Source organism: Cellvibrio mixtus subsp. mixtus J3-8 (genome assembly GCF_000766945.1).
In the GTDB taxonomy this organism is placed as follows: domain Bacteria; phylum Pseudomonadota; class Gammaproteobacteria; order Pseudomonadales; family Cellvibrionaceae; genus Cellvibrio; species Cellvibrio mixtus_A.
This window is the reverse complement of the sequence record NZ_KN266207.1, coordinates 157,829-273,171: the sequence shown is the minus strand read 5'-3', so window position 1 is coordinate 273,171 and position 115,343 is coordinate 157,829. Positions and strand designations below refer to the sequence as shown.

Annotated in this window: 89 protein-coding genes and 1 pseudogene (1 of these 90 cut by a window edge); 49 read left to right on the top strand and 41 right to left on the bottom strand. The window is 46.3% G+C overall.

All coding sequences use genetic code 11. The features are described from left to right. On the top strand, positions 1-1,993 hold the end of the coding sequence (locus A596_RS06250) for a non-ribosomal peptide synthetase (protein WP_039913290.1). The gene continues 15,167 nt to the left of window position 1, outside the view; the window shows 1,993 of its 17,160 coding nt (coding positions 15,168-17,160); its start codon lies off the left edge, out of view; it ends in the stop codon at positions 1,991-1,993. An 11-nt stretch (positions 1,994-2,004) separates the two neighbouring features. Beyond that, positions 2,005-2,667, top strand: a complete 663-nt coding sequence (locus A596_RS06245) for a CatB-related O-acetyltransferase (RefSeq protein ID WP_412130149.1) — start codon at positions 2,005-2,007, stop codon at positions 2,665-2,667. A gap of 88 nt (positions 2,668-2,755) precedes the next feature. On the opposite strand, the gene purU is transcribed toward A596_RS06245, so the two are convergent. From purU to A596_RS06200, 9 genes are all read right to left on the bottom strand, one after another. Further along, positions 2,756-3,616 (bottom strand): formyltetrahydrofolate deformylase, encoded by an 861-nt coding sequence (purU, locus tag A596_RS06240; RefSeq protein WP_039913288.1) that lies wholly within the window; start codon positions 3,614-3,616, stop codon positions 2,756-2,758. 148 nt (positions 3,617-3,764) lie between these two features. After that, a complete protein-coding gene (locus A596_RS06235) occupies positions 3,765-4,340 on the bottom strand; it encodes a hypothetical protein (protein WP_039913287.1) in 576 nt (191 codons plus the stop codon). A 284-nt stretch (positions 4,341-4,624) separates the two neighbouring features. Then, positions 4,625-7,645, bottom strand: coding sequence for a TonB-dependent receptor (locus A596_RS06230; protein ID WP_200882879.1), 3,021 nt, complete (start codon positions 7,643-7,645; stop codon positions 4,625-4,627). Between the two features lie 125 nt (positions 7,646-7,770). Continuing rightward, positions 7,771-8,847: a FecR family protein gene (locus A596_RS06225; protein WP_039913285.1), complete on the bottom strand. Its 1,077-nt coding sequence runs from the start codon at positions 8,845-8,847 to the stop codon at positions 7,771-7,773. Continuing rightward, a complete protein-coding gene (locus A596_RS06220) occupies positions 8,847-9,398 on the bottom strand; it encodes an RNA polymerase sigma factor (protein WP_039913284.1) in 552 nt (183 codons plus the stop codon). Before A596_RS06220 ends, A596_RS06225 begins: the two co-directional genes overlap by 1 nt. 199 nt (positions 9,399-9,597) lie before the next feature. Next, positions 9,598-10,596 (bottom strand): alpha/beta hydrolase, encoded by a 999-nt coding sequence (locus tag A596_RS06215; protein ID WP_039913283.1) that lies wholly within the window; start codon positions 10,594-10,596, stop codon positions 9,598-9,600. 49 nt (positions 10,597-10,645) lie between these two features. After that, complete coding sequence (locus A596_RS06210) at positions 10,646-11,872, bottom strand: pectinesterase family protein (RefSeq protein ID WP_052417292.1); 1,227 nt, start codon at positions 11,870-11,872, stop codon at positions 10,646-10,648. Between the two features lie 370 nt (positions 11,873-12,242). After that, a complete protein-coding gene (gene ilvE / locus A596_RS06205; RefSeq protein ID WP_052417291.1) occupies positions 12,243-13,148 on the bottom strand; it encodes a branched-chain-amino-acid transaminase in 906 nt (301 codons plus the stop codon). Next, on the bottom strand, positions 13,141-13,935 hold the full coding sequence (locus tag A596_RS06200) for a PhzF family phenazine biosynthesis protein (RefSeq protein ID WP_039913282.1): 795 nt from the start codon (positions 13,933-13,935) through the stop codon (positions 13,141-13,143). The genes ilvE and A596_RS06200 overlap by 8 nt, the downstream gene beginning before the upstream one ends. A 153-nt stretch (positions 13,936-14,088) precedes the next feature. On the opposite strand from A596_RS06200, the gene A596_RS06195 reads away from it, so the two are divergent. Further along, positions 14,089-15,549 carry an aminotransferase-like domain-containing protein gene (locus A596_RS06195; RefSeq protein WP_052417290.1) on the top strand — a complete coding sequence of 487 codons (1,461 nt, stop codon included), beginning with the start codon at positions 14,089-14,091 and terminating at the stop codon, positions 15,547-15,549. On the opposite strand, the gene A596_RS06190 is transcribed toward A596_RS06195, so the two are convergent. From A596_RS06190 to A596_RS06165, 6 genes are all read right to left on the bottom strand, one after another. Further along, the gene (locus A596_RS06190) at positions 15,546-22,010 is read right to left on the bottom strand and encodes a fibronectin type III domain-containing protein (protein ID WP_052417289.1); all 6,465 of its coding nucleotides are present in this window, start codon (positions 22,008-22,010) and stop codon (positions 15,546-15,548) included. The two genes, A596_RS06195 and A596_RS06190, sit on opposite strands and share 4 nt — an antisense overlap. Before the next feature lie 78 nt (positions 22,011-22,088). Further along, entirely contained in the window at positions 22,089-22,688 is a 600-nt protein-coding gene (locus A596_RS06185) for a phage tail protein (protein WP_039913281.1), read from the bottom strand. A 301-nt stretch (positions 22,689-22,989) separates the two neighbouring features. Beyond that, positions 22,990-23,472 (bottom strand): GNAT family N-acetyltransferase, encoded by a 483-nt coding sequence (locus A596_RS06180; protein ID WP_039913279.1) that lies wholly within the window; start codon positions 23,470-23,472, stop codon positions 22,990-22,992. Continuing rightward, a complete protein-coding gene (locus A596_RS06175; RefSeq protein WP_039913278.1) occupies positions 23,462-24,625 on the bottom strand; it encodes a sulfotransferase family protein in 1,164 nt (387 codons plus the stop codon). The genes A596_RS06180 and A596_RS06175 overlap by 11 nt, the downstream gene beginning before the upstream one ends. Continuing rightward, positions 24,618-25,301, bottom strand: a complete 684-nt coding sequence (locus A596_RS06170; RefSeq protein ID WP_084128093.1) for an aspartyl/asparaginyl beta-hydroxylase domain-containing protein — start codon at positions 25,299-25,301, stop codon at positions 24,618-24,620. Before A596_RS06170 ends, A596_RS06175 begins: the two co-directional genes overlap by 8 nt. 51 nt (positions 25,302-25,352) lie before the next feature. Next, the gene (locus A596_RS06165; RefSeq protein WP_039913277.1) at positions 25,353-26,243 is read right to left on the bottom strand and encodes an AEC family transporter; all 891 of its coding nucleotides are present in this window, start codon (positions 26,241-26,243) and stop codon (positions 25,353-25,355) included. A gap of 218 nt (positions 26,244-26,461) precedes the next feature. Between A596_RS06165 and A596_RS06160 the strand changes: the two genes are divergently transcribed. After that, entirely contained in the window at positions 26,462-27,472 is a 1,011-nt protein-coding gene (locus A596_RS06160; protein ID WP_039914332.1) for a DUF72 domain-containing protein, read from the top strand. Positions 27,473-27,637: 165 nt separating this feature from the next. On the opposite strand, the gene A596_RS06155 is transcribed toward A596_RS06160, so the two are convergent. Beyond that, on the bottom strand, positions 27,638-28,612 hold the full coding sequence (locus A596_RS06155; protein WP_235425631.1) for an HDOD domain-containing protein: 975 nt from the start codon (positions 28,610-28,612) through the stop codon (positions 27,638-27,640). Between the two features lie 122 nt (positions 28,613-28,734). Between A596_RS06155 and A596_RS06150 the strand changes: the two genes are divergently transcribed. Together A596_RS06150 and A596_RS06145 are read left to right on the top strand one after the other, a co-directional pair. Next, on the top strand, positions 28,735-30,780 hold the full coding sequence (locus A596_RS06150; protein ID WP_039913275.1) for a PhoX family protein: 2,046 nt from the start codon (positions 28,735-28,737) through the stop codon (positions 30,778-30,780). 391 nt (positions 30,781-31,171) lie between these two features. Next, positions 31,172-32,431, top strand: a complete 1,260-nt coding sequence (locus A596_RS06145; protein ID WP_052417287.1) for an AGE family epimerase/isomerase — start codon at positions 31,172-31,174, stop codon at positions 32,429-32,431. Positions 32,432-32,563: 132 nt separating this feature from the next. Here the strand turns inward: A596_RS06145 and A596_RS06140 are convergent, their stop codons facing one another. After that, positions 32,564-32,770, bottom strand: coding sequence for a hypothetical protein (locus tag A596_RS06140; RefSeq protein WP_039913274.1), 207 nt, complete (start codon positions 32,768-32,770; stop codon positions 32,564-32,566). Between the two features lie 477 nt (positions 32,771-33,247). Between A596_RS06140 and A596_RS06135 the strand changes: the two genes are divergently transcribed. The 6 genes from A596_RS06135 (at position 33,248) to A596_RS06110 (ending at position 40,408) form a co-directional block, all read left to right on the top strand. Beyond that, on the top strand, positions 33,248-36,187 hold the full coding sequence (locus A596_RS06135) for a ribonucleoside-diphosphate reductase subunit alpha (RefSeq protein WP_039913272.1): 2,940 nt from the start codon (positions 33,248-33,250) through the stop codon (positions 36,185-36,187). 148 nt (positions 36,188-36,335) lie between these two features. After that, positions 36,336-37,643: a ribonucleotide-diphosphate reductase subunit beta gene (locus tag A596_RS06130; protein ID WP_039913271.1), complete on the top strand. Its 1,308-nt coding sequence runs from the start codon at positions 36,336-36,338 to the stop codon at positions 37,641-37,643. Between the two features lie 300 nt (positions 37,644-37,943). Next, positions 37,944-38,237, top strand: a complete 294-nt coding sequence (locus A596_RS06125) for a hypothetical protein (protein ID WP_039913269.1) — start codon at positions 37,944-37,946, stop codon at positions 38,235-38,237. A gap of 107 nt (positions 38,238-38,344) precedes the next feature. Next, a complete protein-coding gene (locus tag A596_RS21985; RefSeq protein ID WP_235425674.1) occupies positions 38,345-39,127 on the top strand; it encodes a DUF2971 domain-containing protein in 783 nt (260 codons plus the stop codon). A gap of 431 nt (positions 39,128-39,558) precedes the next feature. Beyond that, entirely contained in the window at positions 39,559-39,786 is a 228-nt protein-coding gene (locus tag A596_RS06115) for a hypothetical protein (protein WP_039913268.1), read from the top strand. Positions 39,787-39,946: 160 nt separating this feature from the next. Continuing rightward, complete coding sequence (locus A596_RS06110; RefSeq protein ID WP_152600118.1) at positions 39,947-40,408, top strand: REP-associated tyrosine transposase; 462 nt, start codon at positions 39,947-39,949, stop codon at positions 40,406-40,408. A 130-nt stretch (positions 40,409-40,538) separates the two neighbouring features. Here A596_RS06110 and A596_RS06105 read toward each other — a convergent pair whose 3' ends face one another. Continuing rightward, positions 40,539-40,856, bottom strand: a complete 318-nt coding sequence (locus A596_RS06105; RefSeq protein ID WP_152600117.1) for a hypothetical protein — start codon at positions 40,854-40,856, stop codon at positions 40,539-40,541. Between the two features lie 333 nt (positions 40,857-41,189). Here A596_RS06105 and A596_RS23105 point away from each other — a divergent pair, with 333 nt between their 5' ends. From A596_RS23105 to A596_RS06070, 8 genes are all read left to right on the top strand, one after another. Next, positions 41,190-41,381 (top strand): antitoxin VbhA family protein, encoded by a 192-nt coding sequence (locus A596_RS23105; protein ID WP_160280096.1) that lies wholly within the window; start codon positions 41,190-41,192, stop codon positions 41,379-41,381. Continuing rightward, positions 41,359-41,853, top strand: coding sequence for a Fic/DOC family protein (locus A596_RS06100; protein WP_052417285.1), 495 nt, complete (start codon positions 41,359-41,361; stop codon positions 41,851-41,853). Before A596_RS23105 ends, A596_RS06100 begins: the two co-directional genes overlap by 23 nt. Positions 41,854-42,053: 200 nt before the next feature. Next, the gene (locus A596_RS06095; protein ID WP_039913266.1) at positions 42,054-42,623 is read left to right on the top strand and encodes a hypothetical protein; all 570 of its coding nucleotides are present in this window, start codon (positions 42,054-42,056) and stop codon (positions 42,621-42,623) included. Between the two features lie 377 nt (positions 42,624-43,000). Beyond that, positions 43,001-43,231, top strand: a complete 231-nt coding sequence (locus A596_RS06090) for a hypothetical protein (RefSeq protein ID WP_039913265.1) — start codon at positions 43,001-43,003, stop codon at positions 43,229-43,231. A 120-nt stretch (positions 43,232-43,351) separates the two neighbouring features. Further along, complete coding sequence (locus tag A596_RS06085; protein WP_152600115.1) at positions 43,352-43,798, top strand: hypothetical protein; 447 nt, start codon at positions 43,352-43,354, stop codon at positions 43,796-43,798. A gap of 267 nt (positions 43,799-44,065) precedes the next feature. Then, positions 44,066-44,833, top strand: a complete 768-nt coding sequence (locus A596_RS06080; protein WP_152600114.1) for a hypothetical protein — start codon at positions 44,066-44,068, stop codon at positions 44,831-44,833. 194 nt (positions 44,834-45,027) lie between these two features. Beyond that, on the top strand, positions 45,028-45,573 hold the full coding sequence (locus A596_RS06075; protein WP_039913262.1) for a lipocalin family protein: 546 nt from the start codon (positions 45,028-45,030) through the stop codon (positions 45,571-45,573). 484 nt (positions 45,574-46,057) lie between these two features. Further along, entirely contained in the window at positions 46,058-47,260 is a 1,203-nt protein-coding gene (locus A596_RS06070; RefSeq protein WP_052417284.1) for an AraC family transcriptional regulator, read from the top strand. Positions 47,261-47,306: 46 nt separating this feature from the next. On the opposite strand, the gene A596_RS06065 is transcribed toward A596_RS06070, so the two are convergent. From A596_RS06065 to A596_RS21980, 5 genes are all read right to left on the bottom strand, one after another. Beyond that, complete coding sequence (locus A596_RS06065; RefSeq protein WP_052417283.1) at positions 47,307-48,899, bottom strand: tetratricopeptide repeat-containing sulfotransferase family protein; 1,593 nt, start codon at positions 48,897-48,899, stop codon at positions 47,307-47,309. 44 nt (positions 48,900-48,943) lie between these two features. Continuing rightward, a complete protein-coding gene (locus tag A596_RS06060) occupies positions 48,944-49,957 on the bottom strand; it encodes a hypothetical protein (RefSeq protein ID WP_039913260.1) in 1,014 nt (337 codons plus the stop codon). 43 nt (positions 49,958-50,000) lie between these two features. Then, a complete protein-coding gene (locus A596_RS06055) occupies positions 50,001-52,589 on the bottom strand; it encodes a family 20 glycosylhydrolase (protein WP_052417282.1) in 2,589 nt (862 codons plus the stop codon). Between the two features lie 102 nt (positions 52,590-52,691). Further along, positions 52,692-54,299, bottom strand: a complete 1,608-nt coding sequence (locus A596_RS06050; RefSeq protein WP_039913259.1) for a discoidin domain-containing protein — start codon at positions 54,297-54,299, stop codon at positions 52,692-52,694. A gap of 295 nt (positions 54,300-54,594) precedes the next feature. Next, positions 54,595-57,417, bottom strand: coding sequence for a TonB-dependent receptor (locus A596_RS21980; RefSeq protein ID WP_160280094.1), 2,823 nt, complete (start codon positions 57,415-57,417; stop codon positions 54,595-54,597). A gap of 513 nt (positions 57,418-57,930) precedes the next feature. On the opposite strand from A596_RS21980, the gene A596_RS06040 reads away from it, so the two are divergent. From A596_RS06040 to A596_RS06030, 3 genes are all read left to right on the top strand, one after another. After that, positions 57,931-58,674 (top strand): class I SAM-dependent DNA methyltransferase, encoded by a 744-nt coding sequence (locus tag A596_RS06040; RefSeq protein ID WP_039913258.1) that lies wholly within the window; start codon positions 57,931-57,933, stop codon positions 58,672-58,674. A gap of 66 nt (positions 58,675-58,740) precedes the next feature. Next, positions 58,741-59,124: a transmembrane 220 family protein gene (locus A596_RS06035; protein ID WP_052417280.1), complete on the top strand. Its 384-nt coding sequence runs from the start codon at positions 58,741-58,743 to the stop codon at positions 59,122-59,124. A gap of 51 nt (positions 59,125-59,175) precedes the next feature. Next, a complete protein-coding gene (locus A596_RS06030) occupies positions 59,176-59,538 on the top strand; it encodes a DUF1304 domain-containing protein (RefSeq protein ID WP_039913257.1) in 363 nt (120 codons plus the stop codon). 298 nt (positions 59,539-59,836) lie between these two features. On the opposite strand, the gene A596_RS23100 is transcribed toward A596_RS06030, so the two are convergent. Next, positions 59,837-59,986, bottom strand: coding sequence for a hypothetical protein (locus tag A596_RS23100; protein ID WP_160280093.1), 150 nt, complete (start codon positions 59,984-59,986; stop codon positions 59,837-59,839). Positions 59,987-60,422: 436 nt separating this feature from the next. Here A596_RS23100 and A596_RS06020 point away from each other — a divergent pair, with 436 nt between their 5' ends. Further along, a complete protein-coding gene (locus A596_RS06020) occupies positions 60,423-60,980 on the top strand; it encodes a GNAT family N-acetyltransferase (protein ID WP_039913255.1) in 558 nt (185 codons plus the stop codon). A 20-nt stretch (positions 60,981-61,000) separates the two neighbouring features. Here the strand turns inward: A596_RS06020 and ypfJ are convergent, their stop codons facing one another. Genes ypfJ through lpxL form a run of 3 tightly spaced genes read right to left on the bottom strand, consistent with a single transcriptional unit; the run spans position 61,001 to position 64,173 of the window. Next, positions 61,001-61,900: a KPN_02809 family neutral zinc metallopeptidase gene (gene ypfJ, locus A596_RS06015; protein ID WP_039913253.1), complete on the bottom strand. Its 900-nt coding sequence runs from the start codon at positions 61,898-61,900 to the stop codon at positions 61,001-61,003. A 32-nt stretch (positions 61,901-61,932) separates the two neighbouring features. Continuing rightward, positions 61,933-63,186 carry a molybdopterin molybdotransferase MoeA gene (gene moeA, locus A596_RS06010; RefSeq protein WP_039913252.1) on the bottom strand — a complete coding sequence of 418 codons (1,254 nt, stop codon included), beginning with the start codon at positions 63,184-63,186 and terminating at the stop codon, positions 61,933-61,935. 30 nt (positions 63,187-63,216) lie between these two features. Beyond that, complete coding sequence (lpxL, locus tag A596_RS06005) at positions 63,217-64,173, bottom strand: LpxL/LpxP family Kdo(2)-lipid IV(A) lauroyl/palmitoleoyl acyltransferase (protein ID WP_039913250.1); 957 nt, start codon at positions 64,171-64,173, stop codon at positions 63,217-63,219. A gap of 273 nt (positions 64,174-64,446) precedes the next feature. Between lpxL and A596_RS06000 the strand changes: the two genes are divergently transcribed. After that, complete coding sequence (locus A596_RS06000; protein WP_039913249.1) at positions 64,447-64,677, top strand: hypothetical protein; 231 nt, start codon at positions 64,447-64,449, stop codon at positions 64,675-64,677. A 49-nt stretch (positions 64,678-64,726) separates the two neighbouring features. Here the strand turns inward: A596_RS06000 and A596_RS21975 are convergent, their stop codons facing one another. After that, positions 64,727-66,169, bottom strand: coding sequence for a GGDEF domain-containing protein (locus tag A596_RS21975; protein WP_052417279.1), 1,443 nt, complete (start codon positions 66,167-66,169; stop codon positions 64,727-64,729). A 280-nt stretch (positions 66,170-66,449) separates the two neighbouring features. On the opposite strand from A596_RS21975, the gene A596_RS05990 reads away from it, so the two are divergent. From A596_RS05990 to A596_RS05960, 6 genes are all read left to right on the top strand, one after another. Next, positions 66,450-67,613 (top strand): glycosyltransferase, encoded by a 1,164-nt coding sequence (locus A596_RS05990; protein WP_039913248.1) that lies wholly within the window; start codon positions 66,450-66,452, stop codon positions 67,611-67,613. Positions 67,614-67,707: 94 nt separating this feature from the next. Next, the gene (locus A596_RS05985) at positions 67,708-68,133 is read left to right on the top strand and encodes a RidA family protein (RefSeq protein WP_052417278.1); all 426 of its coding nucleotides are present in this window, start codon (positions 67,708-67,710) and stop codon (positions 68,131-68,133) included. A 105-nt stretch (positions 68,134-68,238) separates the two neighbouring features. Further along, positions 68,239-68,778, top strand: a complete 540-nt coding sequence (locus A596_RS05980) for an NADPH-dependent FMN reductase (protein WP_039913246.1) — start codon at positions 68,239-68,241, stop codon at positions 68,776-68,778. A gap of 371 nt (positions 68,779-69,149) precedes the next feature. Further along, the gene (locus A596_RS05970) at positions 69,150-70,457 is read left to right on the top strand and encodes an HD-GYP domain-containing protein (RefSeq protein ID WP_039913243.1); all 1,308 of its coding nucleotides are present in this window, start codon (positions 69,150-69,152) and stop codon (positions 70,455-70,457) included. A gap of 54 nt (positions 70,458-70,511) precedes the next feature. Next, on the top strand, positions 70,512-70,799 hold the full coding sequence (locus A596_RS05965) for a hypothetical protein (RefSeq protein WP_039913242.1): 288 nt from the start codon (positions 70,512-70,514) through the stop codon (positions 70,797-70,799). 212 nt (positions 70,800-71,011) lie between these two features. Beyond that, entirely contained in the window at positions 71,012-71,548 is a 537-nt protein-coding gene (locus tag A596_RS05960) for a shikimate kinase (protein ID WP_039913241.1), read from the top strand. Positions 71,549-71,592: 44 nt separating this feature from the next. Here A596_RS05960 and A596_RS05955 read toward each other — a convergent pair whose 3' ends face one another. Further along, positions 71,593-72,771 (bottom strand): hypothetical protein, encoded by a 1,179-nt coding sequence (locus A596_RS05955; RefSeq protein WP_039913239.1) that lies wholly within the window; start codon positions 72,769-72,771, stop codon positions 71,593-71,595. Positions 72,772-72,890: 119 nt separating this feature from the next. Between A596_RS05955 and A596_RS05950 the strand changes: the two genes are divergently transcribed. From A596_RS05950 to A596_RS05900, 11 genes are all read left to right on the top strand, one after another. Continuing rightward, on the top strand, positions 72,891-73,673 hold the full coding sequence (locus tag A596_RS05950; protein WP_235425630.1) for a YceH family protein: 783 nt from the start codon (positions 72,891-72,893) through the stop codon (positions 73,671-73,673). A gap of 62 nt (positions 73,674-73,735) precedes the next feature. Next, a complete protein-coding gene (locus A596_RS05945) occupies positions 73,736-74,104 on the top strand; it encodes a YggL 50S ribosome-binding family protein (protein WP_052417277.1) in 369 nt (122 codons plus the stop codon). Between the two features lie 362 nt (positions 74,105-74,466). Then, the gene (locus A596_RS05940; protein WP_039913238.1) at positions 74,467-75,234 is read left to right on the top strand and encodes a GntR family transcriptional regulator; all 768 of its coding nucleotides are present in this window, start codon (positions 74,467-74,469) and stop codon (positions 75,232-75,234) included. Positions 75,235-75,248: 14 nt separating this feature from the next. Further along, entirely contained in the window at positions 75,249-77,006 is a 1,758-nt protein-coding gene (locus tag A596_RS05935; RefSeq protein ID WP_052417276.1) for a fumarate reductase/succinate dehydrogenase flavoprotein subunit, read from the top strand. 10 nt (positions 77,007-77,016) lie between these two features. After that, positions 77,017-77,262 (top strand): 4Fe-4S dicluster domain-containing protein, encoded by a 246-nt coding sequence (locus A596_RS05930; protein ID WP_039913237.1) that lies wholly within the window; start codon positions 77,017-77,019, stop codon positions 77,260-77,262. Positions 77,263-77,419: 157 nt separating this feature from the next. Continuing rightward, positions 77,420-78,853, top strand: a complete 1,434-nt coding sequence (locus tag A596_RS05925) for an ABC transporter substrate-binding protein (RefSeq protein ID WP_039913236.1) — start codon at positions 77,420-77,422, stop codon at positions 78,851-78,853. A gap of 8 nt (positions 78,854-78,861) precedes the next feature. After that, positions 78,862-79,671 carry an ABC transporter permease gene (locus tag A596_RS05920; protein WP_039913235.1) on the top strand — a complete coding sequence of 270 codons (810 nt, stop codon included), beginning with the start codon at positions 78,862-78,864 and terminating at the stop codon, positions 79,669-79,671. Then, entirely contained in the window at positions 79,668-80,567 is a 900-nt protein-coding gene (locus A596_RS05915; protein WP_235425629.1) for an ABC transporter ATP-binding protein, read from the top strand. The genes A596_RS05920 and A596_RS05915 overlap by 4 nt, the downstream gene beginning before the upstream one ends. A gap of 54 nt (positions 80,568-80,621) precedes the next feature. Beyond that, positions 80,622-81,587: a HEAT repeat domain-containing protein gene (locus A596_RS05910; protein ID WP_039913234.1), complete on the top strand. Its 966-nt coding sequence runs from the start codon at positions 80,622-80,624 to the stop codon at positions 81,585-81,587. Between the two features lie 9 nt (positions 81,588-81,596). Then, positions 81,597-81,884 (top strand): DUF971 domain-containing protein, encoded by a 288-nt coding sequence (locus tag A596_RS05905; RefSeq protein WP_200882878.1) that lies wholly within the window; start codon positions 81,597-81,599, stop codon positions 81,882-81,884. A gap of 371 nt (positions 81,885-82,255) precedes the next feature. Continuing rightward, a complete protein-coding gene (locus tag A596_RS05900) occupies positions 82,256-84,397 on the top strand; it encodes a methyl-accepting chemotaxis protein (protein ID WP_200882877.1) in 2,142 nt (713 codons plus the stop codon). 58 nt (positions 84,398-84,455) lie between these two features. Here the strand turns inward: A596_RS05900 and A596_RS05895 are convergent, their stop codons facing one another. Both A596_RS05895 and A596_RS23330 read right to left on the bottom strand, forming a co-directional pair. Continuing rightward, positions 84,456-85,703 (bottom strand): carbohydrate-binding protein, encoded by a 1,248-nt coding sequence (locus A596_RS05895; RefSeq protein ID WP_039913233.1) that lies wholly within the window; start codon positions 85,701-85,703, stop codon positions 84,456-84,458. Positions 85,704-85,921: 218 nt separating this feature from the next. Beyond that, positions 85,922-87,439: a hypothetical protein gene (locus tag A596_RS23330; RefSeq protein WP_200882876.1), complete on the bottom strand. Its 1,518-nt coding sequence runs from the start codon at positions 87,437-87,439 to the stop codon at positions 85,922-85,924. Positions 87,440-88,217: 778 nt separating this feature from the next. Between A596_RS23330 and A596_RS05880 the strand changes: the two genes are divergently transcribed. Both A596_RS05880 and A596_RS22615 read left to right on the top strand, forming a co-directional pair. Then, complete coding sequence (locus A596_RS05880; protein WP_039913231.1) at positions 88,218-89,396, top strand: helix-turn-helix domain-containing protein; 1,179 nt, start codon at positions 88,218-88,220, stop codon at positions 89,394-89,396. A gap of 136 nt (positions 89,397-89,532) precedes the next feature. Then, the gene (locus A596_RS22615) at positions 89,533-90,270 is read left to right on the top strand and encodes a YbhB/YbcL family Raf kinase inhibitor-like protein (RefSeq protein ID WP_084128085.1); all 738 of its coding nucleotides are present in this window, start codon (positions 89,533-89,535) and stop codon (positions 90,268-90,270) included. 86 nt (positions 90,271-90,356) lie between these two features. Here A596_RS22615 and A596_RS05865 read toward each other — a convergent pair whose 3' ends face one another. From A596_RS05865 to A596_RS05845, 4 genes are all read right to left on the bottom strand, one after another. Continuing rightward, positions 90,357-90,842: a VOC family protein gene (locus A596_RS05865; RefSeq protein WP_039913228.1), complete on the bottom strand. Its 486-nt coding sequence runs from the start codon at positions 90,840-90,842 to the stop codon at positions 90,357-90,359. A gap of 231 nt (positions 90,843-91,073) precedes the next feature. Further along, a complete protein-coding gene (locus A596_RS05860; RefSeq protein ID WP_039913227.1) occupies positions 91,074-91,469 on the bottom strand; it encodes a VOC family protein in 396 nt (131 codons plus the stop codon). A gap of 184 nt (positions 91,470-91,653) precedes the next feature. Further along, entirely contained in the window at positions 91,654-93,918 is a 2,265-nt protein-coding gene (locus A596_RS05855; protein WP_052417273.1) for a galactose-binding domain-containing protein, read from the bottom strand. A 362-nt stretch (positions 93,919-94,280) separates the two neighbouring features. Next, positions 94,281-96,053, bottom strand: coding sequence for a cellulase family glycosylhydrolase (locus A596_RS05845; protein WP_235425628.1), 1,773 nt, complete (start codon positions 96,051-96,053; stop codon positions 94,281-94,283). A 378-nt stretch (positions 96,054-96,431) separates the two neighbouring features. On the opposite strand from A596_RS05845, the gene A596_RS05840 reads away from it, so the two are divergent. Further along, a complete protein-coding gene (locus tag A596_RS05840) occupies positions 96,432-97,595 on the top strand; it encodes an AraC family transcriptional regulator (RefSeq protein WP_039913224.1) in 1,164 nt (387 codons plus the stop codon). A gap of 392 nt (positions 97,596-97,987) precedes the next feature. Here the strand turns inward: A596_RS05840 and A596_RS05835 are convergent, their stop codons facing one another. From A596_RS05835 to A596_RS05815, 5 genes are all read right to left on the bottom strand, one after another. After that, positions 97,988-102,382, bottom strand: a complete 4,395-nt coding sequence (locus tag A596_RS05835; protein ID WP_039913223.1) for a glycosyl hydrolase — start codon at positions 102,380-102,382, stop codon at positions 97,988-97,990. Between the two features lie 279 nt (positions 102,383-102,661). Then, the gene (locus A596_RS05830; RefSeq protein WP_039913222.1) at positions 102,662-103,606 is read right to left on the bottom strand and encodes an HAAS signaling domain-containing protein; all 945 of its coding nucleotides are present in this window, start codon (positions 103,604-103,606) and stop codon (positions 102,662-102,664) included. Next, positions 103,593-103,937, bottom strand: a complete 345-nt coding sequence (locus A596_RS05825; protein WP_039913221.1) for a PadR family transcriptional regulator — start codon at positions 103,935-103,937, stop codon at positions 103,593-103,595. Before A596_RS05825 ends, A596_RS05830 begins: the two co-directional genes overlap by 14 nt. Before the next feature lie 187 nt (positions 103,938-104,124). Next, entirely contained in the window at positions 104,125-106,284 is a 2,160-nt protein-coding gene (locus tag A596_RS05820; RefSeq protein ID WP_084128083.1) for a TonB-dependent receptor, read from the bottom strand. 56 nt (positions 106,285-106,340) lie between these two features. Beyond that, positions 106,341-107,057 (bottom strand): response regulator, encoded by a 717-nt coding sequence (locus tag A596_RS05815; protein WP_039913219.1) that lies wholly within the window; start codon positions 107,055-107,057, stop codon positions 106,341-106,343. A 383-nt stretch (positions 107,058-107,440) separates the two neighbouring features. Between A596_RS05815 and A596_RS05810 the strand changes: the two genes are divergently transcribed. The 3 genes from A596_RS05810 (at position 107,441) to A596_RS05800 (ending at position 111,316) form a co-directional block, all read left to right on the top strand. Beyond that, positions 107,441-108,091, top strand: coding sequence for a GNAT family N-acetyltransferase (locus A596_RS05810; protein ID WP_039913218.1), 651 nt, complete (start codon positions 107,441-107,443; stop codon positions 108,089-108,091). Further along, positions 108,060-110,153, top strand: coding sequence for a sensor histidine kinase (locus A596_RS21970; protein ID WP_052417272.1), 2,094 nt, complete (start codon positions 108,060-108,062; stop codon positions 110,151-110,153). Before A596_RS05810 ends, A596_RS21970 begins: the two co-directional genes overlap by 32 nt. A 188-nt stretch (positions 110,154-110,341) precedes the next feature. After that, complete coding sequence (locus A596_RS05800; RefSeq protein WP_039913216.1) at positions 110,342-111,316, top strand: response regulator; 975 nt, start codon at positions 110,342-110,344, stop codon at positions 111,314-111,316. 42 nt (positions 111,317-111,358) lie between these two features. Here A596_RS05800 and A596_RS05795 read toward each other — a convergent pair whose 3' ends face one another. Beyond that, entirely contained in the window at positions 111,359-111,799 is a 441-nt protein-coding gene (locus A596_RS05795; protein ID WP_039913215.1) for a helix-turn-helix domain-containing protein, read from the bottom strand. 739 nt (positions 111,800-112,538) lie between these two features. On the opposite strand from A596_RS05795, the pseudogene ydiJ reads away from it, so the two are divergent. Then, positions 112,539-115,343 (top strand): annotated as a pseudogene (gene ydiJ, locus A596_RS05790) (D-2-hydroxyglutarate dehydrogenase YdiJ); the annotation flags it as partial.

Here is a 115,343-nt window from a genome sequence, read left to right as displayed (position 1 = left end):
ATTAGTGCTAGCGGAGACCATCAACACCCCTTCAAATCCCCGCATTAAACAACGAGGTACTTATTTGGTCACCGGTGGATTGGGTGGGATCGGATCAACCCTGGCTAATTACCTTGCCGGACAATGGCAAGCCAATTTGATATTGGTCAGCCGTACTGCCCTGCCCGAACGGAATTTGTGGAATAGTGTTGTTGCCAACAATCCAGCGGAACATAAAATCATCCGTGCCATTGAGCTTATTCAACAGCTAGAGCAAAAAGGTTCACGCGTACTTTATTTTGCAGCCGATATTGGCGATTACGCGGCTGTGCAAGACGTAATTATGAAATCTGAACACGCATTCGGTGAAATCCATGGCGTTATCCACGCTGCCGGTACAGCGGATGGAGCATTGGCAGCACATCGCACACAGGCACAAAACGATGCTGTGTTACAGGCAAAAATCCGCGGTACTTTAGTATTGGATGCAGCATTCAACCATAAACCACTGGACTTTATGGTCTATTGCTCCTCGCTTAATAGCTTGCTGCCACAAACGGGACAATTGGCTTATGTCGCGGCTAACCTTTTCCAAAATGCTGTTGCGCGCGCGCAGCAAGCACGGAGATTTACCCTGGCACTAAATTGGGATACATGGCTGGAAGTGGGAATGGCCGCAGAATACCAGCAGTTTATTGGGCGACGCGATGGCAAAGCTGCCAGTTCATTACCGGGAATAACACCTGAGGAAGGTATTCAAGTATTTGAACATGCATTGAAGGTCGGCTTACCGGAATTATTAATTTCTACCATTTCGTTAACCGATTATTTGCAGCAGCAGAAACATCATAAAGAAGCGAAGCAACATTCATTTATCGCCAGCCAAAACAGCGATGCAAAGCCAGCAGTAGCAAATACCGAATCGCTGGAAGAACAGATCGCAACCATCTGGAAAGAGCATTTCAATCAAAATGATATTGGTCTTCACACAGATTTTTTCAGCCTGGGCGATTCAATCGATGCCATCCAGATTCTGGAGCAGATTAACAAAACGCTGAATATCAAACTTGCCAGTGGCGCACTGATGGATTTCCCCAGCATCCAAAAATTAACGGTACATATTGAGGCGCTTCACGAAAAATCGGCACCTAAAAAAGGAACACCCCAATTAATAACCCAATTAAAAACGGCGAACGCAAAAGCACGGAAAATATTCCTCATTCATCCTGTGGGAGGTACCACCTATTTTTATCGCACCCTTGCTGATGCATTCACCCATGATATTGGAATTTATGCGATTCACGCCCAAGGCATTAATGATGATCTCGCGCCCCTGACCAGTATTGAAGCGATGGTGACGCGCTACCTGAACGACATCCGCCAAATCCAGCCCCATGGTCCTTATGCTATTGGCGGTGCGTCATTTGGTGGTGTTGTTGCATTTGCAATGGCCTGCCACTTGAAAAAAGCGGGTGAGAACGTTGAATTGCTGTTTATGATTGATGCACCAAACCCAAAGACAATTACTGATGTGACCGAAGAAGATTATGAAATCATGGCGGGTAGCCTGGTCGATAATTTTGATGATAAAAACCAACTCAATGAAGTGATCAGAAAATTACAAAATATGAGTGAAGACCAACGTTACGAATATTTTGGTGACCAGTTAAAAAGTCGCAGCAGCACGGGTGGCATTGATACCGATAGCCAATACCTGAAAACGCTGATGGCTATCCATCAAATCAACAATTCTGCAATGCTGCGTTACGTACCCGGTGTTTACGACGGCCAGATGGTGTACTTCCGTCCATCGCAAAAATCCCTGGATCACCTTGGTTTGCAGATGGATGTGGATTGGCAACCCCATGTGCAAAAACCGATTATTGCCCACACCATCCATGGCAATCACTTCACCATGAATGAAGGCCAGGGAGCGATTATGATTGCCCATTACCTTGAGAAACATTTATTCACTGCCAGTGAAAAAAATATTGCAGCGGAGGCATTGGAATAATTATGTCCGATATGCAGATACCTTCTTTACATCCTGATCCAAATGCACCTTACCCATGCGAGTTTGCGGGTAACTCAATTGGCTTCCTGAAAAACCTGGTGAACAATGCGATGATTTGTATTGGTGACTTCACCTATTACCACGGCGATGCTGTTGATCAGTTCCAGGAAAAAAATGTGTTGTATCACTACCCGCATTGTGGTGATAAATTGGTGATCGGGCGTTTTTGCCAAATCGCCAATGGAACCCAATTTATTATGAATGGTGCGATTCATCCACTGCATGGTGTTAGCACATTTCCCTTCGATTTATTTGGCGGCGAGTGGACGCGCCTGGGTATGGAAAATTTTCAGGTGCCCAACAAGGGCGATACCCATGTTGGCAATGATGTGTGGTTTGGTAAAAGCGCACTGATAATGCCGGGCATCAACATCGGCAATGGTGCGGTGATTGCCGCACATTCGGTAGTAACAAAAGATGTTCCCGCCTATGCAATTGTTGCAGGCAATCCTGCACGTATTGTGCGAATGCGTTATTCCGATGAAGATATCCGGCGCTTGCAGGAAATTGCGTGGTGGCATTGGCCAATTGAAAAAATAACACGATATATTCCCGACATTATGCAAGGTAATATCGACCAATTAGAACAAGCAAAACAACAGGAATACAAATAACAGAAGCCAAAAATAGCAGAAATTAACAACAAAAAAGGCAGCTGCAACAATGATTGTGTGCAGTTGCCTTTTTATTTAAGTTAATGGATTAACGCGAGAACACAACCGTTTTGGTTCCATTCAACAGCACGCGGTGCTCTGCATGCCAACGCACGGCGCGGTTCAATACCACGGCTTCTATATCGCGGCCGATTTCCGCCATTTCATCCGGAGAATTGACATGGGAAACGCGCTCAACGGATTGTTCGATAATTGGGCCTTCATCCAGGTCTGCCGTTACAAAATGCGCTGTTGCGCCAATCAGCTTTACACCGCGATCAAATGCCTGGTGATAAGGCTTTGCACCTTTAAACCCCGGCAAGAATGAATGATGGATATTAATCGCGCGGCCATTTAATTTACCGCATAAATCATCGGACAGGATTTGCATATAACGTGCAAGGACTAAAAAGTCGGCCTGCAAATCCTGCATCAGCTGCCATAACTGTGCTTCCTGCTGCGGTTTGGTATCAGCAGTGATAGGCAGATAATGGAAGGGCAATTGGTACCATTCGGTTAAATCGCGCATGACATTGTGATTGGAAACGATACCGACAATGTCAATCGGTAACGAACCGTTTTTCCAGCTGTTCAACAATGCATTCAAACAATGGCCCCACTGGGAAACAGCGATCAACACGCGCGGTTTACTGGCGCTGTCAAAAATATTCCAGTCCATCTGGTACTGTTCACCCAGCGGTTTAAACAACGAACGAATCTGCCCGATGTTATAGCCATTTGGGCATTCGAAAACAGTGCGCATAAAAAAGCGGTTACTGGTTACATCTTCAAATTGGGAAGATTCTTTAATGTTGAATCCCAGCGTTGCAAACAGTGTCGCAACGGCAGCTACCAAGCCTTTTGAATCCTGGCAACTGAAGGTTAAAACGATTTCTTTTACAGCAGACATTAGGTGAATTCCCGGTAAATGGCTCGAAAGTCGCGTTGAGGAACGCATCGAACCTGGCAGCCAAGTCGATAAAATAGTCGTCAAGACTACGGGATTGCACGGGGGAAATTCAAGTACTTGCTTATTATTCAACTTATTATTGAGCTAATTATTCAATAACGCGGGCGCGACTTAGCAATGCTTTGGCGATGGGGATGGCGAGATTGATGTCGCCGTCTTTCACCATGGTCAGCGTGATCCAGTAGCTGGTTCGCTGCTGGTTGAGGAGGAAATAAACCTGTCGATGTTTTTGGTTATCCGCCTCGAATTCATAAACACGAAACCAAACCACTTCATTGGTGAGGGTAGTGAAATTTCCGCGTTGGCGGATGAGAAACTCACCTGGCTTGCTCCGGTCGCTAATACCATTTTCCAGACGCTTCCACAGGATGCTGTTTTTCTCCCAATTTTTTACTTTGGAGGCGGCGATAAAGTAAGCAGGTTCACCATTTATTTTGCCAGCGATTATGGGGCTGCCAATCGTTGTACCTTTTCGTTTATTTGCCGGTTCTGGTTGATCTTCCGCCGTGATGACATCAAGCGAGAGTGCACTGGGCAAATCGATTTCCAAACCGGGGGCTAAATTAACAGAAGATGAGTACGCCGCTCCTGCATATAACAGCAGTACAGCCTGGCTTAACACAGCCAGAAAAAACCTCAGCGCGCGCAAGAGAGAGGTCACCATACGGTTACCTTCACCAGAAAATTATCCGGAAAAATGGAAACATCAGTTCACTTATGGTTAGAAAAAGCAATGTAATTTATTGTTGTGGCGTGTTTATTGTTACGGTTATGTTGGGCTATGTCACAGTGTAGTGGTATTTTTTGGACTTGCCCGAATTCCTGTAGTTTAAATAAAAAAAGGAGGTCATGCGACCTCCTCCGGCTAAATGCGCCTCAATAGTGTTTCATGGGAAATAACGCCATCATCAACGATAATGGTTTTGCAGCAATCCATTGCTTCCCTCGTTAAAGGGAATAACGGACTCCTACTAAAAATTGTCTACCTGTATGGTTGATCTCCCTGGTCATATCCATGGTGCCGTCGCCGGTGCCGTAGATACGTTCAACTTCATCAGTGAGGTTGATCGCCTCAAACGTGAACGTCAGGTTATCGTTAAAGTGATAAAACGAAGACAAATCAAAATGCGTTGGACCGTATTTCATTTCCGCTGCATGACCGTTATCGCTTGGCTTGCTCAGCAAATAATCATCGCGATTGTTCGCTGATACGCGCACGCCGTAATTGTCTACTTCATAGAACACGGTCATGTTGTATGAATTTTCAGATACACCCAACATATCGCCCGCATTCACGTGAGTATAGTTTGACACCACACCGAGATTGGACAGGAAACCTGGCAGGAAGCTAAAGGTTTGTTGGTAAATAAGCTCGTAACCTTTTACATCATAACCAGCGTTGTCATTCACCGGAATATAGTGTGTGTAAGGCACAGTGCGAGGATCAGCATTGTAAGCTTCGTCGTATTGCGGATCAGACAAAATTGCGTCGTAATATTCGGAATCAATCAGCTTCTCAACGATGTCGGTTTTTAACGAGGTAGTTACATTTTTGAAAAAGTAATTTACCGCAAGCAAACTTTCATCGGCAAAATACCACTCAGCACTCAAATCGATATCATTGGATTCAAACGGATTCAGCCCCGGGTTACCAAGGTTACTCACCGTGCGTGTGGTATATCCAAAACTCGGCGCGGCGATATTTAATGAACCCAGATCAGGACGGGTCATGGTTTTACCGTAAGAAAGACGGGTCACCACTTCATCGGTAACATCCAACGAAAAATTCATCGATGGCAAAAAGTTTTTGTAACTGCGATCCAATTCAACTGCACTGCCATTAATCCAGGCTTGTGAGCTTACATCGGTATTCACTGCACGCACACCGAAGTTGGTTTTAAGCAACATGGTGCCAACATCAAATTCGTTATTCAATTCAACGAATGCAGCAAGTGTTTCTTCACCTACGATCCAGGCCGCACTCTGGTTATCGGTGTAATCTTTGGAGATGCGGTTATCGCGATAAATCGCATCAAAGTCAGCAACAAGGAAGGGAATCAAATCACCATCCAAACCTTTGCCGAAATTGGATACCGGTAAATTTTTGGTGTAACCCACCGCCGGGAATGCAGATGGATAACTACCATTACCTTCACGGGATTCTACTTTGCGATCATTGTAAGCAATACCGGTTTCAATCGAGTAACGATCCTGGGTGAATGTCAAATCAACTTTTGAAGTCAGGTTATCCTTTTTAACAAAGTTGGAGCGATTGTTTGAGGTAGTGACTTGATAATTTTCCGGATCATAATAATCGTAGCCAGCCCCCCAGGATACTTTTGGAATATCCATGTTGTCGGAGAAATCGAACGAGTATTGGTGCGATTTGGAAATGTAATAGAAACGAACTTCTTCCCGGTCAGCTTCGTTTGTTGCCTTACCCACCATCGCATTCAAGGTAAGGTCATCAGTGAGATTAAATTCGCCCGACAAAACGTACTGGTCAAAAATGGATTCCGATGTTTGATCACGGCTTTCAATCCATGATTCCACATCGTCGTAAGTACCCGCCATGATGCGCTTGCCATCAGGATGCACCGTAATTTTCAACGGCGTAATTTCATTGTGGGTTAAGAACCACTCCATTGAATTGTAATTTACGCGATTGTTGTTGAGTTCGGAGTGCAAAATATCGAGCGTAACTTTTGTATTATCCGATGGACGATATTGGAACGAACCAGTAACACCCAGACGTTCCTGATCATTACCAAAATAATCAGCGCGCGGTAAACGTGGAGCCCACAGGCAGTTAATCGCAGCAACTTCACTGCCATTAAGTTGGCAATCATCTTCAGCAATATTGCCGTTAATCACTGGATTCGCGCTGGCCGGATAAATATTGTTGGTGGCAACCGGAGTAGTCCAACGCACAGTACCAAAACCTTCCTGACGCACAGTACGGTCTGAATAAGCAACAGAAACCAATGCACCGAGTGTGTCATCTGCAAACGTATTGCTCATCATGAATGCGAGGCGCGGATCATTTTTTTCGCTCAGGTCGTTGTAACCATTTTGCAGCGATGCAGCCACTTTAAAACCATCAAAATCAAATGGCTTGGCAGAATACAAATCTACTGTGCCGGCAATACCACCCTCTTCCATCGAAGCAGTGGTGGATTTCTGGATATCAACACGATTAAACAATTCAGAGGCAAATACGTGGAAATCAAACGCGCGGCTTGCATTGATAGTTACGCCACCCGAGTCCAAACCATCGCTGCCCGCAGGAACTTCCATACCGTTGAGCGTGGTGCGGGTAAATGACGGACTAAAACCACGCAGAGTGATATTGCGCCCTTCACCGCCTTCACGTGAAATCGTAACACCGGGAACACGCTGGATAGATTCTGCAATATTGAGGTCGGGAAATTTGCCAATGTCTTCCGCCATAATGGATTCTTTGGCGTTTACGGCGCTACGTTTTTGGTCAAGGCTTTTCAGCAATGAGCCACGAAATCCGGTTACGATAAGCTCTTCCACATCATTTGCTTGTGAATCCTGAGCTATAGATTGTGCTGCAGCGAGTGAAGATATGGCGAGTACAACAGCAGTTGATAATTTATTTTTGTGCAGCATGGAATGCTTCCCCTCTAAATCGTTATTAGTACGTATAGAAAGCTGGCCATTGTTGTTAACTGCAAGGTAGAGACCGGAACCCTCAAGCAGGGTTATTGCTCCGTCGACTACCGAATAAGTTCCCACCAATTCGCGTGTTCTCACCGAAACCACTTTATCGTACGGAACGATAATGGTGAGATTCGATTGCTGCGCAAATTCTGTGAGCGCAATGTCAGCTTTATTTTCAGAGATATTGAACGGAACTAATTGCGCAAGATTGGTGTTCTCAGCTTGCACTTGATAAGCGCTGGCAGTGAGCAAAACAACCATCACAATATTCTTTTTATTCAATTCAACGTTCTCCGGCGCGGTTATTCACCGCTGTACTAAAGACGATTTAGTTTTTCTTTTCCTCCATACCGCGAAAAACTTTTTTGATAATGGATTAAAATTTTTATAAACCGGCAACTAAAAATTTATTGCAGCAAGGAAAGTTCGATCACTCCTTCACTTGAACGCGAGCTGTCGATATTAAAATTTTCTTTCAAAGCAACTAATAAACCATCAACATCACCTGCCTTGTATAAACCGGCGATACGTACATGACTAATACGTTGATCGACGACTTTAAAACTTTCCGGCGTATAGCGACTCAGCTCGTTAAGCGCGTCCTGTAAGGTTTCACCGCGAAATACCAAATTGCCATCACGCCACGACAAACGATCATGGATAACCGCAGTGTTAATAGTTTCCACTGCAACAGGTTCGCTGGCACGCGCACTTAATTTTTCGCCCTGCCCCAATACCTGAATGACACCGGGCTCACTTGTAGCATTGGCAATGGTATTGGTTTTGTCCGCCATGGGTTTAACATGCACCTTGCCTTCAGTGACGATCACATCGAAATCCAGCTCATCTTTTAAATACACATTAAATACAGTACCGACAGCTTCTACGACACGATCACCCACTTGCACACGCAACGGACGTTGTTTGTCATGTGCAACTTCAACCAATAACTCACCTTTATTCAGCACCAGCAATCGCTCGTGATCGCTATAAGTTACCGACACTTGCGTATTGGTGTTGAGCAGCAGCTTGGTGCCATCAGGTAAATTGATGGTTGAGTGCGCACCGATTCCAGTTTCGTACAAGGTATTCGATGTGCTGGTGTTGGCTTGCAGCGGTTGCCTGGAAGTCAATTCCTGCATAAATGTGGCGGGTACGAGCAGATTAAACCCTAACACCAGCACCAACGCCGATGCGGCAACGGCCCACACTGCGCGCCCCAGATTACGCTTGCCATCAGGCGCAGTTGCACGCGGTTGCGCCGCTGGCGGATCAAATAATTCGGAGAGCACCGACAAGCTGTCCATGCGATCCCAGAGTGTTGCCATTTCCAGCAAACACGTTTTGTGTTTGGGGCTGAGCGACAACCACTGACGCAGCGCTTCTGTTTCTTCATCCGATAAACCGCGATCAAGGCGCGTGACCCACAGGCTGGCGTCCTCATAAATCTGGTTATCAGTCTGGAATTGATAAATATTCGTCATCACATTACATCCCGACTCTTGGTTGAGCCCGAATCCTCGTTGGCGGATGCCCGGTTCATAAACTGACGGCAGCGAAGCAAGCCCGTGGCGATATGCTTCTCGACAGTGTTTTCACTGATATTTAAATTTTCGGCTATCTCTTTTTGCGAGTAGCCATACACTTTCTTCAATACAAACGCCTTCCGGCATTGCAGCGGCAAGTGACGCACCGCCTCGCAAAAGTGCTCGAATTCCCGAGTGGCAGACACCTGGCTATAGACCTGGTCAAAGTCACCTTCGACCATATCCAACCCCAGGTCCTCACCCTCCATACTCACATTGGTCCGGGTCTCGGCTCGCTTGAGATGGTCAAGCGCGAGATTACGGGCCGTGCGGTACAAAAACGAACGCGGATGCAGGATCTGCTCGGTTTTATTAACCGCGCAGATACGCACATAGGTTTCCTGCACTATGTCTTCTATCTCTTTCGGCGGCACCAAACGCGACACAGCCCTCATCAACCCGTTTCGTATCGACAGGTAGACGCTCTCCAAGCTCTCTTTATTAGTCATGATTATTCTTCTGGATTCTGTAGTGTCAAACACCCCCCGGCGTCGAGGCAAGGAGGTTTTGTACCATGACGATTGGCCGCGAAAAATCCGCCAGTCGAGGAAGAAAGAATAGCACCAACACTGAAATTGACCGTGCTATCACCTGCGCGGAACAACCAAACCGATGCGCGCGGGAAAGGTTTTGCCAACCCTGACAATATCAGGGCTTAAAATGTTCGTTCAAAAACTCCACGACTACAGCAGCAGCGGGTTTGATATAAGGCTCATATAACCAGAAGGTGTGCGGCGTATTGGGCAAGGTCACCACTTTGGTGGGGATACCATAGATATCCATTTTTTTGACCATTTCATCGCGCCCGACATGGAAACGTTCTTGCGCACTGTTCAGGAAAAGGATCGGTGGACTGGCCTCACCCACATAATAAGTCGGCGATGCATCGTGCCAAAGATCGCGTTTTTCGGCATAACTGCCACCAAACCAGGCACCAGCGGATGAGCGCCCTACTCCCGGTACATCTTCATGTTTACGCGCTTCAGCTGAGGTGAAATCAGACAAACCATCAATATTCAGGATCAGTTGCACATCGCTGGACACCTTGCTCTCTTTGGCTTGCGGATCAAAACGCAGCAAACCATTGGTCATTCCCGTCAGGCTGGCAATTTGCCCGCCTGCTGATGAGCCACCCACCGCGATTTTTGCAGGATCAACGCCGAATTCGCCGGCATTGCTACGCAACCAGCGAATCGCGGCTTTCACATCGTAAACCGCTGCTGGATATTGGGCTTCCGGTGCTAACCGATAAGTAATTGTCGCAGCAACATATTCCGCTTTCGCCAGCTCAATCGCCATAGGCGTGAGATGAGTACGATAGCCCGAACGCCAACCGCCGCAGTGAACCAGAATCACACCCGGCGCCAGTTTGTTCGCCGCACCCTCCGTTAATTTTTTCGGCATATATAAATCCAATTGCAACTCGCGCGCGCCGTAACGAACATAGGTGATATTTTTTTTCTCAATTACATCCCCCGGAACAGATGTGCTCGCAATCCGGATTTCAGGAAAACTTTTCACATCGCCGGCGTAACGATTTTCTACGGTGTAGGTATTTTCATAAGCCGGTGGCCCCGATTGCAATGAAGAACAGCAAGCAAGGCAGCTAATAGAAAGCACAATTGTTATTAAGTTGGTCAGTTTCATATACAGCTCATTGATTCATTATTGCGTGGATACTACATCGGGCGCGCACTCAATTCCTAACGCGGGATACGCGCCGCTGCGGATTCCAATCCAGGAAAATTTTTTCCAGTGAATAGTCAACCGCTTGTTCGTCGGTGAGTTGTGGCCGTTGCGCATTAATTGCCGCGCCGGGCCCCGCACTTTGGTATTCAAAAAAACGCGACTCTTCCGGTGTAAAGATCCGGCTTTTGGTCCCGTCGCGCGCCGTCCCCGGCATACTCGACCAACCCTGCACATTGATGTGGCTATCCATAAAGGTGCGGATAAAAACGGCTTTGCCGATTGCATCCGGATCAGCGTAACGGCCATCAGGGAAATCAGTAGTCGGGTGCCATGGACGTCCCAACGTAATACTGCCATCGGGCACACCTTGCTCGCGTGTCAGCGTGCAATCCAAAAAAGTTAAACCATGGGCACGAGCAATATTCGTTGAAGGGGCAGTGATAAAACTGTGGATCTCGCCCTCGGCAAAATTACTGTTGCGCGGACGGCTGATAATGGTCGACTTTTCAAACACAACTGTGCCTTGCCCGAAAATAAAATCCACATTGCCACTAATCGTACTTTGATAAAAATAGGCGCGATTACCGTGCACAAACAAGGTGTCTTGATAACCGTTCAAAGTAACGCGGTTAACACTCACGCGATCACTACGCGCATCCAGCAACAGCGCTACGGCTTGGCTATCGGCTACTGCATCGGGGTCGTTGCGCGCTTGCTTGCCATCGTTGGTTAAAAAATCGTAGGTGTTTTCAATCGTCAGATCGGCGAGATACACATCCACTGAATTAATTGAAACCGTTGCAGAACCCGGTGTACCCCAGTTATCGGCACGATAACTGCGCGAATTGGCAGCATGGGCATCAAAATAAATAATTGTGCTCCCGGCACCCTCACCTGTTATCTCAATATTCGCGCGTTCGATATTCAGTTTCTCGTTGTAGCGGCCTGCTTTTATCAAAATGCGATAGCGAGTTGCATCATCGCTTGGGGCTGCATCAAGCGCGGCTTTGATAGTTTTGAACGCGGATGGGGAATCGCCATCAACTACTGCATCGAAATGGGTGATATCAGTTGGGGTCGGGGTACTATCATTAATCACAATATCATTAGTCACAATATCAGTCGCGGTATTAACCACAGTGTTGGCATCTGCACCGGAGTGAGAAGAGTGCCGGTCACAGGCGCTCAGCCCTATTATTGCCAGTAGTAAAAAAATGGGTTGTATCGTGCGCATCAACAGACGCTCCGTTCCTATTGGTAATAGTTGTGTGGAAAGTTTGCGCTATGACGATTGGCAGGCAAAAATCCGCTAGTCCTGTAGTGAATTTAATTCCAATGGGACTGCTTGGTAGAGTCTCTAAGAAGGGATAGATCTTAATTGGATAAATAGCACAAGCTAAATAATTGACGAAAGCCCGCCGCATGACCACAAGATATTTTTCAGCCAACACCAGATTGCAAAAAATAATGTACCTGAAGCCAGGGTATAAAAATTGTTTAAAAAAATTATTTGCTGCACCGGACCTGTGATTTATGCGCTGAGGTTTTGCGATTTATTTATCGAAAACCTCGCACATCAACAACACCAGGTGCTATTAATTAAATCAATTTTCGCGTTTTACCAATTCCTTAAAAGCAGTGGAAACGCGTTGATAAATTGGCCCCGGGCATTGAGGGATTACACGGCCATCGGCGCGACCTACCGGAATTAATTCGGCGCCGGTGCCGGTCAGGAAACATTCATCAGCAGTGAATAAATCGTAGGGTGCGAGCGGTGTTTCGCGGAATTTAATACCCAGGTTTTCCGCGAGTTCCAATACCACCTGGCGAGTAATTCCATCGAGCGCACCTTCAATTACTGGCGGCGTTAGCAACTCATCTTTTTTCACGATAAAAATATTATCCGCACTGCCCTCGGCAATTCGGCCGGCACTATTCAGCAGGATCGCTTCGTCAGCTCCGGCATGGGTGGCTTCCATGCGCGCAAGAATGTGATTGAGATAATTCAAGCTTTTTATGCGGGGATCAAGACCGTCAGCACCTAAACGGCGCGTAGCCGCAATAATCACTTTTGCCCCCTCGCTTCTCACCCGCTCACTGACCAGTTGCAAACGATCAGCGATGATAAAAACTTGCGGCGAATGGCAACGCGATGGATCTATGCCGAGTGGACCGGGACCGCGCGTAACAACCATACGCAAATAGCCGTTTTGCTCCGGTGCAGCAGCAATTGTTTCCAAAACCGCTTGCTTAAGCGCTTCCATGGCGTAGGGAATATCCAGGGCAATCGCGCGCGCGGATAGTAACAAACGCTCCAGGTGCGCCTGCAAACGAAAAGCGGTGCCGTTGTAAAAACGAATCCCTTCAAATACCCCATCCCCATATAAAAGCCCGTGATCAAACACGGAAACGCTGGCGTGCTCTGGTGCAACCAGTTTTCCGTTGAGCCAACAAACCGGGGCGGCCTGTGTTGATAATGACGGTGAATTTGCAATTGCCGGATTAGCCATGGAATTCTCCTGTGAGCATAGTGTGAGCTTTACCGGTGAGATACACGCGCTCACCCGCCCATTCGATGGTAAGTAAACCGGTGCGTGCCGATGCCTGGAATGCCTGCAAGCGCGCTTTGCCCAAACGCTGCGCCCAATAAACGGCGAGCAGGCAATGCGCTGAACCGGTGACGGAATCCTCGGAAATACCAACGCGCGGACCAAAGAAACGCGAAACGATATCCAGCCCAGGTTCATCGGCTGGTGCCGTGACAATCAAACCGCGCTCGGTGAAAGAACTGATCAATTCATCATCCGCACGGATATTGCGCACTTGGCCAGCAGTTTCCAATACCACCAAATGATCATCGCGACCACGGCCAAACCAGGCGGGCTGCCCACCCAATAGTTGCACCAGCGCTGCGGGAACTTTTCTGACAGTTGTAGGGGAGTCTGCCGGGAAATCCAGGCGGATATTACTCCCGTCACGCACGGCTTCCAGCAGACCGCTGCGGGTACGGAATTTCAATACCGGGATTTTCTCACCGGCTTCATGCCATAGCGCATGGGCAGCCGCGAGTGTTGCATGGCCGCAAAGGCTGACTTCAGTGGTTGGTGTAAACCAGCGCAATCCCCAGGTGTCTGGACCTTGTTTAAGGAGGAAGGCAGTTTCGGCCTGATTCATTTCGGCGGCGACTTTTTGCATCCAGGTGGCTGACTTTTCATCGCGTAAAAGGCACACCCCGGCAGGGTTGCCACTGAATAAGCCACTAACAAATGCATCTACCAGATAAAACGGTTGCCCCATGATTCTTTTCCCCAAAAACAATGTCCGGTTTGCGAATGTTGGCCAGTGTATTTTTTCATCTATATGCATTACAGTTTCAAAATTAATTAATTGATACGGTACAGTTTTAACTAAATAAACCTGTACCTATAAAAACCCACTGAAACTGTACCTATGGCTGAACACACAGTAGAACTTCTGTATCGAAAACTTGCCGATGAGTTAGCGGCGCTCATCAACAATGGCGGATTCCAGGCGGGTGATAGGTTGCCCGGGGTGCGCCACCAGGCACAATTGCGCAGCTTGAGTATTGCGACGGTGATTGCGGCCTATCGCCAACTGGAAGATTGGGGATTACTGGAGGTACGCAATCGCTCCGGTTTTTACGTTAAATCCAAACCCGCTACGGTGGTACAACCACCCCGCATTGTTGTAACTACGATGCGCCCTGCTCCGGTTACCGGGCAGGATATGGTGCTCCAGCTGATCAAAGCCGCGAATAACCCGGCGATTGTGCAATTGGGTGCGGCAGTGCCTGCCCCGGAGTTTCTGCCCACCCGTGCCATCGAACAAGCGTTGACCCGGGCCGCCCGCAACCAGCGCGTACGCACCAGCAATTATGAGTTTTCACCCGGCGCGGTAGAGTTGCGCCGGCAAATCAGCAGACGCCTTGCTGACGCTGGTTGCGCAGTACATCCGGATAATCTGGTCATCACCAATGGTTGCCAGGAGGCGCTGACCCTGGCACTACGCGCAGTTACAACACCCGGCGATGTGGTTGCTATCGAATCGCCCACATTTTATGGATTGCTACAGGTCATTGAATCGCTGGGCCTTGAAGCGCTGGAAATTCCTACCAACCCGCGCTCGGGTATGTCACTGGAAGCATTGGAATTGGCCCTGAGCCGCTGGCAGGTTAAGGCGTGTGTTGTCACCCCCAATTTCAGCAATCCGCTCGGCTGCTGCATGCCGGAAGAAAACAAAAGGAAATTGGTAGGTATGCTCAAGGAACGTCGGATTCCGTTAATTGAAGATGATATCTATGGGGATTTGAGTTTTAGCCATGCGCGCCCTTCGCTACTTAAAGGGTTGGATGAAAATGTCATCCTTTGCAGCTCGATTTCCAAAACCCTGTCGCCGGGTTTGCGCGTCGGCTGGATTGCCGCCGGCCCGTACCAGGATAAAGTCGAGTACATGAAATATGTACTCAATCTGGCCACAACAACAATTCCCCAATTAGCGGTTGCCGATTTATTGGAAAACGGCCAATACGAACGGCATCTTCGCCGGGCCCGCAGCGATTACGGCCAGGCAGTCACGCGTATGACCGATGCCATCATTCATTATTTTCCCGAAGGCACAAAGATTACCCGCCCCGAGGGTGGCTTTGTCATCTGGCTGGAATTACCGGGGGAAATCGACACGTTTGTGTTGGCCCATAAGGCCCTGGAACTGGGAATCAGCATTGCCCCCGGCCCCATTTTTTCGGCCAGCCAAAAGTACCGGCAATTTATCCGGCTTTCATGCGCATGCGTGTGGGGAAATCGGGTTGAGCGCGCCTTAATGACATTGGCGGGATTGATCCAACAAGGAAACAATCCCGCCAAGCCAGGCCCGCCAATCAGAGGCGATTAAAAGCGGAAACTACTGCCAAATGCGTAAAGGTCAACTTCCTGTTTTTCGAAGTATATGCGGCGTAAACCGACACTCAAACCTACATGGTCATTAAGTGGAAGCTCCAGTTTGACACCAGCGACGGGATCAGCACCGGAATCATCGGGCAGAACAAATGGCACCTCGTTGACTTTGGTTTCAGCTTCCCAAAAGAAAACACCGGCATCTGCAGCAATATTTACCCTGCCACCCAGGCTGAAGCGCAAACCTTGCACCAAATTCACGCCTTTGGCGGTCACTGGGTATTCGCGACCAAAATCGCGTGCAAAAGCGACCAGATCAGCATCGCCATCAACCAGTAGATCCACTTTCACATCGCCCAAATCCAGGTAGCCAATTTGGGTGTAGGTAAAACTGTTCCAGTCGTAACCGGCAGCAATTTGATAGCCCGTGCGGTCTTCATCGTAGCGTTCGACAGTGAATTTATGGCCTTCTGCTGCCAGCGCGCCAGTGAAATCACCCTCCGTCTGGCTGCCTTCTACCGAATAAACCTCAACGCCCAGGTAAAGCTTGCCAGTACCAGTCTCTGCCTGGCTATTGGCAGCAACCAGGGTTACCGCTAATGCCAGTAATTTTGTGCTGTGACGTTTGATCATCAATAAACCTCCCAATAGCAATATCCATAACTCTCCAACACTACCGCTACCCTTCGATTTCACTTCCACCGGAGGCTTTGGTTCCGGTGGCTCTGGTTGCTCAGGCTCAACCGGTTTGGCTCCACTGACCGCACCGGGGTCTACTACAGCCGAGTTTACCTGACCGTCATCATCGTTAGGGCCACCATCTTCAATGGTCAACTGGACACACAGGTGACCCGCTGTTAAGCCCGGTGTCCACTCAGCCGACCCCGGTGGCGGACAGTAGCCAGGATTACCCGCCGCCGAGTGGATGGAATTGTCAGCATCCGTCACAAAGCTCACCCAGCGCCCTTGTTGGAATTTGCGATAAACCGCGTTGGCTGGCACTGCAGCACGTTGTGGAATGACCACACGCACTGATTGGCCCGGCGTCGGTAAATCGCGGATAGCGAAGTCAAACACACCACCCACGGGCTCAAATGCAGGGTCAACGATCAAATCAGGCAGAGTGCTCACTTCATTATCGAGGATTTGCACACCACCGGAATTACCGCCACGGGCAAACAACCCCAAGCCACAACGCACTCCCGGGTCACATTCGATCAGGTAGGCATTAGTGGTGTTACCTTGCTGCGGCAGGATATTTGAGGATGGCATGTTATCCAGGTAATCCGGGATACCGTTGTCATCCGAGTCGCTGGTACCTTCCACCGCATCACTGATTCCATCCTGATCGGTATCGGTATTTGCATCCAGCACCGGCAATGCACTGACAATACGGAAGTAAGCGGATGCCTGAACTATCGCACCACCGGAATCAGTAACGATAACCTGGATTTGCTTGCTACCTGTCAGGCCGGAAGGATCCAGCGTTCTAACAGTGCTATTTGCGTCGCCAGTCAAACCGGTTCCGATCCACACAAAGGTGTGCGTATCATCTATATTCGGATCGACGACCGATGCCGTAAGAGTGACCGGGCCACCACTTGGGGTAATCAGGTTAGTGGTGATTCCGCCCTGGCTCACACTCAAGCTCACCACTGGTGGCACATTACCCTGACGGATATCTATAACGTGGCGATTCGCCGCCCCCGCATTAATACCACTTCCCAATTCCACAACCAGCTGGCTATCGCTAAATCCGGTCACTGCCGCCAGCGTTACGGGAATAGCCACTTCCACTTGCCCTGCACCGGTAAAGGTCGCTGTACCGCTCACCAGATTATGTTCCGCTGACGTTGCTGTAGTAGATGCATCGATCACATAAGGAATGCTTAATGGGTATGAGGGAGCAGGACCATTCAGCAACACACGGAATTCCACATTGCTACCACGCACCGCTATTTGTGATTTGCTCAGGGATACCAATGGATTGATATTGACGATTTGCGTGGCTTCACCGGTAACACCGACGGCATTAACAGCCTTCCATTTCAATTCATGGCGGCCCGGTGGCAAGAGCAATGAGTTAGTTGCAGTCAGCCCTTCAACACTGGTGGTACAGCAATCGTTACCCGTTACACCGTCTTTCGCCAACGCCTTCAATGAAGCATCGATTTCACTTTGGCTTGCACCTGAACCAATACCCAGTAACTGACGCAAGGTGATAGGTGTAAACAACGCGGTTGCATTGACATCCAGGGTTGCCGGGGCAGTTACTATCGGCAGGAGTGGATCAACAGTCGAAATCACTTCGATATCAAACGCTGGCAACGCAACACTCGCGGTGCCGTCGCTAACGCTGATCACGATACCAGTGGTTTTACCCGCATCAGTACCGGCCGGAGTGCCCGTCAAGGCACCAGTAGCGGTATTGAAGCTTGCCCATGTTGGTTTGTTGGTGATGCTGAACGTCAGCACATCACCAACATCCAGATCACTGGCAGTCGGAGTGAAGCTATAGGCGGTATCCTGATTCAGGCTGGCAGGTGCAGTGCCACTGATCACCGGCAAATCGTTCACTGGCCTGATAGTGACATTTACCGTAATGCTGGCACTGGCACTACCGTCACTCACCTGGACAATAAAGCTATCGCTACCGTTGTAATTGGCAACCGGTGTGTAGCTCACATTGCCATTCGCTACGCTGACATTTCCGTGTGCAGCAGTACTCACAGACCAGGCCAAGGTGTCACCATCGCTATCAGACGCACTCAAGGCCAGTGAGAATGGCGTAGGATCACCATCTTCACTCATGGTGACAGAAGTAGAAGAACCCTGGGCAATCACGGGCGCATTATTAGGCGGTACAGATGGAGTCACCGGGTTGGATGCTGCCGATGGCGAGCCAGCACCAACAGCGTTGGTAGCCCTTACGGTAAAGGTATAACTGGTGCCATTGGTTAAACCAGTGATGGTAATCGGTGAACCCGTACCACTGGCAGTTGCACCACCGGGGCTGGCGGTTACGGTATAGCTGGTAATAGCCGCACCACCGGTAGAAGCAGGCGCAGTAAAGGTAACCGTTGCCTGGCCATTACCGGCTGACGCGCTACCGATAGTCGGCGCACCTGGCACTATTGCATTTACGGTAAAGGTGCGGCTTACCTGGGTTGCCGGCAGATAGCTGCTATTTCCCGCCTGATCCACATTGATGGTACAAGCACCGGCAGTCACGAAAGTCACTGCCCCGCCACTGGTAATGGTACAAACACCGGTAGTGGATGAAGTAAAGGTTGGCGTCAAGCCGGAATCCGAAGTAGCGGTAAACGTTGGAGTAGTACCAAAGTTTTGCGGACCAGGATTGGCAAATGTGATTGTCTGTGTTGCCGCCGGTGTCACCGGGTTGGAGGCGCCGGACGCTGGACCAGTACCAACAGAGTTATCTGCCGTTACTGTGAAAGTGTAAGGCTGGCCATTGGTCAAACCGGACACCACAATGGGCGAGGACGCACCATTGACCGGCCCCACATCGGCCGGGCTGGTAATCACGGTATAACCGGTAATTGCTGTACCACCGGTATTAGCTGGTGGAGTGAAAGCAACGCTAGCCTGGGTATCGCCCGCAACCGCAGTGCCGATGGTGGGTGCCGCGGGAACAACAGCAGCTACCGTGAATGTCTGGCTAACCTGGGGCGCAGCAAGGAAGGATGAATCCCCGCTCTGGTTGGCATTGATGGTACAGGAACCTGCACTGATGAAGGTCAGTACACCCGCGCTCGTAACGGTACAAATACCGGTCGTCGATGAGGTAAAACTTACCGCCAAACCGGACGTAGATGACGCTCCTCCACCCAACACTGCCAAATTCGGTGTAGTGCCAAAATTTTGTGACCCGGGGTTGGCAAACGTAATGGTTTGCGATGCTTTCGGGATAACCGCATTTGATGCCGCTGAAGCCGCCCCCGTTAACGGTGCCGCGTTGGTCGCAGTCACAGTGAAGGTGTAAGAAACACCATTGGTTAAACCCGATACGGTGATAGGTGACCCTGCACCGGTTCCTGTGAGCCCGCCGGGATTCGCTGTTACGGTATAACCGGTAATACTGGTACCGCCATTACTGACAGGTGCAGTGAACGTCACAGTGGCACTGGTATTGCCAGCAGTGGCTGTACCTATCGTAGGCGCGCCGGGTGCTATCGCAGCAACAGTAAACGTTTGGGATGCGGTAGATGCCGCATTCCAGACACTATTTCCACCCTGATCAGCATCAATGGTACAAGAGCCTGCTGTTACAAAAGTCAAGGTACCACCGGATGTGATAGTACAAACACTGGTTGTCGCTGAACTGAAAGTGACCGTTAAACTTGAGCTGGCAGTGGCAGTCAAGGTTGGCGTAGTTCCAAAGTTCTGCGAACCGGGGTTGGTAAAGGTGATGGTCTGGTTGCCTTTGGGCGTAGCCGAGTTGGATGCACCGGAGGCTGTACTGGTGCCTATTGCGTTAGTAGCCGTTACGGTAAACGTGTATGAAGTGCCATTAGTAAGGCCAGTTACGCTTATTGGCGAAGTAGTAAAACCATTGCCACCTGCGGTGATACCACCAGGGTTGGAAGTCACTGTATAACCGGTGATTGCAGAACCGCCATTATTAACCGGTGCTGTAAAGGTGATACTTGCCTGACCATCACCGGCAGTTGCGGTACCGATTGTTGGAGCGCCCGGTGCCGTTGGAATGGCTACCGTGTGCGTAGTACCGCTGGTGTAAGCCGCAGGGCTGGAGTTGCCGGCAGCATCAGCAATATTGGTCGATGCATTCAGATTTAATTTGATAGTACCGTTGCCAGTAATACCACTGACGGTGACGGTCACACTTGAACCTGAGGATGCAGACACACTGGCAATTGTTCCCGCCGCCGTGCCGGTTGTTCCCAAAGCAAAATCATCGGTAGAAATATTGTTTACCGACTCGCTAAAGTTTACGGTGAAAGCAACACTTGTATCAGTGGATACAGCCCCACCTGACGGACTAGTACTGGACACAGATGGCACAACACCATCCACTACCAATGCCTTGTTGGCTCCCAGCGAGTTTGCAGCACCGGGTGAGGCCAATGTCAGCGTTGCGTTATTGCCAGCTGCATCGCGAATAGTTCCACCGTTCAATGCCAGGGAATTGGTCGCCACATAATCGAGGTCAGCGGAGTTATCACCCGCTTGTATGGTATAGCTGAATGTCAGCGAACTGGTGCCACTGCCACTTGCATAGTTGATCGTTCTGTCTGTTGCGCCGGTCTCCAGCGTTAATTGAGGAGTGCCGCCGCCGGTATTTACAGTAACCGTTTCACTGAAATTAACCTGGATGCTAATGACATCACCCAATTTGTAAGTGCCATTGGCGGTACTGGCCGTGACTGATGAAACAGTTGGTGCAGTGCTGTCCACAAGCACACCGGTTGTAGCACCAACAGAGTTCAACGTAAGCGTCATGTCATTGTTAGCGGCATCTTTTAAGGTTCCGCCGTTTAAACCTAATGCACCGACAGTAATACCGTCCGAATCAAGCAAACCACTTTCAACCGTGTAGCTGAACACGAGCGCCGAACTTCCAGAACCGGATGAATATGTTGCGTATTTGGTCGTGGCGCCAATGGTCAATGCGATACGAGGGGTGCCCCCTGTCGGATTCACAATCACGTTTTCGCTAGTATTGACGGTAAAACTCAGCGTATTGCCTGTGATGTAGGTTGAATTTGCAGGGACACTTACACTGGTGACGGTAGGTGGGGTGGTGTCAGGCGGAACACCGGACTCAAAATCCAGATCGTCAACGGCAACAATTGTATTGGTACCGGTGAAACGAATTTCATCAATATAATTCCAGCTGCTGTTAAAGGTGATAGTGCCACCAGCACCTCCAGGCACCCCATTTTTGGTATAGGTCACTGACCCGGACGAATCGGATATATTGGTGTCAATTGTGTCTGATACAACGGAAACACCATCACGGTATCCTGTCACAGTCAGGTTTGGGCTGGTACCCAAGCCAGCACCAGTATCAATTTCCATTGACACGATTTTGAATTCAGAACCATCGGCAGACGTAATTCTTGCATCAAGGGCACCACCGACTACCGTAGCACCATCGTAGTTAAACATGACGGCATTATCCGCACTGTTGGGTGTAATACTTATAGCGCCGGGCTCCGAAAAAAGCGCCATCGCTGCACCAGAACCAGAATTGGGCGCCACCAAAGTATAGGTAGCGCCAGCGAGGGTGTACCCTGAATTCGTTAAATACCCCGGGGTTTCCGAATTAAACCCCTGATCAGAAGGGGTAACAGCATGGGCACTTACAGATGCCAACATTGCCAAGCCACTTAATAACCCTTTACACCAATGTGGGCGCGTATTTCTGGCAAGCCTTTCATTTATTGCACGAGTTAATTGATAAGCAACCTGCAACATGACCAATCTCCACGATTAAGCAATCAAGATAAACAGCTGCGTGCGTCCCTGCGCGCACCCGAATTCATTATTCAAATGTTAGTTACGAGAAGGATAAATACCTTCAAGTGCAATAATAAAATTCATTCCCAGATAAGGCTGCACCACTGAAACCGGCGTGCCGAGCCCTGCAACCGTCGTATTGCCATTCACCGCAACGCTGGTTGTAGTATTTACTGGCAGCAGAGTTGTATCAGGTGCGGTTGTGCTGAACGCGTTTAAATTGGCCAACCCATTTGGTACTTTGGCTGGAACCGTAGTTGGCCCTGGTGTGGGCGTATTTCCGTTAGCCGATGAAGCACCCAACGCAACACTCACATTACCTGTTCCCGTCAGCGCAACACCGTGGTTGTGCGCAGGCATCTGATTGGTCGTCAAGGTTACATTCTCAACGCCGCCAATTTGCCCCAAAACAACATTACTTAACCCGGCCCCGGTCCCTGTACCCACCGGGGTGCGGCTTTGCAGGTTAGGTAACCCAAAGGTTGTGGTGCCATTGCCACCATAGACAGTACCCAAGATAGAGAAGAGCGCACTGTTGGTGGAAATTGCCAACAACTGTCCATTACAAAAAGCCCAGCCACGCGGAGCAAAAGTACCGGCAAACATGCGGATTTCGCCAATAAACGGATCAGACATCATTTTCTCCTTAATTAATTTTTAATGTAGTTAACTAACAAATGGTCCTTAAACGTTTCATCGTGCTTGAGCGTTAATCGCAAGCGTTTCAAAAACTACACAACTCCAATTGAAACATGTACCCCCAACAGGAAGGCCTTCGACAACTTTAGGTGATATTCAAAAAAACACCAGTTGATGATTTTTTATACCCGAATGAATTGCCGCAGTATTCCCATTACAGTTTATAAATATTGAATGTCACATCCAATTACGCCCCATAACAACTACCACAATATACGGATCACCATAATTATCCGGGTCACCATAATAAAGTGTCATGAGTTAATGACGACTCAACAACCCGGAAACCTAATGCCAGGTATAATTTTTTTGCACGGATATTTTGTTGATCAACGGCCAGCCGCAATACTCGCCCCTCTTGCTCCGCATATTTTTTCAACGCCCGCAATAATGCAGATCCCCAACCTTTACCGCGCGCGTTTTCACTTAACGCAATATCAACGATATGTATTGTGTCAGAGGCAACATCAACCATGACCTTGCCAACCGGGAGGGAATGATGATTGATAATAAAAATTTCCGCAGCGGGAAAAGAAGATCTATAAGACGATTGCTGCAAAAGGAACTGCTGCTTTATTAATAAATCCACCTGGGATTTTGGTAGCGGCATTGAATAAAGATAATTACGTGTGGAAAAAAATAAACTTTCCAAAAATAATTGATCTTCCGGTGTTGCTTTGCGGATAAAAAGCCCGGGAAGCAAGGCAATTTCAGTTAACACTTATAATTTTCCTTGCTGGTTTTCTGGCATTAGCCAGTAAATGATTATATGAAGGCATCAACTGCGCATTGATTTTATGTTGTTCTTCCAGGGTAAAGCACTCTTGTTTTCGAATGCTATCGTCAACGTAGATTTGCCCCGGGCTTTTTGAATGAAATTGCATTCGCTCTTGGATTTTTAAAAAACCAAGCTGATCAGACATGCCCATCAATTCCGCAATAGCGATCAGCGCACTGGCACTTAAAAAAACATAGTCCACAACAGAAATATTTTCCCCTGAACACACATTTCCCATCGCTTGCAATAAAGCATGCAAGACATCCGTACGTTTTTCCAATAACGGAATATCGGCAATTTGCTGCGCAAATACCGGATGAAAGCTGCTCAACCGTGGGTCATCCATCATATGCCGCCCCGCTGACCGCTGGTGCGATGCCAAAACTTCCACCGGGTTACGCACCAGGAAAATCACAGGCACTTGCGGGTACAATGCGCGAATCAATTCCCACTGAAAAATATCCCACGCGTTCCATTTAATAACCATTTTTGGGCGATGGGAAGAAAATACCGCAGACTGGAGATTAATAAAAACACGCAGAAAATTTTTCTGCTCGGCAGATGACAGGGTGCCGTCCAATAATAATTCAGTGAGCAAGGGTGATTCAGAAAATACACAGGCGGAATCAAACGCGGCAAGGCACCCGGAAACCAGGGTGGACCCACAGCGCGACAAATGGAAAATAAATCCCGCGGGCGTTACATCGGCAAGGCTATCGCCTTGCTGTGCAACAGACTCCAGCGATGTGCACGGCTGGATAATTTGATTTAATAATAATTGCTGGCGACACCGGGAAATATATTCATCCTGGAATGGCTCAGTGGCATGGCCAACAGGGATTAACCAATTTACTACCCGGCGTTTCGGCTGGTAGCGATAAGGCAACCAGTTACCAGCCAATATTGCATTAGCATCAACAGGCATTTGGTTTAAGCGGTTAATTTCACCAAGCAACTCGCCATCACCCAGTTGATTGCACTCCCAGAGCGTTTTAATGCACGCAAGCAGCTCACCCAATGATTGCGCGCGCTGGCAATACTCCAGCTGTTCTACAGAATTGAGTAATGCACAATATTGTGGAAAATAATTACCCATGCGCGACACTGCTTGAGATTTTTTGGCGCAACCAATCGTTAACCACACAATCAATGACTACATTAATCCGGTCTTCGCTACCACGGTTGTAAACTTCGTGTATTTGATCCGCGTTGAAATACCACAACTCACCGGCACGCATGGGAATCAGTTTGTGTTCGACAAGAAAACTCACCGCATCACTGGTATGGATTGGCACATGCAAACGTGCTTCACCAAATTCCATACTTAATTCGTGGTCGCGATGCGGCTTAATTGCTGCACCGGCTTTCAAACGCATCAAACGCGCCGCTTTAATCGGGCACTGCAATTGATTAAATAGATTTTGTAGTTCCGGGCATTGCGCCATAACGGGCAAATTTTCCCAGTCTTCACCATCGGCAATCGAAAAGCCCTGCAAGATCGGATGGGCATCGAGATACTGGCGCTGGCAACGCAATGGCAGAACATCCCAACCACCGGAATAATCCTGCTTATTGACATGATCAACCCATGGATTAACCAGTAATGATTCAACCTCCGCTTGTAAAAGCGCGAGCTGGACTACACAGGGAATTTGCGCAAACGAGACAGGGGAGATCGCAGACGGTGAAGCTTCATTTATCAAAGCCCCGTCAAATGACAGAGCCTCAACAGCAGGGTTAATAACATTAGAGGGCGCAACAGGATTTTCCATTCGCAAACTCACTTATGCGCTGACTGGAAATCCTTTACTACCAGCAGGTGATTACAAAATCGCCATCAATAAAAATGGCAAACCAATAAATGCAACCAGTGTAGACACTAATACCATAGCTGCAACTTCCTCTGGTTTATGGCCGTAGCGCAACGCCAGCAGGTAGTTAAATACTGCTATAGGCATGGCGGATTGCAATAACACCACATTACGTGTCACACCGGTCAGGCCCATTAATTCGCACACAATAAATCCGATTAGCAAGCCCCCGCCGATGCGCACCAGGCTGAAAAATAAACTGCGTTTCCAGAAGTTAATTTTCAGCGTGGCCAACGACACACCCAGCGCAATAATCATTAATGGCAGTGCAATTCCGCCCAGCAAATCCAGGGTGTTGCTAATCCAGCGCGGCAATTCGGTATCAGTGATTAATAAAATCACGGCCACTAGCATGGCGTACATAACCGGCTGTTTGGCAATGGATTCTATACGTTTCAATAAACCGCCCTCGCTAGTGGCGACGATTAATAATCCTACGGTAAACGTAGCGACCATCATCACCATAAATGAACCTAACGCGAACGCCAAACCGGTTTGGCCATAAGCAAACATACACAACGGCAGCCCCATATTGCCATTGTTAGGAAACACCAGCGGGGGAAGATAGGTTGCAACGTCCAGTTTCATCCAGCGTAATAACGCCCAACTTAATAATCCCATGGCCGTCATGATAATTGCTGTCGCCAGGGCCACCAGCCCCATCACTTCCGGTTGCACTTCCACTTTCGCCATCACGCTGATAATCAAACAGGGCGTACCTATGTTCATCACAATGCGCGAAATAAAATCCGACGGAAAAGGTGTACCGGTTTTTCCCCAGATATAACCGGCGCCGACCGTAATCATCATTGGTGCGAGAATAGCGAACAATTCGCTCAACATAGGAAAATCCGGGATTGGCTATAAATAAGGTGCGCATCTTACCGGCAAGCAATGCACAGGTGATAGCGCACAGAAAACAGTTTTAATAGACTGGTGGCTATTGATACTTATCGATAAGCTGCCCACCATAAAAATCCCACTACCACTGTAAAAGCAATCATCCACCACCAGGGCGCCCCACCAAGGAATAATCGTCCACACAATAGACAATGCCATTTATGCAAAACCCGTTATTCGGCGATCAGGAAACTCTGCCCGTTAAAAAATCCGGCCGTCACATAGAGCCGGCCACACCCGATCCCGAATGGATTGAATTAGCCAGCGCGTTGCCTGCGCATTTGCGGCTTGGGACTTCATCGTGGAATTACCGGGGCTGGAACGGCCTGGTATGGAATGGCGAATACCCCGAAACAAACCTTTCCCGTTACGGTTTAACTGCGTATGGCAAGCATCCGTTGTTTCGCACGGTTAGCATTGACCGCAGTTTTTACCGGCCATTAAACGTTGCACAATTTGCGGAATATGCGTCGCAAGTCGGGCCTGATTTTCGCTTTGTCGTTAAAGCGCCCAGCTTGATGACCGATGCGTTGGTGCGCGATGAATCCGGTCGCGGCATGCGGCCCAACACCCATTTCCTCAATGCGGAAGAAGCGATCCAAATGTTTGTCGAACCCGCGTTAGAGGGATTGGGCCATAAGCTCGGCGCCCTGGTATTCCAGATCAGCCCCCTGCCCGGCGCCTGGCTTGCACAAATGCCCAAATTAATTGGCCGGTTGCATCAGTTATTAAAAGCGATTCCCGATTTAAAAAGCACCGCCCCCGATGGGGTCGTCGCGGTGGAAGTGCGCGATCCACAGTGGCTCACCCCGCAATTTGTCAATGCACTGCGCGATACCGGCGCAACCTATTGCATGGGCCTGCATGCAAAAATGCCGCACATCACCGAACAACTTCCCATCTTGCGCGCACTTTGGCCAGGGCCGCTGGTATGCCGCTGGAATTTAAATCCGGTGCACGGCGCCTTTGGTTACGAAGATGCACGCGATGCTTATGAACCTTACGATAAAATTATCGATCCTGATCCTGAAACGCGAGCAGCATTGGTGCGCGTAATCGCCGGCACAGCAAACGCAGGTCAAAATGTTTTTGTTACGCTGAGCAATAAAGCGGAGGGTTCAGCACCGTTATCGGTAATTGAATTGGCACGCGCGATCCGCACCAATAATTAAGAATAAAGAAAATGAGTTGCACACCGGCAATATGCAAAGCGGCCGGGGTGCGCAGAAATAATATTTTTGGAAGATTTCAAGTACATAAAAAACGCTACGGCTGCGAGACAAAGAGTGTCGTTGGAAACAGGCAGTAGCAGAGTTTTTCATGCAGGGAAATGAAATCTAAAACAAACTTTTTGCTACGATGCGAATTTCCTGGATATTGCTCATGACAATATCCAACCCGCCAGCGATCACTTTATTGTTGGGTTCTTCCAGTTTTTGATAAGCCGTTAACTCCTGAATGGGCGGCAAATCAGTTTTGGTGTAGCTGAGTTTGAGGGCGTGATATAAACCGAGGTTAATAAGGTCCGTCAGATTTGCAGGGCCGGGATTTTCACCTTTCCAATTGCCAATTTCCTGTACGGCTTTTACGTATTGCTCACCCACCTGCCATTGCTTGAGGGTAATCACCCCCAATGATTTTGCGTATTCACGACAGAGCGCAACATACGCCGGAAGGTCCGGTGTTTCTTCGCTGTTTTTAAATGCAGAGAGCACCGCCAGGGTGCCGACTTCACTCAACAGCGCCGCCATCAATACATTATCCGGCAATACATTTTTCAAATGCATTTGCTTGGTGATGTAAGTACTCAGGCTCGCTTTTAACGCAAGGCGCCGCCAGGCTTCCATAAACAAACGCTTGTGTTTTACCGAATGCACAGAAAACAAACTTTTAATGGAGTGCACCATAGTGATGCGCTCCACCTGGTTCATCCCTAGCAAACGCACAACATCCAGCAAATTTTGTGGTGGAGTCTGGCTGCCAATCAAAGGGCTGGATGCATATTTCAGCAACACTGCCGATAATGCCGGATCTTTTGCGAGCAGTTTGCTCAAGTCAACCATGGAGAGATCTTGCTGCTCCATGGCTTTACGGATTTCAAAGGTGATAGTAGGCAAGCTGGGCAATTGTTCCTTGCCATTTAATAAATCGCTAATCACGTTGCGATACACTGAATAATCTGGTTGAACCGATTGCACACTGGAGTCCATATAACGGGAGATGGGTAAAATGAATTTTGTTGCCCCAAGCGTAGCAGATTTAACTGCCCGGGTAATAAATGCATTTACCAGGGTAAGCATTACTATCGCCACACCATCACCTGCACGTTGATAACGTTGTTATCAAATCTTCAAAAATCTGTAGTCGAACTGACATATAGCGTCGCTTTAATCGTTGCCAATCCTTTCCCTACTAAAACAACAGGAAGCAACCGATGACCGACCATACTGTTTATGAAATCGACAATTCCGGCATTGAGCCGATGTCTAATACGTCGAACAATCCAACCTTCAGTGAAATTCTGGCCCATCGTCGCCAGTTTTTAAAAGGTAGCCTTGGTACTGCAGTGGCAGCCTTTATGGGCACCAGCCTGGTCGCTTGCGGTGGCGATGACCACAAGAAGAAATCCAACTCCAGTTCGTCATCTTCCAGCAGCTCCAATGCACCCGCGTCATCCAGCAGTTCAAGCTCTTCATCCTTGGCGCCCCTGCTCGGCTTTACCGCGATTGCCACCAACCGCAACGATGCTATAACCGTACCCACCGGTTACACCGCCAAGTCTTTTGTGCCTTGGGGTACGCCTTTAACCGGTAGCTTGCCAGCTTATAAAGCTGATGCGACTAACACCGGTGCTGACCAGGAACAACAGGTTGGCGCCCACCATGACGGTGTTTTCTTTTTCCCGATTGATGCCAAGACTACGCATACCAATTCCAGCGAAGGCTTGCTGGTAATGAACCATGAATACATTGATGACAAGCTGCTCCACAAGAATGGCCCGACCCTGGGTGCAACCCGCCCTGCCGATGAGGTGCGCAAGGAAATCGCAGCCCACGGAGTCAGCGTGATCCACATCCGCAAAAACGGTAACAACTGGGAAGTGGTTACTGGCAGCCCGTTTAACCGTCGCATCACCAGCGGCACGCCAATGGATATCCGCGGCCCGGCTGCCAGCTCACCACTGCTGGCGACTAAATACAGCCCGAACGGCACTGCAACCCGTGGCACCATCAACAACTGCGGCATGGGTGCCACCCCCTGGAATACCTACCTGACTGCCGAAGAAAACTGGGCCGGTTATTTCGTTAACAAAGATGCCACCCAGCCGCGCGAACACAAGCGTTATGGTGTATCGAACAAAAATGGCCGCTACTACTGGGAGCTGGCGGATTCAGGTGCTGATGAATACATTCGTTTTGATGCCTCAACCAAAGGTGCAACGGCGCTCGACGATTACCGCAACGAGCCAAACACGTTCGGCTGGATGGTAGAAATTGATCCGTTCGATCCGGAAGGTCGCCCGCAAAAACGCACTGCGCTGGGCCGTTTTGGCCATGAAGGGGTGATCTTCGCCCCGGCGGTTGAAGGCAAACCAGTCGTGTGTTATTCCGGCGATGACTCGCAAAACGAGTACATCTATAAATTTGTGTCAGCTGAACCGTTCCACAAAGCCACTGCAGGCGGCTGGTTGTTGAATACCGGAACCTTGTATGTAGCCAGATTCAACTCCGATGGTACTGGCGAGTGGTTGGCACTGGATGTAACGAACAGCAACTTCACCGCTAAAGCGGCGGCGGCAGGTGTGAGCTTCACCAACCAGGCCGACCTGTTAATTAACACCCGTACCGCTGCCGACCTGGTAGGCGCCACCAAAATGGACCGCCCCGAGTGGGGTGCAGTACACCCGTCAACCGGGGAGGTTTATTTCACCCTCACCAACAACACTGCACGTACTGAAGCCCAGGTTGATGCCGCCAACCCGCGCGCTAACAACGCTACCGGCCATATCATCCGCTGGCGTGAAGATGCCGACAAAACCACCTTCAAGTGGGACATATTCCTGCTCGGCGGGGATGTAGGCACAGTAACCGGCACCGGTACCAGCGCAGTAACCCTCACTGCTGACAACCACTTCGCCAGCCCTGATGGCCTGTTGATTGATACCCGCGGTGTGGCCTGGATCCAAACCGACATGAGCGGAACCCAGCAAGGTAACGGCCCTTACGGCAACAACCAAATGCTGGCTGCCGACCCGGTGACCAAACAAATCAAGCGTTTCCTGGTAGGCCCGATAGACGCAGAAGTAACCGGCGTAACCCTGACCCCGGACCTGAAGACCATGTTTGTAAACATCCAGCACCCCGGTGATCGCTCCACCCCCACAAGCTTCACCAGTAGCTGGCCGGAAGGTGGCGGCACGCGTCCACGCTCTGCCACAGTGATCGTCACCAAAAATGATGGAGGTATCATTGGTTCGTAACTGTTGTTTGTAAAAACAGTGATTTGTAAATACAGCGGCTTGCAAATAGTGACTCGTAAATGCACAAGTCATCATCTGTTAACAGGATGTTAATCAGGCTGTAACCCTTTCACATCAACATAAAAATGCAGGGAACGTAATAGCCGCAAGGAGGCAGACAAGGACGTCCGGCAAGATATCGTCAAAAGGGGCTTCGGCCCCTTTTTTATTTGAACGTTAGCCCCCTTAATTTAACTGATAATTATTATCTTTCCGATAAAAATCCGTACCAGCTCTCGCCCTCAAACTGACGCCTACGATAGACTGCAATTCCGGAGCCCTCCGCCATCCGCACTCGCTCCGCCATTCGCTCCAAACACCACATAATCAATAAGCAAAAAACAGGTACAGCATGAAACGACTACTTTCCGGCCTGGTGCTCCTGATCGCTCCAACCCTTGCCATGGCACAAACAATCCCGGCCCCCTCTTCCGAAGCACTCTTGCAGATGGCCAATGGTTTCCAGCAGGAACTCACTGAAAATATTCTGCCGTTTTGGCAAAAGAACCTTCCCAATAAAAACAATAACGGCTTTTTTGGTGTAATCGACGCACAAGGGAAACCCGTTCCGGGGTCCACCCGTAGCGCGCTGCTCAGCAGTGAAATCCTTTGGGCGTTTTCTGCCGCCGATGCTGAAGCACCCAGTGATGAATACAAAAAATTGGCAGCCTACGCCTTCGCAGATTTGGAAAAAAACTTTCAGGATAAACAACATGGCGGTGTGTACTGGATGCTGGGTGTTGATGGAAAACCCATCCAACCCCATAAACAAGTTTATGCCCAGGCATTGGCCCTGCTCGCCTATTGTGAATATGCCCGCACCCACAAACCGGCGCTGGAACAAGCCAAGGTCTTGTATAAGTTATTGGAAAAATATGCGCGCGATACCAAACAGGGCGGCTACATCCAAACCCTTAACCAGGATTGGAGCCAGGGCAAAGCCACCGACAGCTTCAACACGGGTGCTGCAAAAACCCTTAAAACCCAACTCCAGGTTTTACAAGCCTATAGCCGCCTGCTAGCGCTCTGGCCAAATGCCGAGTTAAAGAAAAATCATAAAGAATTAATAGCCCTGTTACAGAGCAAAGCCTACAACAGCAAAACGGGCCATTTTGACCTGGACTTTAACAATGACTGGAAAGCACAGGGCGATGCCATTAGCAATGGCCTTGACCAGGAAGCAGCCTGGTCACTGGTAATTGCCGCCAAAGTGCAGGACGAAGAAGAACTGATCACTCATACCGAACAATTTGCGCTCAAGGTTGCCGCTACCGGCCTCAAGGGACTGGATGGTACCGGTGGTTTAGTGAACAGCCCTGAAGACACCAACAAAGACTGGTGGGTGCAAGGCGAAGCCCTGGTCTCATTCCTGACCGCCTACCAAATCAGCGGCGACACTCGATACCTCATGGGCGCGATGCGCAACTGGGGTTTTATCAAAGCCCACCTCGCCCACCCGCAAGGTGATTGGTATTGGGGTACGGATACCGCCGGCAGGCAGCGCAACGAACTGCGGGCAAATCCGTTTAAAGGTCCCCTGCATAATAGCCGCGCCATGCTGGAGGCGACTTACCGGTTGCAATTGTTAGCGGCGGTAGCCAGGTCACATTGATATTAATCAGCAAGGATGCCCGTCAAACCAGCGTGGCAGACATTGCCAATTTATGGCGTATTTCTTTGCATATCCGTTAATAAAAGTGGCTTCGCGGAATATATTTGCCGGGGTTATTTTTGCGCCAATGCGTTACCCAAAAAGCCAATCTGCCGCACAAACCACCAGACACAATATGTAGTCATATTTGGCAGTGTCTTCTATGAGAAAAAAATCTAATCTCTCCCAAAAAGTGTCATTAATGGTATGAGCCGCATTAAACACTGGTTTTCCGGTGGTTGGCGCGTCAATCAGGACGTTGCCCCCAGTTTTTCCCAACCCCGCCAACACCTTATCCACAGGTTTTCAACCTTGCATAAAACCCGTAACCGCATTATCTTGTAGCCCATTCACGATTTACCCCTAGATATAGGTGTTAAACCACTTTTGGCCCCTAGACCTGAAGCGATAAATCGTCAAGTATTTTTTTGATCCCATTGAGCATAATTTTGATGCCATTCACAACCTTTACGCTGGAATGGCCTGGAAGTTTATGGTCAACATGCGGAATGACAGCGTTGTATGGTGTTGGTGGATGAGCACAGCAGCAATTTGTCTGACCACAACATATAGTGGTCACCAAAAGTGCAAAATGAGTGTGTTCTACCCTGTTTTATCATGGCATTGGCGAACATTGGCGAACATAGCTACATGGAAAGCGTCAAAGCCATAGAACGCCGTAGAAAGACCAACGCTGGTAATTCAACGGGATCAAAGCGGTAACTGTTTTAATTATTCAAGCTCACCAATCGGGAAGACCTCACGCGGGAGACGTCTATGCATACTGACATTGAACAAACCACCGGCACCACCAACGTCCAACACGACATTCATGGCGGATCGGCCAACCTTACGGCGACAGCGCCGGGACAATTGCGCGTCATCAAGCGCAACGGAACCGTGGTTCCTTTCGATGCCAGCAAAATCGCCATCGCTATGACCAAGGCCTTCCTGGCCGTTGAAGGCGGTAAAGCCGCTGCTTCTACGCGTGTGCGCGAGATGGTCGATAACCTGACCCAGCAAATCACCGCCACCTTTAAACGTCGTATGCCGTCGGGTGGCACTATCCATATTGAAGAAATCCAGGACCAGGTTGAACTGATCCTGATGCGCTCCGGCGAGCAAAAAGTCGCCCGCGATTACGTGCTCTACCGCGAAGAGCACGCCCGCTTGCGCGCCCAGAAACAACCGGCTTCGCAAGAGCCGGACCCGGATTACCCGAGCCTGAACGTAATACTGGACAACGGCACCCGCGCGCCGCTGAACATTGCCCGCATGCGCACCATCGTGCATGAAGCCTGTGCCGGTTTGGCCGGTGTGGAAGAGAAAGCAATTCTCGATGAAGCCATGCGCAACCTGTATGACGGTGTTGCCGAGAAAGACGTAAACACCTCACTGGTGATCACTGCGCGTACCCTGGTAGAGAAAGAGCCAAACTATTCATTCGTTACCGCCCGCTTGCTGATGGACAAACTGCGCGCTGAAGCCCTCAGCTTCTTCGGCATTGCCGATTCAGCCACCCAGGCCGATATGGAAACCCTCTACGCCCAAACCCTGCCGGTCTATTTGAAGAAAAGTGTTGAGCTGGAACTGGTATCGCCAGAGCTGCTCAATTTCGACCTGGAAAAGCTGGGCAAGGCATTGATCGCCGAGCGCGACCTGCAATTCACCTACCTCGGCCTGCAAACCCTGTACGATCGCTATTTCATCCACAGCAACAACACCCGCATTGAATTGCCACAAATTTTCTTCATGCGCGTGGCGATGGGCCTGGCGATCCAGGAAGAGCAAAAAGAAGAGCGCGCGATCGAGTTCTATCGCCTGCTCTCTTCGTTCGATTACATGAGTTCCACCCCGACCCTGTTCAACTCCGGCACCTTGCGCCCGCAGTTGTCCTCTTGCTACCTGACTACCGTACCGGACGACCTGCACGGTATTTACGGCGCAATGCAAGACAACGCCATGCTCAGCAAATTCGCTGGCGGCTTGGGTAACGACTGGACGCCGGTGCGCGCACTCGGCGCCTACATCAAAGGCACCAACGGTAAATCGCAAGGTGTGGTTCCCTTCCTGAAAGTGGCCAACGACACCGCCGTCGCGGTAAACCAGGGCGGCAAGCGCAAAGGCGCGGTGTGTGCCTACCTGGAAACCTGGCATATGGATGTCGAGGAATTCCTTGAGCTGCGTAAAAACACCGGTGATGACCGTCGCCGCACCCACGACATGAATACCGCCAACTGGGTGCCCGATGCATTCATGAAACGCGTATTCGATGACAAAGAGTGGACCCTTTTCTCCCCGAACGATGTACCGGACCTGCACGACCTGTACGGTAAAGCCTTCGAAGAGCGCTACGAGCATTACGAGCGCGAAGCCGCGCAAGGCAAAATCAAAGTTTTCAAAACCGTGCGCGCACTGGATTTGTGGAGAAAGATGCTGGGTATGCTGTTTGAAACCGGCCACCCATGGATCACCTTCAAAGACCCGTGCAACCTGCGCAGCCCGCAGCAGCATGCCGGTGTAGTGCACTCGTCCAACCTGTGTACCGAAATTACCTTGAACACCAAAGCCAACGACGAAATCGCTGTATGTAACCTCGGTTCCGTGAACCTGGCGCAGCACATTGTTGATGGCAAACTCGATCAGGCAAAGCTTGAAAGGACAATTAAGACGGCGATCCGCATGCTGGATAACGTCATCGACATTAACTACTACGCCGTTGCGACCTCCAAAGCGTCCAACCTGCGTCACCGTCCAATCGGCCTCGGCATCATGGGCTTCCAGGATGCGCTGTACGAACAACGCATCGCTTACAGCTCGCAACAAGCCGTGGATTTTGCCGATACCTCCATGGAAGCCGTGAGCTACTACGCGATCAAAGCCTCCAGCGAACTGGCCGCCGAGCGCGGTAAGTATTCAACATTTGAAGGTTCCTTGTGGAGCAAAGGCGTATTGCCCATCGACTCGATTGAAATCCTCGCGCAAAACCGCGGCGAGAATTACATCAAAGTGGATCGCAGCAAAACCTTTGATTGGGACACTTTGCGCGCGCAAGTGAAAGCACAAGGTATGCGCAACTCCAACGTGATGGCGATTGCACCAACCGCAACCATTTCCAACATCACTGGCGTAACCCAATCGATTGAACCGACGTACCAAAACCTCTACGTGAAATCCAACCTGTCCGGCGAATTCACTGTAGTAAACCCGCACCTTGTTCACGATTTAAAAGCCCGTGGCCTGTGGGATGCAGTAATGGTTAACGATTTGAAGTACTACGAAGGTTCACTGCAAAAAATTGATCGCATTCCGGCAGACTTGAAAGCGATTTATGCCACCGCATTTGAAGTGGAGCCACGCTGGATTGTTGAAGCCGCCAGCCGTCGCCAGAAGTGGATCGACCAAGCGCAGAGCTTGAACTTGTACATTGCGGGCGCGAACGGCAAAAAACTGGACATCACCTATCGCATGGCCTGGTACAGCGGTTTGAAAACCACTTATTACTTGCGCGCGTTAGCGGCAACCACCACGGAAAAATCCACCATTAACACCGGTGCATTGAACGCCGTGTCAGCGGGCGGCGCGAGCGCATTAAGCGCAGCACCGGCAGTAGCAAAACCCGTGGTATCAGCAATTGAAGAAGCGAGCTTCGCCGAAGCGGCACCAGTGCCATTGGCTTGTTCGATAGACAATCCGGATTGTGAGGCTTGCCAGTAACTTGCCAATAATCGTGTTGCGGTTCGCTCCGCTCACCAGCAACCTACATGGCACTTCGTAGGTTGCTGGTGAGCTTGCGAACCGCAACAAAGATGCAAAATACGAGCAAAATACGCGATACACGCACACAGAATTAACGAGGATCACCATGTTAAGTTGGGATGATTTCGACAGCGAAGAAGCTGCAAAAGAAACCGCACGCCAAGAAGCGATTGCGGCCAATTTAAATAAACCTGCTGCACCTGCATCGCAAGCGCAGCCAGTACAAGCACAAGTCGCACAGGCGCAAGCCACTGCACCCAAAACCAATGTTGCAGCCAACAGCGCCTTTGCTGAAGCCGCAAAAGAAACTGGCATCAGCCCTGAACTCGCCAAAGCGCGCGCAAGCCTCGCGGCATTGGACCCTGCCCCCGGTCTGGAAGAATTGGAAATGGGCGCAGCCCGTATCCAGGTTGATGAAAAGCGCATGATCAACTGCCGCGCTGACCTGAACCAACTCGTTCCCTTCAAATATGACTGGGCATGGCAAAAATACCTGGATGGTTGTGCAAACCACTGGATGCCACAGGAAGTCAACATGACTGCCGACATCGCCTTGTGGAAAAGCAAAGACGGCCTCACCGATGACGAACGCCGCATCGTCATGCGCAGCCTCGGTTACTTCTCTACGGCTGACTCATTGGTAGCAAACAACCTTGTACTCGCAATTTACCGCTTGATCACCAACCCCGAATGTCGCCAATACATTTTGCGTCAATCATTCGAAGAAGCGATCCACACCCACGCATACCAATACTGCATTGAATCGCTGGGCATGGATGAAGGCGAAATCTTCAACATGTACCGCGAATTACCCAGCGTTGCGAACAAAGCCGCCTGGAGTTTGAAACACACCCAAACATTGGGCGATCCAACCTTCCAAACCGGCACACCGGAAACCGATCAGGAATTGCTGCGCAACCTCGTCGCATTCTATGTAGTGACTGAAGGTATTTTCTTCTACTGCGGATTCAGCCAAATCCTCAGCATGGGCCGCCGTAACAAAATGACCGGCGTTGCCGAACAATTCCAATACATCCTGCGCGATGAATCCATGCATTTGAATTTTGGTATTGATGTAATCAACCAAATCAAACTGGAAAACCCGCACTTGTGGACCGCCGAATTCCAACAAGAAGTTCTGCAAATGATTCTGGAAGGCACCGAGCTGGAAATCCAATACGCCCGCGACTCCATGCCCCGCGGCGTACTCGGCATGAACGCCGCCATGATGGAAGAATACCTCCACTTCATCGCCAACCGCCGCTGCGCGCAACTTGGTTTGAAAGAGCAATTCCCTGGTGCGCAGAATCCGTTTCCGTGGATGAGTGAGATTATGGATTTAAGGAAAGAGAAGAATTTCTTTGAGACGAGAGTGATTGAGTATCAGACTGGTGGGGCGCTTTCTTGGGATTGATTTGAAAAATTAATTATTATCAGCAAGGATGCTAAAAAACTAATTTGAAGATTTATTGCGGAATTTATATTTCGCTAAAAACAAGAAACCCCTGTAATCGCGCAAACGATTTCCAGGGGTCTTGACTGTAGCAAAACTGAATCAGACTACAGGTTGCAATCGAAAATTCATTGATCACAGTGCTTTTTGGTCGAAGCAAAAAGATTATGAAGATTCCTTTAGCAATGTGTCAACAAGAGAAGTGTAAAGACACTTTAACTGTTGAGCTGATTCGCACATTACATTTAGGATACATTTTTTATGCAATACAATCTTTTTATCTCTTATGATCTGAATAACCCAGGCCAAAATTACGAAAAAGTAATTGAACGAATTAAAAGCTTGGGAAATTGGGCAAAATTACAAAAATCACACTGGTATCTTGATACAAATTACTCTCAAAAACATGTTGCTGAGAAAATTTGGGAAGTAATGGATTCAAATGACAACCTCTTAGTTGTTAACTCGACAACTAATGATGCTTATTGGTTCAACTTGTCCCCTGAGGTAGTCAAGTTTCTCCAAGACAAATGGAATTCTCGATCAGTAGTTTGACGAAAATATGGGCCTGTGTAATCGCAGGCCCACTTTAAAAATAAAAAATAATGAGCTATTTTCTATACAAATACTTTCCCTTAAATAATGAAAAACATTTGGAAAGAGTGATTACCTGTCTTAAAGGGTATATTTTCTTTTCATCACCATTGAGTTTCAACGATCCATTTGAGCTCGCAGTCCCGATAGAAAAGCCCTCCCAAAAAGAAATAATTGAGTTTTTTGATAGCAAGACTCAAAAATACATTCAGAAAAACACATCAATTAAAAGAAAGCTTACAAATAACATTCAAAACATATGGCACAGAGAGCAAAATATTCTTGCAACTGACGACTGGCTAAAAACCATAGGCATTCTTTGTACAACGGAGGATCCCAAAAACTTATTAATGTGGGCTCATTATGGGTCTAACCATACGGGCGTCTGCCTCGGCTTTGACAAAAATGAGACATTACTTTTCGACGCCAAGCCAGTTCATTACAGTTTTGACAGGCCGACATTAGCATTTTCAACTCACAAAGAAATTTCTGATCAAGACATTAAAAATATATTTTTCAACAAATCAAAAGAATGGGAATATGAAAAAGAATGGAGATGTATAAGAAGACAAATCAAAGAAACAGAAAAAAAATTTTATATGGATCTATTAAAAAAATACCCTGAGAAATTAAACGAAATATCAGAAACATTGGCAAGCAACGGCGGCCCCGGGATTTATGATATAGAAAACGACTCAATCAAAAGAATTTACTTTGGCTGTAGAATTAAAAATGAATACAAAGAAAGAATAATAAACGAAATAAAATCATTAAATCTTCAACCAAAAATATTCTCCCTATCATTAGACAAAAGACATTTTGATTTAGAGCAAAGCAAAATTATTTTATAAACCTTGCGCATAGGTTGGGCTTGCTGTAGCACGTAGGTTGGAATGATATAGGTTGCTGGTGAGCTTGCGAACCGCAACATTCGTAATCACAAACAGCACATTGTTTTGTTAATGCGAAAAACCAATTAACGGCACATGCATTTTGGTGATTGTGGGTGTATGGTTATGTTGCGGTTCGTTCCTCACCACCAAACGCAGTTAAATTAAAACTCAATTCATTACAACATTTAGGGGGATAAATTTAAAATGGACGTAATTATTGAAAAGGGAATTACAGCGCGTAGGTTGGGCAGCGATGCCCAACACGTTATGTCGATAAAAATCAAAACTGGCACAATTCAATTTTAAAACACGGGCTTACTTTTTTACCTTTCGGATTAATCGGACACATGGACATGTTGGGCATGACTGCCCAACCTACGGGGTAAATTATGAATCAGGAATTTTTATCGCAACTACAAAATGACTTGCTTGCAACCATAATTACCCTAACGCTTGCGGCAATTATTTCAATGTTTGTTGGCTACCGTGTCACTGCCAAACGGCTTGCAGAACGAGGCATGAAAAAAGGTGATGCGAGAGCCATTGGGCAAGCAACGGCATCGCTTCTGTTTTTGTTGATTGCGGGAATCTATTTCAAATTATTCGTTTTGGGTTGAATACGTAGGTTGGGCAGCAATGCCCAACACTTAATTTCGATAAACATCAAAAAAAGACAAGATTTAATTTAAAAACCCAGATTTACTTTTTTAACTTTCGGATTAATCGGATGCATGGACATGTTGGGCATGACTGCCCAACCTACAAAGGGAATTGATTATGAAATATAGACGGGTGCGAATTGAGGGCGGGTGCTACTTTTTCACGGTGGCGCTGGCGGATCGCAAAAGCGATTTGTTGGTGACGAATATTGATGCGTTAAGAGCAGCGGTGAAAGCGGTAAAGGCGAACCACCCTTTTACGATTGATGCAATGGTGGTGCTACCTGATCACATTCATGCGTTATGGACATTGCCGCAAGGCGACGACAACTATTCAATGCGCTGGATGTTAATAAAACGTCATTTTTCCATGTCATTGCCAAAAACCGAAAACATCAAGATGACACGTATGTACAAACGTGAACGTGGTATCTGGCAACGCCGCTTCTGGGAGCACACCATTCGCGATGAACGGGATTTTTACAACCACATTGAATACATTCACCATAACCCGGTAAAACACGGCTACGTGAGCAACGCGAAAGACTGGCCGTATTCAAGCATTCACAAGTTCGCGTAGGTTGGGCAGTAATGCCCAACACCACAAACAACAAAATAGACACAACGCCAATTAAAAATATGGAATCACATTTTTAATTTTGGTTTTAATTGGAAGCATGCGCATGTTGGGCATTGCTGCCCAACCTACTTCACTCCACCAAACCGTCACACACCTTCCTCATTTGAAGCATCACCTCCGCCAATCCTGCGATAGCCATGGGTGGTAATTCTATTGATTCATCGATATTGCAAAACAAAGCAAACAACAAAGAAATTTGCTCGCGCAAACGGCAGAAATTTTCTTCGCTCATGCTTTTCTGTGAAGAATGACCAATAGATTCCAAACACTTTCCATCTGGATCAAGAATTTTAATGTAGGTTTTTTGGTAGAAAGAATATTGGGAAGGGTTTAACTGAATAATGCGGGAACGCTCAGGGTCAAACGCAAGGGGATCGATATTATCCATAATAAATTCCAAAGTCTTGATTGCAAAACCCGCCCCATGAGATTGCAATTCATGGGGGCGGACTGGACAAGGTTGCAACCACCGGCTCAAGACCAACACCGGCCCACCCGAAGGTGGCCTCGCCCAGCCGCCATAACAACAGGCAAAGCTGTACGAGGACACAAAAACTCACGTTTTTGCGCCGGTCTTGAATTGTCGGGGGTTGCAATCCCGGCAGCGGATTTACGCTGCGCAGGCAGAGTAAAAGATGGGTATGTGGCTGTCAATCAATGCTTTGCAAGCTTGAGCAATGGAGATTAAACTCTACAAATTGCCCAACTATTGGTTTTCTGTATGAAAAAAATCACTAGAGCAGAAATGCGCCTAAGAACAGTGAACAGCGTGCTGGGCTCCCTGCGCATAGAAAAACTCCAGCCAAGCCCAACTGTTGTCGCTGGTATGAAATCCTGTGTACTTGGTGAAGATACCCCACAACATTTACTGCAAGAAACCATAAAGCGCCATGCTCAAATATCTCGGCGGTAAGCGCTTCAAATATCCAGGCACTGAGGTCCTCATTAACAAAGCTGACCTTCGCACACAGAGTGAACTGGATGCTTTTGAAGCAGATGTTACTGCACTGCGCCTGCTTGAATTGTTAGATAACCCTATTAAAGGAAATTTTAACCTCTCTCACTTACAAGCCATTCACCGGCATATCTTTCAGGATGTGTACGATTGGGCAGGCGAACTCCGCCAAGTCGATATTCAAAAAGGCAGCAGTAAATTTGGTAACTGGTCTTTGGTTCCAAACTACCTTGATAAACAATTAAAAAAAATCAGCAGTCAGAACTTTCTGTTAAACCTCCCTCCCACAGAATTTATACCTGCTGTTGCACATTACATGTCCGAAATCAATTCGGCTCACCCTTTTTTTTGGAAGGAAACGGCAGAACCCAGCGAGCATTCTGTGTCCAACTTGCAGAACAGGCCAGTTATTTTATCGACTTTGAACTAATAGGCCGCGATGAAATGATTAGTGTGATGATCGCAAGTTTTAATGGTGACGAAATACCACTAACCAACCTACTCAATAAAATTACTTCTATCATTGAATAAAAAATAGATGCCTGGTTATGTTGACGAACTAAAAAGCGACACACCATACAGAGTGGGGATAAAGAGAAAAATAGAGTCCAACTAAATAAGGAGAAATTTTTGCCAGTAGCTAAACATCCACGCCCGTTGAAACAGGATGGTAAAGTCCTGGAGGTAAAGAAACATACTTTCAATGAATTTTTGGCGATAGAAAGTCTTGTTTACACTTCACAACTGCTAATTTTTTATCTCGTTGCCTTATTTTCATCTAATTTATTTAGGGATGAAAACCTGGTGATATCTTTTTTAAAATCGAAAGCCAGCACTTCATACTTGTTAGAAATGTTTCTAACTATCATATCCACATTTACTGTAATCGGAATTTTATACTCAGCCACCAAAATCATTACGCACCCTAAAGCCACAGCTATTTTAGATTCTGTTCTGTGTGAAGTTCCACGGATAATCTACACTATAGGCAGCAGCGTAACGGCAGCTATTTTATCTGGCACCACTTACTTACACATACATAGTAAAGAAGAGCCCTTTCCCCTGGTTAGCTCAATATTTATCGGGTTATTATTTTTCCTGGTTATGTTTATATATGGATTTTCTTTCAGTTATGCGTTTAATAGAGAAAAAGTACAAAAAAGTAGAATTAAAAAACCTCCAAAATCCATCAAAAAATAATCTGATGAGAAATACAACCCATATCCGATCTATGCTGTAAATATTCGTAATCAAAACCTTTTATCAAGGCGTTATGTCGCTTTTTCTGCTTCACGATTTATAGAATTGAACAACACCTGATCACGCCCATTCATTTTCGCTTGATAAAGCGCTTTATCAGCGCGTGCAATCAAACTTTCCATGGTGTCATTTCCATGCGGGATGTAGTGCAGCCTGAGGCCGTTAATTTACCGACTGGTGGAAATACATCGCCGTTGATCGCTGTGCGGTGCTTACGCGCTGCGTAAATTGTTTTAATATACTATCTATCGCCAATTACCCCAAAAGCATAATAGACCACGTGCAAAATACGTTCTGGAACAACAGGAATTATGCCTATGAAAAACAAATTCATCGAACACGCAATACATGCGATTCAAGCACACCTCAGCGCTCGCCCTGAGAGCGCAGATACGCTGGAAGGAATTCATCAATGGTGGATTCGTCACGACGGGCAAGAAGAGTCCATCGCGATTACTGAACAAGCTTTGCAGCAACTCGAAGATATTGGTTTTGTCGAATCATTCAGCATTGGAAACCGTAAAATTTGGCGTAGATCCCGCCAATAGTCGCACTGGAGGATTGAGAATTTTTTAAAAAATAGCCAACGGCGCTCTACGCAGGTTTACGAACCAATCGAAACATTCGCGTTCCAAATATTTATGTGTAAAAACCGTGAGGAAAAGGATATGACTGGTTTAAAAGCAAGCCCGATTTTACTGGTATCAATATTATTGTTAACCGCCTGCGAAGATAAACAGGCTCCGCCACCTTCCAACGCAGCACCAGTGAACGAAACCGTTGCAAGCTCGGCCGCTGCATCAAGTGTGAGTACAGCAATTCCGGCAACGACAACATCCGCCGCATCCGACGCATGGATTGGCAAGTGGAATGGACCCGAAGGAACTTATCTTGAGATTACCGGTGCGAATGGTAGCTACATTATTACTATTGCGGATCTGGATAGCGTCAAACAATACACGGGGAGCAGCAACGGCAGCCAAATAACATTTGTGCGTGATGGTGCGACCGAAATAATTCAGGCAAGCAACGGGGCGGATACCGGCATGAAATGGCTTGCGAAGAAATCGAATTGCCTGCGGACGCGGTTGGGTGAAGGTTGGTGCAGGGATTGAGATCCGATACAGTACCAACTATATACCTCCTATCCCGGATACACTGTTACCGCATTCTTTGTTTGATTTGAATTTCAATTAAATACATTAAGCGCATGGCCGGACAATCTTTCTTACACGCAGCAATTAATAGTTGAGAAATAAATGACTTACGAAAAACGCCAATCAGGGCAGCAGGTTGATGACAAATCACCAATCGCTACGCAACTAAAACCATTTACTGACCAGCGCGCCTCAACACTAACTCAATTGCATCAGCAAGCGTTGATGAGCGAGAAAAAATCTGTACCTCAGATTGCCAATTCAACGGTTATTCAAGGCGAATTTAAAATAAATAACCTTACAAAATCTGCGGATGAAACGGAAAGCTGGATTACAGACTGGGCAACACCGGAGATGGGCGCAGTTGTTCGTAAATGGGCGAATAATCCTGCTCATACAAAAAACTATAATACAGATATGGATGCTTATAATGCAGCCAAACAAGAAGCGGCAAGGGAAGTTGACAGGCAAAATGCTGAAGTGGGTGCGTTAATTTCTACCAGTAATCCCCCGGCTGCAGTCGCATGGGGAGATTATGCAGTTTGGGCAGCATGGTATTTTAGCGGTTTGGAATATCAAAATAATTCAACGGGTGGCTGGCATTCCAATCGCGCAGGTTTATTGCCAGGCGGCGCAACAACTGATGGCGATCCCACTCGTTATGTAGAGTTCCGTCGCCCTGGGGCTGTGGGTGAAAAAGATAAAGATAAAATGGAACGCTGTATTTTTGACTTATTAAGCGGACGCTGTTGGCCCAATGCACATTATGATCGCGGCTATGTAGAAGTAACAGGTATTCCTGGCAATATCCGTCAAAGCTTACTGGATAGCGCACTCGAGATTTCAGGGTTGATGGAACGTAAAAAAAGTATGACGCTGGCGGAGAAAGCTGTTGCGGGCGCCGGGTTTGTGCTGATTGGATGGTTAATCAACAAAGTGAAAGAAGAAAAAGCAAAGAAAGCAACCGCCGCGAAAGCAGCTGAAAATATGTAGCTGTTTATGGCTGGAGTGGAATATTCATTTTAATTACACATAAAGCATCATTCCGATAACAATAAATACTGGATTAACATAATTAATTCGGGATGTAACGCTAAATAAACCCTATCACCTCAAGTTTTTATCTGGATTGAATTTACCGGGAATTCAGTGTTCCAAGGAAATACCAATTTAATAAGGAGCTTAAAATGAAATTTCTATTATTGGGCATTGCGCTCCTCCTCACTGCCTGTGGCGGTAGCGGAAAACCGGACAATATAACGCCAGTCCAACCATTTGAAGCGCAACGTTATTTGGGTACCTGGTATGAAATAGCGCGGCTGGATCACCGTTTTGAACGCGGCTTAAGCCATGTGACTGCCGAGTACAGTTTACGTGATGACGGGGGTATCAAGGTTGTCAACAAAGGATATTCGCAAAAAGACTCCAAATGGAACACTGCCGAAGGTAAAGCCTATTTTGTGCATGACCAGAATACAGCGCATTTAAAGGTTTCTTTTTGGGGGCCATTTTACAGTTCCTACGTAGTGTTTGAACTGGATAAGGATTATCAATATGCATTGGTAAGCGGTGAAAATAAAGATTACTTCTGGATATTGTCCCGCCAGCCAACAATGGAGCAGGCAGTATTGGATAAATTAATTGAAAAGGCCGGTTCACTCGGTTTTGATATTAGTAAACTAATTAAAGTCGATCACACAATTATTGCTGACCAACAAATAAGCTCACATTAACGGGGTGATATTTTAACATTTGTTGTACCCTATGGGTTCACACAACATGTGTGTGAACCCTTTCATAATATCCGCTTCCAGAATCCGTAAAAAATACCCGGCAAGATCCCACCTGGCATCGTTAAGTAGCAAGGGGAATAACTTTCCAGAATGCCAGGCAGAAATGCCCAACTTTTGCCCTCTAGCTATTCCACTGCCCTATTAAAGGCCGCTTTTTTTTAGCGGGAAAAATCCTGTAATAAATAATATTGAAATACTCGCGAGATTACCTCGCGTAAAAGCATAAGCAATGGTCATTTCAATCCCAATCAACAAAAATTTATGAACCTTTACTTGCAGTGCCCTGCTAAATCATTGACATTTTCTCGATGAATTATTCGCATCAATTGCCACAATAACTGGCCTGTCATTTGCAAAATTTCTGCTATACCTACTGTAAAATAGCAGACACTAAAACCTCTATAAAAATCAGGCAAAACCCCGCATGACAACCCCTATTTTTAATTTAAACGATATCATCCTAATCCTTGCTATTGGTTTAAGCCTGGTACTGGCCTTGTATTTATTGGCATTGCCCGCTAAAAAAAGCCTTCCCAAAATCCTGCTGGCAATATTTTTTATCAGTATTTCATTCTCGGATGTGGGTGTAATGTTGATCTGGAATGAATACATCCCGCAAACCCTACTGAGCAATACCCTGGTGCCCTATCTCTATTGCAGCTCTTTATTGCTGAAAGCACCGCTGCTTTTGCTTTATGTACGCAGTATTACAGAGGAAAACTTTCATTTAAAACCAATACATCTATTGCACTTGATTCCCGCATTGCTTGCCATCGGTATTATTGCCAGTTTTGATATTGATATAAACCGTTTGAAACTGGACACCTTTGGAATGGATGCGGTCCTCTATACAGTAATTGATAGCCTGTGGTATTCACTAAAAATTATTCCCCTTGCTTATTTTTCCGCTGCATCGATTACCGTATGGCGTTATCACAAAATGCTCCGCCAACAACATTCCGATGTTAATGAAACTGCACTTTGGTGGCTTTATTACCTGACACTGGGATTCGTATTTGCCGGTGTATGGACCTTATCGCTCAGCCTGCTCGCGTATTTTTATCGCCTGCCCTTTGGTGTTACTGACAATTACCTGAATTTTATTTTACTGATTGCCTTGTTTTACTACAGTATTTCCCATGCACAGAACCTCACCACAACCAAAGAAGACGAAGACTTTGAACTGCCCGAAAAATTTGAAGCACAAAAGGAGCAAATTCCTGGCATAGATGCCAAGCCATTGGATTCAACCATCGATAAAATTATGGATGGTATAGTCAACCAGAAGCTCTACTTAAACCAGAGCCTGAACGTTGAACAATTTTCCGCTAAAATTGGTGTGCCTTATCGCGACGTTTCCTATGCGATCAATAAAACGTTTGGCACTAATTTTTTTGAATTCATTAATTCCTATCGAATTGAAGAATCCAAACGTTATCTCGCGGATGAAAAATACAAGGATATGACGATTATGGATATCCTGCTGGAGTCAGGCTTTAACAGCAAATCTGCATTCCAGCGTTTTTTCAAACGCCTGGCAGGAACCTCACCCACCGAATTTCGCCGCGAGGCATTGCGCACGGCGCATTTTGCAAAGGAGCAGAATCCAGAATCTGCCAAAAAATAAAGGAATGATTAGAATGTATACAGGGTGATTGTTCCTGGATAGGATTTTAATTATTCGCTCGCAAGCCTGCTTCACCGAGTATTTTTATCACTGGTTCCAAATGATTGGAATAGCGCTGCCACTGACCAATCCCGGAAGCCGTGATAGGCTGCCGGACCTGTACTGCACTGGCGGTAGCGACCGGCTTGTCATTTTTTTCGATGTGCAAGCATGCTTCTTCCCAAGGCAACTCACAAAAATCCAATAACTTGCCAATCTCTTCTTCAGGGTTTGAAACCAGTGCTTCGTAATTCGCCCGATAAAAATTGCCGGGATATAAAGTTAGTAATAAATCAGCCAGTTTCCTGAATTCAAGATAATAATGTGCCGCGTGCTCAAGATCCAATGAGTAAGCAAATGTGAAATCCTGGAAGCTAAACAGTTGGCGATAATTGCTAACAATCGTATCCAGAGGGTTGCGGTCCAGGCATATCACTTTTGCCGCCGGTAGCGCTTCCATTATCAACCCTGCATACAGAATATTCAGTGGCAATTTGTCCACAAGGAAAGGTTTATCGCCTGCAAGATAATCCGTGCTTTCGATATAGGCTTTCCCTAATACATTAAAATCCATACGGGCAAAACTATCGATAAAATCAGCCGCAATAAATTCACTGTTTACACTGCCAATTAACCGTTTGAGTGCAATGGAAAAATTATACAGTTCACCACCGGAAGCGACTTTACTGTGGCTGGAAATAATCCGTTCAACAAGCGTAGTGCCCGTACGTGGCATACCGGCAACAAAAATGGGACGATTATTAACAAATCCGTTCTGGGTCCGCTTCGTTTTGGCTAAATAGAATCCAGCCAGCTTGTTAAAAATAGATTGATCGCGAGAAAAATCGTAATTGAGTTGGGTGGATTTTTGTTGCTTGGCTCCTTTCAACACTGTAATAGCGTCATCCCACTGTTTTAATGCTTCCAACTCTTTGGATAACGCATGGGCAATACACAAACTATCATCGGAATTTCCGGTCTTTTCCAACAGCTCGCGCAAACGTGTAATGTGATTTTGCTGAGCGGTAATGCCACCCAGGCTGGTTAAAGCTGCATGGGCTTTAAAATAATCCGGTTTTAGTGTGATCGCACGTTCATAGGCGTTGCGGGCACCGGCAAAATCCCCACAAAATTTTAGTGTTGATGCCAGGTTAAAAAATACTGCTGCATTGGAGCCATTACATTGTATGGATTTTTCAAAGCATGCTGCTGCTTGTTGGTACATGCATAAACGATTGTAAGTAACGCCCATCAAATCATGCATTTCAGCAGTATGGCCATAAAGATATTCTGCGCGTGTTAATAATTCGTGGGCATAAGTGCTATTACCAATCAATACTTGCGCACGGGCGAGGTAAACAATAAATTCAAGATTATCAGGTTCCAAATGATGCGCACCGAGCAACATTTCAACCTCCTTGAGGTGATTTTTAAAATCATAGGCAATGCGGCTTAACAGGAAATAGGCCACCGCAAAGCGGGGAAAACGCGTCAGTGCATCAGTTAATAGTTGGTATGCCTGTTGGGGCTTGCCTTGAAGCAAGGCAAGCCGCGCGGCATCTTCTATTAATATTTTTTCATGATGTTCTGTTGCGCTCATGCCACATCTCTATCAATTCATATCGGGATCGTTTTTCGCGATGATTAATGGGTACAACCGTTTGCAGCACCAATACCCACATCCAAAAACTTATCATAAACAAACCAGGTGGAACCTATGACTTCAATATTTTCCTTCCAGGGTTTATCAATAGCATCGTACTGTGCCTTCCAGGATTTATACGCTTGCTGGTGCGGATTTTTTTCCAACCAACATCCCATAAACGGCGCATCATAAGTATTCTTTGGACCTTCGCTGGAAAATATGGGCGCTATTTTAACTTTACGACTTGCCGCCGCCATCCATTCAAGGCGCTCAATACCAAAGTTAACGATATCAATATCATTCGGGCGATAGTAATGGACCAAAATACGGTCAGTAACATTCGCCAAACTCACTGCTTCAGTCGCATCTACCCAGCCAATATAAATCTCTGTCGTCAGCTGGTTAGCCATAGCAACCGTTTTAAAACGCTCCAGCATGGAAATGGTAGTCGCAAATTCGGTTTTGCGATCAGGTTTGTTCCAGAATTCGTATTCAACATTTAATACATCAATACGTTCGGATGCTGGCCTGCCATTATTATAGGCAACAACGGAATCTGCCTCACCTGCATCACCTAATGCTGCACCCACTTCAGTAACGCCAGTGGTCAATTTAGCGCGACTCACCAGCGATGCAAATTGTTGTGCTTTTACCGATGTGGGGTTCATACCTTCCAATTCATAAAAAATAAGGTAGGTAAAACCCCCATCGAGAACAAATTTAAGGAATTGTTCTTCACGCTGGGCGTTGCCGAGTAATTGGTCACTTCTACCCATATGTAATGAAACATATAAGCCATATAAACTTGTTGTTGTTTCATTTGAACTCGCTGATGATGAAGCGATGGATGAAACAGCAGCAGAACTTATCGATGAAACACCTGCAGAACTGGAAACAGTACTGGATGTACTGGCAGAGATATAACTACCGCCATTATTTTTGATAGCACCGGAACCACCACCGCATGCAGCAAGAAAAATAACGCTACTGAAAATAACTAAATGACGTAACATACCTATAACCTTGTTGGTTAAATTGAAATTTAAAAACCATTTGTTAATTAAGGACAGTCGTAGCACTAACGATGGAATTTAAACGGCTGCGTAATAATATCGGGGCAGTGCCAATTTCAATTTCCTGTTGATAACTTGCCCAGTTTTTTCCCTGGTCACGACTGTATTCAATTGCGAGCCCCGGCAACGATGTGTTGGCGCTGAGTTTATTGTTGGTGCGCACAGCGCCCGGCGGTGGCAAATAAAATGCTGAACCGGATTGTTCAAGCTTTGGTAATTCTTTGCTCACCAATGTGCTGATAAATTCCCTCCAGGCTTGGTCGCGCGCTTGTGTATTGGGAACATCACCTTCCCACTCCGCTTTAAACCAGGCGCGCTCTGCCAATACAATAACCCGCGGAAAAATCATCGATTGCAGTTGCGTTTTTGTACGAATAGTTTCAGTCCATACCTGCCCCTGCATACCCAAAACATGTTCCGGTTTTGTAAGCGGCGGAAGAATGCGGCCAACCAAACCATTCAGGTTGGTAATTTCAGCTCCGATAAAAGTCCTATCGGCATTGGCGTAAAGGTTATCCGGCATAAATCCAAATACTTTGGCGAGGTCGGTGTAACGTGTTGCCCAGTGGTAGCCGCGCTCGCCGGCACTCGCTTCGTGGGGATGGTCGAAATACAAATGGGTCGCGCCGGAAATGACAACGTCGTAACCATTATTCGCCAGGCGATGGGCGCGGTCTGCCACACCTGCTTCCCAAATATTGTCCCAGGCATTGGCAATAACGCGCTTATTCAATATCTGAGCGCGATTAAACGTGTTGTTTGGGTCGTACATCAAACCATCTTCCCAGCCCATAATATCCAGGCCACGTTTACTGGTGATTTCTGAAATACGTTGCACAAAATAGGGTTTTAAATCGGCGATACCGGAAACCCCGCGATCATTGTTTGCAAATAATTGCTCGCAGGCCGGTGATGCGCTCCATGAGCCTTTACCCACTTCATCGCCGCCCATATGAAACACATTCAGCTTTTGGCCTGCGTTGCGATACATTTGCTGTAATTCATAAGTAACTTTTTCAATAAACGCATATGTGGATGGCAAACAGACATTCACCGAATTATCGGAATAACTTTGTACGGTCATGTATTGCGATTTATCCTGCGGATCGCTCAATAAATATTGTTCTGCTTCCCATTTCTTTCCGGCGGCCATCAATTTTTTGTAACGTGCTTCCATCGATTTGATTGCGGCGCGTGAGTGACCCGGCATATCTATTTCCGGAATCACTTCAATATGGCGTTGCGCCGCAAACTTAACAATGTCGGTAAAATCTGCCGCGGTTAAATATCCATTACCGGCAGCTGTTTTGCTGGGGCCATTACCCAACTGTGGCATCAGGCATTTAGTTTCCGTGAGATCAAAACAACGGAACGCACCCACTTCGGTTAATTCCGGCAAGCCGGGAATTTCAATGCGCCAACCTTCGTCTTCCGTCATATGCATATGCAGCTTGTTAAGCTTGTAACGACCCATTTGCTCAACCAATGCCAGCACAGCATCTTTGCCATGAAAGTTGCGCGCTATGTCGTAGTGCATACCACGCCATGGTGCGCGCGGCTCGTCAAATACACGCAATGCCGGAACAGATTGAACACTGGCTTTTTGCACAGGCAACAAGCTCAGGAAACTTTGCACCCCGTAGAATACGCCCGTTGCACCACCCGCTGAAATAACAACTCTTTCACCCGTAATATTCAGCTCGTAAGCTTCGGCATTGGTAAATTTTTTATCGATACTGAGTTCGATAACCTGTTTTTTGGGAATATTGGTAGTAACTGTTTTTTCCAGTAATAACCCCGAATCACGCAATCGCTGCTGCAAATAGTCAGATTCGAAGGAAAGCCCACCGACTTCTATAATTTTCCAACTGTTGTCAATCCGCGCACTGCCTTTGCTGTAAGTAACATTTTTTGGTGTAGGGATTATTTTTACGTCTTCGCTAGTTGTATCCAGCTGGTTAATGGCCAGGTTGGTTTGATAGCGGCTATTGGGTGTGACGACAGAATAAAGGTCTTTGGGAATGTCGAAACGTAAAAACTGCTCAGGCTTCACAAAAGGATCTATAAATTGTTCAAGGTTTTCAGTATCAGTATTTGCAAATACCGCGGAATCGCCTGCAGCATTGGCAATAAATGCACGCGGCATATAATCGCTGTAGCTGACAATATGGCCACGCGCTTTGTAAGGAAATTTCAATGAACTACCAGACAGCAATCCTGAAAATTTATCCGTTGGTGCAATTTCGTAAAGATCGCCTTGCAAATGTTTGAACGTGAATTCAGTGGAGCTTGTAGAAAGTATACGCTTCACTGAATGAATATAGATTTTCCAATTCGCTGTGCCTTTTGGGAGCGCAATTGCAGAATGGTTATTGAGCGTCACAATTGCATCAAACGTTCCTTCCTGTCCAAAATTACTGACCGTACCAAAACGCAATTCCGCTTTATCACCAAAATTTTTTAGGTCACCTGCCGATAGATTGGCAAATACCTGGCTCGCTGATAACGCTAACCATAAACACAAGGTCGTTTTTTTAAAAATGGCTTTCTTTAATAAGCATCGTTTCAACATTCTTTTTTACCTCTACTACAGCTCCCTGAAAAAAAACAGGGAGCCTATACATTCAGGAAACCAATCGGGTTATCGCCCGGATGGCAAATGAATGGAATATGGTTAATAGATTTCCAATTCATACAACGAGAAACCAAACGCAGGCAGCGCTTTGGTGGTGCCATTAATGCGCACGTAGCGACCCGATCCGTTTAATCCAGTATTGTTATTAACGAGATTGGTATTACCGGTGATGGAACGAAGTGTTGTCCAACTATTTCCATTGCCGGAAATCAGGATTTGGTAATCAATGGCGTAAGCCGGGTCCCAGGTTAATTTCACACGGCTTACCGCAGAGATTGAACCCAAATCGACTTGAATCCACTGTGTGCCTGAATATGCACTGGCCCAACGTGTAGTTGTTGTGTTGCCATCAACAACTTTTGCAGGTTCATAACCAGCGGCAACAAATGAAGAGGCAGTGACGGTTTTATTCAGCGCGAGATTGTTGCTTGAGCCTCCACAACTTGCAGTAGCCGTTAAAGTTGCAGCTGTTGATGTAAAGCTAGTTGGATTTGCTGAATCATAACTAATCACACGCGCCGCATAATTGGTAAAGTCTTGTGCATTGATAGTGGATATCGTTAAGGACGCAGTGCGTGCACCGGAAATATTTCCACCATCCACCAGGCATTTTCCATTTTTCAACCAGCAATAAGTTTTAGTTGTTGCAGAGCTGGCAACGGTAAATGTGCGCGACTGACCAGTGCACGCCGTTTGATTGGTTGGATTACTGATAATGTGATTGGGTTTCGCAGCATAGATTGCCGGAAAATGATTGTAGAGAAACCAATTGGAACCGATCACTTCGATATTATTTTTCCAATTACCGGTGAGTGCGTTGTAACCGACGATCCAGCTTTTAAACGCTTTATCATTAGGGTTGGTTGCTAACCAATTGCCCATAAAATAGGTTTCAGCATCATCGGTAGTGGATGGACCTTCATTGGAAAAAATAGGAATCACTTTCACTTTGCGGCTTGCACCGGCAAGGTACTGCAAACGTTCGATGCCATAATTCACAATGTCAGTATCATTTTGGCGATAGTAATGCACCAGCACACGATCCACTGCATCACCCAGACGCGCGCCTTCAGTAGCCGTAATCCAGCCGATATAAATTTCTGTGGTTAAATTATTAGCGGTGCCAACATTTTTAAAATAATTCAGTACATTAATCGTTGCATCAAACTCGGCTGCACGATTGGTGGTTGATCGCCAGAACTCGCGCTCTACATTTAATACATCAATACGTTCATTGGCGGCATGGCTATTATTGTAAGCAACGATATTATCAGCGAATTGTGATTCAGCCAGAGCTGCGCCTACCTGTTGTACACCGTACTGTGTCTTTGCACGGGAAATCAGTGACGCCAATTGTGTAGCGCGCGTGGAATTAGCAACCAGACCTTGCAAGTCATACATAATTAAATAGTTAATGCCATTGTCGCGCGCGAATTTAAGCATGGCGTTTTCTGCAGTGGCATCCCCTAATACCCCGGCGATACGTGTAGTTGAATCCAGCTTTACATACATGGCATTCAGTTCAGTACAGATATTACCTACAAAGGCATTGCAGGTTTGTTGGGCTTTTACCAGATTGGTTAACAACAATGCAGTAAAAAATAGACATGATATTTTCAACAACCGATGAGCGAATAAATTTTTCATATAACACCTTTATCGGATAAGCAAAAAATTATTGTGTGAGTTGACGTTATCTACAGCAAAGATGTGGTCCACTGCTTATTAAATCCTGATAGCTACTAAATCCTGGTAACGATTAAATCCTGTCGACTTTTACATTCTGAAAGCTATTAAATTTTTAACCTATTAACCTTTGAAACTATTAATCTTTGAAACTATGAATTTTTTAAACCCATAAATTTCAGGCAAAAGGGTAAAAAGGCCCGGCCGAAACCGGGCAAAGGAAAGTCACGACGGGAGTCACGACGAGAGTAAAAAACTAGAATTTGGCGCGCACACCGAAGGTGTAGAGTGCACCGGTATCTTCAAAACCAATGAACTGGTTTTTGTAACGGCCATATTTATTGACCGTTTCACCGGTGACGTTGCTGCCTTCTAAAAACACAGTGACATTGTCAGTCAGATCGTAACTGGCACTCACATCAAACGCGCCGTAAGCGTCGTAGTGAACGGGTTCACTACTTGGTCCGTTAGATACCCGACCGAGGAATTCAGTCCGATAGTTGTAGGCAACACGCAATTGCAGCCCATTTTTATCGTAGAAAACGGTAGCGTTTCCCGTGTCGCTGATACCTGGCAATGCAAATGTCTGGATTGCACCTGCAGCGCTGAGTGATGCATTGCTGTTTACAAACGTGTAGTTACCCGAGAAACCGAAACCATTTTCAAACACATGGGTCCAGTTAAGTTCAGCACCTTCAATCGTGGCTGATTCGCCATTTTGGGGGCGCGTAACCGTGAAGGTTTTCCAATCAGGATCTTCAACGTCAACAATGCTCTCAAACGTTTCCGGCAAACTCATCGTCACGATGTAATCATCAATTTCTTTTTTGTACAAAGCCACAGCAAACATATTGGCATCGCCGTAGTAGTACTCAAATGACAAGTCCAGGTTTTGCGATAAAAATGGTTTGAGGTTCGGGTTATTACCGCGCGCGGTGCGAACTGAGGTAGTCGTTGTACCGTATGACGTATAGGGAGCCAACGCGGTCAGTGTTGGACGAGTCAATGTCTCACTGAATGCAGCGCGAACATAAAAATCATTAGTGACTTCAAGGCGTGCATTGAGTGATGGCAGCCAATTGTCGTAATCATTTTTCATCGCCACCGCCGTGCCGGCTTCATCGGCAAAGTGCTGCACCAACCAGGGTGATGGTGGCCTGCCCGGCTCAGCGGCTTCACGCTCAAGGCCGATCAATACTTGTGTAGTGCCTGATGAGGTTAATGCGGTTTCGGTGTAACGCACACCACCCGACAAATGCAACGGCATTGAAAAAACTTCAGTGTCAGCTGCAGCATCTATATAGAAAGAAGTCACGTCTTCTTCGATAGTGGAAGAGTCGTTGGATTTAACGGCATCCCAACTATTACCATTCGCAATGAACGCTGCTTTTGATGCAATACCAGCCGGTGTATTGGCACGGGTACGGCCATCAATGTTTTCTGCCATCCAATTGCGGTAGGCAACCGGGTCAATCATATAAACATCGCCGTTGAGGCCACCGAATACGTTACCCGGTTTTAAAACACCTTTAATGATGGAATCGGTATCCATAACTTGTTGTGTTGCCAGGCTGTGGTACATACGACGAATCAAATCCGGTGTTGACCAGTATTCGGTAGTTTTTTCTGCAACCGTATTGTTCGCACCAAATTTTACTTTGGTAAGGAAGGAATCAGCCGGTGCCCATTCGAAATCCAGTTTGAATTCATGGTTATTGGCTTTGTTGTAAATACCATCGTTGGAATTAATACGTGCGCGCAAATCGCGCATGTTGGCGCTGCCCATTTCCGGTGTGATTGCCGCTGGATCTGCGTATTCCAAGGTAGGAATACCCCCATTGGACGTCATGATGTATCCGGGCCTATCCAAAAATTCCACGATGTACATGCGATCCAAACCGCGGTTATCGTTAATCGCATCGGACATGGAAATATCAGCAATCATTTTCCATTCGTCAGAAATATCCCAGGCCGCGTTTAACCCGCCCACGTTGGATTCAGTCGGACGCTCGGTAGTATTCAGTAAATGCGCATAGCCGGTGATGTTGTAACCAGCATCGTAACCGTGGTTGATCACATTGTAGAAACCGTGCTCATCAACATGGTTCAACGGCGATAACGTTGGCGCCCACATGTAAGAGCCGGTGGAATATTTTTTCGTGGAAGTATCGTACTTCGAATGGATAATATCGGCCGTCAATACCAGATCATCAGTAGCTTGTAATTGCAGCACCAAATTACCGCCAATACGCTCACGTGTTTCATTGGTAATACCCGCGTACAAACTCTGGATACGATAAGTGTCTTCTTCCAGGCCATCACCCGAGTAAGCGTAACCGCCCGCCCAACCTTGTGAAGGATTGGTGAAATTTAAAAATGGCTCTTCGGTAGTTTTGGAGATATGTTCGTTTTCAACGGTGTATTTAGCACTGGAACGTTCCTGGTAAGTCAAAGAAGCAAGGACACCGAATTTGGCATCGTTGAAAGTATTACTGATAACCAGGGAGCCTTGGGGGCTGGTATCCTCACTGTTCTCTTCATAAATACCTTTGATACTGCCGGCAGCGTGAAAGCCATCAAAATCAAAAGGACGCGCGGTTACGATATTAATAGTGCCGCCCAACCCACCCTCTTTCAGCGCAGCATTGGAGGTTTTGAATACATCAACGGTACGCACCAACTCAGAGGCGAGGGTATCGAAACTGAAGGCGCGGTCTTCGTTTTCAGTGGCGGGTGAACGGCCGTTAATTGATACCGCCGTAAAATCGGGGCCGAGACCACGGATGCTCACAAAACGACCTTCACCACCCGAGCGGTCAATCGCTACCCCGGGGATACGCTGTAACGAGTCAGCGACATTGTTGTCAGGAAATTTGCCCAGGTCCTCGGCGGTGATACTGTCACTCACCAGATCGGAATCGCGTTTTTTATCAATGCTGCGGCTTAAGCTGGCTGCGATACCGGTAATCACAATTTCTTCCAGGTTGTCACCGGCATCCGTTTCTGCGGCCTGTGCACTACCAAGTGCCAATGTCGATGTCATAGCGGCAATCACCGCCATCGACATTCTTGATTTCATGAACATAACACCGTCCTCCTCGGACCTTTTCTAGTTGGTTAGCTCTTGTAATTAATTGTCTTTTTTTGCTGGTAGTGGTCTTGTTATTGGAGCTGCTGAACCAACCCACAGGTCTCTAGCCAGTGTAGGCAGTACGAATGCACAACTCCGAAAATATTCCTTATCAATTTGTGTAGCCGGGCATCACCCATTCGCTAACTAGCGCCGGCCGGTATCTGTTTCCGATATCAGTGGAGCCATACTCGCCCGCTCCCAAAAAACCGTCGCTTCACTTTGGCGCCACACGCAAAATGCTCCGGCTCAGTTTCGGCAGAAAAGTGAATCACTTTGGTAAAGTTATGATTTTTATGGAGTTTTTTGTATTCATTAATATTGAAAAGCAAAAATGAAGCGCCGAAAAATTAGCCATGAATACGACGGGAAAGATAAAAACGTTAACTAATAGCAAGAGAAAGGGATCGTTATCCGCATCGAGGGTATAATCGCCGCACTTTTTCCGGACACCTTAACCCTATGCCCTCCACCGCTTTATATACCGACCTCTCCGCCTATTACGATTTAATGTGCGCGGATATTGATTACCGCGAACAATCACAACATGTGCGCAGGTTGCATCAACTATTGGGGAATGAAGGAAAGGAATATCTGGATATAGCTTGCGGGACAGGGCCGCATATCCGGCATTTTATTGATTTTGGGTATAACGCCAGCGGTGTGGATATTAACCAGCCGATGCTGGACATCGCCCAATTACGTTGTCCTGAAGCGAATTTTTTCCGGCAGGATATGAGTGCCTTGCAGGTGGAATCACCGCTGGATTTAATCAGCTGCTTTTTGTATTCCATCCATTACAACCAGGGCATTGCAAAACTCGCCGAGTGCATCCGGAGTGTCCATGCTGCATTAACACCCGGCGGAATGTTCTGTTTTAACTCGGTGGATAAAAACCTGATTGATAATCGCCCCGGTATCAAGCGCAACCTCAAGCAAGGTGAGAGCGATTTTTGTTTCCAGTCAAACTGGTATTATCCGGGTGAAGGTGAGCAACAACAATTGCAACTGTGTATTGAGAAAATAACCAATGGGCACACCGAGATCTGGCATGACCGGCATCCGATGGTCGCATTGGATTTTCAACAATTGCAGCAGTTGCTGGAACCATTTTTTGAAGTGCATATTTTTGAGCATGACTACCGCACTATCCTGCCCTGGAATCAAACCTCGGGAAATGCACTTTTTGTGGGGATAAAAAAATAATAAGCGGCTGGAATTCCATTACAACACTTACCACATCGACTACTGTTAATTAAGGGTTCACTCATTATGCCTGCGCTATTCACTAGAATAATTCACAGCATTTTTGCGCTTACGTTGATTGCATTTGCCTACTTGCAACTTAATGATCCCGATCCGTTAGTCTGGACCACATTCTATTTAATCTGCGCAGTTGTACCACTCCTCGAGCTGGTTAACAGGCGTAACCGCTACGTATTCTGGATTGCAGTATCGTTATGTATTATCGATTTAGGAATTTATACCCATGGCGCTTACACTTATTATTTGCATAGCAATGAAGAGGCACTGATGCAGTCCATGAACCCCGACAAGCCTTATATTGAAGAGGCCCGGGAATTTTTAGGAACGTTGATCGCATTAACTATGATTAGCATAAGCTACTGGCTTGGGCGCAAGGCAAAACACCGTTAACCACCGCCACAACAATCATAATTACACCCAACTCTACCCTGGAGCCTCGCCATGGATTTCTCGCTTGCCAATATCCTTATCGGATTAGTTGCTCTTTTGCATGTGTATATATTGGTACTGGAAATGTTTTTGTGGGAAAAACCAAGCGGTTTGCGTGCATTCCGCAACACCCCGGAGAAAGCGGCATTAACACGTGTATTAGCCGCAAACCAGGGGCTTTATAATGGTTTTTTGGCAGCCGGGTTAGTGTGGGGGTTAGTTGCCGATGAAAGTAGTTTCTCTATCAAATTATTCTTTCTCGGCTGTATTGCTATCGCTGGTGTTTTTGGTGCAGTTACAGCAGCCAGGAAAATTCTTTATATCCAAACATTTCCTGCGTGTGTTGCGATCATTTTATTATGGCTGCAAATATGAACCCGACCAACTGGCTAAAATCAGTTGTCATTTATTGGTAATACAGTGAGTTGGAAGAAAAATAAATAAGCAAATTCGTAATGTGTAGCAGGTTACTTATACCTGGTACTTACATCGGGTACCAACTGGAAGATTTGCGGCGTAAAAAACATCTGGCAATTAATTGCCTGTCTTTTTGATTGACCAGGGCGGCTGTTAACCAGAGATATTTTTAGAAAAACAAAAAAAAGATGTCGTGCATTACATACATCGACACCTTTTTTATTGTTGTTTATCTCTTAGCTGCTGCCGACTGGTCCTACCCAGGGAAAAAATGCACTATAAACGCAAACGGAATAAACAGTGCGGATAGAAGAATCAAAACTGTTAACACGCTTTCTCCCATGCCATCATTTTCAGAATTAGCATGAGCGAGTTCGTGAAGATCATGATGAGCTTCGGTTTTCATATCATCAATCCTACAGTCAAAGATGACGTGCATACTGGAAGAACTACCCAATATTTTCCAGACCAACTAAAGCCAGTCCTTCAGTAACAGATTAGCAAACTGGCTTTCGCACAGCACCGGCTTCGATAGATTGAATTTATATTAAAAGCCGCGCCAAAAGTACTAACACTGCCAAACAAATTTTTTACTAACCATTGTTCATTAGCGTTTTTAATTTCCGCTTTTATCGATCTAACTTTGTGAACCAGACTGCAAATTATTGATTCGATTTGAATAAATGTCGTGCAAATAATTTTGACTCTATTGTCGAATCGAATTCGCGATATAAGCTTCTGTACATGCTTTTTATAAGCAAAAGCCCTGCCGTTATGCCCAAAACAAAAATCGAACAACAACAAAATTAAAAATTGCAGTAGTAAAACAAGGGGAATGTACAATGATAAAAAACAGTTACATCCAACTGATCAGAAAAGAAGATTTAAACACCGATGTATGTGTGTCTATGATGATTAGTATGTACTTTGGTATTGAAATGCAATCGGCGCTTCAATGGTCCAACGAGCATCGCTATACGGAATTAATCAAAGCACAAGTGATGATTGATCAGGGAAAGTCTGAAATGTTGCTTGCCAAACTTTATTCCGGCACGCCAATTGGGATGATTATTTACACCGAAGCCGATGACAAACCTGTGCGCCGGATTGACGCACTGATTGTTAGCCGTCGTTTTCGCAATAATGGTATAGGGAAAATGCTCTTGCGTGCAGCCAAAGGTGATAAGGATTTACACACCTTCGCGCCATCCATTGCGGTGGACTGGTATGTTAAAAATGGTTTTCGGGTATTGGATAAACAATCTAATGGCACCATTGAGATGACAACAATTCCTTTCCATATCGATGTGGGCTTGAACTATTTGCAACTAAACTATCCACTACCGGTATTTGATCAGGTAGATTTACAGATCCTGCATAATTTCAAAACGCTTCAATAACGCTTCACTGACCATCTTCATCATTCCGACGACTCAGGGCCTGCAAAAGTATTGCAGGCTTTGACATCGCCGGTATCCATTCCGCGCTTAAACCATTCCATACGCTGCTTCGATGTGCCGTGGGTAAATGCTTCCGGACGGATACGACCTTGCGCTTGTTCCTGCAAATGATCATCGCCAATAGCTGAGGCCGCATTCAACGCTTCCTCCAGGTCGCCATCTTCAATCATGCGGAAATCTTTGTTGGCATAATGCCCCCAAATCCCGGCAAAACAATCTGCCTGCAACTCTTGCTTCACCGACAAGCGATTAACCGCAACCTTGTCTTTACCCTGTTGCAATTGATTTACTTTGGCCGCTATGCCCAATAAATTTTGTACGTGATGCCCTACTTCATGGGCAATGACATAAGCCTGGGCAAAATCACCGGGCGCACCCAATTTGTTTTTCATTTCCTGGAAAAACGACAAGTCGATATACAATTTATTATCGCCGGGGCAATAGAAAGGCCCCATTGCCGATTGCGCAAAACCACATGCCGATGAAACGCCATCGCGAAATAAAACCAGTTTGGGCTTTTGATATTGACGCCCCATTTGTTGGAATAAGGTTGTCCAGATATCTTCCGTATTAGCGAGCACAACGGAAACAAAATCCACCACTTCTTTTTCCCCTGCCGATATTTGTTGCATTGCCGCTTTATCCGTTGGTGGTGCAGCCAGATTCAGCACATCAATACCCAATGCCTTCAGCCCGAAATATCCCACAACACCAACCAACAATAAACTTCGCCCGAATTTGGTTTGCAATAAAAAAGGCAAAAAACGCAACAGTAATCCTAATCCCGCACCTGCGCCTGCTGACGAATAATCACGCCTGTCTTCGATATTGTCGCTACGGCGACCACCTTTCCAATCCATAATCATGGCCTCTTGTTGCAGAAAAAATAAAATCAGCGAATAAAGCGGTCAAATAAAATCACGTCCACACTTTCACCTGCAGCGACTGAACTGCGCCCGGCCTCCAACCGAATATAGCAATTCGCCTTGCCCATCCCACTAAGTACGCCAGAACTTTGCAAGCCTGCACTGCTCACCGAATTCACACCATCAATAATTGAAAAAATGCCGCGCTGGAAATCCATCCTGCCCGGTTGTTTTTTTAACGGCTTTGCTGCAACTGCTTTAATAACAATGGGTTCAACAGGATTTTCACCCGCCAGGTACCGCACCGCCGGTACCACCAACTGGTGATAGGTCACTGCGGTTGAAACGGGATTACCGGGTAGACCGCAAAACCAGCATTTTGTCGCACGCGTTTTTTCCGCGAGGCTATTTCCCAATAAACCAAAGGCAAAAGGTTTGCCCGGCTTCATCGCAATTTTCCAGAAATTAACTTCACCGAGTTCCGACAAAATTTCTTTGGTGTAATCTGCATCGCCGACCGAGACACCACCGGTTGAAATCACCAGGTCGGCATATTCACGCGCGGATAAAAAAACCTTGCGCAACGCTTCCGGATTATCCGGCACTATGCCAAAGTCTTTCACGTCAACCGGCAAGCGTTTCAATAGCGCGTGTAATAGCGGGCGATTGCTGTCATAGATTTTGCCAGGCTGATAAACATCGCCCGGCGCGAGCAATTCATCACCCGTAGTAAGTAATGCAATTTTAATACGCTGAAAAACCCGGAGCTGATGGATACCCAATGAGGCGAGCAAACCGATATCCACCGCAGTAAGCAGGTGGCCTTTGGATAACACGAGCGATTGCACCGCGATATCTTCCCCGGCGCGACGAATATTTTCGCCAACATCAGGCAATTTATTGATGCGAATGCTATCGCCCCGCCGCGTTACATTTTCCTGCATTACGACTGTGTCCGCACCGGCGGGAATTAAACCGCCGGTCATAATACGAATCGTTTGCCCTGCACGAATATCACCGCTAAAAGCATGACCGGCAAATGATTCGCCGATGAGCGTTAATTCATCGCCACCATCCTGCAGGCGTACGGCGTAGCCATCCATCGCCGAATTATCGGCGCCCGGCACATTGATTGGCGCGATAATATTTTCTGCAAGAACGCGATCAAGGCCATCGAACAGCGACACGGTTTCGGTTGCTGTGGTTGGCTCCAATGCGGCAATAATCCGGGCAATTGCATCATGCACTGGCAGTAAACCCGGTTGAACACATGCATCCATATTTACTGCCCTCATTAACATCTTGAAAAATTAAACTTGCGGACGCTCTTTGCGCTTTTTCTTGGGGGGATAAAGGCTGGGCTCACCTTCAGGCCGCGTTTTAAAACGGCGATGGACCCACAGGTATTGGTCAGGCGCCTGGCGCACCGCATCTTCGATAATTTTATTCACCCGGGTAGCATCAGCCAGATCATCACCGCTGGGGAAATTATCCAATGCGGGGTGAATTTCCAAACGATAGCGGCCCTTGGGCTCGCGGAAACAAAAAAATGGAATGACTGCGCAACCTGACATTTTAGCGATACGCGATGTGGCAACCACCGTTGCCGCCGGTACACCAAAAAACGGGGCAAAGATGCTATGGGCGGGGCCGTAATCCTGATCCGGTGCATACCAGACAATATGCTTTGCACGCAGGTTTTTAATTAACTGGCGCGTGTCACTGCGATGAATCGCCCCGTCATTCACGCGATTGCGCGCACTGGCAATCGCATAGGACATCAATGGGTTGGGATCGGGGCGATACAACACATCCGCCACTACGTGATATGCCATGATGCGCCCGCTGATATCGATCGTCGTTAAATGGCTACCGCAGAGCAAAATACCTTTGCCTTCCGCTTGTGCTTTTTCGATATGTTCCAACCCTGTAATGGTATAGCGGTTGCGCATTTTGTTTTCTTGTCCCCACAGCCCCATGGCGGTTTCAGCAATGCTCAAACCGCATGATGTAATCACCCCACGCACCATTTTCGCTTGCGCAGCGGCGTCCAGTTCGGGAAAACATAACGCGATATTGATCTCAGCATAACGTTTGCGCGAATGCGCCAGGTGATACAACAAAAAGCCCAAAAACCGACCAATCGCCTGGTTTAATGCTACCGGCAACTGGGCGATAAACCAGAAGAAACCCAGTGCCAACCAGGTAGGCCAAAAGCGTGGTTTTAAAAAACTGCGATGGAATTGGGGGGATTTCGATTTATCCAAGGGGGACTCTCTTTTATCAAGGGCGCTGCGATCAGTAAAGCTTCACAAACGCCAACCAGCTATGGGCTGCGATTATAGCCTTGCATGAGACATCTACCCAAGGAGTTGGTGCGACTTGATTTAGCAGAGTATTAGGGACTTGCACCACAGAAGTATCCTGCCGATAATCAGAACCGATAATAAACGCGCCGCACAAACGCAGCTGATCATGCGCTTGATAACTGCAAGACGGCGAATTCGTCTGGTATGTCCTCTTGTTAACAAGGTGATGCTATGCAAACTCAAAGTGCTCAATTACAACAAAAACTGGGTTATGGTTTTATTTTATTCGGCCTGTTGTTAATCATCGGCCTCTATTTTGCTGCCGATGGCGGGGCTTACGTATTCTCTGCCCTGATCGGTTTGCTGGCGATTGTATTTGGTGGCTTTCAGTTGTTGCTGGCTAAACAAGCGCCGGTACGCAGTGAAAAACATTCACATAAAAACAAAAAATCCCGCCGATAACACCATGCGGTAACCCAACAAAAAAACGCGCGCAAAGTTCGCGCGTTTTTTATTCATCCGCCGCAACCAATTGATTGCGCCCGCGATCCTTAGCCAGATACAAAGCATTATCTGCGCGTGTTATCCATTCACCGGCAGATTCGCCCGGCTGCAATTCTGCAACACCGAGACTAATGGATACCGGTGCTTTCAAACCAAAATCATGGCTGTAAATACCGAGCCGTAATTTTTCGGCAACGCTCGCAGCAGCATCGACATGGATTTGTGGCAGCAAGATTAAAAATTCTTCTCCCCCCCAGCGCCCCAATGAATCTGATTGACGCAAGCTACTCGCCAGGATATCGCTAACTTGTCGCAGCACCTTATCGCCCACCGGATGGCCGTAATTATCATTCACTGCTTTAAAGTGATCGATATCCAGAATAATTAACGACATAGGTTGGTGATAGCGCTGGGCGCGTTCAACTTCATCGTGCACCAGTGTTTCCATTTGGCGGCGATTAAATGCACGCGTCAGTGAATCGGTGATTGCCAACACATGTGCAGCGGCCAATGCATCTTGCAATGCTTGCGTACGCTCGTTAACACGCGCCTCCAAATGGGTCTGGTAATCGTGGCTGTCTTCTAAAATAATTCCCATTAATAACAAGGGCGTACCCAGCGCGAGAACAATTAACGCCCAGCGACTGAATGCCTCAACGCCTTGCCCCATTTGTAGCGGATCGTGCCCCACTGCCACCATAATAACGACGCAGAAACCCGCAATGAACATCGCGAGCGCAGCGCCGACAAAACGCAAGCGAATAATAATTACCGCAACGAGTGGAAATAAAAGCGCAGCCAGCGAATGCTCAATACGAGCCAGCAATAAAGGTATAGGGACGACCAGTGCACTCACTATTAATGGGTAACTCAACAAATCACGCTGGGCCCGGCGCATCGCCAGCCATAACGGCACCAATAAAAATAATCCCTGTAAATCCGCGAGCGCCATCATCGCGAAACGCGTTATAAAATCTGCCGGTTCAATTAATCCCAACAACAAATGCACATTAGCCATCAATAAAACACTGATGCCTACCGCTAATAAAATGGCAATTAAAAACCGTTGGAAACCCAGGCGACTCAAACGCGGCTCGCGATCCAATCGCCAAAAGCGCCACGCCAGGAAACTTTGGAATGCATCCAGTAAAGGACTGAAGAAAATCAGCAACCAGGTCGTCACCGCACCATTTTCAGGAAGTTGCCGTAACGCATGTGGCCCATTGACCATTAAGGATGCCAATAACACCAGCCAAAAAGCACGCTTGCCAAACCGGCAAAACATAATCAAACCAATACCGGAAGGCAGCCAGACTTGCGCAAAGAAAGTGCCAGGAAAAGTCGCACCATGAACACTGAGGTAACCCAGCAAAACGTAAAGCAATACCAATACAACTGCCTTTTGCCAAGCCAGGGCCGACCAACCGGTTCGCAAGAAAACACCTGACACATTTGTCTCCACGCATGGAAAATGAAGGCTTCGGAATACTTTTAGTATATAGGCGAATGGCGCCAAAAGCTGCGCTGCTCCCAATGAATATTAAATGTATTGCAGATATTTGCAGGCTACAGGATTAAAAGGTTATTAGGGTTTGGATTTTTTATGCACTAACACAAAAAGAGGTAGGGCTGTCGACAATTATTACAGGTCGATTGAAATCGTAATGTCATATGCCAAGGATAAAATTCCCGCATTATATTGATTATCCCGGCTACATCAGGCTCAGGTTATGGCTAGCACACTGCTTCAATTGGCAAAATACGGCCACCAACTGGACGGTGCTCTGAACCGCTATAAAGCGGCGTTTTATCCACAACGGTATATGGATTATCGCCGCTGGCTCAAGCAACAAAACACCATAATCCCGCATGATCAGCCGTTAGTGGTATTTGATTTCCGCGATTCACGCATTGATGGCCCCCAGGGACGACGTTTTTATTGCCTGTTTATTTTTTTTGTTCGGGCGGGGTTTTATCCCCTGCTGCGCGAAAATTATTTTTTCCTGGGCAATATTCAAGATAAATACAAAAAACTGTGCCTGCAGGAAAAATTGTCGATACTGCGCCACGCACAATCGTCACTACCTGCTGAATATGTTTTGGTGACTGACAAATGGTGCTCAAGTTTATCCCGTTCCGCATCGCAAGTTATTACCCTGAATTACCAATCGGATTATTCACCGGATTCCACTTGCTTTCCCATGCCATTCCCGATGTTTCCACCAGTATATGCGCATCAGCAGGATCTGCATCTCAAGCAATATCGGCAGCAAGCACGTCCCTGGAATATTTTTTTTGGTGGCGATGCGAATCCTGAAAAATACAATAAAAATTCCATTCGTGATATTTACGCAAAATTAAGTCGCGCACAAATTCTGGATGTAATGCGCAACAACCTGGATTGCCAGGGCTCTTATCGGGAATTACACAGCAATACAGAATTGGATAAAATACGTAATAAAACTATTAATGGATTAGTAGTAATGAACACACGCAAGTGTAAAGTAGAGCCGATCAATTGGTTAGCGACATTAGCTAACAGCAATTTTTTTCTCGCTTGCCCCGGTGTGCGCTATCCAATGTCACACAATTTAATTGAGGCATTGGCAGTAGGTAGCATTCCAATTACCCAGTACCCGGAAATGTTTTTTCCAGCCCTGGAAGATGGCAAAAATTGCCTGGTATTTAATAATGAACAGGAGTTGCTGGAAAAAATCCGGCAAGCCATCGCAATGCCCGCAGAGCAAATAATATCCATGCGCAACGCGGCACAGGTTTACTATGACACCTATTTGAAAGCCGACACCTGCATCAAACAATTACTTGCCCATCATCCCCATAACATCAGCTTGCGCCTGTTGCCTTTCCTGAAAGCCGGTGGTGGTTTTGCGTAATTAGCACTTCACAGCGCTAATTAACAAAAGCTTTCGATATTTTATTGTTTGAATCACCTAGACTGCGGCCTCCATTAATTACCAGGAGGTCACTATGCGTTTTGTTTTATTATCTGTCCTATTAATAACATCACTTACTGCCGTTGCGGCCGATGGCCCCGCGCTCAAACGCCATCACCTGGGCGAGTGGGAAAAAGACATAGGTTATAGCGGCGTGGTAGAAGTTAATAACCAATTATTCATTTCCGGTATTGCCTGTGCGGGTAAAAACATGGAAGAAGCCGTCAAGTATTGCTATACCACCGTTCATGAAATACTCAAAAAATATAATGTCACCAGTGATCAGATCATTAAGGAAACGGTCTATACCACTGACATTGAAGCACTAATCAAAGCCATTCCTACCCGTAAAAGCTTTTTTAATTCCGACAAGTACCCTGCGGCCACCTGGGTGCAGATTAGTCGGCTTTATTCACCGGGTGATTTACTGGAAGTGGAATTGATTGTTCAGCGTAAATAGCAGAAGCTAGTAGTTTCTGCGGTGATGAGTTATGGCCCAATCATCTTTTTCATGATGTAACTTGTTTGGTTGTTAACTATTAATTATTGACTATGGAGTAGTACGATGAATATTTTAGCGATTGGCGGCAGCCTGCGTAAAAAGTCCACTAACCTGGGGTTGTTGCGTTATGCACAAGCGCATGCACCGGCAGGAAGCAGCATTACAATTGCCGATTTATCGGCAGTGCCCTTTTATAATGCAGACATTACCGAAAAACCGGAAGCTGTTAAACAATTATTGCAACAAATTGAAGCGGCAGACGCGTTAATCTTTGGTTGCCCCGAATATAATTACTCGATTGCGCCGGCATTGAAAAATGCCCTCGATTGGGCCTCACGGGAACCGGACAATAAGCTCCTGAGCGGTAAAGCTGTTGCAATCATGGGTGCAGGTGGTGGCATGGGTACATCGCGTGCGCAATACCATTTGCGTCAAGTGTGTGTGTATTTAAATTTGCATCCGCTCAACAGACCAGAAGTGTTTGCTAATGCATTCACGAATTCCTTTGATAATGATGGCAATTTGGTAGATGAAAAAATTCAGGGCAACATCAACAATCAATTGACTGCTTTGGTTGAGTGGGCCAGACAACTTAAGAAGTAAGTTTGAAAAGTTATCAGATGGTGTAAGCCATCTGATAACGTTATTGTTATACCCAGGTAACCTTTCCTTCCAGAAATTTTTTTTCGTAACATCCACTCTGCTCACGCAATTACACCTCATTACAACGCCAGATCGCTGGTAAAAACACCTGCGTTTCATACGTTTTCTCAAACTGAAAATTCTTTGCGCTTTTTTGTGGCATTTCTTTTTAGCTGATCTATAGTCAGAAAACTTGTGTTGAATAACGCGTCCGGAAATTTACCTTGTCCGGCATTATCGTTTTTTATTAGTAAATTCAGGCATGAATAACTGATCCACCGATTAACCAGCAGCAGGGAGGTAAAAATAACATTATTTGATAGGAAAGCAGCATGCTTGATAGTGAACAACATCATTATTGTTTAAACCTGATTGAAGTTAATAAGAAACAACCCGTCACTGCTAACCAGCCCATCCTGAATCACCAGGGCGTACTCTTGCTAGCCCAAGGCTCACCACTGGATGAAAAACGCTCGCAAGTATTGTTGCAACACAAATTATTAAAGCCACTCGAACATTGCGTGGGTATTGCTGAAAGTATGGATGCCCAACGGCTGTTTGATTACCTGAATAAATTCGCACGCAACCTTCCCGGCCTTTATGCAGTCACTAACAATGAGGGCTATCAAAAAAGTTTACGCCTGGCATGTTTGTTTTATGAAAAATTTCCGCTATTGCGACAAAACCTCACCGTTCTTGCACTACGCGCACGGCACATTTATTTCCAGGGTATTTTCAGTGCGTTAGCCGGTGTTGCCATTGCGCGGAAGCTGAATTTAAGCCTGCCGGAAATTCAGGCCACTTTCATTGCCGGATTATTTCATGATGTGGGATTTTTGTACTTGCCCGCCGATTTGCGTGAGAAAAAACAGGATTTTTTATCCATCGAATGGAAAGCCTTGCAAGCGCACCCATTAATTGCCCAACGTTTTCTGGACATGGTCCCTGGCTTGCCAAAAGATATCGGCCAGGCAATTATCGATCACCATGAACGTATTGATGGCACGGGTTATCCACGGCATTTATTCGGCGATAAAATTTCCCTGGTAAGCCAGATTATTGCCGCAACTGACACCATCATCTATAACCACAGCCGTTATGAAGATTACGGTGTACATGCTCATGCCATGCTGTTATCAGCCTTAAAACTGAGTGATAACATTTATTTTGAATCGGTATATGACGCAGCCAGCCTGTTATTTAAAGAGGCCCCCTTACCTACCGAGGCTATCCAACAATTAGCATCCGCCAAAAAACTATTAGCCCGGCAAAAAAAATTGCGCAATCAATTTGGTTTGGCCAAACAACTCGCCCAACAATTGGTTGCACAATTGCATGGTTCATCTTTTAGTCGGTCTATCAGCGCCGCTATGGGCCGGCTGGCCATTTCAGTAGTGCGCAGCGGAATATTGCAACCGGAACAAGAGGAATGGCTGGAACATTTTGATGAGCACAATAATAGTGAAGCATTATCGCTGATTGAAATCAGCGTAATGCAAGACCAGATTTATGATCAATTAATCCATTTGAAGAATCTGATGGAGCGCCTGCTTGAATCGCTTGATGACGGGCATGAGCACTACAAAAATTTCTCCACCAGCTTGCAGACAATCGATTTACAAGACGCCGTGCCGGTGTAACACAAGTAGTAGCTGGGATATACTTGCAATTCATTTGCCCTGCGAGACATTCCCATGAATTTTGATGCCCAAACCAACAACTCCCCTGAAGATCGCGCTGCCTTTTTCCAATGGTTAACCAGCCAGACAGTCTCTGCCTTGCAAGCTGCACGCGATAACGAAACCGCACTCCATGATGCAATAAGAACCTATGTTAAACACGCCCTGGCTGCACATTTGAGTTTTGAGGAAATTGAGGATCTGTTAGGTATTAGCGAACCCAGTATCATGGATCTGGCAGAATTGTCTGAGGCCGATGAAGAATCGGTGGTAGATGCGTTTGAAGATCTATGTAACGAATAGCAATACGTTTCGTACTCACTTGTAAATCAGGATTAAGCACTCCAGGTGCTATCGCGACGTGTTGTAATACTTCCTTCTAATAATCGTGCAACCACTGGCGCGGTCAACCCAGCTCCCACTAAAGTTCATTAATCGTTGAAACTGGATTATAGTTGGGAGGCTCCACCCCGCCCGCAATAGCCGTATTGACCTTCACCCGCTGGAGAGCGCTTATGAATAATCCCTATCATCAGAGCCTGACCCTTATTGGAATGCCCGGTGCAGGAAAAAGCACCATCGGCTTGCTGCTCGCCAAACATCTGGCTAAAGATTTTGTAGATACTGATTTGCTGATCCAACTGGAGCACCGCAAAACCTTGCAAGATATCTTGCATGAACAAGGTTATCTCGCATTGCGTGAGCACGAAGAAAAAATACTGCTCAATATCCATCATTCCAATCACATTATTGCCACCGGTGGCAGCGCTGTTTATAGCGCAAAAGCCATGCAACATCTAAAAAAATTTGGCCCGGTTATTTTTCTGGATGTAACCATCCAGGAGTTGGAACAACGGCTTCATAATTTCAGTACTCGCGGCATTGCCAGTGCAGCCGGGCAAACATTTGCAGAGATTTATGCCGAGCGCCGTCCGTTGTATTTACGCTATGCAGACATAGTGATTGACTGCAGTGGCAAAAACCAGGAGCAATTGGTGGATGAAGTTATCTGCCAGGAAGCAGAAGATTTTGCAGCGGCGCAGGATGCTTGAGCCAATGGTAAATATCTGATTACTTGCTCAATAACGAGCAGCCACTAAAACAATTCGATCTTGCTGTCGAAGCTTTCTATTTCCTGCTCATGCTCTTGTGGTGGCTGCAGTAAATTGGAAGCTTCATCCAATTGCTGCAGTAAGCTACGAAAATGCACCTCAACCGCCATCGTTGTTTCCTGCAAGCCTTCCAATGAGTTTAATGCCCTTTCGGACAAGGTTAAAAGTTGCGATTCCTGCTCCATATTTAAATCAAAACCAGTCGCCATCACGCGCAGGGAGTCTGATAATTCCGTCATAATCGTTTTAACTGCCGTGCGATTATCAACGGCCGCCATTTCCAGCAACATCATCACCATACGTGCATTATCCTGCTGGATTTTTAGCAGTGTATTGACCTTAAGGGTTTTTGCACGCGCCTCGGCAATAGAAACCACATGCGCCAGAACATCGCGCAAACGCCCATAGCGTTCCTGGTCAAGGTGGGGGGCATTAGTCACTAATAATTGCACATGTTCAAAACTGAATAATAAAAACCGGCCATGGGAAATAATGCGAGTTTCTGATTCGTTTGCGCTTTGCAATAAACGCAAATAGGACACGGGTACATCCACTGGAAAAATTGTAATATCGTTTTCAAAAATAAATTGCACAATGCAATCCAGTCCCAAATCCCCCAAGCTAACCTGGATCAAATTGGCTAAACGGTGCAACTCCATGCAGGATTGTACTTTTTCAGCAAATACCGCGACGGTACCCATTTCCGAAGCGGATGACATAGCCGTAAACGCAATCGCTGAAAAATTTTTCAGCTCCTCCAGCAAATTATTGATAGATTGTTTTTCTTCATGGATTTTTTGTAATACCACTTCAAAATCCGGTTGGGTCATGGAAACCGAAATATAACCATCAACACCGATAACCGTGAGTTGCAAACGCGCTTCAGGCGTACTTGTCTCGTACAGGAACCCGACTTTCGGGAACTTTGCCGGAATCGACTCCAGCCATTGCTTGTTTAATAGCTCGCTGCCCGCAACCAGGATAACGACATCGACCTGGTCAAAGAGTGCAGCCAACGTATTTTCTGTAAACTCCACATCGGGTTTATTGATCAGGAACTGTTCCGCACCATCCAGCAAACTGCCGCGCTTATCCACAATAATTCTACGATCCGGAACACGATAGCAACGGTCTGGACCAGCCAATAACCATAGAGCATCCATAAAGTCTTCCTCGGCGCGATTACCCAAAAAATACTCAAACCACCTGTGTTTAAAATATAGGCAGATTTAACCTCCTCGTCATAAAAAAACAGAATAACGAATGGCCCGGGAGGTAAAAGATGAAATTTACCCCCTATCGGCGTACAGTGGCCCCACAAAAATTGGCAGAGACGAGATTTATGGATACCGAAAACATCCCAACTACCGATGCGCCCTCTGAAGAACAGGCCCTGCTCAATGCCATGGAGGCCCGGGTTCTGGGCTCGTTAATGGAAAAGCAACTGACGACGCCCGACCAATACCCCCTGACCCTGAACAGCCTGCAACTCGCCTGTAACCAGAAAACCAGCCGCGAACCGGTCAGTAACTACGATTCAGGGCCATTGCAACGTTGCGTAAGTGAATTGCAGGATCGCCAGTTGATTGCCGTCGATTACGGTTCCCGCGCGGCCCGTTACGACCAGCGCCTCACCCGGGTATTGAGCGTGGACAAAGCCACCCAGGCGATCCTGACAGTACTCTTATTGCGCGGCGCCCAAACCCTGGCGGAAATCCTGACTCGCACCCAGCGCATGGTTGAATTTGGATCTCCACAGGCATTAGAAGAAAAACTGCAAAGCCTTTGCGCCAAAACCAAACCCCTGGTTGTGCACATTCCCCGCCAGGCCGGCCAGCGGGAAGACCGTTATACCCACCTGCTTTGCGGCCAACCCGACCTGACCGCGATTGCAGCGTTGCAAAGCGCAAACGCCAGCACAAATAAAAGTGGTGGTGGTAATGACGAGCAAGTCGCGCAACTCGAACAAAAAATCCGGCAATTGGAAAGCCGTATTGAATTATTGGAAAAACAAGTCGCTGCACTGATGGATTTGAACGGTGTTAGCAACGCCGATTTAACCTGATTCAACCACCCGTAATCTTTAATGCAACACCCGTAATTTTTTAATGTAATAAGGTAAACCTCATGACCGCAATAAATAACGCAAACACCAAAAAAGCCCCCCAACGCAGTAAACGTTTGCGTAAAAAATTATTTCAGGACGAATTCGCCACTTTTGGTTTTGAACTGGAATGTGAATTTAAAGAAGACTTGACGGAAGAAGTCATTAGCCAATTTGTAGACAGTTTTTTTATTGATGCCATCAATGCTGAAGGCCTGGCCTTTGGCGGCGGTTTATCCAGTAAACGCCTGTCCGGTTTTATTGGCTCAAACCAACGTTATGGTTCTACCACTGAAGCCGATAAAGCAAAATTACTCGCATGGCTTAAAGCGCAACCACAGGTTGCCACTGTAGAACTGGGCGAAATTATTGATGCAAATTACTACCTCTAATTAATCGCACAAGCGGCTGAAAAAATCCCGCACAGTTTCTGTGCGGGATTTTTTTGCGACTTTTTTGAAAATACTGAAAAAAAAATGGTGCCGATAGCAACCAAATAATAAAACGAACTGCTCTAAAATCAACACATCAATTATCCTGAAAGCCAGGATTGGCAAGAACTTCAATCTGTTCCCCATAACCCACCCGCCAACAGCTGTTCAAATTACAACACTTTAAATTTTAAAAGTTATAACGATATAAAATTAAATTATTTTTCTAATCCAGATGGCCATTTATATACTCGCCGCAACTTGTCATAACAAGTAGTAATGAGTTGTCTTATTGCAGACTTTATAAATTAGCCGGACATTTGATGAATAAAAAAAACTCACCACTGGTTCCCTTCGCACCAGTTCCACTTTACAACCAATTGAAAGAATTATTGCGCGCGCAAATTCTGGATGGCACCTACCCCGCCGAAAGCCGCATGCCATCGGAAAGCGAATTGGGTGATCAATTCCAGGTAAGCCGTATTACTGTGCGCCAAGCGCTAGGGGATCTGCAAAAAGAAGGGCTCATTTTTAAAATCCACGGCAAAGGTACCTTTGTTGCAAAGCCAAAAGCATTTCAAAACGTCAGCACGTTAAAAGGTTTGGCTGAATCGTTATCACAATGGGGTCATGAAGTTATTAACCAACTACTCAGTGTGAAATTTATTGCCGCTGACGCGCGTATTGCAGAACGCTTGCAACTCAATGAAGGCGATAAGGTTGCAGAAATAAAACGCGTGCGCCTTATCAACCGCGAACCGGTCTCGCTGGAAATTTCTTATGTACTCGCCGACATCGGGGAGAAATTACAAAAGGCGGATCTGATTACACGCGATATTTTCCTGATCCTCGAAAACGATTTACAGCTTAACCTCGGCCATGCTGACCTCGCCATTGACGCAATTCTGGCCGATAGCGAACTAACCAAAGCGTTAAACGTAGAAAAAGGGGCGCCCATTATGCGAATTGAGCGGCTAACACACACTGCCGATGGCAACCCCATTGATTTTGAATTCCTTTATTACCGTGGCGATGCCTTCCAATACCGTTTCCGTATTGATCGCCAACGCGCTGACAGTCAAAAAAATTAAGCGGAGAGCAATTAATGGTCTGGGAAAACTTCAATAGTATCGATGATGTAAAACACATCGAGCAAGAGTACGACATTGTTGTTGTCGGCGGCGGCACCGCTGGCCCAATGGCAGCGATAAAAGCCAAAGAAAAAAATCCGGCGTTAAACATTTTATTGCTCGATAAAGCCAATGTAAAACGTTCGGGCGCAATTAGCATGGGCATGGACGGTTTAAACAATGCCGTCATTCCCGGCCACGCCACCCCCGAGCAATACACCAAAGAGATTACCATTGCAAATGACGGCATTGTGAACCAGGCAGCGGTGTATGCGTATGCAAAAAACAGTTTCGCAACCATCGAACAACTGGATCGCTGGGGCGTGAAATTTGAAAAAGATGAAACAGGTGATTACGCAGTAAAAAAAGTTCATCACATGGGTTCTTATGTATTGCCGATGCCCGAAGGACACGATATTAAAAAAGTGCTTTATCGCCAATTAAAGCGTGCAAAAATTTCCATCACTAATCGCATCGTTAGCACACGTTTATTAACCGACGACGAAGGCGCGGTGAATGGTGTTTTGGGATTTGATTGCCGCACCGCAGATTTCCACGTAATTCGCGCAAAAGCCGTAATTTTATGTTGTGGAGCGGCAGGACGTTTAGGTTTACCGGCTTCCGGTTATTTGATGGGCACCTATGAAAACCCCACCAATGCCGGTGACGGTTACGCAATGGCTTATCACGCCGGGGCTGAATTGGCGAACCTGGAATGTTTTCAAATCAATCCACTGATTAAGGATTACAACGGCCCTGCTTGTGCTTACGTTACAGGTCCCCTCGGTGGTTACACCGCCAATAATAAAGGGGAACGCTTTATTGAATGCGATTACTGGAGCGGGCAAATGATGTGGGAGTTTTACCAGGAATTGGAAGGCGGTAATGGTCCGGTCTTTTTAAAACTGGATCACCTGGCCGAAGAAACCATCCAGAATATTGAAACCATTTTGCACAGCAACGAGCGCCCGAGTCGTGGCCAGTTCCATGCCAATCGCGGTACTGATTACCGCGAGAAAATGGTGGAAATGCATATTTCTGAAATTGGTTTTTGCTCTGGCCATAGTGCATCCGGTGTTTGGGTAAATGAACACGCGGAAACATCAGTGAAAGGTTTATATTCCGCCGGTGATATGGCCGCCGTACCGCATAACTATATGCTTGGAGCATTTACATACGGCTGGTTTGCCGGCGTAAACGCGGCCGATTATGTAGCAGAACGTGTACACAGTGATTTAAATGCAGAGCAAGTTGCCAACGAAAAACAACGCGTTTATGCCCCGTTGCTGCGCGAACAGGGATTACCCCCCGCGCAAGTTGAATACAAGTTGCGTCGCTTTGTGAACGATTATTTGCAACCACCAAAAGTGACCAAAAAAATGGAAATTGGTTTGGAACGTTTTGCAATGATCGAACAGGATATCGAGCAAATCAAAGCCAATAATCCACATGAACTAATGCGCGCAATGGAAGTGAGCGTAATTCGCGACTGTGCCGAAATGGCCGCGCGCGCATCGCTGTTTCGCAAGGAAAGCCGTTGGGGCTTGTATCACTATCGCGTGGATTATCCCAAACGCAATGACAACGAATGGTTTTATCACTGCCATTTAAAGAAAGACGCACACGGCAATATGGTCAGTTTCAAACGCGCTGTTGAGCCTTACCTGATTCACTTAAATGCGCAAGAAGAAATCGCCTACCAGGGCTTACGTCTAAAAGTTGCCAATAGCTAGGAGATATTTCATGGCCCAGCAACAACAAAGTATTTTTTTTCGCAGTAATGCGCCGGTCACCGTCGACGAAGAAAAATGTACTGCACACAAAGGTTGCACCGTGTGCGTGGAAGTTTGCCCGATGGATTTATTAGCCATTCATCCGGAAACCAATAAAGCATTTATGCAATTTGATGAATGCTGGTATTGCATGCCCTGTGAAACGGATTGCCCGACCGGCGCAGTAAAAGTGGAAATTCCTTACTTATTGCGTTGATTTAACCTTGCTCCTTTTGATTTAAAAAATTGTGCTACCTGAACCTGCCTTCAGATGCCATTTAACTCAATAACCTCTCGTTGCCTACCTCTACCTGAGAAGAAAACGACTTTACAAAAACGGCTTACAGGCCTGGAACCGTGAAGAGGAAATAACAATGCGTTTTATAACCCGTTTAGCCCTGGCCTTATCGCTGGTATTAACCAGTGTAGCTGCGCATGCCGAAACCATTCGCATTGCCATAGGCACGCAGGACACCACTATCAATTGCGCGACTGGTGGCTTATTGATTCGCGAATTAAAACTGCTGGAAAAATATTTACCGAAAGATGGCAAATACAAAGATGCAAAATACGAAATTGAATGGAAAAACTTTACCAGTGGCGCACCGCTGACCAATGAAATGGTTGCGGGCAAACTGGATTTTGGTGCGATGGCCGATTTTCCCGGCTCATTCAACGGTGTAGCCCACGAAGCCGCCGGCAAGCGCAGTATTTTTATCAGTGTACTGTCCGGCAGCATTAAAGGTAGCGGCAACGGTATTGTTGTTCCCGCGGCTTCACCGGTGCAATCACTTGCTGAATTAAAAGGCAAAACTATTTCAGTGCCTTTTGCTTCCACATCCCACGGCATGCTGTTACGCGCGGTGAAAGCGCAAGGCTGGGACCTGGATAAAGATGTACGCATTATTGCACAAGCACCGGAAATTGCCGGCTCGGCATTAAAAAGCAATCGTATTGATGCCCATGCGGACTTTGTACCCTTTGCTGAATTATTTCCCAATCGCGGTTTTGCACGCAAAATTTACGATGGATCACAAGCAAACGCGCCCACCTATCATGGCACTTTGGTCGATGAGGCCTATGCAAAAAAATACCCGGAAATTGTGGTGGCCTATTTGCGTGCAGCGATTGAGGCTGATCGCTTGATCGCTGCCGAGCCGGAAAAATACAGCGAGCTGATTGAAAAACTAACCGGCATTGAAGCTGAAGTAAATTACTTGTTCCATGGTCCGCTCGGTTTGCAAACCCGCGATTTAACCTGGAAACCGGAATATCGCCAAGCCACATCAACCGCGATAGAAACTTTAAAGTTGTTAAAAAGAACCGACAAAGGTTTGGATGTAACGACGTTTATCAACGATAAATATTTGCGTGAAGCGTTTAAACAATCCGGCCGCGATTATGAAGCAGCACTAAAAGATTATTCACCACTTTCACTGGATGCCAAAGACGCTGTTAGCGGAAAAACCATTACCGATTTCAAACACCTTGCGCAACTCTGGGTGCGCGGCGAACCGTTGGTTCGTCATTACGCATCGTTTAAAGATGCGTTGGCTGAACTACAAAAACTGGAAGAAGCCGGTACTGATATCCGTGCGATTTACGCACAGGCATCTGACAGTGGTATTAAGTTACTTGCTAACCAGGCCTGGTTTGTTCAAAGCAGTAACGGCCAGTTAGATGCATTCCTGTTAAAAGATCAAGCAGAAAACTTTGCCAAACAACACGGTGGCAAAGCATTGGCTTTCAGCGCATTGCGTGAACAGACTGTTAGTGCACTGAATGAGCAATCGGCAACATTACGTTGAGAAATATTATGGCCAGTTTTAAAAAGACCAATGCACGGCCCTCTCGTTTTACCACAGCGGGCATGCAGTTAGGTTCTGTCGCCGCGTGTGTGTTGCTGTGGCATTTTGCATCCACATTGCGAATTGATTTGGGAGTCATCACTTTTTCCAATGTGCCTACGCCGCAAGCGGTTATCAGCGCAATTTGGCAATTGCTGCAATCCAACGCGCTGCTACCACATTTGGGTAGCAGCCTTGCACGGGTTTTTAGCGGTTATTTAATGGCAGCTGTGGCAGGTGTTACGTTGGGCTTGCTCATTGGCCGCTCGCGTAAAGCGGAAAACTGGTTAATGCCACCATTGGAATTGTTGCGCCCTATTCCAGCCGTTGCCTGGATTCCATTGGCGATATTGATGTTTCCTTCTTCAGAAGCATCAATGATTTTTATTACCTTTACCGGTGCATTATTTCCTATTTTATTAAACACGATTCACGGTGTTGAAGCGGTTGATCCGCGGTTAATTGCATCATCGCGCAGCCTGGGGGCATCACCGCGGGCAATTTTACGTGAAGTGGTTTTACCTGGCGCATTGCCCAGCATTTTTACCGGGCTTTCAATTGGTATGGGCACATCCTGGTTTTGCCTGGTAACAGCAGAAATGATTTCCGGCCAATGGGGAATCGGTTATTACACCTGGTCCTCCTACGTGATTCAAAATTACGCCGACATTGTGGTGGGTATGTTGTTAATCGGTTTACTTGGCATGGGCAGCAGCTGGTTAATAAAACGTATTGGCGATTGGTTAACACCCTGGTATCGACTGCAAGGAAAATCATGATGACTATTTTTGAAAAACAATCATCGAGTTATGAAAACCAGCTAACAGAAACCGATGGAAAAAAACCTGCGGTAGCATTGGGTGAAATTAATGCACAACAATTATCGATTCGCCTCGGCACTGGCGCGAGCGAATTTGAAGCCGTACAAGCGGTGGATTTCAATATCCAGCCCGGCGAATTTGTGTGCTTGCTCGGCCCTTCCGGTTGCGGAAAATCCACATTATTAGGTGCGCTTGCCGGCCATATTATTCCAGCCAGCGGTGTGCTTGAAGTCGATGGACAAGCGATTACCGGACCATCGCCGGAGCGCGGTATGGTCTTCCAGCACCACACCTTATTTCCCTGGCTGAATATTGTGGACAATGTTGCCTTCGGTTTGAAAATGCGCGGCGTTAACAAAGCCGAGCGCCACGCACAAGCGCTGGAAATGTTGCAGCAAGTTGGTTTGCACGATGTTGCAACACGCTGGCCAAGCCAACTTTCTGGCGGTATGCAGCAGCGAGTGGAAATTGCACGTGTATTAATTAATAAACCGCGACTGTTGTTAATGGATGAACCCTTTGGTGCCCTGGATGCACAAACACGCTTGAAGATGCAGCAATTGTTGCTTGATATCTGGAGCCGTATCCGCACCACATTGGTGTTTGTTACCCATGATATTGATGAAGCACTTTTTCTCGCGGATCGTATTCTGGTGATGAGCCCGCGCCCCGGCAGATTTATCAAAAACCTGCCGGTGAATTTTGCACGGCCACGCACAACCGGATTGGTAACAACACCGGAGTTTATGCAGTTAAAACGCCACTGCCTGGACTTATTAAATCATGAAGAAGGCAGGCAACTACCCCGACTTTCACCATTGGGTTTGCCACCGGAAACGCGTATTGCCGTTTAACATTATTGGCAAGTAATCACGTCCAAACAGCATTGAACAAGAAGAATTGAAGATATGACAACACAACTGACAACCGATAATCCCGATATTGTAATTTTGCAATCACGCCTGCAAGACAGCGATGCCAGCACGCGCCGCATTGCATTGATTGAACTGGCAGACCTTGAAGACCCTGATTCCCTGCCCTGGCTTACTCACGCATTAACTGCTGATACCAATGCAGAAGTACGCCGTGAAGCAGCGCGTTTATTAGAGGGTTGGGAAGAACCAGACGTTGTTGAAGCGCTAAGCACAGCCTTGACTGATAGCGATGAAACGGTCAGTGAAATTGCAGCGCAAAGTTTAAGCCAATTAAAAACCGCTGAACTTGGCCATATTATTTTACGCTGGGTAAAAAATGAAAATCCCGATGTGCGCAAACATGCGTGGCGGGCATTGCGTGAATTGCGTTTAGCGGCATCCGCACCGGATGCATTACATGCCTTATACGATGAAAATGCCAACGTGCGGCGCGAAGCCGTAGGTGTTTTAGGTTGGTTAAAATATACCGATGCTTTACCCGAGCTTGCGCGTTTAGCAAGCAATGATTCAGCAATTGAAGTACGCCGCGCTGCAACCGGTGCATTAGGCTTGGCCAATAACGACAGTGTCTTACCAGCATTGCGCAGTGCACTTGGCGATGCAGAATGGCAAGTGCGCGAGGAGGCTGCCAGCACACTCGGAAAATTACGTTTAGCAGCGAGCGGTGATTATTTAATTTCTGCGCTTGCCGATTCTTACTGGCAAGTGCGTTTGCAAGCAGTGCGCGCGTTGGGAAAAGTCAGGTATATACCTGCGACCAATGGCCTCCTGGAGCTACTCGGCCACAGTATTAGTAATTTACGTAAAGAAACGGCGCTGGCGCTAGGTGAATTAGGCAACCCTGCAGCATTACCTGCATTGCGTAATGCGGAGAACGATAGTGATCCTGAAGTGCGCAAAGCAGTGCGTATTGCATTGGCACAACTGGATAAGAATTGAGGTACTGCCATGCATAACATCGCGCCCTTATCGTTAAACAATTCGCAAACATTGCAACAAATAGTTGTGACATGGCCGGACAATGATATTCAAACGATCAGTCACCAACGCCTGCGCGGAGCCTGCCCTTGTGCCAAATGTCGCGCAGCACGCATCCAGGGAAAAATTGTATTGGTGGATACCGATGTAAAATTAATTGCGATGAATCCCATGGGATACGGGTTACAAATGGTGTTTAGCGATGGCCATGATCGCGGCATTTATCCGTGGAGTTATTTGCATAACTTATCTGCATAATTTATCTGTGTAAGCTATGTGTGTAAGCTATCTGCATAAAGCCCGACAGGCATCGCGCTCTGCAAACGATCACAGTAAAAGCAGCGCTCAAAAAGTGCTGCACCTTTTTGCTACATATAAAAATCCATTCAGGCTAGAACTGCGTTTTGATTTTTATTTTTCTTTTTATTGCACCATTCTGACGCTACAGCACCAAAATAACCCCGCCAACGCACCAATAATTACCATAAAAAATCATCAGCCCACCATCGGATAGCGATTGCACAGTGGAATGTGAACTGGCACGCATTCTGCCTCACCCCTTCTACAACAAATAAAAGTTTATCCCGCTACAACTACTAAAACACTCTAGACACAGGTGAAGAAGACCTATGCATTTACACAGTGACTCAATGCAATTGTCACCCGCGGAGCGAGGCTGGCTGAATTGGTCAGGAAAAACCGGAAAATTATCCATGGGGTGGGCGTGCTGGTTAAATCGCAATCGCTATGCCGTCATGGAGCAAACATTTGAAAGTATCGCTAACACGCGCATCAAACTTTTACAACAATGGGTCAAACGACAATGGGCCCAACTTGAATCCTGCCGCAGCCAACTGCAATTACTGGATGATTCAGCTGAAAACATTCTGCGCAAATCCTGGCAAGCCATGGGCGACTGTACTGAATTATTTCTAATTGATGAACAGGGTGTGGTTATCGCATCCACTTATGCCCAACGCACTGGAAAACAGGATTTGCATTCGCACGCAGTTAAAGCAGGTTTTGCAGCGCCTTTTTTGCATGGCCCATATAAAGATCCACAAACATTAGGGATAGGAAAACGCAGTTCTGCATTTCATGATCAGGTCACATTGATGTTTTATTTACCGGTTGAATTAGTGCCGGGTAATAAAGGTTGCCTTTGTGCGCGCATTCCGAATGATGTGCTGGGTGATTTAATCCAACGGGAAGCCGGACATATTTTTAGCGAATCCGGTGATAATTATTTGTTTATGGTGAAATCGGTTTTTGATCCGTATATTAAGAGTGGCACGGCCTTATCACGCTCACGCTTTGAAGACGCGACCTTTACCCACGGTGAAAATTTAAAATCCGGGGTAAATACCGATTGGGGTGTAGTTAAAATCCAGCAACATACTGAATTTGAGATTCGCTTTACCGATCCCGCCACCAATGATTTACACCCCGGCGTACGCGAAACAATTCGCAAAGGCAGCAATTTATTTGTCACTTATCCCGGCTATTCTGATTACCGGCACATCCCTGTAGTAGGCAAAGGTGTGACCTTCAGTTTACAAGGTTCGCCGGATACCTGGGGCATGATGTGCGAAGCGGACCTGGAAGAGGTCTACCGCCATCGCTCACTCAGTTTTAAATTTATGAACATCTACACTGCCTGCGTTGGTAGCGCGTTTTTATTAAATGCCAGCCTGCATGAATTTACCGATTGGTCGAATACATTCATTAATTTATTAACCCTGCTTGCATTAATTATTGGTGGCAAAATTTTCCAACAACGCGGACCACGGCGACTTGCCCGGCGGCTGGGAAAAATGACTGAAGTGATTCATACCATCGCCGAAGGTGGCGGAAATTTGCAACAGCGTCTGGATACGCACAAATTGGCCAATGATGAAACCGGTGATCTGGGAAAATGGACAAATAGTTTTATCGATAACCTCGATCATATAGTGGGTGAAGTGATTCGCGCCGCAGACGAGGTCATGAAAAATAGCGATACCTTACTTAAACGCAACAACGAAGCCAACCAATCATCGAACCACGTTTCCAATTCCATGGAAAAAATGCTGGAGTTAATGCACAACCAGTTACAGGAAATCAGCAATGCGTCCGGCACTGCGAGCGATATGAAAAAGGTGATGGAAAATGTAGTGGAGCAAGCGCGCAGCCAGTTTGAATCTGTACGTACCGGAACCCAAAGTATTCGCGATGTGGTAGAGACTTCAGCGCGCACGATTCATACACTAAATAATCGTACCGCTGAAATTGGTAATATGGTTTCGCTAATCAGCGACATCACCAGCCAAACCAATTTACTCGCGTTGAATGCAGCAATCGAAGCAGCGCGTGCCGGTGAACATGGCCGTGGTTTTTCAGTTGTGGCCGAAGAAGTGCGCAACCTTGCCAGCCGCACGGCAATTGTTGCGCAGGAAATTGGTGAAAAAATTGAAGCCATTCGCCAGGAATCGCAAACAGCAGCCACTTATATGGAAACCAGTGTGGCCGATGTGGATCGGGGTTTACGCCTGGCGGAAGAGGCGTCTACGGACAATTCGCAACTACACAACATTGTTGAGCGTATGTTCGATATTATTCATCACATCGATAACAACAGCCAGCAACATGGACACCATGTGCGTGAAGTGGCAAATGCAAGCCAAACGATGAATAAAGTGGTGCGCGCGCTGCACACCAGTTCAGATCGCTTGAAAAATACTGCCACCAAATTGCATCAACTGGCAGGCGTGTTTCAAGTCACTTCGCGGTAAATATTTTTCTGCAATACAAAAACGGCAGCCTGGGCTGCCGATTTTTATTGCGTATAAATTATTGATAAACACGCACGTAATCCACGTACATCCGTTGCGGAAATACACTGCTGGCATTGGGGCTACCCGGCCAGGTGCCGCCCACGGCTACGTTCAGCAACAGGAAGAACGGTTGGTCAAATACCCAGGTACCGTAGTTCTGCACTTGCGCGCGCGTTACGGAATAAAACTGGATATTATCGCGGAACCAGCGAATGCCATTCGTATCCCACTCCACCGCATACACATGGTAATTCACATCCACATATTCACCGAGGTTGTGGGTTCCCATGATCGGGGTGTTACCAGAATAACCCGGACCGTGCAAAGCACCGTGGGTAGTTGTCGGTTCAAAACCGACGTGCTCCATAATATCGATCTCACCTGATTGCGGCCAACCCACTTGCCCGAGGTTACTGCCCAACATCCAGAATGCCGGCCAGATGCCTTGTGTTTGCGGCAATTTCAAACGCGCTTCAATACGGCCGTATTTAAAAGTTTTTTTATCGCGCGTAATCATGCGCGTTGATGTGTAAGTACAGGTGCCGTACCAGCAACCGTAATTGGATGGATTGTTGCGGCGCGCTTCAATGACCAATACGTTTCCACCGGCTTGTGGGTCATTCTGGATAAATGCATTTTGGCCATTGGTGTAATACTGCAATTCATTATTGCCCCAACCACCACCGCCCGTTTCAAAGGTCCAGTTAGCGGTATTGATGTTATTGAATTCATCTGACCACACCAGCGTACGGCCCGGATTGGTAGTGTTCGGAACAATTTCAATCCAATTGAAATTCCAATCCGCCGATTGTGCGAATACGCCGAGATTATAAGTGCCCGCATTTAAATTTACCGTACGCGTTACCGTGGTCCAGTTTTGCCAGCCGCCCGTAGCGGGAATAGCAAAATTCCCCAGTGGGATCGAACCCGCATTTAAATCCACCGATGCTGTTGCGCCATTGGGCGATGCCACACGCAAACGCACGGTGTAGCTACCGGTCGTGGGAATAGTTAATCCGTTGAATGCGAGCCACTCGCCCTGCGCTATCCAACCTACGTTGTAACCGCCACCGCTATCAGTGGTGTATTCAATATCCACTGCATCGCCGCGAAAAACACCGCCACTGTTGCCGGGAGTTGTATCGTAAAACGCGTTGTAATTTTCTGCCTGGTAAACCACTGCATGGGCAACCGACGCAATACCGGCGCACGCCAATAACGCAGCCCTCAGTAATTGCATTGTTGCGGATTTTTTATTATTCATAACGGACTCCTTTAAATAAGGTATTGAAGTAAGTGTATGAGCAGCTCATACGCCATTTCGAGAATCACAAAAATATTCTGCGATTCTTTAGCACTGGCCATTTTTTTATAGTGTTTATTTTTAGTATTCCCCCTCGGTAAAAAACCTGTGCGATAAAAAATCGCACAGGTTGTTTTTATTGTTCCTTCAATAAAATTTTTTCGAACTGGTAATTCCAATTAACGTGGACAATAGAACGTCACTTCATAAACCAGGTTGGTCGCTGCCGGGCAACTAGAAAGGCCTACCCCATCGTCATACGCGTAGGCGTAAGTGTCGCAATGTGAATGCACCATATTGCGATATTTAGTGCGATCCGCAGGGCCCGCCATGCATTGCTCGGGAGAAACAGGCGGTGTCGGGCAGGTATACATTTGCGCTTGCGGATCAGCCGGGTTGTAAACCGGTGTGGACGACGGCCATTGGCGATACGTCAACTTCGCCGCCGGTGAATAGCAACCTGCTTGCGCCCCCGTGATTGGATTGGTTGCAATTAAATTCACGTTGGCGAGCGCGGGGTAGCGGCCATCGGTGCTGAGGTTTTCGTTGGTTGGGCAATCCGAAATACGGATAGTTGAGCAATCGATAATTCCACCGGGCGGACCACCGGGGCCAAATACAGGCGCAGGTTGCGGACCAACCGGGCAATTACCTTTCACGATGACTTTCATCGGCGTGGTGTAACCATCCACAAAACTATTGTTCCACCAATCGCCGCGCCCTAATGGTGTGCCCGGTGCAGAAGGGTTTTGTACACACTGCGCATCCGTCACACCAGGGATGCAACCGAATGACGCTTCAAATTTGGAATCGATCGGTGGTGCACATCCACCTGCTGGACAAGTGAAGCCCAAACTTGCAGGACCACCGCTCGCACCTACGCGGCAGTTGTGACCATTCGCATCGCACCCAAAACCGGGCCAGAAGCGCATGCTCGGCAAACCTTTATCGGGAATATCGTATTCAATAAAACTATTGAGGCTCGCGAGGCGATGGCGATTCGGGCCGCTGAAATTAATTCCCGGCGCGGTCAACCATTGCACCCACATCGGATCGCCGCAACCGTTAATAATTTTTAACCGTTTGTGTGTACCATTTGCAGTACCCGGTGTTCCCGGATTGGTGGTGTTGGTTGCACGCACAATAATCGAGCTGGCTGCATCGTTGAAATTGTCATTCACGAGACAATCATCATTGGCCGATTTGATAACGGATGTACCCCCAAAATTATCATTCTGGTAAAGCACAATTTCGTAACCGCTGTTTACTTGCACTGAGGAAATATCATCGTTGCGCACACCCAACGCTTGCAATTGCGACAAGGTGTAATTCCCCGCAGCCAAACCCACTGCCGTTCCCCCGTAACTGCAATGCTGGTAAACCCGCGCAACACCACCGGGCTGCGGATTGGTCGTACCCGTTAAGGTGAATTGCACCCAGCCCGTATCGTTGGCACCACCGGAATTGTTGCCGATAGTGTAGAAATAACGGATCACCGAATTGGTGGCGGCAGTAATGGTGTATTCGTGATTGGTACCACTCGCCGTCATTCGAATATTTTGCTGGTTCGCACCATTAATCGTGTAATGCACATCAGCCCAGGGGGCAGCAGTGACATAAAACTTGACGCTGGTAGCAGATAATACCGTGTGGCCCGAAGCCGCCGAGGTAGATTGAATTGAAAACAGCGAAAGCAATAAACAGCACCACATCAACAGCGTGGATTTAATTGCTTTACATTGTATTGCGTGGAGCCTTGTCGCCCTATTGTTAATGAACGGTTTGTTATGCATGGTTTTCTCCAGATAAAGGCTCTCCATGGCATGGATAAAAGCCATACCGATAGGAAAGATCAGATGATTAAACCGAAAATGTGCCCAGTGTTTTTGTTATTTTTGTGTACCATCGCTGTTGCACGAACACGAGTATAAAAAAATGCAACCAAAACTCAAAGAATCAAACGAAACAAAAAACCCTTATAAATCAGCCTATTCCAGCTAAAAATCGCAAACGGAAAAAACTCGAACCTGAAAAAATCCGGTTCCCACTTTTTCGAGCGTAATCTGAAACTGATTTATCACCTTTGTGCGAAATAGGGTTACAACATCTGTGAAGGCATTAACTTCAAATGCGGATTTGGGTAACAATTTGACACGGGTAAATGCGAATGGTTGAGAGAAACGTCAATTGGCGGGAAATGTGAAATGGTGAGCGTGCCATGTTGTGATTGGGAAATATCGGCACTGAATGCGGCCCACCTATCCAGACTAAGTTAACACATAGATGCTGAAAGGCCATCGCCAACATTGTGCAGGCCCCCTCTATACAGACTGTAATTTATTAATATTGGCTAACATCTATAAAGCAAATTTTACTTATGAATAACGAAATTACTTACACATCGCCAAAACTTGTCCAACCCAGCACCAACTGTTTTAATCCGCAACCTAATAATTACTACTGCGAAACCACACTATGCATGAAGCATTCAAAACCTTTGTTCTTTCAACCATCGTCATTAACTTATGGACAGTTTTTTTATTGCTGCAAGATAAACGCGGCAACAAATTGTTGAATCGATGGTTTGCGGTGTTCCTGATTGCGTTGAGCTTTCCGCAACTGGACCTCTATGCAAACCAGATAATTCCTGGAGGTATTTTCCAGCTAACCGTAACGGCATCCACTTTTTTATGGCTGAAAGGCCCTTTTATCCGGGTTTTTATTAAAGTCCTTACACGCGAGAAAATTGGTGTTAGTACTGGAATACATTTTTTACCATGGCTTTGTGTGCTGATTACATTGTTAAACTTTCCACAGTATTTTATGCCGTGCATGTTTATGGGCATGGCCCATATGTTTGGCTATTTGCTTTTTTCACTATGGCGATTGATCGGGGCGCGTCCATTCCTGGCCAGCCTGTGGTATGGATTTCCCAATTCAGCGTTCTATTGGTTGCTGTATGTAATTGGCGGTGTGATGGCCCTGGTGACGGTAGATTTTATAGTTATGTCGCTGGTTTTGTCCGGTGCGTTAAACACCTACAACGTATTGGATTATTTTGCATTTCCGTTTTTTTCTGTTTATGTATTGTCAGTAGGAATTCTGAGCGTTTATCGACCGGAATTACTGTTTCGCGAAACGCCTGGCGCTATCGGATTTAAAAGGGATGCAGTGAATGGCAGTGAGATGCATCACGAAGAAGATAAAAGCGTCGAAACGGTTGAAATACCCTACACAGAACCAGTCCCTCAAAAAGAAAGGCATCTTGAACTGGATGCTTCAGTTGCGCAGGAATTAATTCACCAACTAACACAACTGATGGTGGAGCAACGTGTTTATCTCCAGAATGAGTTGTCTTTGCCTGACCTGGCGGGCCATTTGGGCATCAGCGTAAATCAGGTATCTGAATTATTAAATGTGCATGCTGGCTTGAGTTTTTACGATTACGTGAATGACTATCGGCTGAAATATGCCTGCTGTCTGTTGTCAGACCCACAATGCCATTTGCGTATTTTGGATATTGCATTTGAGGCTGGCTATAACAATAAGAATTCTTTTTATCGAGCCTTCAAAGAAAATCTGGGAGTCACACCAAACCAGTACAGGGCAAAGATTCTGGCAGCAGTACAATCTGCTGGTGCAATGGAAACCTGAGATAAAATTTCATAGGCAGACAGTTTACCGCCAACATCGGCGGGTTTAATGAGTCCTTTTTTATAAAAAGAGACCTTTTTTAGTTTCAAGGTTTTTAGTCTGCAACCTCCGAATCTCAATCCAGCAAGGTTGCACTATGAGACATTTGTTTTTTTCGATATCACTTTCTGTATTTATCATTGGTTGTGGCGGTAACGGCGGTAGTGGCGGTGAAAAGTCGCCAATATTGTCTACCAGCAGCTCATCTTCTTTGATATCAGGTTCCTCTGGCGACAGTAGCTTCACGCAAAGTAGCTTGTCGATATCCAGTTTTTCGTCCAACAATAGCTCCACTATCAACAGCAGCTTTAGTTCAGCACTTTCATCATCCCAAAGCAGCTTATCCGATGCTATCCCGTTCACATTTACGTCCTCTGGTTTTGTATCCGGAGGAAAAATTCCGCTTCAGTATTCGTGTTTCGGTGGCGAGCTGAGCCCGCAATTGCAATGGGATATCAGTTCGTCTGAAATAAAAAGTTTTGTGCTCATCATGGAAGATTACGATGCAATTGCCCTGGTAGGTTATCCCTACGTTCACTGGAACATATACAACATTCCAGCGGATACCCGCACCATCGCTGAAGGAGCAACCCTGCGCGCGATGCCCGGTGGCAGCGTGGAAGGTGTAAATGATGACGGTGTACCTAAATATTCAGGGCCGTGCCCACCGGAAGGAACTGGCACTCATCGTTATTTCTTTGCACTTTACGCATTAAATAAAGAGAGTCTTCCGGTGAACACCAGTCGCCCCATGCGCCGCAATGACTTTGAAACCCAATATGCCAGCGCGATAATCCAGAAAGCTGAAATTACTGGCAGCTATTTATACAAATAAACATATCTGCTAATAAAACCCTTCGCTTAATATTTTCGCGGCTAACAGGACGGCCGCTTTTTTCTTATGATTGCTGGTACAGGTTTTCAACCACGAAGCGCTTTTTCAATTGAAGCGACATCAATTTTTTGCATGGTCATCATCGCATCAAACACGCGTTTGGCAACAACGGAATCAGGATGAGTAACGCCCCGGGATAATATAGTTGGTGTGATTTGCCAGGAAATGCCCCACTTGTCCTTGCACCAGCCGCATTCACTTTCCCGGCCACCATTATTAACGATAGCATTCCAGTAACGGTCTGTTTCAGCCTGGTCTTTGGTGGCGATTTGAAATGAAAACGCCTCACTGTGTTTGAACGTAGGGCCACCATTTAAACCGAGACAAGGGATTCCTAACACCGTGAACTCAACAGTTAGCACACTCCCTTGCTTACCTGATGGATAATCACCCGGTGCCAGGTTAATCGCGCTCACAAATGAATCAGGAAATGTTTCAGCGTAAAATCGCGCCGCTTCTTCTGCGTCACGATCGTACCAAAGGCAAATTGTATTTTTTGCTGGAGTAGTCATATCAAGTCTCCTTATAAAATTATACGGTGAAAATGCACGATATTAGTGGACATAATGAATCCCCTATTATGAAAAACGCAGATAACCATAACGATGGTATTCAGTAGTCGTTTCACTGGACCTGGATTCGACACCGCATTGAAAAATTAATTTAGAAAATTATTTCCGGCATTTATCTGCTTGCCAAAACAATAAATTGTAGTAAGTTATTCCACCATGCAAGCAAGTGGTTTACGTGCTGTAAGTATCCTTTTCAAACTCAATCAAACAAAAACCATGGCCGAAAGGATCTGAAAAGGTAATGCATTTTGAATGCAGCCATTCACTGCATTCTGATTCAATGATTGCACCTGCGCTTACGACGCGTTCAGTGGCTTGCCAAATATCATCAACTACTACATCAAAGTGAATGGGTGTCCAGTGCCGTTGGTAGTGGCGGGTTTCCGTGGAATATTTTGAGCATGCAGAACCTTCATCTTTTTTTAAAAGGTAAATGGTTGCCGATGCGCCTGCCAGTTCCGCAACATCATCGTCTAATTGCCGGTTAAGTTGCAGATTAAACGCTGAAGTATAGAAATCAATAGCGCGCTGCAGATCGGGCACATCGATATTAATAAGAAGATTCATTGGCACTCACCTCGGATAGAAATTAATAAATTCAACAAACACTGACGTTATCTGGAGCTGTTAGCGATATAAATTCCAGGCGTTTCTACACGGACAATAAATACCGGATATTAAATCCATTACTTTTATTGCAGATACAAAAAAGGCGGCAAAAGCCGCCTCTCCTTAAGAACCAACGCCAGGATCAATACACTTCAAAATCCCATAACGAATAACCGTAGCCCGTACCGCGCGCCGTAGCATTGATGCGTACGTAACGACCCGAACCACTTACGGTTAACTCATCAATTGCACCATCGCCATTGGTGACTGTGTGGATGGTTGTCCAGGTCACATTGTCTGCTGATGTTTGCACTTGATAGTTTTTTCCAAAAGCGCCTTCCCAATTAAGCTTTACCCGGCTAATACTTTGCACTGAACCGAGATCGACTTTAATCCATTGCGGATCACTCCATTGGCTTGCCCAACGGGTATTTATATCGCCATCGACAGCTTGCGCGGCATTCCATGCCGCACCTTCATCGCTCGAGGATGTTGCCGGTTTATTCAATGCTTTGTTGGTGTTAGCGGGGGGAGTAATTCCACCGCTGCCATACACTTCAAAATCAAACAGGGAATAGCCATAACCGGTTCCGCGTTGTGTGCCGTTCAAGCGCACATAGCGGCCAGTGCCTGATGCAGTAATATCATCCACACCGCCGTCACCGGTTGTAGTGGAATAGATAGTGGTCCAATTCACTTTGTCTTCCGACACCTGGATTTGATAGGACTTGCCATAAGCCGCTTCCCATTTTAATAACACGCGATTAATGGTTTTGCTGCTGCCGAGATCCACATAAATCCACTGTGCATCGGTCCATTGGCTGGCCCAGCGTGAATTAGTATTACCATCCACCGCTTGCGTTGCGGACATGCCGTCATTTTCCGATGATGAGGCAACGGCGGGTTTATTTAACGCGAGATTGGTGTTGTCTCCCGGTTGATTGGGCGTAGTTGGAGGCAGCACCGGTGGTTTACCGCCGCCCAATGAATACACACGCACCCAATCAATTAAGGTAGATGCTGGGAAAACCGCTTCAGGAACAATTCCACCGCCATAAGTGAACCCGGATTGACCACCGACACCCGAACTTAAAATCAAATACATTTGGTGTTCGAACGGATGCCATTCAGGAAAGTGGTTGGAATATTCTGAAATATATGTACGTTTGCCGTTGCGAATTTCCGTGCGCGCAGAATCGTTGCCATCGGCCGGTGGGAATGCGCCGCCATCATTTAAATAATGGATGTGGTACACATTGCCATCCACATAAAATTCGATGCGGTCGTTATGCCAATTCACACCGTAAGTGTGCCAGCCCCAGCTTCCTGCGTTTTGATCATTCGCTGCTGGCGGATAATTACCGTAGCCGGGGTTACGCAAATTACTGCTCCAGCGCGTGGAGGTTTGGCCATCCACGGCATTTGCTGCCGATAAATCCGGAGCTTGTAAAGAAGAAACAGTAACAGGACGATTCAATGCGAGATTAGTGCCCGCTGAATTTTTAATTTCAAATTCAAACAGCGAATAACTCCACTCTGTCGCGCGCTCGGTGCCATACATGCGTACGTAACGGCCATTGCCATTTGCGTTGATAACATCAATGCCGCCGTCACCCGTTGTAGTGGAATACACATCAGTCCAATTCACTTGATCATTGGAAATTTGAATTTTGTAAGTTTTTCCGTAAGCGCCTTCCCAATTTAACACCACTTGATTGAACGCTTGTGCGCTGCCTAAATCAACTTGAATCCACTCGGGCTCGTCGGGACCTTGTTTGTCTTTAAAGCTGTAATAACCGCCGAGATGACCATGATTCCAATCCTGGTACGCATTATTTTCCCAGAACCAGGCGTAATGCACTGTACCCAAATTGTGGAAGGGAATTGAACCGACATATTCCATAATGTCCACTTCGCCACCTTGTGGCCACATCAGGTGATCTTCCCCTGCTGGAATTTCATTGGGCATCATCCAGAACGCAAAGCCCTGCCCTTTATATTTCACATCTTTCGCCCATACCCGCGCTTCAATTTTATAACCGGGGCCGAACGCCACTTTGCCGGCGGTATTGATACGGCCGCTGGTGTAATCCTTATCGATATAAAATTCCTTGCGTGTCGTGATAGCCAAGGCACCACCGTCTGCGCCGGCGATGCCCTGTTTAATGCTGATATTTTCCGGGCGATCCGTTGCGCGATCCAATTGGCCTGTACCCCAGTCACCATTAATACCCGTACCGGTTTCGATATTCCAGGCGTTCAAGTCCAACCGGGTACCGTTAAATTCATCACTCCATATTAATGTTTGTGCGTGTGCAGTTGCGGCGCCAAACGTTGATAAGGCAATCGCCAGGGGCAATAAGCGGCGCATATACTTTTTTAAGCGGGTCTGTTTCATGTTATTCATCTTATGTTCCTGCTGTCATTTTTGGTCTTGTGGCAAAAAAGTTAAACACTTTTGGTGCCAGTGCATCAACAGCAACTCCTGTTATTGTTGAATCGCAAAAATTGTGCAAATAAAAAAACAGCAGCGCGTTCGAACAGCAACAACGAACGCAAAAAAAATGGTTCGTTTGCTTGCCGCCAAACAAACGCACATTATTTTGTAATTGTTCACACCACTAGTGGGCAACAATTCAAAAATCAAAAGAATAAGAGGAAAATAAAAACGCCGCGCAAAAAAATTGGAAAATAAAAAAGGGAGCCCGAAGGCTCCCGAGGGGATAGCTCAATCGATAAACGATTTGCTAAACAGCACGAGAAAAAACATCAAGGGTGTAACACTAACGAGTGGAGATTATACGCACCAGCGCTTGAGTAAATCCGTAACTTGTTGGCACCTTGTAACAATTTGACACTTGAAATCGTTACTGATTGATAATTTTGTGATGCAGGTACATTTATGTCGATATTTGAATTTTGATTATTCACACTCACATTAATTTTGCCGCCGTCTGTTGATGCTTTAACAACCGCACTTAACTCATAAAGTCCGGCTTCATCAACTTGTACTGTATATTCCAACCATTCAGCTGTTTCAAAATGATTAACAACATAAGATTTTTTTGTCACATCAAATTCAATATCCACACCCTCATTGCGATAAGTAGTGCCACGATTCCACAGCGTACGCTCTTTACCGGTCGCAACGTGGTAATTGGCGGCGTCCTGGTCCCAATACGCAACACCACTGCGACCCATATCAAAATCCACCGCCAGCACCGTGCCGCCGGATTTTTTTATGCGATGATTTTTATACGGTATGCTGGTGTGTGAATAAGGCTGGCGGAACATGGCATCAATCACTTCCGGGTGAAATTGATTATTTTCAAAACGAATATCTTCCGCTAATTGCAATAACGCTTTTTTTGCAAAAGCTGTAGATGGTTTTTCACCTTTACCATTCAAATAGTCGACAATTTTTACATAGTCTGCATTGGGTTTTACTTCCAGTGGATTATTAAAGCCAAGTTTTTTCAATGGCCACCAGGCCCAACCAATGCCTTGTGATTCCACTAATTCAATCGCATCAGTAAACCAGAGATTGGAATTTTCACCGGACTCGCCCAGCCAGACCGGCATGTTGTATTTTTCACGCAGCGCCAAATGACCATTAATATCCGCCACAGTGTTGTTGTTCCAATATTTGTGGAAACTCAATACCAGGTTTTTGTTTGTTTCCTGTTTATCCCACAAGGGCAAAACGCCAGCGTAATTATTGCCCCAGCAATTGCCTTCAATAATCACAATGTGTTTGTCATCCACTTCACGAATGGCTTTGGTTACATCCTGCAATAATTTTTTCAGCGGCGCATTTTTGGTTTCTTTACAACCGTTTTTATCGGCGACGTTTTCAAAACCCCAGTTGGGTTCATTAATAATGTCGTAAGCACCAACAGAGGGTTCATTGGCATAACGTTGCGCAAGTTTGCGCCAGAGCGCGATCATTTTTTGCTGGTTGGCTTCACTTTGCCAGAGTGATGGCGTGTTCGGGTTGCGGTCAGAAATGGCGAAATCATTGCCCTGCCCGCCGGGTGCAGCATGCAAATCCAGAATCACATACATATTATTGGCTTTGGCCCAGGCGATTAATTGATCAGTTATCGCAAAACCCTGCTCCAGCCAGGTGTTTTGTCCGGCGACCGGCTCCTGTTCAATCGGCAAGGTATAGAGGTTGAAATGCATGGGCAGGCGCACTGAATTAAATCCCCATTGCGCCATCGCATCAATATCGGCTTTGGTGGTGTGATTGGCGAGCCAGGCGTTATAAAACTCGTCCGTCGCTTCTTTACCAGCCAGCTCTTCAAATTTTGCACGTATCACATGCTGCTGCCCAAGATTACCCAGCTTGAGCATGTAACCCTCCTGCAGCATCCAACCGCCCAATCCCATACCGCGCAGCAACACTTTTTCGCCCTGCTCGTTCACGATGTAATGACCTTCTGCGCGCAAAAAACTTTGCGCATTGGCATAAACACTGACAATGAAACTGAAACCCAGGAGAACGATGGATTGAAGAACTGTGCACTTAATCGATTTCACAAAAATACCTCTTACTGCATTTATTGCCCCCTTACTAATAATTTTATGGCGTAAGGGATTTTTGTGATGCCAGTTTAGTTATCTACAGCTACATAAGCGTTCGAATAAAGCCCAGCCGAACGCATTTACCTCCCAGTTTTGACATACTGTCGTGGAGAAACTGGTACAAATAGAAAAAAGAAATGAATAAACAAGGATTTAGCGGATTCGCAGAAAAAACACTCTGCTGTAAAGAATTGTCATACGCGATGATGGATGGGCAATAATGACGAGATGATTTGTGCGGCAATTTTCTCTCCGTAGCGGGTGATTGCTCTATACTCAAACGCACCGCATGCGGCCAAACTATAACGATAACCAACCTGATCACCGGTCAACATGAACGAAACTATTTTTAATATTCACGACCTGGTCCTGATGATGACCGCCGTGCAATGTGCCTGCTTCGCAGTGCTGCTACTTGTCACCAATCCCCCACAAAATAAAAGCAATTATTTCCTGGCGGCGTTTTTGCTCGCCCATGCCTTTATCCCCATCCATGAACTGGTGCTGTGGGGTGCCGATTTCAAAATGATCGCGCTCGATAATTATCCGCGTTTGTTTTTGTGGATTGGCTTTGGCTATTACGTGGATGCGGTATTGCTGTACCTCTATATCAAATCCCTGGTGTACCAGGATTTCACCCTGCGCAAACGCGACGCCCTGCATTTGATTCCGCTCGGGTGCTTTGCCTTGTTCCTCGGCCTCACTTTTTATAATCACAGCCTGCAAGAACGCATCATGCTGATTGATGATGATATTTACATGTACAGCCCGGCTTATTTAATTGTGGATTTTTTATGCAAAGCCGCGCGTATCGGTTATTGCGTTGCGTGTTTGTGGCTGATTGCAAAATATCGCGATCAATTAAAAACCACCCACTCCAATATTGAGCGAGTGGATATTCGCTGGCTGGTATCGTTAGTCATCGGCTTCCTGATTATTGTGGTGACCGAAGCCTCACTTGCCTGTGCAAAAATCCTGCATCTGTTTATCGGTTTCCATCCGCACTGGTTCGAAATTATTGGCCTCACCGGTTACTACGTGGTGTTCGTGCTGGTGCTCGCACTGGTATTTACCAGCATGCGTTACTTTTCCGGCTTTATCGCCGTTAATCAAAAAGACCAGCATAAAAAACCGGCCGAAGAGAAATTACTCAACACCGGTTTTGCCGAACGCATCGACGCCGCCATGCGCGAACATAAACCCCATCTGCAACCGGATTTGACATTGGATATGCTGGCAGAAGCACTGGATATCCCTGCGCGCGATCTATCACTGGTCTTCAACCGCCATTTTGACAGCAACTTCTACGAATTTATTAACCGCTATCGCATCGAGGAAGCACAAAAAATGCTCGCCGATCCAAAGCATAAAACCAAAACCATCACCCACATTTACCTGGATGCGGGCTTTAACAGCAAATCGGTATTCAATACGTTTTTCAAGAAACACGTGGGGCAAACGCCTTCGGAATATCGTCAGGCACATTTGCCGCAGTAGTGGTGGGTGTTAAAAAAATCGCTTTTTTCTGGGGAGTCGTGAGGCCCACCCCTACCTGCAAAAATGCTCACACTGTAGGTTGCCGGTGAGGAACGAACCGCAACATTCGTGCTCACAGATGGCACCGTTTATGAATAAAAAATCAATTAACAGCACACGTATTTTGGTTTAGCGGTTGCGGAGGCATGATCATGTTGCGGTTCGTTCCTCACCAGCAACCTACGAAGCACCTTGCATCAAATTACGCGCGAAATTGTAGGTTGTGGTGGGCTGAGCTTGCGAACCGTAACATGACAAAATTTCCAGGAAAATAATATCCGAAACCAAATAAAAAACCGCACGAAATGAGTTTTCGCGCGGTTTTTTTGTTACAGCACTGACGTTATTGCAGATTAATAAACTTCAAAATCCCACAATGAAATTCCGTAACCGTTAGCGCGGGTTATACCGAGGATGCGCACATAACGGCCAGTACCGGAGACCGCATGGTCATCCACACCACCGTCGCTATTCGCTTCAGATTTTATTGTGGTCCAATTAGTCGCATCGTTAGACACCTGGATGTTATAGGCTTTGGCGTAGGCACCTTCCCATTTCAGAAATACGCGCGAAATGGTTTTGCTGCTGCCAAGATCCACGTAAATCCATTGGTTATCGATAAATTGGCTGGCCCAACGCGTACCCGTATTGCCATCGACAGCTTGTGGTGCCGAGTTACCACCCCACTCGTCTGATGAGGCAACAGCCGGGCGATTCAATGCGAGATTCACAGTGCCCGCCGCGCTGCTAACAACAGAACTACTAACGACGGAACTACTAACAACAGAACTACTCGCGACACTAATTGAGCTTTTTGATGAGCTTGAGGCAACAGCAATATTATTCACCTGGAAGTCATACAGCGAATAACCGTAACCGGTGCCGCGCTCAGTTCCATACACACGCACATAACGACCAGTGCCGGAAACATTCAACACTTCACGACCACCAACACCTGTGGTGGTTTGGTAAATAGTTGTCCAGCTCGCACCATTGGTTGATGTCTGGATTGAGTAGCTTTTGCCGTAAGCAGACTCCCATTGCAATACGATCTGGTTGAAGCTGTGGCTCGCGCCCAGATCTACCATAATCCATTGCGGATCAGCAGAAATACTTGCCCAACGTGTTGTTGTGCTCGCATCGGTTGCATTACCGGCGGCCCAGGTTTCGCCCTCAGTTGTTGATGCAACTGTCGGGCGATTTAATGCAAGGTTTCCAAACGGAGTTACCGTCACGCTGCTGGACGAACTGGCAACTGGCGATGATGATTTTGAAGAACTCACAACGGAACTTGATGAGCTTTTTACCGACGAGCTGCTCAAACTTTTACTGGATGAGCTGAGAGAAACACTGCTGGCGCTTCGTGATGAAGACGTTGCCACGCTGGAACTGCTTGCAGAAGCAACAGTAAATTTCACCCAGTTCACATTAATCGCCTGGTTAAATACCAAACGCAATTTGTGTGCGCCCGCCGTTAAGGCGAGTTGTGAATTTACGGTAGCCCAGGTTTGCAATCCGCCGGTTGATGCAACATTGATTACCGCTTTTTGCACACCATCTACCAACACATTTATGGTGCCGGATGCTTCACTCGCAACACGCAAATTCACATCGTAATTTGCAGCAGAACCCGTCACGTTATATTCCACCCACTCACCGGCAGCAACATCACTCAGGTTAAGGAAACCGGAAACGTCTTTGGTTTCTTCTACACGAATGCCGTTACGGGTTGCGTAATTTTCTGCTTGCACCAGTTTCGGTAATGTGTGAACGCTAGTATCGCCGTGAACGGGCATATTCACATAAATATTACCGAGCTCAGCTAACACACCGGATTGACGATAATCAAACAAACCGTTGAATGGATGGCCATTACGACGACCGGTGAACCAGGCGTAACGTTGCATATCTGCATTGTTTTCAAATGAATCCACCACTTGAATCAGCATGCGTTTTTGGTCGTCCAATGTTTTTACGGTTTCCCACGCGGAGAATTCAGTCATCCAGATTGGCTTGCCGTATTTTTTAAATTCATTCACGTACCACTCAACACCGTTAACATCTGGCATATAAGCGTGGATAGAAATTGCATCCACTTTACAGGTTGGGCAGAGCCGGAAGAAATCATCGAAGTAATCGAATGGACTGTAATAGGTAGTGCCATTTTCCGTTACGCAATTACCGCAATAGTTCATCGCTACGCTGACAATTTTCAAACCGAATTCATTGGCGATTGCTTCCAGGCGCGGCCATTGTGCAACCGCTTGCGATGGCGTCATGTTTGCTTGATCGATAAAGTTCGGTTCGTTGAACGCGAGGATATATTTCACATCCGGATGTGCGGCAATATATGCGCGCATCGCTTGATCATTGAAATTTCCGTTCCATGCCATCGGCACAAACTCAACACCGTATTGTTGGTACACATCTTTCACTGCCAGGTCCGGACTGTGGCTCCAGTTGTACCACCAGCTGATGCCTTTGGAAATTACTGCAAGATCTTCTACGGAGTGCGTGCCGTAACCCAAGCCGCGTTTTTTACTTTTGCCAGTTTTACCGAAATCTTTATCAACAAAGATTACGGTTTTTGCAGTTGAATTTAATTCGCCATCACTTACCGTCAGCATTACGTGATAAGAACCTTCACTGGTGTAGGTGTGGTTTGTGGTTGCACCAGTGCCGGTACTGCCATCACCAAAATCCCAACTATAGGTTAATGCATCCCCATTTACGTCAACCGATTTAGTGCCATCAAACGTAACAATTGCTGGCGCAATACCGCCCATAATGGAGGTTTTTACCGCTGCCGATGGAGCGCGATTTACCACAGTGCCGTTGGTGCCCGGATCTTTCGCCGCTTGACCGCCAGAGAGATAAACATCATCGATACTGATACCCGCCGTTTCACCACCACCAAGCACTTGCAACAACTGGCGCACATCAAATAAATCCAGGTCTTTCGCGAGTTCACTCACCGGGATTTGGATTTCATGCCATTGGCCATCGCGTGCAAAACCGTAAGGATCGTTGCCGGCTTTGAAATTAATCCATTTCTGGCCGATGCCATTCAATGGCCCACTTTTGAATCCGATCTGGAAATCGCCGGTATGGGTAGTTTTTAACGAGAAATGCAATTTCGCGTTGGGATTATCAAACGCCGTGAGGTTAAAACCATCGCGCGCGGTCAAGCCCATGCCGTACCAGCCTTTGCCGGTAGATTTCAAATGCAATGCCGAATTGCCTTCTTTATTGGCACCGGTTTCCAGTGTGAGGGTGTTGTCCCACAGGAATAAATCGCCGCTCACACCAAACGCAAATTCACCCGCGTTTTTGTGATCGGGTGTTTCAGTGTAAATACCGAAATTACCAAATTCAGGCGCTTGCAACGCGATGCTTTCGGTCAGATAAATATTGTCGAAGGCAATTTCCATGGCGGCGGCTGGTGCCGGGCCAAATACGCTGAAAAATGTTTTGATGGTTTCAAAATCCAGGTTGCAAAATTTGCTCAGCGGAATTGCAACGTGATGCCAGTTGCCATCGCGCACCAATCCGTATTGATCGCCACCTTCATTGAAATCCACTTTGCCATCACCACCGGAAGTACTCGCCATACCGATGCTGAAGCTGCTGGTGGAACTGGTTTTGATATCCAGGTGCAAATAGCCGTGTTTGTAGTTGCGCATGTTGTAGTCTTTGTGGACCAACCCCATGCCCCACCAGTTGCCCGGTGCAATCGAATACGCCAATGCACCGCTGCCTTCCGACGGTGTGATGGCGATATTGGTCATATTGTTCCAAACGTAAAGGCTGGTGCGATCCCCCCAGTTCAACTCGTTCAATACCGGAGTGGTTTCTGTGCTTACACCGAAGTTGCCGCTGGGCAAATCATCGCTCGCCACCGTTAATTCGGTATTGGCATTTGCATAGAGGCGAACGTAATCGATGTACATTTTTGCAGGAAATGGCGCGGTGATTTGCGCGGGGTCGGTGATCTCTACAAAATTAAACCCGCCCACAGCCAGGTTCAAAATAATGGAGGCCGGGTTATCGCGGAATTCCGCCATGTTCGGATCGGTGATATCCATGGTGAAATAGGGGTTGCCATCCACACTGATGGTCACCTTGCTCGGTGTCCAATCGAGTTTGTAGGTGTGGTAATCCTCATAAAGGTTGACGGGCAATGTGGTAGATGCGGCGCTATCCGCCTGTAGCCAGTCACTCCAGGTTCCCGATTCATGCCACCAGTGCAGCGCGGCAGAAACAGATTTGTTTACGGTGCCGTTGGTTTGTGCCGATTTATAACCGGCTTCGAGGATGTCCCACTCGCCGGATTTGGGCCAGCCATCCAGGCCGAAGTTGGTACCCAACATCCAGAATGCGGGCCAGAGGCCGTTATCAAGACGCGGGATTTTGATGCGCGCTTCCAGGGTTCCGTATTTAAACGCAACACGGCCATTGGTGTGCAAACGCGCAGAGGTAAATTGTTTGCCTTCATAGGCTTCGCGTTTGGCTTCGATAACCAGTTTGCCATCTTCTATATAGGCGTTTTCACTGCGCGCGGTGTAGTACTGGAGTTCGCCGTTACCGTTGCCATCGCCGCCGACTTTGTAAGACCAGGTTGAGTTATCGATTCGAGTCCCGTTGAATTCGTCTGCCCAGATGGGCGATTGTGCATAGCTATTGGCCGCTGCCAAACCAACACTCAGGGCGAGGATGCCCGGTGTTAATAACCGCAAGGGAGTTTTCATGGTAATACCTGTTTATGGTTATTGGATTGCTTTTATTAGTGGTTCTCTCTGCTCGATTAACCGTTGGTGCAGTTAAGTCGATGATGAGAGTTTCCACCCGATTTCCACCACAGGCGTTCTACTGAAAGGATCGTTGAAATTATTTTAGGTTTGGCTGGTTTGCGGCATCCGAACTCCGCAAACCAGCCCTATTTTGCTTGCAACTAAAGCGTCCCACTTTATGGTTTTGTTATCCCGATCACGTGATTTCTCTGACAACAATCATTATCGAGCCATTTATTATCGTGACAGCTGCCAGGCGCGATACATACTCCAACCCGCCATAAACACCAACCATATACCAACCCAGAACAAGCCGATTCCAATAACTTCATTGCCAATCCTCAGGGCTTCCACATGTTCTTGTGTAGTAGAGGTATCAACAACGATGGGTTTCAAGCGGCTAACGAGCAGCAAAGGTATCGCGATAGCACCATTGATTGCTGCTTCTATTATTAAGGTCGAAACCATCCAGTACCGGTAAACCAGTTTCCACAACCCAACGATCAAAGAGGCAATAATGATTGCCGACAAGATCGGAATCCATTGTTGTACCGGTTCAGTAAAGGCGATTGTCAGGTTGGCCAATTGGCCCGATGGAATCCATAAGGCGTAGTTCAGCAACAACAGGAAAAATAAATCAGTTGTGAAATCGACACTTTGTTCGCACGCGCTGATTCTCTGCCAACCGCGCGTTACCGGCGGCAACTTTTCTGGTGACCAGCACTGATAAGGGTCGAAATACGGTTTACCACCAACCGGGTTACTCAGCAGATAAAATACGCCCGTCACCGAAGCAAACATAATCAGTGCTTTGCCGATGATTTCATGAACAAAGTTCCATATCGCCAAATTCCCGCTATTGAGAAAATGCACGCCGAATTGAATCAAAGCGAGGATAAATACCAGGATCAAGCCGTAATGCAATGCTCTCTTATAAAGAGGGAAGAGTTCAGGGCTGACCAACTGTTGGCCAGTCAAAAAACTTCCCGCCACTTTTTGCGGATGGCCGAGTGCAACCAAAACAGCCGATATCTCAGCATCAGTGGGTGCACGCCCCTGCTCTTCAGAAATAGCTTCAAGCTTATCGAGGATGTTGGCGCGCAGTTCGCGGGTAATTTCATCGCGACGGCTTTCCGGTAATGCTTGCGCTACCGCATTCATATAACGATCAATCAGGTCCATTTCCGGCCTCCAATATTTTGCTCACGTGATTGTTCAACTGCTGCCACTCGGCAGTCAGGCTTTCCAGCAAACCCGCACCTTCAGGGGATAACTGGTAATAGCGACGCTCTCGCCCCTCCCCCTGTTGCCATTCACTGGTTAACAATCCCTGGTCAGCCAAACGGCGCACCAAGGGATAAAGTGTTCCTTCATCAATATCCAAACCAACATCTTGTAATTGCTTGCGCAAGGAATAGCCATAATGTGGTTTCCGTAAAGACCCCAATACTGCCAATACCAAAATCCCGCGCCGCAACTCCTGCCTGAGTTTTTCAAACTGTTCATCCGACATACTGTGCCTCATATACTATGCAATACACAGTAATTACTATGTTACACACAGTATTATTTTGCAAGGTTTTTCTGGAGTATTTTTTGAACAGCCAATAAGCAGTTGATATTGCAGGGAAATAGGTGAAAAACCCGGATTGGCTAGCCAATCCGGGTTCAAATGAAAGGAGTTTTAATTATGCAAAAGATTAATTGAAAAAGTATTTAAGCTCTAACCCGTACGTGCGAGGCGAATTGTAAACACCTCTCGGGACACCTAAAAAAGATACTGACTTCTGCCGCAAACTGATGTCATCAGCAAGGTTTTTCACCCACAGTGAGATATCCCATGAATCATCAACCTTGATTCCCAAACGAGCATTGGTGAGGCTGCGACCGGGAATTCTATTACCTGGCAGATTGTTGGGGTTGGAAAAGTAGTCGTCGGTATAACCGTAATCAATGTGGGAATACATTTTTGCCTCACTGAATACCGGTCTGCTGTAATCCAATGCTACAAAATAATTATTTTTAGGCGCGTAAGGCAAATAGTGATCGTCATAATTTTTCCCTATGCCGCCACCATTTTGGAATTCATCAAACCTGGCACTGGTATAGGCGGTGTTGACACTGAATTGCAAATGTTCGGTAAGTGCCGCACTAATATCCAGTTCAACGCCTTTACTGGTGACCTTGCCTGCATTGGTCAATGACAACACGGTTCCGTTAGTTGCCTGTGTTGGTAAAAATTGAAACACCTGGAAATCATCGAATTTAGTTACAAACGTAGACACATTCACCGTAAGGCGACGATCAAAGAATAATGATTTTGCTCCGGCTTCATAATTCACCGCATATTCGGGATCAAACTGGAAATTCTCCAGCGTGGTAATAAAATCAGCATTCCAACCACCGCTTTTATAGCCGCGCGCAACGCTGGTATAGAGCAACACATCGGGGGTTATTTGGAAATTAAGCCCCAGCTTTGGCAACCATTCGTTAAACGTTTTTTGATCGGTTAAATGGCTCGTATTTATAAACATTTTGGTTGAGTCAATGCTGGAGTAATCGATATCTTTTGTTTCATTCACGTAGCGGACACCCGCAGTCAAACTCCAGCGTGCATCAAAATAATAATTGCCGTGAAGAAACATAGAGGCAGATTCTACCTCCGCTGATGCAGGTGTTTGCACTCGCCCGTTGGGAGCCAACAGAAATACCGGACCGGTAATCGCCTGCCGCTCAGTAGAAATATCCTGATTGAGAAAATAAGCACCGACCACATAATCCCACGACTCATTTTTGGGTGAAGCCAATCTGATTTCCTGGCTGATTTGGTCACTTTGCTCATCAAAAATGCTAACCGCTACATTTAATGGCGAATAATCCTCTTCACTCAACTCACGAAATTCATTACTACGAAAACCGGTAATAGATGTCCATTTATAATTTTCCGGCGTTTCATAGACGGCTTCGATGGTTGCACCTTTCAATTCACGTTGTTCAAATTCATCGGCGTTGTGCGCTACGACAAAAGGCTCCGGCGCAAGCGTAAAACCATTAAACATTCCATTACCAAGGGCCTCGGCATTGGTCGACTTATCTTCATCCTTTAAATAATCAAAACCAATATCGACAATTAACTGATCAACACCAACATAACGAAACTTTAATTTTGCGGTATCGCGGTTGGCGCCCTGCAATTCGCGATCAAGCGTAATATTACGGATGTAACCATCCTGTTCACTCGTGCCTAACAACACGCTGACAAAAAGATCATCCGAGAGCGGCGCATTAACTTTCCCGGTAACAGCAGCCAAACCATAATTCCCGGTATTGGCCAGCAATTCGGCGCTAAACGTATCTTCCGGTTTTTGGGTAATTATATTAATAGAACCCGCCAGGGCATTGGTGCCAGACAAGGTTCCCTGGGGACCGCGCAATACTTCTATGTGGGCAACATCCAGCAGCCCCTGATCAAAGCTGGAAGAACGTCCGGTTAATACGCCATCGACATAAACAGCAACCCGCGCGTTGGTGCCAATATTCCGCGCGTAGTCACCAACTCCCCGGATGGTAATTTCACCACGGGTATTCCTGTCACCACTGCCAAAATTTAACGACGGTATAGCGCCTTCCATTTCCGTTAGCGAACTGGCACCAACCCGATCAATCAATTGCTTGTCATAAACGCCAATAGCCAGGGGAATATTTTGAACGGACTCCTCACGCATTTGCGCTGTAACCAGAACTTCATCCACAACTGGCGCAGCTTGAGACCACACCATCGTGCTGGAGGAGGAACCAACTAGTAGACCGGCCAGACAAAAACCTTTTGAAGACAGGATTCTTTTAATTGTTATACCCATGAACGAACGGTGCCCCCGGCTTTACAGTTTTGTCGCTTAAAGATGAACTGGAGATGTTACGCATTTAGTGATTGGGATCGCAATAACTTTTGTAAGCTCTTTAGGGTTAGCGGTTTTTCGAGGAAATCAGTAAACCCCATGGCTAACAATCCGGATCGATTGGCACCTATAGGCAAACTGGTCAAACCGATGATAATCGTTTCACTGCTGATACGGGGACGCAGCGCAATGGTAGCCTGCTCACCGTTCATTTTAGGCATGTGCAAATCCATCAAAATCAAGTCGTAATGCTTTTGCTCACACAAACTAATGGCTTCCAATCCATTTTTAGCAAAGTCCACGTCATAAAGCGGTGTCAGTAAACTCTCACCTATATCGCGATGGACAGCTTCATCATCCACTAACAAGACAGTTCTAATTGCAACAGTCCTTACTGGTATTCCAGATCCACCGTCAAACTCGGGAGGATTCGTAACAGAGGCAAAATTATTGGCCTGGTGCAACATCGAGGCAGATAACAGGTTTATTTTTTTTTGAACGAGCTGCAAATTTGATTGCATTATGTCAGGTGCCGTTAGGAGGGCATCGATCAACGTTTCATCATTTGGTAACAAATGACGCAGCTCCGGAGATTGCACCAACGTGGTGATAATTGCTGGCAAATGTTTGGCTAGAAGCTCGGCCTTCATTTTGGAAATTACTAATGGCGTAGCAATATCATGAAAGAGAGTTTCGACGCTTTGTTGTTCATATTGATCTTGTTTATCTGTCATCGTTACTAACCATGGGATGTGAATTAACGAATTCCTGAATATTTTCCCTGCCCCTTCAAAGATAACAGTCCCAAATAGCTACCTTTTTAAGAATTATTGGATCGCCCTCTCAAAAAAACTGTTACAGCATAGGCATCTTATTCACCCTGGTCGCTGTCTTAAACTGACGAAAGTCAGCATCTCGTAAATCATTTCACAACTTACATGCTCGTTACAAAAGGATTGTTTTAGAGCGAACATTTTTTAAGCATAATGGAGTTCGACGCCAAATCAAAAAAATCTGGCGTCACTTTTTTCTGGTATGTCGCTTAAAACATCCACAAAGACTTACAAATAAAGACTTTCAAACAACTCTACTGAAAAATTAAATAAGGGGTATCAAAATGTTAAATTCCGCAATCCAAAGACAAGAAGTTCACCAAAACGATTATTATAGCGTTGTTGCCAAAGGCCCTATGCTAGACAGGGTATATTCCATGCGTTACAAAAGTTATGGCGCAGAAGGGTACATTGAAGAAAATTCGTCGCTAAAATTCATTGACGAATATGATGGAAAGCCTAACAGTGTGTGCTTTCTGGCTTATCATAGAAATAATATCGTTGGTTCAATAAGAGCATGTGTATATGATCCAAGTAAAGGGGCTGGCATTCCCATCATGGAATGTTTCGAAAAGGAAATACGAAATACAATTGGGTATGACAATGTATTTTTAGAACCCAACAAATTTGTTATAGACCCTCAATTCCAAAGAAGGGGGGGAATTCAAGCTCGTTTCTTGCTTCTGGGTACTGCAGTTGAGGAAGCAGCACGGCAAAAAGCCAGTAATATTGTAGTCGCAGTTCGCACTGAGCATATTAAGTTTTATCAAATGTTCGGTGGAAGGCTTGCATCAGAAGAAAAGTCGTACCCTCACCTCAATTTCAAAACAGTATTGATGATCTGTGACGATGTTGAAAAATGTAGGGCCTTTATCAGAAGCAAAGTGGAAATCATAGAAAAGAATGATCCAGTACTTAATTACGGCACTGTTTGATCTTGGGTTAGCTGGGTTAGCTTTTTCCAAAAAAGATAACCCTGCCGCCAAGGCATTGGCATTCCTTTTACTCGCCTTGAGTATTTGGTTACTAGAGCTTTTCTTGCTAACGACAATAACCAATGTTTATCTACTGGATATTCTTTTTCACATCACCCGTGGAGGTATGTTTTTCATTCCTTTTGGCTTTGCTCTATTAACCTGGAGGTTAGTCGGTGGCAGGTCAAAAAAATTTAAAAATGTTTTTATAATTTTTGGAGCTTTTTTTAGTTGTGCATTGTGGTTTTTAAACATGTTCATATTTCCATCTGAACTGAAAGAAACTGATAGTGGGTACCTTCCTCAGCTAGATACAATTTATTATGTTTTTATTGGTTATTTGGTATGGTGTTTTGTAGGCTCAATTTGTTTGGTTGGACTCTCTTACAACACATCTTCAAACCGGGAAAAACAACGCCTCAAATGGCTACTTATAACGCTGCTGGTAAGTTTTAGTTGCGGCTTAATTGTCCTGTTTTCAATGCCAACCGGCTTGGAATTTTACTTATCCAAATTTGTTGGCATCATTACTAACATTCTTTTTGTTTCCTTATTATTTTATTCAACAATTCAACACAACCTGATGGACATTAGGCTTGCACTAAGCCTGGGGTTAACCAAGGCTATTTTATTAGCTTTTTTTGTGTGGATGTATTTCGTTGTTACCTCAGTGGTAGGTGATCACACGCAGTCTATTGGCGGGGTATTAACCCTGCTTGCATTTCTTGTATTAATGCTAGAAGCCTACCCCCGATTATTAAAATGGATTCTACCCAGCGCAAAAAAAATACTGGTAAAAAATAGTTACGATTTTGACCAAGTCAAAGCAGAAACTGAATACGATCTCAAAAATTCAATCAGCTTCTCCATGATGCAAGATGTTATGGATCACCTTCTGCTGCGAATCATAAAATTAAATGACTATAAAATTTTAATGGTTCAACAAGACGGCTTACTGTCAAGCGAAAGTAACTACCACCACAATGTTTTTTTGTTTGACACCGTCTCGGAAGATAGTCCTCTCCTGGCATACTGCGCCTTGCAAACACAATTGATCATGGCCGATGAGATGCCGGAAGCATTGCAAATTGAAATGAAAAAATATAACGCATCTTTATGTTTCCCGGTATTTTCAGATAACAAAGTATTAGCAATTGTACTCGTTGGTAATCCCACGAGCTTTTCCTATTATCGTTACGAAGATCTCAAAATTTTCGAGTGGCTCAAATCGGAGCTAGGACAAGTATTTAGCCGCTTAATTCGCCTGAACCACATGCAAGATCAGCTCGGTGAAGCCAAAAAGACCCTATCAATGCTCAGTTTAATGAACCATTACCATCACGATATTAAAGTACCTTTCGCTATTATCGATGGTGTACTTTCAAATGATATTTATGATCGCGACAAACAAAGAGACATAGTATTGGAACAAGTCGAACGTGGATCGCGGCTTATCGCTACGATGGCAAGTATTCTTGGTGGAAAACATAAACGACGCATCCAACCTTGCGCGCTTGAATCCGTGGTGCAAGATTGTCTTTATTTATTCGAAAAATCATTTGATAAAGTTGAATATGACTTTGGGGGCACCCCTAAAATCAGAGGTGATGCGGAAGACCTGAAAATCCTTTTTATTAACCTGATTAAAAATGCTGCCGAAGCGCGCCGCGATAACCACGATCTTGTACTTCATATAAAATCATGGATCGAAGATGGAAATATATTTCTTTCTGTAAAAGATAATGGCACGGGAATGTCAGAACAACAACTTGCCTCTTTATGGGAGCCTGGCCTTAGTGCTAAAAAATTTGGTAATGGCATTGGGATGCAGGCCATCAAGCGCATTGTTGATGAGCACAATGCACGCATAGAGGTCAAAAGCAGCCTTGAAAAAGGTTCAGAATTTAAATTATGTTTTTTTGCGACACAGATCGCACTGGAGGAGCCCCAAGGTGAAACAGCTAAAGATGAACTCGCTGAGCGGCGCGCAACTTATCTTGTTGAAAAAAGAAACAGTCAATAAACAAACTAAATTGCTGACATACCAGATGGCATATTAAAATAGAATGAGCATCTCGTTAACCAGGCAACCATAAAATCCTTATGCTGGCTCCACAGCTCACCATAATTGACATACAATATTCCCATAAGTGTAGCTATTTACCTTACTATATAAGCTTCTAAATCATCAATCACTGCGGGATAGCTGGCGTGAAATCTAAAATTCCTCTTTACTTTTATCCAACGCAAATTGTATTTGTCGATGATAATCGTGAGTTTCTGGATACGTTATCCGTGACATTCTCCAAGCACTTTAATGTCAAATCCTTTGATGATACAGATGCTGCCTTAAAATATATAAATGAGCACCAAAGAGAGGCGCAACTCATCGCCAACGATGAGAAACCCAAGCTGCAGGGCGACTCAGACGCTTGGGTAAAACAAGTACTCACCCATCAAAATATCAAACGATTTGATGAACTGCGAATAAAAGAGGTGTCAGTGCTCGTAGTTGATTATTCAATGCCATCAATGAATGGCATTGAGTTTTGCGAGAAAATAAAAAATTCAGCAATCAAGAAAATATTATTAACTGGTTATGCAACGCCAACAGAAGCGGTCAGGGCATTTAACAACAATACCATTCATTATTACCTTAAAAAGAATGATGAGAATATGCTGCATGAGCTAAAAGAAGCCATTAACCAACTGCAACATTCTTACTTTAACGATTTGTCAAGCAGCCTTAAGACTGAGGCGATAGATAGCAGCACTCCTTTTTTTGCCGACCCTAAGCTAGCTCGCTATTTTGAGGAGGCATGCGAAACACTCGGTGTCAGCGAATATTACTATCTTATCAATCCGTCCAGATTTGAGTTGCGCACACGAGATGAAAAAACGTTCTCTTGCGTTATTTACACCGAAGAAGATATTCAGGAGCATGTACAAATTTTACAAGAAGAAGGGGCGCCAGATGAACTCTATAAGGCAATTGCATCTCGCAATTTTGTGCCTTTATTTCATACAGCAGATGGGTTTTACGAACCAGGAATGGAAAATGCGATTTTGAATATACACCCGGCAACACGCATACAGGGAACGGTTAACTATTATTGCGCTGTCATTAGTGATGCACCAGCATCAGCCAGCCTACCGATTAAAGCTCCCACTGGAATACTACATTAACCAGTAAGGGAAGAGATCCATCTCTACCATCTTACAAATAAATCAAGCCTGATAATCTCTGAACAGTTTACGGAATGTACTGGGAGATAATCCTGTCCAACGCTTGAAGGCATTGGTAAAGCTGGTTCTGTCAGAAAAGTCCAGTGCCCTGGATACAAGATCAACGCTCATATTGTCATCAATAAGATATTTGATAGCATAATGAAACCGCAGATCGTCACGCAATTGAGCAAAATTGGTATTTTGACTTTGTAAACGGCGCTGCAATGTACGCTTGGTTAAATGCAGGTCCGATGCAATTTGTTCTATTGATAAATCAGTACGCCCAACACGTTGATGCAATGCATCAACAACCCGCGCAGAAACACCCTCACAGTGAGGAATTTGCGCCAGAGTCAAATACTCCTGATACGTATGAATAGGCGGTTGGGACAGCTCCCCATCAAGCAGAGCGTTACCGTAGTTGCGTTGTAGCTGAATCATTTAAGCCGCTCCTTACATCTTTAGGTAAATATGAAAACCAATCGAGACAATCCCTGCAGTTGCATCAAAAAACTGCATACTGCGCTTGGCCCGATCATAACATAATCATTTTGATGCAGTCTCTAGCTACTTAAGCGGCGCGGGATAATTGCCAAATGAGATATATCTTCGTTGCAACCTTAAAAGAAGCGACAAAAATCAAATTAGTCGTAATTATTTTTGCACTTTCCTTTTTGGTTTTGACCTGCATTTGACGCATAAAGAAGCATCAATATCCGATATATAAAGGGTGATCAAGCCAATACCGTGATCATTAGCAATCGCCCGAACCTATCAATGTTTAGCAAACACTTCTTTTAAAGAAACTTATTTTCTTTAATTCAATATTCGTTTTTGAAATATAAAAGAACAAAAATATTCACATATTTTTTATCGCGCATTTAAGACCAGCGAGGTGTTCACCCCCAATAGTTTTAAAAGCTTATTAAGCTTCTCTGTCTTTAGTAAAAGCATAAGACTGGGGGGTAATGAGACGTTTTACAACAATATGCCCATTTCCCTTAGGAGATGCTTTTTGACGCCCCCCCTCTACCCAATCCGCACACAACAGCAGATCAAAAAACACGCAAACAGCACTACACTGACTTATTACCGAGGCGACTTTGGCACTCTATCAAGGTAGAATGCGCACCTACTTTTGCCTTTATGAACTTTCTTTTTTGTTGGTTGTTTAAGTCCCATGATTCCACGTATAAACCAGACCTCCCCTACCCAAACCTTATACCTGGGCTTTATTAATGCCCTGCGCGACGCAGGTTTCAGTGGTGACCTCAACCCGGACTACGCCAACCGCACAGTACTTGCAACAGATAACTCGATTTATCAGGTACTACCGCAAGGGGTGCTTTACCCACGCAATACGGCAGATCTGGTAAAGATTGCCAAACTTAGCCAGCAACCGGAGTTTCATACCATAGTGCTCAGTCCGCGTGGTGGTGGCACAGGCACCAATGGGCAATCGCTTACGGACGGATTGGTAGTAGACACCTCCAAGTACATGAACAAGATCCTGGAAATCAATGCCGAGGAACGTTGGGTCAGAGTCCAATGCGGTGTGGTTAAGGATCAACTCAATGCCGCCATTAAGCCCCATGGATTATTTTTTGCGCCAGAGTTATCAACCAGCAATCGCGCCACTATCGGCGGTATGATCAACACCGACGCCTCCGGCCAAGGCTCTTGCCGTTATGGCAAAACCCGTGATCATGTGCTGGAACTAACTACTGTTTTTCTGGATGGCAGCCTCTGGACATCTAGCGCCGTTGAAGAACGTGAACTGGAAGACTTATGGAAACGAGATGACCGTGTAGGTGAAGCTCACCGTGTGGTGGATGCGATCCAGCGCGAACATAGCGGCCTTATTGAACAAAAATTTCCAAAGCTCAATCGCTGCCTGACAGGCTACGACCTTGCACACATTCGCGATGAACAAGGCCGCTTCAATTTAAACAATATTTTATGTGGTAGCGAAGGCACACTCGGTTTTATTGCCGAAGCAAAAATTAATTTATTACCTATCCCCAAATTCAGCGCTCTGATCAACGTTAATTATCGCGACTTTAATGTTGCACTGCGCGATGCTACTGAGCTGATGAAAGCGAATCCCACATCCATTGAAACTGTGGATTCAAAAGTATTAAACCTCGCAATGAATGATATCGTCTGGCACAGTGTGGCAGAGTTTTTCCCTGCACCAGTGAATGGAGAAAAAATCCAGGGTATAAATCTGGTCGAATACACTGCGGACTCTGAAGCTGAACTAAATACAGAAGTAAAAAAACTCACTGATTTGCTTGATCAATTTGCCCTGGATATTACCACCGGCCGTATCAGCTACTCCGTTGCCTGGGGTAGCGATGCTGTCAATAAAATCTGGGGGATGCGCAAGAAAGCCGTAGGCCTGCTCGGGAATGTCGAAGGTGAAATTCGCCCCGTCCCGTTTGTGGAAGATACTGCGGTTCCCCCGGAGAACCTTGCTGATTTTATTTTCGAATTCCGCGCAGTTCTGGATGAGCATAAATTAACGTATGGCATGTTTGGCCATGTGGATGCCGGTGTTTTGCACGTGCGCCCCGCTCTGGATATGAAAGATCCTGCGCAGGAAAAAATGGTGCGTATCATTACCGACAAAGTTGTCGCCCTCACTCAAAAATACAATGGCTTGCTCTGGGGCGAACACGGCAAAGGCGTTCGCTCCGAATATGCACCAGCATTTTTTGGCGAGCTATATCCCCAAATCCAGCGTATTAAAGCTGTTTTCGATCCGTACAATCAATTAAATCCTGGCAAAATTGCTACACCCGCAGCAAGTATTGAACTATCCAAAATTGATGGCGTACCTACTCGCGGCCAGCAAGACCGTAAAATTATGGTGCAAGTTTGGGATGGGTATAGTGAAGGTGTACATTGTAACGGCAATGGTCTTTGTTATAACTGGAACCCTAACGATGCCATGTGCCCAAGCTGGAAAGGCACGCGCGAACGCAAACACTCCCCTAAAGGCCGCGCATCATTAATGCGTGAATGGCTTAAACAAATGAGTGAGCGTGGAGTTAACGTTATAGAAGAAAGTAAAAAACTAAAACGTGCGAGCTTTATTTTCAATTTGCCAATACGCATTGCAAATACAATAGGAAAACGTAAAGGCGAATACGATTTTTCCCATGAAGTACATGAATCGATGGCTGGTTGTCTCGCTTGCAAATCTTGCGTAGGACAATGTCCTATTAAAGTCGACGTGCCAGAATTCCGTGCAAAATTCCTTGAGCTTTATTACAGCCGTTATTTACGCCCGCTTAAAGACTATTTTATTGGTGGACTGGAATTTATGGTTCCAACTCTCGCCAAATTCCCATGGGCGTATAACTTGTTGATGAAACCGCAATTTATGCAGAAAGTGATGGAGCGTTTTATCGGCATGGTCGACAGTCCTTTACTAACCGGTATCAATCTGCACAAAGCCGCTGAAAAACTGGGCGTTAGCTATGCAACACTGGAAAACATAGCACAATTAACACCTGCTGAAAAAAACAAAGCTGTCATTTTAGTACAGGACGCTTTTACCAGTTATTTTGAAACACCGCTGGTCATTGATACATTGAAGCTGCTTAAAAAATTGGGATTCATCCCATTATTAGCTCCGTTCAAACCCAATGGTAAGCCATTACAAGTTCACGGTTTCCTTAAGGCATTTGCCAAAGCTGCCGACGCAAATGCTACACAGTTAAATGGAATTGCTTCCTCAGGTATTCCTCTAATCGGCATTGAGCCAGCAATGACATTGGCTTATCGCGCCGAATATAAAAAAGTGTTGGGCGATAATGCCCCTAAAGTGTTTTTGATTCAGGAGTGGCTAGTTAAACACGCTGAACAGCTGGGTGAAAAATCACGGGATTTCAAAACCGATAACTTTTCCTTGCTTGCACACTGTACCGAAAAAACGAATGCAGTGAGTTCAATTAAAGATTGGCAAACAGTGTTCGGC

Excerpts from the sequence above, each read along its gene's own strand:
- A596_RS06175 (WP_039913278.1), bottom strand. The coding sequence starts at position 24,625 with ATGGGTAATTATTTTCCACAATATTGTGCATTACTCAATTCTGTAGAA.
- A596_RS21980 (WP_160280094.1), bottom strand. The coding sequence starts at position 57,417 with ATGAAATCAAGAATGTCGATGGCGGTGATTGCCGCTATGACATCGACA.
- purU (WP_039913288.1), bottom strand. The coding sequence starts at position 3,616 with ATGTCTGCTGTAAAAGAAATCGTTTTAACCTTCAGTTGCCAGGATTCA.
- A596_RS06210 (WP_052417292.1), bottom strand. The coding sequence starts at position 11,872 with ATGCGCACGATACAACCCATTTTTTTACTACTGGCAATAATAGGGCTG.
- A596_RS05915 (WP_235425629.1), top strand. The coding sequence starts at position 79,668 with ATGATGACTATTTTTGAAAAACAATCATCGAGTTATGAAAACCAGCTA.
- A596_RS05935 (WP_052417276.1), top strand. The coding sequence starts at position 75,249 with ATGGTCTGGGAAAACTTCAATAGTATCGATGATGTAAAACACATCGAG.
- A596_RS06195 (WP_052417290.1), top strand. The coding sequence starts at position 14,089 with ATGGCTGAACACACAGTAGAACTTCTGTATCGAAAACTTGCCGATGAG.
- A596_RS05835 (WP_039913223.1), bottom strand. The coding sequence starts at position 102,382 with ATGAAAACTCCCTTGCGGTTATTAACACCGGGCATCCTCGCCCTGAGT.
- A596_RS22615 (WP_084128085.1), top strand. The coding sequence starts at position 89,533 with ATGAGACATTTGTTTTTTTCGATATCACTTTCTGTATTTATCATTGGT.
- A596_RS05990 (WP_039913248.1), top strand. The coding sequence starts at position 66,450 with ATGGCTAGCACACTGCTTCAATTGGCAAAATACGGCCACCAACTGGAC.
- A596_RS05920 (WP_039913235.1), top strand. The coding sequence starts at position 78,862 with ATGGCCAGTTTTAAAAAGACCAATGCACGGCCCTCTCGTTTTACCACA.
- A596_RS06150 (WP_039913275.1), top strand. The coding sequence starts at position 28,735 with ATGACCGACCATACTGTTTATGAAATCGACAATTCCGGCATTGAGCCG.
- ypfJ (WP_039913253.1), bottom strand. The coding sequence starts at position 61,900 with ATGGATTGGAAAGGTGGTCGCCGTAGCGACAATATCGAAGACAGGCGT.
- A596_RS06035 (WP_052417280.1), top strand. The coding sequence starts at position 58,741 with ATGCCTGCGCTATTCACTAGAATAATTCACAGCATTTTTGCGCTTACG.
- A596_RS06220 (WP_039913284.1), bottom strand. The coding sequence starts at position 9,398 with ATGACTAATAAAGAGAGCTTGGAGAGCGTCTACCTGTCGATACGAAAC.
- A596_RS05985 (WP_052417278.1), top strand. The coding sequence starts at position 67,708 with ATGCGTTTTGTTTTATTATCTGTCCTATTAATAACATCACTTACTGCC.
- A596_RS06235 (WP_039913287.1), bottom strand. The coding sequence starts at position 4,340 with ATGGTGACCTCTCTCTTGCGCGCGCTGAGGTTTTTTCTGGCTGTGTTA.
- A596_RS05910 (WP_039913234.1), top strand. The coding sequence starts at position 80,622 with ATGACAACACAACTGACAACCGATAATCCCGATATTGTAATTTTGCAA.
- A596_RS23105 (WP_160280096.1), top strand. The coding sequence starts at position 41,190 with ATGAAAAAAATCACTAGAGCAGAAATGCGCCTAAGAACAGTGAACAGC.
- A596_RS05815 (WP_039913219.1), bottom strand. The coding sequence starts at position 107,057 with ATGACAGATAAACAAGATCAATATGAACAACAAAGCGTCGAAACTCTC.
- moeA (WP_039913252.1), bottom strand. The coding sequence starts at position 63,186 with ATGGATGCATGTGTTCAACCGGGTTTACTGCCAGTGCATGATGCAATT.
- A596_RS06225 (WP_039913285.1), bottom strand. The coding sequence starts at position 8,847 with ATGACGAATATTTATCAATTCCAGACTGATAACCAGATTTATGAGGAC.
- A596_RS06065 (WP_052417283.1), bottom strand. The coding sequence starts at position 48,899 with ATGAGCGCAACAGAACATCATGAAAAAATATTAATAGAAGATGCCGCG.
- A596_RS05930 (WP_039913237.1), top strand. The coding sequence starts at position 77,017 with ATGGCCCAGCAACAACAAAGTATTTTTTTTCGCAGTAATGCGCCGGTC.
- A596_RS05880 (WP_039913231.1), top strand. The coding sequence starts at position 88,218 with ATGCATGAAGCATTCAAAACCTTTGTTCTTTCAACCATCGTCATTAAC.
- A596_RS23100 (WP_160280093.1), bottom strand. The coding sequence starts at position 59,986 with ATGAAAACCGAAGCTCATCATGATCTTCACGAACTCGCTCATGCTAAT.
- A596_RS05830 (WP_039913222.1), bottom strand. The coding sequence starts at position 103,606 with ATGGACCTGATTGATCGTTATATGAATGCGGTAGCGCAAGCATTACCG.
- A596_RS06185 (WP_039913281.1), bottom strand. The coding sequence starts at position 22,688 with ATGTCTGATCCGTTTATTGGCGAAATCCGCATGTTTGCCGGTACTTTT.
- A596_RS06110 (WP_152600118.1), top strand. The coding sequence starts at position 39,947 with ATGAAATATAGACGGGTGCGAATTGAGGGCGGGTGCTACTTTTTCACG.
- A596_RS06030 (WP_039913257.1), top strand. The coding sequence starts at position 59,176 with ATGGATTTCTCGCTTGCCAATATCCTTATCGGATTAGTTGCTCTTTTG.
- A596_RS05970 (WP_039913243.1), top strand. The coding sequence starts at position 69,150 with ATGCTTGATAGTGAACAACATCATTATTGTTTAAACCTGATTGAAGTT.
- A596_RS06135 (WP_039913272.1), top strand. The coding sequence starts at position 33,248 with ATGCATACTGACATTGAACAAACCACCGGCACCACCAACGTCCAACAC.
- A596_RS05950 (WP_235425630.1), top strand. The coding sequence starts at position 72,891 with ATGAAATTTACCCCCTATCGGCGTACAGTGGCCCCACAAAAATTGGCA.
- A596_RS05900 (WP_200882877.1), top strand. The coding sequence starts at position 82,256 with ATGCATTTACACAGTGACTCAATGCAATTGTCACCCGCGGAGCGAGGC.
- A596_RS05860 (WP_039913227.1), bottom strand. The coding sequence starts at position 91,469 with ATGAATCTTCTTATTAATATCGATGTGCCCGATCTGCAGCGCGCTATT.
- A596_RS05865 (WP_039913228.1), bottom strand. The coding sequence starts at position 90,842 with ATGACTACTCCAGCAAAAAATACAATTTGCCTTTGGTACGATCGTGAC.
- A596_RS05820 (WP_084128083.1), bottom strand. The coding sequence starts at position 106,284 with ATGGGTATAACAATTAAAAGAATCCTGTCTTCAAAAGGTTTTTGTCTG.
- A596_RS06075 (WP_039913262.1), top strand. The coding sequence starts at position 45,028 with ATGAAATTTCTATTATTGGGCATTGCGCTCCTCCTCACTGCCTGTGGC.
- A596_RS05855 (WP_052417273.1), bottom strand. The coding sequence starts at position 93,918 with ATGAATAACATGAAACAGACCCGCTTAAAAAAGTATATGCGCCGCTTA.
- A596_RS06100 (WP_052417285.1), top strand. The coding sequence starts at position 41,359 with ATGCTCAAATATCTCGGCGGTAAGCGCTTCAAATATCCAGGCACTGAG.
- A596_RS05955 (WP_039913239.1), bottom strand. The coding sequence starts at position 72,771 with ATGGATGCTCTATGGTTATTGGCTGGTCCAGACCGTTGCTATCGTGTT.
- ilvE (WP_052417291.1), bottom strand. The coding sequence starts at position 13,148 with ATGGCTAATCCGGCAATTGCAAATTCACCGTCATTATCAACACAGGCC.
- A596_RS06190 (WP_052417289.1), bottom strand. The coding sequence starts at position 22,010 with ATGTTGCAGGTTGCTTATCAATTAACTCGTGCAATAAATGAAAGGCTT.
- A596_RS05945 (WP_052417277.1), top strand. The coding sequence starts at position 73,736 with ATGACCGCAATAAATAACGCAAACACCAAAAAAGCCCCCCAACGCAGT.
- A596_RS05960 (WP_039913241.1), top strand. The coding sequence starts at position 71,012 with ATGAATAATCCCTATCATCAGAGCCTGACCCTTATTGGAATGCCCGGT.
- A596_RS06105 (WP_152600117.1), bottom strand. The coding sequence starts at position 40,856 with ATGGATAATATCGATCCCCTTGCGTTTGACCCTGAGCGTTCCCGCATT.
- A596_RS06080 (WP_152600114.1), top strand. The coding sequence starts at position 44,066 with ATGAGCGAGAAAAAATCTGTACCTCAGATTGCCAATTCAACGGTTATT.
- A596_RS06145 (WP_052417287.1), top strand. The coding sequence starts at position 31,172 with ATGAAACGACTACTTTCCGGCCTGGTGCTCCTGATCGCTCCAACCCTT.
- A596_RS06020 (WP_039913255.1), top strand. The coding sequence starts at position 60,423 with ATGATAAAAAACAGTTACATCCAACTGATCAGAAAAGAAGATTTAAAC.
- A596_RS05940 (WP_039913238.1), top strand. The coding sequence starts at position 74,467 with ATGAATAAAAAAAACTCACCACTGGTTCCCTTCGCACCAGTTCCACTT.
- A596_RS05895 (WP_039913233.1), bottom strand. The coding sequence starts at position 85,703 with ATGAATAATAAAAAATCCGCAACAATGCAATTACTGAGGGCTGCGTTA.
- A596_RS06215 (WP_039913283.1), bottom strand. The coding sequence starts at position 10,596 with ATGAAACTGACCAACTTAATAACAATTGTGCTTTCTATTAGCTGCCTT.
- A596_RS05965 (WP_039913242.1), top strand. The coding sequence starts at position 70,512 with ATGAATTTTGATGCCCAAACCAACAACTCCCCTGAAGATCGCGCTGCC.
- A596_RS06160 (WP_039914332.1), top strand. The coding sequence starts at position 26,462 with ATGCAAAACCCGTTATTCGGCGATCAGGAAACTCTGCCCGTTAAAAAA.
- A596_RS05810 (WP_039913218.1), top strand. The coding sequence starts at position 107,441 with ATGTTAAATTCCGCAATCCAAAGACAAGAAGTTCACCAAAACGATTAT.
- A596_RS06050 (WP_039913259.1), bottom strand. The coding sequence starts at position 54,299 with ATGAAAAATTTATTCGCTCATCGGTTGTTGAAAATATCATGTCTATTT.
- A596_RS06165 (WP_039913277.1), bottom strand. The coding sequence starts at position 26,243 with ATGTTGAGCGAATTGTTCGCTATTCTCGCACCAATGATGATTACGGTC.
- A596_RS06085 (WP_152600115.1), top strand. The coding sequence starts at position 43,352 with ATGACTGGTTTAAAAGCAAGCCCGATTTTACTGGTATCAATATTATTG.
- A596_RS06115 (WP_039913268.1), top strand. The coding sequence starts at position 39,559 with ATGAATCAGGAATTTTTATCGCAACTACAAAATGACTTGCTTGCAACC.
- A596_RS06070 (WP_052417284.1), top strand. The coding sequence starts at position 46,058 with ATGACAACCCCTATTTTTAATTTAAACGATATCATCCTAATCCTTGCT.
- A596_RS05825 (WP_039913221.1), bottom strand. The coding sequence starts at position 103,937 with ATGTCGGATGAACAGTTTGAAAAACTCAGGCAGGAGTTGCGGCGCGGG.
- A596_RS06245 (WP_412130149.1), top strand. The coding sequence starts at position 2,005 with ATGCAGATACCTTCTTTACATCCTGATCCAAATGCACCTTACCCATGC.
- A596_RS05980 (WP_039913246.1), top strand. The coding sequence starts at position 68,239 with ATGAATATTTTAGCGATTGGCGGCAGCCTGCGTAAAAAGTCCACTAAC.
- A596_RS06055 (WP_052417282.1), bottom strand. The coding sequence starts at position 52,589 with ATGTTGAAACGATGCTTATTAAAGAAAGCCATTTTTAAAAAAACGACC.
- A596_RS05795 (WP_039913215.1), bottom strand. The coding sequence starts at position 111,799 with ATGATTCAGCTACAACGCAACTACGGTAACGCTCTGCTTGATGGGGAG.
- A596_RS21970 (WP_052417272.1), top strand. The coding sequence starts at position 108,060 with ATGATCCAGTACTTAATTACGGCACTGTTTGATCTTGGGTTAGCTGGG.
- A596_RS06000 (WP_039913249.1), top strand. The coding sequence starts at position 64,447 with ATGCAAACTCAAAGTGCTCAATTACAACAAAAACTGGGTTATGGTTTT.
- A596_RS06170 (WP_084128093.1), bottom strand. The coding sequence starts at position 25,301 with ATGGAAAATCCTGTTGCGCCCTCTAATGTTATTAACCCTGCTGTTGAG.
- A596_RS05905 (WP_200882878.1), top strand. The coding sequence starts at position 81,597 with ATGCATAACATCGCGCCCTTATCGTTAAACAATTCGCAAACATTGCAA.
- A596_RS06125 (WP_039913269.1), top strand. The coding sequence starts at position 37,944 with ATGCAATACAATCTTTTTATCTCTTATGATCTGAATAACCCAGGCCAA.
- A596_RS06130 (WP_039913271.1), top strand. The coding sequence starts at position 36,336 with ATGTTAAGTTGGGATGATTTCGACAGCGAAGAAGCTGCAAAAGAAACC.
- A596_RS05925 (WP_039913236.1), top strand. The coding sequence starts at position 77,420 with ATGCGTTTTATAACCCGTTTAGCCCTGGCCTTATCGCTGGTATTAACC.
- A596_RS06040 (WP_039913258.1), top strand. The coding sequence starts at position 57,931 with ATGCCCTCCACCGCTTTATATACCGACCTCTCCGCCTATTACGATTTA.
- A596_RS06090 (WP_039913265.1), top strand. The coding sequence starts at position 43,001 with ATGAAAAACAAATTCATCGAACACGCAATACATGCGATTCAAGCACAC.
- A596_RS06060 (WP_039913260.1), bottom strand. The coding sequence starts at position 49,957 with ATGTTACGTCATTTAGTTATTTTCAGTAGCGTTATTTTTCTTGCTGCA.
- A596_RS05840 (WP_039913224.1), top strand. The coding sequence starts at position 96,432 with ATGAACGAAACTATTTTTAATATTCACGACCTGGTCCTGATGATGACC.
- A596_RS06200 (WP_039913282.1), bottom strand. The coding sequence starts at position 13,935 with ATGGGGCAACCGTTTTATCTGGTAGATGCATTTGTTAGTGGCTTATTC.